The following is a 115,343-nucleotide window of genomic DNA, read 5'->3' as shown; positions in this document are numbered from 1 at the left end:
GAGGTCCTGCTCCTTCCATTGCGCCGCAATGCGGATGCGCGCTTCGCGCAGGAACGCGGGCGGGAAGGTGAACGACACGGGCTCGCTGTAGAAGCCGCCGAGGACGATCTCGCCCCCGGGCATGAGCTTGTTGACCAGCGTGTCCATGATGCCGTCGGCGCCACTCACATCGCAAATGACCTTGTAGCCGCGCGTGGTGTCGTCGTCGGGGTGGATGACGGAGTAGCCGCGCGCACCGTCCATGCGAATGGGATTGGTCTCCCATACGGTGGGAGCCGGGGCACCGTAGAGGACACAGAGGCGGGCAATGAGACGGCCCAGGGCACCGTGCCCCACGATGAGCCCCGGCAGCTTGTCGAGGTGATTGGCCGGATCGGGCTCGAGGCAGTGATGCGCCGTGGCCGCGAGCGCGAAGAGCGCCCCCTTCTCCCCCACGTGATCGGCGAGGGGGATGGTTTTGCCGCCGGGCACCACGACGCGCGACGCCTGTCCACCGAACAGGCCACGGGCTTCGTTGAAGCCCTTGGACCCGGGCACGTACACCAGCTGCCCCGGCTCACGCCCCGACTCGGCTCCCGCCTCGAGAATGAGGCCCACCCCTTCGTAGCCGGGCACCAGGGGATAGGCGAGACCAGGGAAGGGGGGCATGCGCCCGGTGAAGAGCAGCTTCTCGGTCCCGGTGCTGATGCCGGAGTACTGCATAGCCACCACGACGTCGGCGGCGGTGGGTTCGACGAGTGTCAGTTCGCGGACGGAAAGCTTCGTCGGTTCTTCGAAGACTACGGCGAGGGTGTTCACGAGTGTACAGTGAAGTTGACAGTGATTGCTGTCAATATCCTGAGCGAGTTGCTCGGGTATGCAGTCCGAGACTGATAGGACGGTTCGGACCGAGCTTCCTAAAGAGGAGCAGGGGGCAGACGGTCAGGCGGAAGGAGAAAGGCGGGGTCCTACGGCCTTCCCCCTGATCCCTTCGCCCTGCGCCCTGGTTCGGCCATCGCGCCCTAGACTTCCGCCACGATGAGCCCCGTCTGGATCGGGAAGCGGGTGGGGAGTTCGCGGCTCCTCCGGAACCCGGCCGTCTGCAGCATCTGGTGCAGCTCGGAGGCCCGGCGCGCGCGCCCCTTGCCCATGGCCATGAGGTAGAACGAGAAGTAGGCGTCGCCCACCGTCTCGGCGCCCTTGGCGCCCGCCAGCGCTTCGGCGATGAGCAGCACCCCGCCCTTGGGCAGCGCGGCCCGTACCCGCTGCAGCAGACGCAGCACCGACAGATCGTCGTGATCGAGCAGCACGCGTACCAGCGAGCAGACATCGGCGCCGGTGGAGAGGGAGTCTGCGTGAAAGTTGCCCCCGAAGCACTGTACCCGGTCGCCGAGGCCGATCTGTTCGAGTCGGGTCCGGGCGCGCGACGCTACTGCCGGCAGGTCGAACAGCTGCAGCTGCAGCCGCAAGTGGCGCGCGCCCACGAGCGACAGGAAGGCGCCCTCCCCGCCGCCGACGTCGAGCAGGCAGTCGTGCTTCGACAGGTCGTAGGCGTCGAGGACATCGTGCGCCACCGGCGGCAGCGTGGCCGCCATGATTTCCGAGTAGGCGGCCACCCGGGAATCGTCGATCGCCTGTGGCCGCGGGGCGTCGGCGTACGACCAGTAGCGCGACAGCTCCGTGCGGAAGTCGGAGCCTTGGCGCAGCAGCGAGACGGGGTCGGCGAGGTCGTGATACGCCATCTTGTGGTGACGGATGAGCGCCGTGACCCCGACATTGCCCACCAGCGGCGCCCCCAACGGCCCCAATCCATAGCGGCCGTGCCGGCGCTTGATCAGCAGGCGCAACGACGTGGCCGCATTGAGCAGGCGCTCGGCACTCGCGATGGGCATCTCGCCGTGGTGGGCGATCTCCTCGATGGTGCGGGCACCATCGGACAGGTAATCGAACAGGTCGATCTCCACGCAGGCATAGAGCGTCTGCGTGTAGACGAACCCCGACACCAGGTCGAACACCTTCCGCGACCGGTAGCGCGTGATGGGGGCCGTGAGCGGAAAGCGCGCGCTCCAGCGCTGGAACTCGTCGGTCGCAACGAGTTTGTACCAGCGATCGCGCACGCGCTCGAACCACGAGGGCGCCAGCGCACGGTCGGTTGCCGGAGCAACCGGGACGAGATCGGCCGTCGCGCGCGGGCGATCGGCGGCCGGAACGGTGGGCGCGGACAGCGCCTGCTCGGGGGGATTCACAGCAGCTAAGCTCGCGCGAGGAAACCGCGGTGTCAAGAAAAGTGTACACCTGCAAGCGCCGGGACTGTCAGGATATTGCGACATAGAATGTCCGGTCCTAACGTCATAGAAACATGGATTTCTCCGGCTGCCCTGCGCCACCCCTGGCCGCCGGTCGATTCTTTCAGGATTCTGATGCGACCTGTGTATCCGTTCAGCGCCATCGTGGGACAGGACGAGATGAAGCTCGCCCTGCTGCTGGTGGCGATCGACCCCTCCATTGGCGGGGTCATGGTGTTTGGCGACCGAGGCACGGGCAAGAGTACCGCGGTCCGTGCGCTGGCTGGGCTGCTGCCGCAGATGAGAGTCGTGCAGGGGTGCAAGTACGGCTGCGATCCGCACTCCACCACCCAGCGCTGCGATGACTGCCTCAAGCGGCTGGCCGACGGGCAGCATCCGCGGGCGCTGCTCGCGCCGGTGCCGGTCGTCGACCTGCCGCTCGGCGCCACCGAAGACCGCGTCGTGGGCGCCCTCGATCTGGAGCGGGCGCTCACGACGGGGGAGAAGGCGTTCGAGCCCGGACTCCTCGCGCGCGCGCACCGTGGCTTCCTGTACGTGGACGAGGTCAACCTCCTCGAAGATCACCTCGTGGACCTGCTGCTCGATGCGGCCGCCACCGGTGAGAACGTGGTGGAACGTGAAGGGGTCAGCGTCCGGCATCCGGCGCGCTTCGTCCTCGTGGGAAGCGGCAACCCGGAAGAGGGGGAGTTGCGGCCGCAGCTGCTCGACCGCTTCGGACTGGCCGTGGATGTGCGCACGCCCACGGTCATCGCGCTGCGCATTGACGTGATCAAGCGGCGCGATGCCTTCGATCGCGATCCCATGGCCTTCCTCGCGCAGTGGCAGAAGGCCGATGCCAAGGTGCGCCGCTCCATCGAGAAGGGGCGGGCTCGCCTCGACGAGTTGTCCGTGCCCGATGCCATCCTCGAGCGCGCCGCGGCGCTCTGCTCGGCATTGGGGACCGACGGACTGCGTGGCGAACTCACGCTGCTCCGCACGACGCGCGCGCTGGCCGCGTTCGAGGGGGCCGACGTGGTCACGCTCGACCATCTGCGGCGCATCGCGCCGATGGCGTTGCGCCATCGCCTGCGCCGCAACGTGCTCGATGACGCCGGCTCCACCACCCGCGTCGAGCGCGCCGTGGCCGAACTCTGGGACACGCCGGCCGGCGATGTCGTCGCCGCAGGCTGACCTGCCCGGCAGCTTCGGCGCCCTCACGGCGCTGTTGCTGGCCGTGGATCCGCACGGGCTGGGAGGCGCCGTGCTCGACCACCCGCTGCACGAGCAGGCGCGCCAGTTCGGGGCCCTCGTGCGGGCGTGGCTGCCCGCGGGCGCCCCACTGCGGCGCGTGCCCGCAGGCGTAACGGCCGACCGCCTGTACGGCGGCGTCGATCTCGCTTCCACCCTCTCGGCCGGCCGGCTCGTCGCGGAGCGCGGGGTGCTGGCGGCGGCCGATGGCGGCGTGCTGGTGCTGCCCATGGCGGAGCGGCTGGCCGTGGCCGCGCGTACGGCACTGTGCGAAGTGCTCGACCACGGGGAAATCACCGTGCAGCGCGACGGGATCGCCGATCGGCATGCCTCGCGTGTCTGCGCGCTGCTGCTCGACGAGTCGGTGGATGAGGAACTCGTGCATCCGGCCCTCGGCGACCGGGTGGCCTTCCGCGTGCGCTTCGATGGCCGCACCAGTGAGGAGCTGGAGTGGATGGCCGACGAATCGGCGGCGCATCATTTCGAGCGGCTCGTGCGTGAGGCACGGGCACGGCTGCCGCAGGTGACCGTGGACGACGCCTGGGCGGCGGCGCTCTGCCAAACGGCTGATGCCTTCGGGGTGGACAGTGTGCGCGCGACGCTCTTTGCGCTGCGCTGCGCTCGCGCCCACGCGGCACTCGACGGCCGTCTGGCGGTCACGGAGGCCGACGCGGAGAAGGCCGCGGCGCTCGTGCTGGCGCCGCGGGCCACGCGGCTGCCGCCACCCCCGCCGCCGCCCGGGGAGGACGAGGCGCAGGGTGACGACTCCGTGCCGCCGGAGCAGGAGGAGACTCCGGAGCAACCGCCCGAGCCCCCGCCGCCGCAGCTGGAGCAGCCGCCTGAGCCCCCCGAGTCGGAGCAGAAGGACAACGACGACGACAGCACACAGCCCACACCCGACAGCGGCGAGTTGCTGCGTGATGCGGTGCAGGCGGCGTTGCCGCCCAACCTGTTGGCGCAACTCGTGCAAAACAGCACGGCGGGATCCATGCAGGGTCGCGTGGGCGAGGAAACGCCCAACCTGCTGCGCGGTCGTCCACGCGGTGCCCGCAGTGGGCTGCCGCGCGGTGGCGCGCGGCTGCATCTGCTGGAGACCCTGCGGGCGGCCGCGCCGTGGCAGCGGGTGCGGGAGCGTAGTGCGGGACCGGCCAGCGCCACGGCGGCACCACGGCCGCGTGTGGCCGTGCGCCGTGAAGACTTCCGCATTCGACGCTTCGTGGAGCGCACCGGCACCACGGTCATCTTCGTGGTGGATGCGTCGGGGTCGTCGGCGCTCTATCGCCTGGCCGAGGCCAAGGGCGCGGTGGAGCTGCTGCTGGCGGAGAGTTACGCCCGACGTGACCGTGTGAGCCTCGTGGCGTTCCGGGGGCAGGGCACCGAGGTCCTGTTGCCCCCCACCCGGGCGCTCGCGCGGGCCAAGAAGGTGCTCGCGGCGCTTCCCGGTGGCGGCGGCACCCCCATGGCACATGCCATCGATGCCGCCCTGGAGCAGGCGATTGCCACGCGGCGCGGCGGCAGCGCGCCACTCGTAGTGATGATGACCGATGGGCGCGCCAACATCGCGCGCGACGGGACGCCGGGGCGCAAGCAGGCCGAAGTGGATGCCCTGGCCGCTGCGGCGCGCTTCGCGTCGCAGCACCTTCCGGCCATGTTCGTGGATACCTCGCCGCGGGGAGAGCTCGTGGCGCGCAAGCTGGCGGAGGCCATGAAGGCGCGCTACATCCTGCTGCCGTCGGCGGATGCGAAGGCGTTGGGAGGACTCGTGAGAACGGCAATGCAGATGGCCGAGGGAGGCGCATGAGCGTGCGGGTGGAGACGGTACGGATACCGATGGTGCCGACGCGTCCAACGGGGTGGCGGGCGTGGCTGCCGTCACTGTTGCGCGCGCGTCACCCGGACATGGTGCACGCCACCGACATTGCCACACGCGAAACCACGATGCGGGTGGCCCTGCGCTCCTTCGGCGTGGTGGTGGCCTTCTGGTGGAGCACCACGGGCGTGGTCTTCGCGCTCGAGCGCACGCCCGGCACCCGGCTGCTGGGGCTCGTGGTGGCCAGCGCGCTGGCGCTCTGGGGCGCCTCGCTCGTGTATCTCGAGCGTGATCGCGACACGCCCTCGGCGGCCCGTCGCAGCTTTCTGGGCGGCGCGTTTCTCTGGACGTGGGCGCAGGTCACGTTCTACGGCGGATGGATCATCGGCCCTGAGGAGTTGCGGCTCTCCATTCCCGCCGAGCCGCCGTCGTGGAGCTTCGCCGTGCGGGCCGTGCTCTCGATGTTCTGGTATCAGCTCGTCATGCTGGGAGTGCTGGCCACCACCGCGTTCTTCACGCACCAGCGCGTGAATCGGGTGGGATGGTACACGGCGGCACTCTTCTGGGTCGTGCACCAGGTGGCCAGCATCAACATCTTCCTTGGCGTGGAGAACCCGGGTCGCGGATTCTTCCCCGACCAGCTCGTGTTCCTCGAGTCGTATTTCGGCCCGGTGCAGAACAGCTGGTTCCTGCCGTTCACGCTCGGGTGCGTCATTACTTACACCGTGGTCACGGCGGTGCTGGCCATTCGCGGGCGTACCCCGGCCTATCGTCAGGGCAAGATGCTGCTCACGGTGATCGGCGCCCTGTCGGTCCTCGAGCTCGCCGTGCTGGGGGCTCCCATCCAGCTCCCGCTCTGGGAGGCGTTCCTGGCGGTGCGCGGGTACTGAGAGAGTTCCGTGAGTCTGCTGGGGAAGAGGAACTGACGGCAGGTCTCCCCTTCGCGGACGCGCCATTCGTCCGTTCCGGCTCGACTACTCGTAGCGCAGCGCTTCGATGGGATCGAGTCTGGCCGCACGACGCGCGGGAATCATGCCGAACACGATGCCGATGCCCACGGAGACCACCACCGCAATGACGGTCAGGGTCACCGGCACGGGCGCATCGATGTCGAGCGCAACGGCGGCCACGCGCCCGAATACGAGACCCACCAGAATGCCAATGACGCCACCAATGCCGGTGAGGGTACTCGCCTCGACGAGAAACTGGATGAGGATGTCGCGGCGCGTGGCACCAAGCGCCTTGCGGACGCCGATTTCGCGGGTGCGACTGGTGACCGAAACGGTCATGATGGCCATTACGCCGATCCCGCCCACGAGCAGTGCTACGCCGCTCAGCACGATCATCACCAGGAAGAAGACGCTCGTGAGGCTGTTGAAGGTGTCCAGGATCTGGTCCTGCGTCACGAGGTCGAAGGTGTTGCCGTCGCCAGGGCGCAGTCGCCGGCTTTCCCGCAGCGCCATCTCGACGGCGCCCTGGGCGTCGGCCACGCGCACGCCTGCCCGTGGCTTGACCGGGATGAACAGCGCATTGGTGCGATCGATGGTGTACGAGCGATCCATGAAGCGAAACGGCACCACGGCGCCCACCGATTGCCCCGGGGGCGCAAAGATGTTCCCCGGCTCTGCCCACAGGCCGATCACCTCGAGCACGCGCCCACCGATCTGCACGCGCTGCCCCAGCAGGCGCTCCTGGCCGAACATCGAGCGCGCCGTGTTCTCCTGCAGCACCACCACCGGGGCCCCGGCGGTGATTTCGCCGCGCGTGAACCAGCGCCCCGCCACCAGTTCGCCACCCTGAATGAGGGTGAAACCGTCGTCGGCCCCCATGATGGCCATCCCCTGCGTGCGCACGCCGTCGGCCTCGATGCGCGCCAGCGTTTGCGCCCACAGCGAGGCGTAGCCGATCTCGGGGAGCAGGCGAATGCGCGCCACTTCCGCCTCCGTGAGATCGGGACGGATGCGCACATCCTTGGGCAGGTTGTCCGGATTGAGCGGGGTCTGCGAGAACTTCTTCAGCACGTAGAAGGTCGTGGGGCCGGCCACCTCGATCGTGGTCACGATCTGGTCGCGAATGCCCTGGACCATGGCGGCCATCGTCATCACGGTGGCCACGCCAATCACCACGCCAAGAATGGTCAGCGACGAGCGCAGCTTGCTCACACGCAGCGCTTCGAGCGCCAGCTTCACGTTCTCGGCGAGCCCACTGCCCGAGAGCGGCATGTCAGGTTTCCGCGCGCATGGCCGTGATGGGATCGAGCCTCGCGGCGCGCGATGCGGGGTAGACGCCGAAGAGCACGCCGATCCCCGCCCCCAGCACCAGCGACAGCGCCACGCTCCACGGCGTCACGCGGGCGGGCAGGGGGCTCACGCTGCTTACCACGAACGCCAACGCCCATCCTGCGGCCACGCCCAGCACGCCGCCGGCGAGCGCCAGCGCCACCGCTTCCGCGAGGAACTGCCGCCGCACATCCGCCGCCGTGGCGCCTACCGCCTTGCGCAGCCCGATCTCGTGGGTGCGCTCGGTGACCGCCATGAGCATGATGTTCATGATCACGATGCCGCCCACGAGAATGCCAATGGCCACCACCGCCGGTACCACGGCGAAGAGCACCCTCGTGAGTTGCTTCCAGAAGGCGATGAATGCTTCCCCGGTGCCGATGTCGAAGTCGTCCCGGTCGGCGGGGCGCAGGTGACGCGCCACGCGCATCGCCTCCTGGGCGCGCGCCATGGCCGGCGCCACTTCCTCGGCCGTCCGCATTTTCACCGAAACGACCGTCTGCTGGCGTCGCCCCCAGATGGACTCGAAGGCGGGAATGGGAATCATCACGAAGGCATCGAACGACTGCCCCAGGACGCGTCCCTTGGGTGCGACCACGCCCACCACGGTGAAGCGGCGGCCGGCAATGCGCACCTCCTGGTCGATGGCATTCCCCTCGTCGAAGAGATCCTTCGCCACATCGGCGCCGATGGCCACCACGGGGCGGCGCTCGCGCACGTCGAGTTCACTGAGCGGCCGGCCCGCCACGAAGCGGTAATCCTGCACCGCCTGGTATCCCTCGCTCACGCCGAACACCAGTACACTGCCGAGGGTGCGATTGCGCCACACCACGTCGGCGCGCGGCGTAGGCCACCCGGTCGAGAAGCCGATGGCCTGGGCGTCGGGGAGCGCCGCCGCCACGGCGGCCGCGTCGCGCTCGTCCACGCGCGGGCGCTTCTGCAGCAGGCGGAACTCGTCGTCGGTGAAAAGCCCCAGGCTGAGCGGCAGGCGACGCACCTGGAAGGTATTCATGCCGATCATCGCTTCCGCGATGTTCTCCTTCACGTAGGCATTCATCCCCTGGATGATGGCCACCACCGCCACGAGAAACCCCACCGACACCACGATTCCCAGCAGCGTGAATGCGGTGCGCAGGAGGTTCACACGCAACTGGCCGAACGCCAGGCGGAAGATGTCGACGGGAAGCATGGCCTACTCGTATCGCAGCGCCTCGACCGGATCGAGGTTGGACGCTTTCACGGCCGGCAACATGCCGAACGCCACGCCGGTCACGGCGCTGGCGACGAGCGCGGTCACCACGATGCTCGTGGGCAGCTCGGCTGGAATGCTGGTATTGGAGCGGATGACCCACGCCAGCAGCGCGCCCACCGCAAGGCCCACGATGGCCCCAATACTGGTGAGCGTGGCCGCTTCGACGAGAAATTGCCACCGGATGGTGCCGGCGGTGGCACCCAACGCCTTGCGCACCCCGATCTCCCGGGTGCGCTCCGTCACCGAAATCATCATGATGGCCACCACGCCCACGCCCCCCACGAGGAGCGCCACCGCCGACAGGGCGAGCCCCACGGCGAAGATGGCACCAAAGAGCTGATTGAAGGTGTCGAGCAGACGATCCTGCTCCACCAGGTAGAACGTTTGTCGCTCCCCCGGCTTGAGGCCGCGGCTGGCACGGAGCGCGGCAGTGACCTCGTCCATCACTTCGTCCTGCCGCGCACTCGGCAGCGGGCGCACCGTGAGCACGAGCCCACTGCGGAACGCCTCCAGTTGTCGTACCGCCGCCTGCAGCGGAATGATGGCGCGCGGCGTGTCGGGGCCCTTGCCCTGCAGCGACAGCAGGAAACCGGCGCGCGGCGAGTACACGCCGATCACGGTGAATTGCTGACCGTTGAGCGTGATCTGCTTGCCGATGGCCTCGGACTGGCCGAACAGCTGCGCCTTGAGGGTGTCGTTGATCAGCGCCACCGGCGTGCCGGCGGCGTCTTCGGTGCGCGTGAAGTTGCGCCCCGGCGCGATGTCCGACGCATTCACCTTGGGCCAGTCCACGCTGTAGGCGTCGTAGCCCACATTGTCCACGCGACTGTTGCGGTAGGCGAAGTTGGCCGATCCGCCCAGCGTGGCAATGACCGTTTCCACCCCGGGCAGGCGCCTGACGATGTTCCACTCCTCGAAGCTGATGGGCGGATTGCTGCGGTCGGGACACTTCTCGTCGGTGCCGTCGCAGCCGCTCAGCCCGGTGCTGCGGCGCTGCACGAAGAAGCTGGTGGCACCGATCTGGTCGAGGTCCTGCTGGAACGACGTGCGGATGCCGTTCACCACCGCGCCCATGGCCACCACCACGAACACGCCGATGGCGACACCGGCAATGGTGAGACCGGCGCGCACCTTGTTGCCGCGAATGGCTTCGAGCGCCATGCCCACGCCTTCCAGCACCAGCAGCAGACTGTTCATGATGGCTCCTCAGTCGGCGCGTAGCGCGGCAATGGGGTCCAGCTGCGAGGCGCGACTGGCCGGATACAGCCCGGCACCAATGCCCACGCCGGCGCCCGTCACCAGCGCCGCAACGATGGACCAGGGCGCCACCGCCGCCGGCAGCGGGGTGAGCGCTGCCACCAGTTCGGCAAGGCCGATGCCCAACCCGATGCCGATGGCGGCACCAATGGTGCTGAGCGTCGCGGCCTCCACGAGGAACTGCGAGAGAATGTCCTTGCGCTTGGCCCCCAGCGCCTTGCGCACCCCGATTTCGCGCGTGCGTTCGGAGACCGCCACGAGCATGATGTTCATGATCACCATGGCCCCCACGACGAGGCTGATGGCCGGCAGGGCCGTGCCGAAGAGCACGAGGCGCCCCTTGAGCTGCTTGATGAAGCCGAAGGCGGCATCCTGCGTGACGATGCCGAAGTTGTCAGGCTCCGCGGCGCGCAGGCCGCGGAAGGCGCGCAGCGCACCGCGCGCGAGTTCAATGCCTTCCGCCAACTCCGCCTGCGTGGGCGCCTGCACGATGAGCGTGCTGAAGTCGCGCAGCGGGCGAATGATGCGCTGCATGGGCGACGTGTACGGGGCAATGGCCAGGCGGTCGAGGGAGAAGCCGAACACCGAACCCTGCTTCTCCACCACCCCGATCACGGTGAAGGGCACCCCGGACACGCGCAGCACGCGATTGATGGGGTTGAGCCCCGGGAAGAAGTGCTCGGCCACTTCCACGCCGATCACCAGCACCGGCGCGCCGGCACGCACTTCCTGGTCGGTGAAGGCGCGCCCCTGGTCCACCGCGAACTTCTTGATGGCGAAGTAGTTCGCGTCGGTGGCCACCGCCTGCACCTGCCGCGGCCGGGCCCCCGGGGCGCTGGCGTACTTGAATGTTTCGCTGGAGATGGTCGACGTCATGGACGCCGGCAGCGCCCCACGCACGGCGTCGATGTCGGTCATGCGCAACAGCGGACGCCGCTGCGCTTCACGCGAATCGAAACCCCGGTTGCCACCGGGTCCGCCGGCCACGTTGTCGAAGCGCCGCACCGTGAACGTGTTGGTGCCGATCAGGCGCGACGCGAAGTCTTCTTCGACGTACTTGCCCATGCCCTCCACGATCGACACCACCGCGATGAGGAACATCACGCCGATGGTGACGCCGAGGAGCGTAAAGGCACTCTTGAGCTTCTGGACCCGCAACTGGGCGAGGGCCAGCCGAATGGCATCGAGGGTTCTCACCCCCGAACGATAACACCCTCGGGGTCGGCGGGTCGTCCCCCGACGCGGCTATTCGTACCGCAGCGCCTCTACCGGGTCGAGGCGGGCCGCCCGACTGGCCGGGAGCAGCCCGAACAGGATTCCGGTAATGCAGCTGGCGCCCAGCGCCGCCACCACGGCCAGCGGCGGGATGCTGGCCTCGACGGGCGTGAAATTGCGGATGAGCAGGGTGCCGAGCCATCCCACGAACAGCCCGATGGCGCCGCCGATACCGGTGAGCGTGGCCGCTTCCACCAGGAATTGCCACAGAATGGTGGCCTTCGTGGCACCCAGCGCCTTGCGCACGCCGATCTCCCGGGTGCGTTCGGTCACCGAGATCATCATGATGGCCACCACGCCCACCCCACCCACGATGAGCCCCACCCCCGACAGCACCAGCATGACCAGGAAGAACATCCCGACGATCTTGTCGTAGGTCTCGAACAGACGGTCCTGGGTGATGATCGCAAAACTCGACTCTTCGGAGGGCCGGGCGCCGCGCAATCCGCGCAGCATGGCCGTGACGTCGTCGATCGCCAGGTCCCGGGCGAGGGCCGGTGCCAGCTCCTCCCGCGGCTTCACCGCCAACGCCACGCCGCTTGCCCGGGCCCCGATCGAGCGGATGAGGGTGGTGATGGGCACCACCGCCTTGGGGCGGTCACCGCCGTTCAGGAAGCTGACGTTGTCCTTGAACACGCCGATCACCTCGAAGGGCACATCGTTCATGGCAATGGTCTTGCCAAGGGGGTCACTGTCGCCGAAGAGCCGCTCTGCCATGAGCGTACTGATGACCGCGACGCGCGCCCCGGTGCGGACCTCCGACGGGGTGAAGGCCCGCCCGGGATACACCTCCGGGGCGTTGATCAGCGTCCATTCCGCCGAGTATCCCTCCACGCTGGTCGACGACAGCTCGGTGCTGCGGTAGGCCACCTTGGCGCCCCATTCGAGCCGCTCGCCCACCGCGTCCACCGAGGGGAGCTGCCGCAGGGCATCCACTTCGTTGGGGCGCAGCGGCGGGTTGCGCAACCACTGGCAACTGGTCTCACTGCCGTCGCAGCTTTCGAAACTGATGGGGTAGCGCGTGACGAAGAACGTGGTGGGCCCCATGCTGGCAAAGTCTCTTGCCACCGCCTGGTTGATGCCGTGAACCGCCGCCGCGATGGCCACCACCACGAACACCCCCACGGCAATGCCGAGAATGGTGAGCCCGGCCCGCACCTTGTTGGCGCGCACCGCGTCGATGGCAATGCGGACCCCCTCGCTCATGGCCGACAACACCGCGGGGAATGCACTCATGGCTTACTCCTGCCGCAGGGCAGCGATGGGATCGAGCCGCGAGGCGCGGCTGGCGGGATACACACCGGAGACGATGCCCACGCCGGCGCCGAGCGCGATGCCCACGACGATGGACCACGGGGCCACGCTGGCGGGCAACGGCGAGACCGCCGCAATGAGCTGCGCGAGCCCGATGCCCAGCCCCACGCCGATCGCCGAGCCGATCGTGCCCAGCGTGGACGCCTCGATGAGAAACTGCAGCAGGATGTCCCGGCGCGTGGCGCCGAGCGCTTTCCGAATGCCGATCTCCCGGGTGCGTTCGGCCACGGCCACCAGCATGATGTTCATGATCACGATGGCGCCCACCACGAGGCCGATGGCCGGCAGCGCCACCCCGCCGAGCACGAGGTACCCCTTGATCTTGTTCCAGAACTCCAGGGCGGAGTCGGCGGTTTGCAGCGAGAAGTTGTCCTTCTGCGCCGGCCGCAGCTGGCGCTGCGCGCGCATGGCGGCGCGCACCAGCTCCATGTTCTCCGTCATGGCCGGTACCGTGGGCGACTGAATCACGACCGCATCCACGATGTTGGGGCGCGAGTTGAGCAGTCGCCGCGCCGGCGAGCGGAAGGAGGCCACGACGAAGTTGTCGAAGGACATGCCCATGGCCTTGCCCTGGGTCTCCGCCAGCCCCACGACGCGGTACGGCACGCCGCCCATCTTGAGCTCGCGGCCAATGGGATCGAGCCCGGGGAAGAGTCGGTCGGCCGCATCGGGGCCAATCACGACCGACTTCTCGCCGCGGTCGAGCTCCTGCGCCGAGAGCAGGCGTCCGCGCGTGACTCCCATCTTCTTGATGTCGAAGAAGTCCCCCTGCACGGCGATGCCGCGCACCTGACGCGGCCTGCCGCTCGTGCTGCTGGTCGCCATCACCATGTCTTCGCTGTACAGGTACCAGCGCGTGTCGGCAGGCAGCGTGGAGGTCGCTGGCGCCACGTCGGTGATGTCGAGGCGCGGGCGCTTGCGGTACTCCTCCCAGGTGGACTCGTCCACATCGCCGATGGTGATGTTCGGGCGGTGGCGCAGCTCGAACGTGTTCACGGCAATCAGCTTGCCGATCAGGTCCTCCTCCATGTAGCGCCCCATGCCTTCCACGATGGAGACCACGGAGATGAGGAACATTACCCCGATGCAGACGCCGAGCAGCGTGAACGCGCTCTTCAGCTTCTGGGCGCGGATGGTACGGAGCGCCAATCCAATGGCATCGAAAAACGGCACGGGGCCTCGCGGTAAGCGGTGACCCCGTGCCGTACGTGCCGTTGCGGCGCCGGTTTCAGTGCGCCGCGTGTGTCAGGCCGACGCGTTCGATGAACTGCTCGCGTGTCTCGTCGCTGGCGATGACGCCGTCACGCAGCACTACCACGCGGCGGGCATGCGCGGCAATGTCCGGCTCGTGGGTGACCATCACCACCGTCTGCCCCTGCTGCGCGAGCTCCTCGAAGACCTTCATGATCTCCTCGGACGTGGTGGAGTCGAGGTTGCCGGTGGGTTCGTCGGCCAGCAGGATGGACGGCCGGTTCACCAGCGCGCGCGCGATGGCCACGCGCTGGCGCTGGCCGCCGGAGAGCTCGTTGGGGCGGTGATGCATGCGTTCGCCGAGCTGCACCCGCTGGAGCGCCTCACTGGCCCGCTTCTTCCGCTCGTCGGCGGAGACGCCGGCGTACACGAGCGGCAGCTCCACGTTCTGCAGCGCCGACGCGCGCGGCAGCAGGTTGAAGGTCTGGAAGACGAAGCCGATTTCCCTGTTGCGCACCCGCGCCAGCTGGTCGTCACTCATCTCGCTCACCAGCTGGCCGCTCAGCCAGTACTCGCCCTCATTGGGCGTGTCGAGGCAGCCGATGAGGTTCATGAGCGTGGACTTGCCCGAGCCCGATGGCCCCATGATGGCCACGTACTCGTTGCGCCGGATGGCCAGATCGACCCCGCGCAGGGCGCGCACGATTTCCCCGCCCATGTCGTACTCGCGCTTGAGCTGGCGCGTGACGATGACCCAGTCCTTCGTGGGCGTGGCGCCGTTGGTGGCGGTGACGGCGAGCCGTTCCCCGGTGGTGCTGAGGCCGATATCGCCCAGCGCGCTCACGACTTCTTCTCCGCCGCCACCTTCTTCTCGGTCACCGCCTCCTTCACCAGCGCGCCATCCTTGAGCTCGCGAATGGCCTGGTAGGTCCCGGCCACGATGCGCTCACCCGGCTTGAGGCCGGCGAGCACCTCGAAGTGGCGCTCCCCCGCAATGCCCACCTTCACCGGGCGGAAGGTGACCGTGTTGTCGGTGCCCACGATGAACACGCCCTCCACGTCGCGCTTGCCCACTTCCTTGGTGGGCTGACGCCCCACGGTCACGGCGGAGTCGCCGTTGGGCAGGTCCTCGTTCTCCCGCACCGTGAGCGCGATGATGGGAATGCTCAGCGCCTTGGTGCGCTTGGCGGTGACGATCTTGGCGGTGGCCGAGAAGTCGGGGCGCGTGTCGGTGGGGGGATTCACCAGCTGCACGCGCACTTCGTAATCGATGGCCTGGTCGCCGCTGGCACCCGCGGTGGCCGACTTGGTCACGGAGCTGTTGGAGATTTCCACCACCTTGCCCACGAACGCCGTGTCGGGGAAGGCATCGATCTGGATGAGTGCCGAGTCGCCCACGCTGATGCGCGCCACGTCGGTCTCGTCCACCTTCACCTTGGTCTCCAGCACGCTCATGTCGCTGATGGTGAGCAGCGTGGCCGCGTCCTTGTTGAGCGTCCCCATGATGGCCGTTTCGCCCTCTTCCACGTTGAGCCGCGTGATCTTGCCGCTCATGGGGGCCGTGATGGTGGTGCGGCTCAGCGCCTGCCGGGCATCACGCACCGAGGCCACCGCCTGCTCGACGGAATAGTTGGCCGCCTCGGCCAGCGCCTTGTTCACGTCCATCTGCGTGCGCAGCTGCTCGAGCTGCTCTTCGCTGATGAGGTTGGGGGTCTGCTTCTGGATGGCGGCCGAGCGCTCGTAGTTGCGCTGCGCCTGAATGAGGTTGGCTCTGGCCTGCGCCGCCTGCGCGCGGGCGGAGGCCAACGTGGCCTCGGCGCGCTGCATGGCGGCGGTGGCCTGCTCGGGGTCGATCTGCAGCAGCAGCTGCCCCTTGGTGACCATCTGGCCTTCCTGCACCACGAGTCGCACGATCTTGCCGGTCACGTCGGCGGACACGTCCACCTTGGTGCGCGGCTGAATCTGGCCGCTGGCCGTGACCGACGCCACGAGGTCGCGTGCTTCCACGGCTTCCACGCGCACTTCGGTGGCCTTGGTCTTGTTCTTGTTGGCGGCCACGACCGCGAGCCCGACCACACTCGCGAGGACCACACCACCGATGGCGTATTTGGCTGTCTTGTTCATGATTGGACTCAGTTAGCGAAGCGGGCGACCGACGGCATTCTCGAGCGCGGCAAACGCCCGTTGCACGTCGTATACGGCGGTGATGCGGTCCGTCTCTGCACGCTCGAAGTCGCCGCGCGCCTGCACCAGTTCGACGAGGTTGATGGCGCCCACCCGGTAGCGCTCCTGCGCCAGTGAGAGGGCGGTGCGCGCCGTGCGCACGTTCTGTTCCTGCAGGGCGACGGTCTGCTGGGCCGTGTTGAGCTGCAGATACGCCGCCGTCACGTCGGCGGTGACCCGCAGCTCCTGGCCGCGGGTGTTGTTTTCGGCATTGCGACGCTGCACCTGCGCCTGTTCGATCTGCTGCTCGCGCCGGAACCCGTTGAACAGGGGAAGCGAGAGGCTCGCCGACACGCTGTACGGGTTGCGGGTGAAGTCGAACGGATACTGCCCCTGCGCGTCGCGAATGGACTGCTCCTGGGCCGGGGTGAAGGCAATGTTTTCACACGCGGCGAGGTTGTTGGCCAACTGCAGGCGCGCGCGGACCTCCTCCGAGCGGATGCATCCGGCACGCTGCGATGCCGCGCTGTTCCGCGCGGTGGTGATCAGCGTGTTGGTGTTCAGAAAGCGGTTGGTGAATGCCGAGACGCCGGCCTGGAGCCCGAGCGACGGATAGTAGCCGCTCTTGGCCGACGTCAGCTGCCGCCGAGCCGACTCCTCACGCATCTTGAGGGCGCCGAGCGTCGGATTGGCGCGCTTGGCCATGTCGAGGACCGAGGGCAGTTCGAGCGACGGGGTGGCCGGCAGGTTGGGGTCGAGGGTGGTGCCCGGCACGGGATCGATGCCGATCTGCTGGAAGAGCCGTACCACTTCGACCTGGGCCGTGTTGCGCGCCCGGAGCTGCGCCACGCGCTGCTGGCCATCGGCCACCTCCGCCCGCTGCACGTCGAGCTGCGTTCCCGAGCCCACCTGCAGCCGCGCGCGCGCCAGCTGCAGCTGCGCGGTGGTCGTGACCAGCAACGTGTCCTGCAGGACGGCGTTCGCCTGTGCCTGCAGGGCCGTGAGGTACTGATTGATGACGTTGTTGCGCACCGCCACTTCGGCCGCCGCAATGTCCGATTCGGTTGCTTCCTGCTCCGCCTTGACGGCGCGGCGATCGTTGAGCGCGCCCAGGGACAGGTTCAGGTTGGCCGACGCGCTGGCGTCGGTGGAGAGCTGGTCGTTGGTGGAGCCGAATCCCTGGCCCTGGAAGAACGTCTGGCGTCCTTCGCGATAGCCGCCACCGAAGCTGGTATTCACGCTGGGGAGGAACGCGCCGTTGGCCGCCCGCACGTTCGCGGCGGCATTGCGCCGCGCGTTCACCGAGTTGGCCAACGTCGGGTTGCTGCGACGCGCCAGCGTGAGCGCATCGGCAAGCGTCAGGACGTTCCCCTGAGCGGTGGCCGGGGCCTGGGCGTGGGCCACCGCCGGAGTCATGACCCCGGCCAAGCAACCGATCGCCAGCGCGAGCACGTGAAATCTCACGGGAAGTCTCATGATGTTGGTGCAAGATGAAGAAAGGAGGACAGGGGGGCGTACGGCGGTCCCCAACCGATGGTTTCAGCCTCTGCCAATGCGAACGCACAGAGGGGCACTGAACGTTGCCGCGGCATTATCGCGGCACGTCGTCGCGCAGTGCATCCACTCCGCGTGCCGGGATGCTCACGCGCAGCAGGGCGCCATCGGCCTCGGCCCACAGCAGCCGCACTTCCCCGGCGGCGGTCACGATCCGGTAGCGGCGGGCATCGCGTCGCGCACCGGCAATGATGACCACATCGTGCGCCGCCTCCAGCACGATTCGCACCGCACCCTGGCTGTTGGCAACCGGGGTGAGGGAGGGGAGGGTGAGGCCTTCACCCTCGGCCAGCATGCGCCCCCGCACGAGCAGGGCATACTGCACGATGCCGTCCTCCTCCACGACCACGGCGCCGGGGCGCAGCAGATACTCACGCGCCGCCTCCCCGGTCACGCTGCGCGCCAGCGTGGCAAACCGGCCTCGGACGCGCTGGCCACCCAGGCGCAGGATCTGCTCGGTCCCACGTCGCGCCTCGATGGAATAGCGCACGGGGGTTCCGGCGGAGTCCGCTTCGAGGCGCACCGCGGTCCGCGTGTCCCCCACCGCCGATTCCGAGCGCAGTTCAATGGTGCCGCCGTCGTTGGTCACCACCCGCTGCACGGAGAACTGTTCGCGACCCGTGCGCTGTCCGCCCACGCTGATGGTGAAGCTGCCCACGTCCAGCCGGGTCGATTGCGGTTGTCCGGCGTGGCCCGCCCCCGCCGGAGCGGCGGGGATGGCGCACAGCAGCCCCAGCAAGGCTGGGACGAGACGCAGGGCGGGGAGGGGCATGCGTGAAGTATAACCGAACCCGGTCCCCCCTTCGCCTCGGGGAACCCGTTGGGGTATTGTGGGCCATGGCCGACTCCGCTCCTGCCGAACACCAACTCGTCCCCACCGGTCGCTGGCCGGCGGGATGGGTAGCGAGCTGTGCCGTGGCATTCGTCGCGCTGGCCTATTGGCAGCAGGCGCCGGCATGGGGGTCGCTGCTGACGGCCGTGGGCGGCACCGTGGCCGCTGCCTGGTTCCTGCCGCAGGTCACGCGCCCCCGCGCGGCGGCGGGGCTGGCGGTGGCTGTGCTGGCCGTCGGCTGTCTGCTGGGCGCGTCGGACACGGCGACCTTCGTGTCCATGCGCAACGACTGGCCGGCGTGGTCGGCGGCCGAACGGGAGTCGCGGGCGCGGCGTGTTGCCGAAAGCGTGACGGAGGTGGCGGCGGTGCTGCGTGAGGCGGCGGAGCGGGCCACGGCCGACAGTGGGCTGGTGGCGCGCGCGCTGGCGGGGCAGACGGTGGACATCGAGGCGCCGCTGCCCCGGAACGTGGAGTCGGCGCTGCTGGTGTACCGGCGCGGCATGCTCGTGGCGAGCGCCGGCCAGATGCACACGCCCGTGAATCCCGGAGCGCCGGCGGGGGTGATGATTGTGCCCGGGGCCTTCCACACCTCGCTGGTCGCGCGGTCGCGCACCACCGACGACGCCATCGAGGTGGTGGCGACGGCGCTCGTCACATCGGCGCCGCCCGCCGATCGTTTCACGCGGACGCTGCTGCAGACGTTGCCGGGCAACGTCGACGTCGCCCACACGTATATCGAATCGCCGGACAGCCGCGGCATAGTGGCGGGGGAAACCGCAGTCGCCGCACGTGATGGCGAACGCGAGGTGGCGCGGGTGCGCGCCACCACGTACACCGAAGGCGAGACACGACTCGCGCTCGAACAGCGCGCCCGCTTCCGCAGCAGCGTGGCGCTGGCCCTGGCCCTGGTGGCCTTCCTGGTGGTGGCGTGGTACCGGCCGGCGCGCACGGCGGAGCGATTCGGGGCCACTGCCGCCGTGCTGCTCACGGTGGCCGTCGCGCCGCTGTCGGGGCTGTCGAATCTTTCCAGCCTCTTCGATCCGCGCAGCTACTTCGCGCCCATGGGGGGACCATTCACCTCCACCGTGGTGGCGTTGCTCATCACGGCAGCGCTCACACTCGCCATGTTGCTGTTCGTGTTGCGCGGCACGTTGCAGCGTCTGTCGCGCAGCGTCGCCGTGGCGCTCGTGCTGGCGACGGCCGTGGCGGGCCCGTTCCTGCTGCGCGATCTGGCACGCGGGATCACGCTCCCCCCCTCGGGCGCGGGCTACACGCTCTGGTTGGCGTGGCAGTCGTCGCTGGCCCTGGTGGGGGTCTCGGTGCTGCTCATCGCCGCCGCCGGGGGCCAGGCGGCGTGGGGGCGGCGGCGTGCCCTCTCACCGGCGGTCGCCGTATCGGTGGCACTGGCCGGGGGCGTACTGGCACCGCTGCTCTGGCGCGGGCAAGGGGCGTGGCCCGCGTGGTTCCCCGTGTTCTGGGTCGTGGCGATCGCCTGTCTCGCCCTGACCCGGCGCGGTCTCGCGCAGATTGCCGCAGCGGCCGTGGTCGCCGGCACCGGCGCCGCCACGCTGACCTGGGGCGCCACGATCAAGGCGCGCACCGCCCTCGCCCAGCACGACCTGCAGCTGATCGGCGAAAGCGACCTCGATGGGCAGCGACTGCTCGAGCGCTTCGCGATTGGCCTGCGCGACGACGGGCGCCCGGTCGTGAGCAGCGAGGAACTGCTGCGCCGCTATGCGGCCAGCGAACTGGCGCGCGCCGGCTACTCGGCGCGATTGGCGCGGTGGAGCCCCGCATCCATCGATGAGCCCGAGTCGGTGCTCGAACTCACGCCGGTGCTCGATACCATCGATGCCCAGTCGTATGTGGCCATGATTGCGCGCGAGAGCGGCACCGTGGAGTTCCGCGAGGCACGCGACGGATTGCGCCGCCTCCTGCTGGCGGCCGTGCCCGCGAGCGATGGCACCGTCACGACCATCGTGCTGCCACCGCGCACCAGCCTGCTCCCCTCCGACCCGTTCTCGTCGTTCATCGGCATCACCGGTGAACGGTGGCGCGAGGCGCCCTACCGCCTCACCCTGAGTGCGTCCGCCGAAGGCGACACCCCATCGCCCGCGCTCACCTGGCATCGGCGGGGCAATGCACTGCACGGCGATGGCGTGGCGGGCGAAGGGCGCGACGTGAATCGCGTGCACGCGGAAGTCGACCTGGGTGGGCTCGATGTGCTCCTGCCGCGCGGCGCGCTGCTGGTGATCTTCGACGTGTTCGTCGTGCTGCTCATCTGGGCCATGACGGTGCTGGCCGATGGCGCGCTGGGGCGCATGGTGGCCGTGCGCCGGGCGCGCTGGTCGCGCTCCTATCGCGTGCAGCTGTCGGTGGCCATGCTGGCCTTCTTCATCGCGCCGGCCGCCATCTTCGCCCTCTGGGCCTGGTACCGGCTGCAAGGCGACGACCGGGCGACGCGCGACCTGCTGGTGCGGGAAACCCTCCGTGTGGCGGCCGCCGAACAGGAGCAGCGCGCGCTCGGCTCCGCGCCATCGAGTACCGGGGCCCCGCTCTTCCTGTACCGCGACGGCGTGCTGCGACAGGCCAGCAACCCGCTGCTCGATGCGCTGGCCCCGCTGGGGCGCCTGCTCCCCGTCTCACTGAGCGACGAGGAGATCGGCAATGACGACACCTTCCTGTCTCGACGTCTGGCGACGGGCATGACCCGCCCGCTGGTGGGCTTTCGTCTGTTGTCACGACCGGGCGCCGTCAACCTGCCGGGGGCTGCGGTGAGCGTGCTGGCCACACCGGCGCGCGGCAACGAATTCGCGCTCGACGACCGCCGGGAGGACCTCGGCATTCTCGTGCTCTTCGCCACCGTGCTGGGGGCTCTCGCGGCGGTCTGGTCGAGCGGTATCGCCGCCCGCACGCTGGCGCGTCCGGTGGGGGCGCTGCGGGAGGCGGCTCTCGGTCTGGCGGCGGGACGCGCGGCGCCCGCGCTGGGCACCGCGCCGGCGACCGAGTTCGCCCCGGTGTACCGGGCGTTTTCCCGCATGGCCGAGGATCTGCACACGAGTCGCTCCGCGCTCGAGGCGGCGCAACGCCGTACCGACGCCGTGCTGCAGAACGTGGCCAGCGGCGTGATCGCCATGCTGCGCAGCGGTGACATCATTCTCGCCAATCCGCGTGCCGGCGCGCTGCTGGGGGAAGGGGTCCGGCGCGCGGGCGGCACCCTGGCGGCCTTGCCGCCGGAACTTGCCCCGCTGGCCGAACAGTGCCGCCGCTTCCTGCAGGCCGAGGTCGATGAAGAAGCCTTCGAACTCATCGTGAATGCCCGGCAGCTGCAGGCGCGTCTCACGCGGCTGCCCACGGGCGCGGTGCTCACGCTGGACGACATTACCGACCTGGCGTCGGCGCAGCGGGTGCTGGCGTGGGGCGAGATGGCGCGGCAGGTGGCCCACGAGATCAAGAATCCCCTCACGCCCATTCGCCTCGGGGTGCAGCACCTGCGCCGCGCCTATCGGGATGGGCGCAGCGACTTCGGCGACATTCTCGATCGCAATGTGGGGCGCGTCCTGGAGGAAATTGATCATCTCGACGAGATCGCGCGTGCCTTCAGCCGCTACGGGACTGCGCCGTCGGAGCGCGCGCCCGGTGTGCCGGTAGACGTGGGGGCCGTGGTGCTCGATGTGGTGGCGCTCGAAAAGCTCGGCGACCATGCCGAGCCGGGGCAACGCGTGGAATGGCGTGTGGTCATGCCGGAGCCGGAGGGTACGCTCGTGGCGCTGGCGCAGCGCGACGAGTTGCGTGAGGTGCTCATCAACGTGCTGGAGAACGCGCGCCTGGCGGGAGCCCGCTGCGTCACCGTGCACGCCCGGCTGACGGAAGCCCAGCTGCATCTCGACGTGGTCGATGACGGGTCCGGCATCGCGCCCGCGGTGCTGCCGCATGTCTTCGAACCGCACTTTTCGACCCGTACCAGCGGCAGTGGTCTCGGTCTCGCCATCAGCCGCCGGCTCATCGAGGGGTGGGGCGGTACGATCAGCGTGACCAGCAGCGCCGGACAGGGGACCACGGTCCATATCAGTTTGCTGCGTACCGTCGGTGCACCGCGGGAAGCATCGGCAGCGGCGGCACGTTAAACTTCGGCATGGATGCGTCCCCACTTCCCTCCGACCAGACCCTGACGGCGTCGCCGCCGGCGCATCTGGAGGAGTGGCAGTTGCCGCCCGGTTGGTCGTGGGGCGACGAAGCCATCCAGCGGGAGCACCGCCATTATCAGGAAGTGGTCGACGCGCTCGGTCGCTCCCTCTCCCTCGTCAGCATCCCCGATCCGGCGCATGCCGACTGGCTGCGTCATGAGGCGCGGGCCCTCGCGCATCGCAATCACCCGTCGATCCCCACGACGTACCACTACTGGGCGTCGTATCAGGAAAGCCGACGTGGCCCGGGCTATCTGCGTCGCTGGATCAGCGGCGAAACCGTGTACTCGCGCGTCTCGCGACTGGGTCCCGAGTCCATTCAGGTCGGCTTTCAGGTGCTCCGCGAAGCGGGGAGCACGCTGGCGTATCTGCACGACACCAGTGCCGCGCATGGCGCCGTGTCGGCCAGCACGGTGTGGCTGACGCCGGGTGGCCGACTCTGGTTGCTGGGATGGGAGTGGGTGCTGCCGCGCGAGCAGCGTCCGGCCGGTCTCATGCCCGACCCGGCGTTCACGCCGTGGGCGCCCGAATGGGGCGCCGGCCGCTGGAAGCCCACGGCCGCCTCCGACCAGTGGCAGTTGGCGGCCATGCTGTTCGTCATGCTCACCGGCGAGACGCCCCCCGAACATGACGTGCCGCCGCTGGCCCTGTTGCGCAGCGACTGTCCCGGGGCCCTGGCCTCGGTGCTGGAGCGCGCGCTGTCGGCAAATCCGGCCGATCGCTATCCCAGCATCGCCACCATGCTGCGCGAGCTCGATCGGAACGTATCCGTGCGCCCGGTGCTCATTGCCCCGGAAGGCGACGAGCTGCCCAAGGCGCTCGACACCGCCGAGGGACGACTGCGCTGGGCCACGGCCGACGACTACGAGATTCTTGCGCCCCTGGGTACCGGCCAGTTCGGCAGCGTATGGCGGGCGCGCGATCTGTCACTGTCTCGCGAAGTGGCCATCAAGGTGTTGCATCCGCACATCGCCCGCGACGACGTGGCCGTGGCGCGCTTCCGCCGCGAAGCGCGGTTGGCGGCCCAGCTCGCGCATGCGGCCATCGTGCCCATCTACGACACCGACGGGCGCGGCGGCGTGGTGTGGTACACCATGGAACTCGCCGAAGGCGGCTCCGTAGCCAACCTCGTGGCACGCAGCGGGGCGCGACCTTTCGAGGAAATTGCGCCGCAGGTGGACGAGGTGCTGGAGGCCATGGATGCGGCCCACTCGAGCGGCATCATCCATCGCGACCTCAAGCCCGAGAACATTCTCATCGACCGGTATCGCCGCTGGCGTATTGGCGACTTCGGTATTGCGTACGCGCTGGGCGACGAAAAGGCGGGCACGTCGGGTACCCCGTCGTTCGCCGCACCCGAGCAGCTGCTGGGTGAGTCGCAGGGGCCGGCCACCGATCTCTACGCGCTGGCGAGCATCGTGTACTACGTGCTCACGGGGCGTCCGCCCTTCGGCGACGGATCGGCCGAATTCATTCTCGCGCAGCAGCTGTCCGACACGCTGCCGGAACGGCTGCAGCAGGACGAATTCCCCGAAGCACTCGCGTCGTGGATTGCGCGCGGGCTCGCGCAACGCGTGGAAGACCGCTTTGCCGACGCGCAGGAGATGCGCGCGGCGTGGCGTCAGGTGGTGCGCACCATACGCCGGGCAGAAGATCAGCGGCCGTGGTGGCGCCGGCTCATCGAGGGGCTGCAGGAAGACGAGCCGGCCACTCCCGCTACGCCGGACTGGTAACGCCGCGCTCCATCGGCATGGCCGGTGGGAGCGCGCCCACCGCGAGCGTTGCCGAGGTGGGGGCACTGGCGGCCACGGCCACCGGCGACGGCAGGCTGCGCGCCGCGGCCATGGCCACGGCGGCGACCTCGGCCGGAATGGGGACCGTGGGGATGGTGCGCGGCGTGCGACGCGGCGCCCGCGCGGGCTTGGTCGTGCCAGCCACCGCGGCGTGCGCCCGGCGACGTTTGCGGGCGTACAGCAGTTGGTCGGCGCGCGCCAGCAGCTCGCCGATGTTCGCCGGGTCGGTCGAGCGCACGCGCGTGTAGCCGATGGTCAGTCCGATGCTGGCGGGAAGCAGGCGGCGCGCGTTGAGCGAGGCCAGCTGGTCCTCGATGCGCTGCTGCATGGCACGCGCCCCATGCCCGTCGGCATCGAGCGCGAGCACGGTGAATTCATCGCCACCCAGGCGCGCCACCACATCGCAGTCACGCACGGTTCGGCGCAGCAGGCGCGCCACTTCCACCAGGGCGCGGTCGCCCACCGCGTGACCGCACGTGTCGTTGAGCTCCTTGAATGCGTTCATGTCCACGTACAACACCACCGCGTCCTTGGCATGACGGCGCGCCAGCCGCAGCTGCTGCTCCGCCAGCGCCATGAAACCGCGGCGATTGAGCAGACCGGTGAGGTCGTCGGTGAGCGACGCCTTGCGCAGCCGCAGCTCCTCCCGCTTCTGCCGCGAAATATCCTGCAGGGTGACGGCGAGGCCATCAGTGGTGGGGGTGGCCTGATGCCGCACCCAGCTCGCGTTCACGTGGCGCTTGTGCGCCCGCGACTCTTCGGTCACCGCCGTCCGGTAGGTCACGGCGTCGAGATACTGCGGGAACAGGGCGCGTCCCAGATCCTCCAGGTCCCGGCGCAACCGCAAGCCCGCGACCTGCGTGGGGTGCCGATAGAGCATCGCCGCGCCGCGTGTGTTGGCTTCGGTGATCTCGAAGTCGCGAATCTCCCCGCCGCTGTCGCGCACCGTGCGCAGCAGGAACATGCCATCCATGCTGGCCTGCATGGCGTCGTGCAGCCGGCGCATGCGCGGCTCGAGCGCCGTCTCGTGCTGCATGCGCCGCAGCAACTCGCGATGCAGCAGGCGCCACCCCGTCACGGCGACGAGCAGCGACAGCGCCGACAGGTACGGCGCGGCGGCGACGAACGTGGGCAGGGGGAACACCCCGGCCGACACCAGGAAGGGGAGCGCTGACAGCAGGACGAGCGTACCCCAGAAGGCGGTGTGCAGAGCGATGCGGTCAATCATGGAAGAGTCCACAGGGGCCGGCAGGGGGCGCCGCCATCGTTGGCCTATCCCCCGCACCTCACCAGCCTCAGCTGGAGCGGCACCCCCGTCGCTTGCATGGTTCGTGCCAAAGCCTGAAGGGCGCGGATCCGCAGCGATTTCGCACCCGGTGGGTGCCGTGGAAACTGCTGTTTGATAATGACTTGCGGAAATTCCCGACGACTGGCGCGGGCGCGAAATCGCGGGCAAGCACGGTGATGCGGGCGTTTCGGCTGGGGGGAGTGCGGGTGAGTTCTGCCGAGTGATCCCCCGGTCATGCTCGGACAAGTCTTCCGCTTCCGCTCGTCGCCGGGGGGCGGTGGTCAGTCTTCACCCAGCAGGAGCCGCTGTTCGAGGGCGGTATAGCGGGCATCACCGTTGGCATCGGGAGCCAGCAGCGACACGAGAATGCCCGTGAGGAAGGACAGCGGAATGGTGACCAGCGCCGGGTTCTTGAGCGGGAAGATGGCGCTGCTCTTGTGAAGCAGGTCCACCTGGACGGCGGGCGACAGCGCAATGAGCGCCAGAGTGGCGGTGGTGCCCACCACCATGCTGGCGGCGGCGCCGGCCGTGCTCGTGCGACGCCAGAACACACTCAGCACGAGCGCCGGGAAGTTGGCGCTGGCGGCAATCGCGAAGGCCAGCCCCACCATGAAGGCCACGTTCTGCCCCTTGAAGGCCACGCCAAGGGCAATGGCCACGAGGGCCAACCCGATCGTGGCCAGGCGCGCCACCTTGAGCTCCTCGCCCGGCTTGGGGTGTCCCTTGCGCACCACGCTCGACCAGAGGTCATGGGAGATGGCGGCGGCACCGGAGAGCGCGAGTCCGGCCACCACGGCCAGGATGGTTGCAAAGGCCACCGCGGCGATGAACCCCAGGAAGGGGCGCCCGCCGAGCAGTTCGGCGAGCATGGGAGCCGCCATGTTGCCGCCGGCGTCGATGCTCTTGATTGCGGTGGGCCCCACCAGCACCATGGCGCCGAACCCCAGGATGAACGTCATGAGGTAGAAGAGCCCGATGAGCCCCGTGGCGATGAACACCGACTTGCGAGCCGCCACGGCGTCGGGCACGGTGTAGAAGCGCATGAGAATGTGTGGCAGCCCGGCGGTGCCGAACATGAGGGCCAGCCCCAGCGAAATGGCGTCGAGCGGGTTGGAGACCAGCTTGCCGGGGGCCAGCACGCCGGCGCCTTGCTGCGCCGCGGCCGCCGCGAAGAGCGCCCGCGGGTCGAAGCCGAATCGCGACAGCACCAGCAGGGCGAGCAGCGCGGCGCCGCCCAGCAGCAGCACGGCCTTCACGATCTGCACCCACGTGGTGGCGAGCATGCCGCCAAAGAGCACGTACGCCATCATGGCTGCGCCCACGATCATGACCGCCGACTCGTACGGGATGCCGAAGAGCAGGCGAATGAGGCTGCCCGCCCCCACCATCTGCGCAATGAGATAGAACGCGATGGTGGCCAGCGTGCCGTAGGCGGCGCTGATGCGCACCGGCACCGGATCGAGCCGTGCGGCCACCACGTCGGCGAAGGTGTAGCGTCCCAGGTTGCGCAGCGGTTCAGCGATGAGGAACAGCACCACCGGCCACCCCACGAGCCAGCCCGTGGAATAGATGAGGCCATCGAAGCCGCTGGTGGACACGAGTCCGGCGATCCCCAGGAACGAGGCGGCGCTCATGTAATCGCCGGCCAGGGCGAAGCCGTTCTGCCCCGCCGTGACGGCGCGGCCGGCGGCATAGAAGTGCTCGGCCGTTTGCGTGCGGCGTGCCGCCCACCAGGTGATGGCCAGGGTGACGCAGATGAAGACGGCGAAGAAGCCGATCGCCACCGGGTCGGGGGTGCCGAACGTGGTGGTGGGGGCGGCAGCGGCGGGCGCGGCGGCTTGCATCACGATGTGGGCTCCGTGGCCGCCGACCCGGCGCTGCCGTGGTTGCTCTTGAGCGCTGCCAGCGCCGGATCATAGACGCGATTGGCCCATGATACATAGGTCCAGGTGAGCACCCACGCCGACACGATGACACAGGCGCCGAGCACGATGCCCACCGACAACCCGTCGCTTACGAGTGCCCCGAGCCGGGCGGGCTGGAAGGCCACGAGGGCAATGAACCCGAAATACACGAGGACCATGCCCAGCGTCAGGAGCGCCGCAATACGCCAGCGCTGGGCCGCCACGGCCCGGGTGGCCAACAGCGCCGCCTGGCGCGGTGACGACGAAGCAACGGGCGGAGGAGCGGGGGCGGGTGTCATGGCGCGCGAAGCTACCGCGCGGTGCGCTTATCCGAAAGCGGACGGGTATCTAGGATTCATGGGAGCCGGCGCGTATCCGGCCGCCATTTCCTCCGCACCGAGTCCCTCGTGAGCCTTCGCAAGTTCATCGCCATCGTGGCGCTGATCAACGCCCTTGTGGCCACCTATCTGCATCTCTGGAAGATCGGGCTTGCCGGGTCGCTGGCCTGCGGGGGTACCGGCGGCTGCGAGTACATCCAGGGGAGTCGCTACGGCTGGTTCCTGGGCGTTGACGTCGCGCTCATTGGCGCCGTGGGGTACACGCTCATCTTCCTGGTGGCCACCGTGGGCTCGCTCACCCAGTTCGAAGACGCGGTGTGGCCGGCACGCGCACTGCAGCTGCTGGTGTTTCCCGCGTTCCTGTTCACCGTGCGGCTCAAGTACGCCGAATTCATCATTCTCAAGGGCTTCTGCCCGTGGTGCGCCGTCTCCGCCGTGTCCATCACCCTGCTCACGGGCCTCATGTTCGTGGAGTGGAGGCGCGTTACGGCTCGTCGGTCTCCCGCACCATGACGGCAAACAGGCGGGCCAGCTCCGGGCGAATGGGATAGCCGGGAATCGTGTGCACCACGCGGCCGTGGCGGTCGAACGCGATGAAGGTGGGGGTGCCGGGATAGCGGAACAGCTGCTCCGCCTCCTCTCGCGAGGCGGCCGGGCCCACGAGCCGCGCCCCGCGCAGCCCTTCCTTCTCCAGCATCGGGGCCCCGTCCGCCGCGCCTTCCAGCGTGAACAGCGTCAGCCCCGGCACGGGCTGTCCCTCGGCCATCTGACCGAAGTCGGCCAGCGCTTTCTTGCACCAGGGGCAGGTGCGTGAACTCACCATGACCACGGTGGGTTGCCCCTTGGGCACCAGCGCCACGCGCTGGCCGCTGATGTCGCGCACGATGGCCGTGGCGAGCTTGTCCTGCGCCGTGCGGGCGTGGAGCCGCTTGCCCACGAGCGCGGCACAGGCGCAGGCCACGACGAGCAGCACGACGGTGCTGAGACTGACGGTTCCGGAGCGGTGACGCATCGCGGGCGGGTGATCCGGGTGTACACTTCCTGACGATGACGGAATATACCCAGCGCCCGGAGGCCGTGCTCCGGTCACTCGACGTCGAGACCCACTTGCGCGACCCGGCGCTCAAGCAGGCGTTCGTGACGCCCATGTTCGACATCATCGCACCGCGCTACGACCAGTTCACGCGCTGGTTCTCGTTCGGCATGGATGGCGGGTGGAAGCGGGAAGCACTGGACGCGGCGCGCGAGTCGGCCCGCCGCCTGCGGCCGGTGCGGGAGGCGCTCGACCTGGCCACCGGCACGGGCGATCTCGCCGTGGCGCTCGCGCGGCTCTGGCCCGGCGTGCACGTGGATGCGCTCGATGCGTCTCCCCGCATGATCGACGAGGCGCAACGACGCCTCGCGCAGCGCGACCCCGATGTGCTGGCGGTCGTGACCCCCATGGTGGGGGACATGATGGCGCTGCCGCAGGCCGATGCCTCCGTGGACGTGGTCACCGCGAGCTACGCCGTGCGCAATGTGCCCGATGCCCGCGGGGCGGTGCGCGAAATGGCCCGCGTGCTGCGCCCCGGTGGCGTGCTCGTGACGCTCGATTTCTACCGCCCCGACTTCGCGCCGTGGCGCGCGCTCTTTCTGGGGTACCTGCAGGTGGCGGGGGACATGGTGGGCTACCTCTGGCACCGTGACCCGGTGGTGTACGGCTACATCGCGCGCAGCATTGCGCATTTCATGAGCGACCGCGCGTTCTGTGCGCTGCTGCAGGACGAGGGCTTCGACGTGGTGAGCGTGCGGCGGTACCTGTTTGGGGGGGTGGCGCGGCACGTCGCGCGGCGGAGGTAGGCAGGGACGGGGGGAAGGGAGCGACGGTGGTGGAGACTGCGCGTGAACTGCAGGGGGCAGACGGCAGGAACTACAGACGGCAGTCTGGGAGGAAAATGGAAAGCGGCGGTCGGCGCGAAGCGCCGCCGCCGATTTCCTACCGCAAAGGAAATCGGGCGCGACCGCGTCGCGGCGCGCCCGTTCTTCCACATTCCTGCGCACTGCGCACTGTAGTTCCTGCCGTCTGCCCTCTGCAGTTCACGCGCAGCACCCCCCGCCGTCCCTCCGCCGTTACCGATGACTCTCCGCCCACGCCACGATCCACTCGCCCTCCATCCGCCAGCCCGCCTCGACCCGCACGTCGGCCACCGAGGCCTCCGGTAGCAGCAGCGTGACCTGCGGCAACCCATCGCCGGCCAGCGCGAGTTCGACTTCGGTGAAGCGCACGTAGCGCTCGACAAAGGGGTCAATGGCCTTGTACACGGCTTCCTTGAGCGCGAAGTGCACCAGCACGTGCTCGCGTCCCGCCAAGGTGTCGTCGCCCCACTGCTGTACGTATTCGTATTCGCGCCCGGTGAGGATCTTGCGCGCGATGGACGGACGCCGCAGGTCATCGGCCTGCGGGCGCCGCTCGAGGTCGAGCCCGATGTGCTGCAGGGTGCCAACGCGCGGGGCCACCGCCGCCATGGCGAGTGTGCGCTTGTGCGAGACCGATCCCGTGACCACTGGCGGCAGGGCGGGGGCCCCGCGATGCGTGCGCAGAATGGGCGCCTCGAGCGACGCGCCGGCCGCGGGCGCCACGGTGCCCAGCGCATCGCGCAGCGCCTGCCGACCGGCCACGAAGGTGGCGCGCCGCGGGGCGGGAAGGCCGCGCGCGAACGACGCTTCCAGCGGATGCAGCGAGCCCGAGCCCACGGCGCGGTCCAGCAGGTCGTCCCACTCCTCATCCGGCACGTCGGGCACGACGGCGCGGGTCACTACGGTGTTCTCACGGAGCATAAGGAAAGTTACGATCCCCGGGTGCAATTGTGTGAGTCGCCCGTCAGCTTTGACGGGTGACCGCGCCTCCGCCTCCCTCAGCGCCGCCTGCATCACCGGCCACCGCACCAGCCGCGGCGCCGCGCCTCACGCGCGCCTGGTACGCGGTGGCCGTGCTCACGCTGGCCAATGTGTCGGGGTTCGTGGACCGGCAGATTCTCTCGCTGCTGGTGGAGCCGATCAAGCGCGACCTGCACGTCACCGACACGCAGGTGAGCCTGCTCGCCGGCCTCGGGTTCGTGCTCTTCTACTCGGTGCTGGGGCTCCCCATTGGCCGGTGGGTCGATCGTGGCATGCGGCCGCGCATCGTGGCGCTGGGCGTGGCCGTGTGGAGTCTCATGACGGCCGCCACCGGCTTGGCGCGCACCTTCGGCCAGCTGTTCGTGGCGCGCGTGGGGGTGGGCGTGGGCGAAGCCACCCTCGGGCCCGCGGCGGTGTCCATCATTGCCGACCAGTTTCCCCGACGCCAGCTGGGCACCGCCATGAGCACGTACATGGTGGGCACGTTCGCCGGATCGGGCGTGGCGTACGCGTTGGGCGCGTACGTGGTGGGGCGCGTGGACGCACCCGGGCTCATCACGCTCCCGCTCGTGGGGGCCATGCATCCGTGGCAGACGGTCTTCTTCTGGGTGGGGCTGCCGGGGCTGCTCATTGCGTTGCTGGCGCTCACCATTCGCGAACCGCGCGCGGAAGCGGCCGCCCAGGTAGCCGCCCACGCCGCCGCCGGCCGCCCCGCCTCGTCCGCGGAGACGCGCGCGACGGCGGAGCCGGTGGCCACCTTCGGGGAGGTCATGCGTTACGTGCGCGCCAATGTCCGCACGGTGGGCGCCATCTCGTTCGGCTTTGCGGCGTCGGCAAGCGTGAACTACGCCATCGGGTTCTGGCTGGCCACGTTCCTCATCCGCACGCACGGCTGGACGGTGCAGCAGGCGGGCACGTTGCAGGGCGTGCTCACCTTCACGATCGGCCCCATCGGCGTCATGCTGGGGGGGCGACTCAACGACGCGTGGGCACGGCAGGGGCACATCGATGCGCCATTGCGCGTGGGGCTCCTGGGGGCGTTGGCCATGCTGCTCTTTGCCGGGCTCTACCCCGTGGTGCCCAGCGCCACACTCGTGGCCGTGCTCCTGGTGCCGGTCAACGTGTTTGCCGCCATGCCCTGGGGCGCGGCCAACGCCGCCATCGCCGAAGCCATGCCGCCGCACATGCGCGGGCAGGGGAGCGCGATCTATCAGCTGGTGGTGAATCTCGTGAGTGGCGCGCTCGGCCCCACTGCCGTGGCGCTGCTCACCGATCGGGTCTTCGGTGACCCGCAGGCGCTGCGATGGAGCCTCGCCATGGCCACGATCGCGGGCATGAGCATGGCCGCCGTGTTGCTGGCGTGGGGGCGGCCGGCGTTCGTGAAGACGGTGAACCAACTCCGCTCCGCTGAGTAAACGAGCGATCGGTTACCCGCCACCCGCAACCCGACACTCCCCGGCCTCCGCGCGATCCCAGCCTCCCGCAGTCGACGGGGAGTTCCGGGTTACGTGTTTCGAGTTCCCGGTCCGCTTCGCCTACGGCCGAATCCGATTCGCGGCGCGCGTGACCACGTTGCCGGCAAGAATGCCGGCTGCCAGCGAAGTGCCCACGATGGCCACTCGGAACGCGGTCTGAATGCCCGTCTCCACCTCCTGCCCCAGCAGCGAGGTCATGCTGCGGAAGCCGATGCTTCCCGGCACGAGGATGAGCAGCCCCGGCACCTGCGTGACCATGGCCACGCGCCGACGCACGCGCGCCAGAATGTTGCTGCCGGCACTCACCACGAAGGCGCCCAGAAACGCCCCCAGCTCTTCTCCCACCGCCGCGCCGGCCAGCTTGCTCGTGACGTAGGCGGCGGTGCAGGCCACGACAATGAGCGGCGCATCCTGCCGTCGCGCGCTCAGAAGCACGGTAAACGCGAGCGGGGCCACCAGCAGCCCTGTCCACTCCGTCCACCAGGGAAGTGGCGTACGCGGTAAGGCGCCCTGCATGGCCGGGAGCAGGTCGCGCAGCAGCGCACCGGCCGCCCCTCCCGCCTTGGCTCCAAGCGCGAGGCCAAAGCCCAGCCCCAGGAACGTGACGATGGCACCGCTCAGGCGCGCCGTGCCCGACGCCAGATGCCGCGTGGACAACTCGGTCAGGGCCACCGTGAAGGTGAGTCCCGGCAGCAGGATGGCGAGACCGGCAAGGCTCGTGGCATACCCCGTGCGCGTGCCCAGCAGACCATCCATGGTGAAGGCCAGCGTGGTCACGATGAACGCCGTGAGCGGTTCGCTCACGTGTCGGGTGCTCTCCCACCGACTGGCCGTGAGGACCGTGACCGCCGTAACGAGCCCCAGCGCCGCCGCCAGCGCCACGTCCCCCACCCGCAGCTTGAGGAAGCAGGCAATGGCCGTGGAGGCCAGCACGAAGGCCACCATCACCAGCCACGTGGGGTACGCCGGCGGCTCGGCATCCATGACCTCGATGCGCCGAAGCCCCTCGGCGGGGGTGATGTCGCCGTCCATGACCTGACGCACGATCTCGCCCAGCCGCGACAGATGCCCCAGGTTGGGCTCCCCCGGGTTCACGCGCAGCAGGTGCACCCGCTGCTGTTCGAGGGTGCCGATGCCCACCATGATGCTGGTGGGGGTGGAGAAGAACTCCGCCTGCACCCCCAGCCGGCGCGCCAGCACCGACAGCGTCACCTCGAGCCGATGCGCGGGGGTACCGTGCTGGTGCAGCTGCCGGGCGAGCTGCAGGATGAAGCGCCGGGCCGCGGCAAACTCCGGGGCGTCGGCCGAGGCGCCGGCCGGTGCGGGCGCGTCGAGGGCACCTCCCGGAGCGGGAGGCGTATCGAGGGAGACGAGGTCGTCACCTCCCGCCGCGGGCGTCCGGCGCAGCGCACACATCGTGGTGTGAGCGTAAGGGGGCCCGGATGTCCCGCGCAACCGCGTGTCTCCATATCTTTTCGGGGTTCGTGGCGCGCGCCGCGCCCGCCCGCTTCTTCAGCCGCAGGATGCATTCGCTCATGTCGCTTTCCTCGTCGCTCCGTTCGTTTGCCCGACTCACGCTGGCTGCCGGCGCCGCCGGCCTTTTCGCCGCGTGCGGCGGAACGGAGAGCACCTCGCCCGACATCCCGTCCAATCCGGCCGTCGAGACGTACGCCACCTCCACCGGCGTCGTCATTGCCCAGATGACCCGACTCAACGACAACCTGTTCGTTCGCGACAACCCGGTCGGCACGGGAGCCACGGCGGTCACCGGCGACTCCATCTTCGTGACCTACCGCGGCATGCTCACCAACGGGCAGGTGTTCGATCAGGGGGCCTTCTCCTACCGTTTGGGGCGCAACGGCGTGATCCCGGGGTGGGAGCAGGGGCTCCCCGGCATGCGGGTGGGCGGCCAGCGCAAGCTCGTCATCGGGTCGCTGCTCGCCTACCGCAACGAGCGGGCCGGATCGATTCCGCCCAACTCCACCCTCGTCTTCGATGTGACCCTCGACCGCATCGTCGGCAAATGAGCCCCCGGTGGCGTGCCCTGATTCCCGTCGGCCTTCTGGCCGGCGGGTTTTTCTTTGCCCGGCAGAGCGCGGCCGCCCGCCCGCAGGGGGTGGATCTGCTCATCGTGAACGGTCTGGTGGTGGACGGCACCAACAGCGCGCCACGGCGGGCCGATGTGGCCATTCGCGGGGATCGCATCGTGGCCGTGGGCACCGCCATCTCGCGCGCCGGCGCCGCGCGCGTCATTGACGCGGCCGGACGCATGGTGTCGCCCGGATTCATCGACCTGCACGCGCATCTCGAACCGCTGCTCGAGCTGCCGCTCATGGAGAGCGCACTGCGGCAGGGGGTGACCTTCGCGCTGGGTGGGCCCGATGGCGGCTCCCCGCTGCCGCTGGGCCCCTATCTCGACAGCGTGCGTACCACGAAGCCCGGCATCAACGTGGGCTACCTCGTGGGGCACAACGATGTGCGTCGGGCCGTCCTCGGCATGGCGGCGCGTGCCCCGAACGCGGCCGAGCTGGCGCGCATGCAGCAGCTGGTGGCCGTGGCCATGGGACAGGGGGCGTTCGGGCTCAGCACCGGGCTGCTGTACCTGCCGGGCACCTACAGCACCGTGGAGGAGGTCATCGCGCTGTCGCAGACGGCGGCCGACAGCGGCGGCATCTACACCAGCCACCTGCGCAAGGAGGGCATTGGCCTCCTGGAAGGCGTGGCGGAAGCGCTGGAGATTGGCCGTCGCGCGAAGATCCCCGTGGTGCTCACGCACCACAAGGCCGTGGGGCAGCAGATGTGGGGCAAGAGCGCGCTCACCCTGGCCATGGTGGACAGCGCGCGCCAGGCGGGCACCGATGTGATGGTGGATCAGTACCCCTACACCGCCACGCACACGGGGATTGGCGTGCTGGTACCCAGCTGGGCCATGGCCGGCGGTGACGCGGAGTTTCGGCGGCGCCTCGCGAACGCCGCCCTCAAGGACAGCATCGTGCGCGGCATCGTCTTCAACATCCTCAACGATCGCGGCGGCGGTGACCTCGCGCGCGTGCAGTTCTCACGCGTGTCGTGGGACAAGAGCCTCGAGGGGAAGACGCTCAAGGATTGGGCGGCGCGCCGCAACCTGGCGCCCACACCGGAGAACGGTGCGGCGCTGGTGCTCGAGGCCATGCTGAACGGGGGCGCCAACGCCATCTACCACGTGCTCGACGAAGGCGATGTGCGCCGCATCATGACGGCCCCCTTCACCATGATTGCCAGCGACGGGCGACTGTCGCGTCCGGGCGATGGGCATCCGCACCCCCGCGCGTACGGCACCTTTCCGCGGGTGCTGGGCGAGTACGTGCGCCAGCAGCAGCTGCTGCCGCTCGAAACGGCCATTCACAAGATGACGCAGATGCCCGCCCGCCGGCTGGGGCTGACCGACCGCGGCGTGCTGCGCGAGGGGGCCGTGGCCGATGTGGTGATCTTCGACGCCACGACGGTGAAGGACCAGGCCACCTTCACCGAGCCCCATCAGTACCCGCTGGGCATTGAAACCGTGGTGGTGAACGGCACCGTGGCGGTAGACGGCGGCAAGGCCACCGGCGTACGTGCTGGACGTGTGATCACGCGCCGGTAACTTCGATCTGAACCCCAACCCTCCCCCTCATGCGAACCCGGTTCCTGCTCGGCGTGCTGCTGCTGCCGTTCACGCTGTCGGCCCAACCCCGCGGACTCGACGAGTCCGACGTGATGCGACTCAAGGCCGTGGGGGGCGTAGCCATGTCCCCCGACGGCAACCGCGTGCTCTACACCGTGACGGCGTGGGAGCACCCCAACGCCAAGGGCGACACCGCGCTGGGTGACACGCACGAGCGGCGCTCGCACGTGTTCATCGTCCCTGCCGCCGGCGGTGCCGCGCGGCAGCTCACCTTTGGCGAGCGCGGGGAAAGCCAGCCTACCTGGAGCCCCGACGGCAAGACCATTGCCTTCGTGGCCGCGCGCGGCACGGGCACCGGCGAGAACGCCCCGCGCCCGCAGATCTGGCTGCTGCCGGCCGACGGCGGCGAGGCGCGTCAGCTCACCACGATCAAGGACGGGGTGAGCGGCTACGTGTGGAGCCCCGATGGCAGCCGCATTGCGCTGCTCACCACCGACACGCTCACGCGCGAGCAGGAGGCTCGGCTGCGTCGTCGTGACGACCCCACGGTGTACGAGGGCGATTTCCGGTTCGTGCACATCTGGGTGGTGGACGCCACGAGTGGGGCCGCCACGAAGGTGACGAGCGGCAACTACACGGTGAGCGCGCTCCCCAGCTGGTCGCCCGATGGCCGCACCCTGGCGTTCTACGCGAGTCCCACCACCATGATCCGCGACGAGCGGCACGATGCGTACCTGGTGGACATCGCCAGCAAGCAGCTCACACCACTCACCACCGATCATCAGGTGGAGAGCGCGCCGGCCTTCTCGCCCGATGGCAAGACGCTGGCGTGGACGAGCGTGCCGCACGAGTTCGCGCCGCACAAGGACGGCATCATGCCGCGCACGCTGCGCAACGCGCGCCTCATGACCATGGACGTGGCCACGCGCACGCTCACCAACCACGCGCAGTCGTCGTTCGACGTGAGCCCCGGCGCGGTGCGCTGGTCGCCTAACGGCAAGGAGCTGTGGTTCACCGCCAGCGACCGCGTCTACCAGTCGCTGTATGCGTACGATCTGGCCACGAAGACGTACAGCCAGCGCACGCAGAAGCTGCTGGTGGGGGGCGTGTCGCCCAGTGCCAACGGCTCGGTGCTGGCGCTGGCGCTCAACAGCGCCGAGTGGCCCACGGAGGTGTACGTGACCGATGCGTCGCTGGCGTCACCGCGTCGCCTCACCACAACCAACCCGTGGCTGGCCGAGCGGGCCGTTGGCGCGTCGCAGGTCATCACGTGGAAGAGCTTCGACGGCAAGACCGCCGAAGGGGTGCTGCTGCTGCCGGTGGGATATCGCGAGGGCACGAAGGTGCCGCTGGTGGTGTCGGCGCACGGCGGGCCCACGGGGGCGCACACGGCGGGCTTCAAGCTGGGCACCGACCCCGGGCAGACCTGGGCGGCGCGCGGGTGGGCGGTGTTCTACCCCAATCCACGCGGCTCCACCGGGTACGGCGAGTGGTGGATGCACGCCAATACCGGCGACTGGGGCGGTGGCGACTACAAGGACATCATGACCGGCGTGGACGCGCTCATCAAGCGCGGCATCGCCGATTCGTCGAAGATGGCGTTCGAGGGGTGGAGCTACGGCGGCTACATGACGAGCTGGGTGGTGAGCCAGACGGGGCGCTTCAAGGCGGCCATGATGGGCGCCGGGCTTCCGTCGCTGTTGAGCATGGCCGGCACCACGGACATTCCGGGGTACATCAACACCTTCTTCGGACAGCCGCAGTACGACGGTTCCATCGTGAATGCGAACGTGCGCAAGTATCTCGAGCGCTCGGGCATTTCGTACAGCGACAAGGTCACCACGCCGTTGCTCATTCTGCATGGCAGCAACGACGAGCGGGTGCCCATTGGACAGCCCATGGAGTTCTACCGGGCGCTCAAGGACAGGGGCAAGACGGTGGAGCTGGTGTTCTATCCGCGAGAAGGGCACGGGCTGGGCGAGTACTACCACCAGCTCGACCGCATGAAGCGCGAGTACGAGTGGATGGCCAAGCACACGCTGGGGGCGGCGGCGCGCACGGCGATGTAACCGGCCACCGCGGTCACGGCGGAAACCGCTCAGTTCCGGGTTTCGGGTTTCGGGTCATGGGTTGCGGGTCGGTACTTGAACCCCGCAACCCGAAACCCGAAACCCGAAACCCGGAACCGTTTTCTGTGCGTTCGAATGAGCCAAGGCCACGTTTTCGGATGACACACGATCGGCATGGCGCGCCTACTGTTGCCCCATGCTTGCCGCCGCGCCTTCCGCCGCCGTACTGGGAATCGACGCCCTCGATGTGCTCGTCGAGGTGCATGTAGCCAACGGGCTGCCGCAGTGGACGCTCGTCGGATTGGCGGCGACGGCAGTGAAGGAGAGCCGCGACCGCGTGCATGCGGCGCTGGCCAACAGCGGGTTCACCGTGCCGCCGCGGCGGGTCACGGTGAATCTGCAGCCTGGTGACCTGCCCAAAACGGGCACCGCGTTCGACCTGCCCATTGCGCTGGCGCTGCTGGCGGCGAGTGGCCAGCTCCCTGCCGAGTGTTTGCTCCAGACATGCGCCGTGGGGGAGTTGGGGCTCGATGGGCAATTGCGGGCGGTGCGTGGGGTGTTGGCCGTGGCGCGGCATGTGGCGGCGACCGGCAACGCCCTGCTCATCGTGCCGCCGGACAACCTGGCCGAAGCGCTGCGCGTGCCCAACGCGCGCGCCATGGCGCCGCGCACGTTGGCGGAGCTGGTGGCGGCGTTGCGGAGCGGCTCGGCGGCGCCCAGTCGGCCTCAGGCGCCTCGTGGTGGCAGTACGGACGACGTGCCCGATCTGGCCGATGTGGTGGGGCAGGAGTTTGCCGTGCGGGCGCTGGAGATTGCGGCGGCGGGCGCGCACAATCTGTTGCTCGTTGGTCCGCCGGGCGCCGGCAAGACCATGTTGGCGCGGCGTTTGCCGGGCATTCTGCCGCCGCTCGACGAGCAGGAAGCGCTGGAGGTGCTGGCCATTCACTCGGTGGCCGGGCTGCTGGGGCCGGCCGACCAGCAGCTGCTGAGTCGCGCGCGCCCTTTTCGCGCGCCGCATCACTCCATTTCCACGGCGGGGCTCATTGGTGGCGGCGGATGGCCGCGCCCCGGTGAAGTGAGCCTGTCGCATCACGGTGTGCTCTTTCTCGACGAGCTGTCGCTCTTCCCGCGTCACACGCTCGAGGCGCTGCGGCAGCCGTTGGAGGATGGCAGTGTGATGGTCTCGCGCGCCGCGCGGTCGCTGCGTTTTCCCTCGCGGTTCACCTTCGTGGCGGCGAGCAATCCGTGCCCCTGCGGCTACGCCGGCTGCGACGACCGCCCCTGCCGCTGTTCGGTGGCCGATCTCGAGCGGCACCGGCAACGGCTCTCGGGCCCGCTCGCCGACCGCATTGACCTGCACGTGCACGTGCAGCGCGTACCGCCGCGCGCGCTCGCGCAGCACGGCAGTTCGGCGCCCACCGAGCGCAGTGCCGCCGTGCGCGACCGCGTGCTGCGCGCGCGGGCGCGTCAGCGCGAGCGCTACGCCCATACGGCGCACGGCGCGCCATCGGCGGTGCCCGCATCAGCGTCCGTGGCCGGCGCCCCGGTGCTCACCAACGCCGCCGTGCCGGTGCGCCTCGTGGGGCCGGCGGCGCGGCTCGATCCGGCCGCTCGCGCCCTCCTCGTGCGCGCGGCCGACAAGCTGCAGCTCTCCGCGCGCTCGTATCACCGCGTGCTGCGTGTAGCCCGCACCATTGCCGACCTCGACGACATGGAGGCCGTCATGTCGGCCCATATCGGGGAGGCGCTGCGCTTTCGCCCGGTGGATGATGCGGGCGGGGAGGGTGGGGCGGTGCTCGCGACGCCTGGCGATCCGTGAGGAAACCGCACGGGCGCGCGGCGCCCGCCAGACTGCCGTTGCGGAGCTGGCAGACGTAGCTTCTGCGCACGCTGCCCGTTGCTTCCTTCCCTCCTGCACAACGCCTGTGGGCTGTCTCACACGAATCGGATGTGCCGTGGTGCTCGTGGTTGGCGGCGCCGTGGGCTACTGGCTCTACGGCGACCGGCTGCCGTCGGTCCTCTCCCGCGCGGCCTCCGGTGCCGCCGACAAGGTCACCGATGCCGCCGTGCGCACCAGCGAACGCCTCGACAGCGAGGAAGGCGCCCGTATTGCTGCCGAACAGGAGGCGCGGCGCCGCGCGGCACGCGAACGCCGCGACCGCGAGCTGGGGTGGGTGACCGTGAACGCCGACGCCCCCGTGGCGCCCACGACCAACCCGCTGGCGCCGCTCCGCCGCCGCAACGGCCCGGCGTACGTGTCGCTGGCTGCCGACCAGGTGGCCGGGCTGCTCGCGCCGCTCTTGGCGCAGCTCCCGCCATCGGCCATCACCGCCCAGGTGGCGCTCGACGGCGACTTGCTGCTGCTGCGCACCGCCGTGTCGCTGAGCGACTTCACCGGGCAGTCGGCCATTGGGGCCGTGCTGGGCAAGGCGCTCGTGGGTGAGGACACGCTGTTTCTGGCCGGGCCGCTCGAACCGGTGCGGCCGGGGCTGGCGCAGTTCCGCGTGCAGGAGCTGCGGCTCAAGGGCATCGATGTGCCCACCCGCCTCATCCCCGGGCTGGTGGGGAGCCTGCGCGGGGCGGCGCAACGCCCCGGTGCGGAACGCCCGGACGCCGGGGCGGTAGATAGCGGATCGGGCGCCGGTGCTCTGGCCGCCGATGCGCTGCCGGTGCCGCTGCCCACGTCGGTCAGCGATGTCCGCGTGGTCAACGGCACGCTCACGCTGTACCGCGCCTCCACCTCCACTGCCCGCACCCCGTGATCCACTCATGAGCCGTCGCGTCCTCGTCATCGACGACGAACCCGGCATTCGCCAGGCCCTGGGCCAGCTGCTGGAATACGAAGGGTTCGAGGTGAAAACGGCGAGTGGCGGCGCCGAGGGGATCACGCTGTACGATGCCTTCCGTCCGCAGCTCGTCTTTCTCGATGTCAAGATGGCGGGGCTGGACGGCCTCGAGGTGCTCAAGCGACTGCGGCAGGCCGACCCCACCGCCACGGTGGTGATGATCAGTGGGCACGCCACCATCCAGACGGCGGTGGAAGCCACGCAGCTGGGCGCGTACGACATTCTCGAGAAGCCGCTCGACACCGATCGCGTGCTGGTGCTGCTGCGCAACGCCTTCGAGAACCGGCAGCTCAGCGAGGAGAATGCGCGGCTGCGCGAAACGATCGAAAGCCGCTACGAAATCGTGGGGCGGTCGTTCGGCATTCGCGCCCTGCTCGATCGCATCGAGAAGGTGGCGGCCACGCCGGCGCGCGTGCTCATCACGGGGGAGAACGGCACCGGCAAGGAGCTGGTGGCGCGCGCCATCCACCGGGGGTCGCCGCGCGCCAAGAAGCCGTTCGTGGAGGTGAACTGCGCGGCGATTCCCAGTGAGCTCATCGAAAGCGAGCTGTTCGGGCACATGAAGGGCTCCTTCACCGGTGCGGTCAGCGATCGGGCGGGGAAGTTCGAGCAGGCCGACGGCGGCACGCTGTTCCTCGACGAAATCGGCGACATGAGTGCCACCGCGCAGGCCAAGGTGTTGCGCGTGCTGCAGGACGGCGTGGTCACGCGCCTTGGCGGCAACAGGGCGGTGCAGGTGGACGTGCGGGTGCTGGCGGCCACCAACAAGCAGCTCGAGGAGGAGATCGCCGCGGGGCGCTTCCGCGAGGATCTCTTCTATCGGCTCAACGTGGTGCCCATCACGGTGCCGGCGCTCCGTGAGCGGCGGGAGGACATCCCGCTGCTGGTCGTGCACTTTCTGCAGCAGTTGGCGGCCCGCGACGGCCTGCCGGCGCGGGGGATCACCGACGAAGCCCTGCGCCGCCTGCAGGAGCTCGAGTGGCAGGGCAACGTGCGCGAGCTGCGCAATACGGTGGAGCGGCTGGTCATTCTGGCCAGTCACGCCACCATCGGCGCCCCCGATGTGGAGCGCCTGGTGGGGCGCCGGGCCACCGAATCGCCGGGGCTGGGGGGGCTGCTCGACATTGCCACCTTCGAGGAGTTCAAGCAGGCGGCCGAGCGGGCGTATCTGCTGGCCAAGCTGCGCCAGTTCGACTGGAACGTCTCGGAAACGGCGCGCGCGCTGGACATGCCGCGCTCCAACCTGTACAAGAAGATCGAGCGCTACGCCCTGCAGCGCGAAACCGCCGAGTAGGGCGCCCACGTACGCCTCGTCATGACCGACTGGGACAAGGAACTCGCCAAGATCGACAAGCAACTCGCGTCCATCTCCGACGACGAGTTGCTCAAGAGCGCCCAGCCGGTGGCGCCGGCCAAGGGCGCTCCCGCGCGGGCGCTGCCGGCGGGGGCGCCCAAGGCGCCCGCCCTCCCCGCGGCCACGGTGCCCGGGGCGGGGAAGCCGTGGCTGTCGTGGGCCAAGGTGCTGGTGGCGGTCGGCGCGGCGGCCGGTCTCATGTTCTGGCCGTGGCCGGCGCGCTGCGGGGCGCCGCTCATTGGCTTCACCGCGGCCACCGGCGGCGTGGCGCTGCTGGGGCTCTGGAGTGCGCTGGGTACGTGGCGGCATCGGCTGGGGCTGGCGCATGTGGCGTCGCTGCTGGTGACCGCGTGGGGGCTGGCGCTGGGCGCGCGCGAGGTGCTGCCGCGCGTGGGCTACGCCGTGCCCACGGCCGAACGCCCGGGGCAGTGGAGCTGCGATGGCCTGCCGGCGATGCCGGGCAACCCCGGTGTGACCCCGGGCGCCGACGGTTCGACATCGCCGGGACCGGCGTCACCGGCCCCGGCCGGATTGCTCCCGCCGGGGCGGGGTGGCACCACGCTCTAGTCCGGTGGGTCGGCTACATTTGCAGGCATGACCATCACCTACCGGAATTTCATTGGCGGCCAGTGGGTTGCCCCCTCCACCGGCGCGTACTTCGAGAATCGCAATCCTGCCGATCAGCAGGATCTGATCGGGCACTTCCCCGCCTCCGGCGCCTCGGACATCGATGCGGCGGTGGCCAGTGCGCGCCGCGGCTTCGAGCAGTGGAAGCGCACGCCGGCGCCGGCGCGTGGCGACGTGTTGCGGCGCGTGGGCGACCTGCTGGCGGCGCGCAAGGAAGAACTGGCCGATCTCATGACGCGCGAGATGGGCAAACCGCTCGCGGAAACGCGCGGTGATGTGCAGGAAGGCATCGACACCGCCTACTACGCCGCCACCGAAGGGCGTCGCCTGTTCGGACATACGGTGCCCAGCGAGCTCGCCAACAAGTGGGCCATGAGCATGCGCCGCCCCATTGGCGTGTGCGGGCTCATCACCCCGTTCAACTTCCCGCTGGCCATTCCCACCTGGAAGGCCTTCCCGGCGCTGCTGTGCGGCAACGCGGTCATCCTCAAGCCCGCCGAAGACGTGCCGCACACGAGCACGGTGCTGGTGGAAGTGCTGCTCGAGGCCGGCCTGCCCCCCGAGGTCATCCAGCTGGTGCACGGGATGGGGGAGGTGGTGGGCAAGGCGCTGGTGGAGCACCCGCAGGTGCCGGTCATCTCGTTCACCGGCAGCACCGAGACGGGGCGGTTCGTGGGGGAAACCTGCGGCCGCATGCACAAGCGGCTGAGCCTCGAAATGGGTGGCAAGAACGCGCAGATCGTGCTCGACGACGCCGATCTCGATCTGGCGCTCGACGGCGTGCTCTGGGGCGCCTTCGGCACCACCGGACAGCGGTGCACCGCGACCAGCCGTCTGGTGTTGCAGGAGGGCATTCACGATGCCTTCGTGACGCGCCTCGCCGAGCGGGCGCAGGCGCTGCGTCTGGGTGACGGGCGCCGTGCGGGAACCGACGTGGGGCCGCTGGTGAATGACGCGGCGCGCGAGAAGGTGGAGCGCTACATCGAGATCGGCCGCCAGCAGGGTGCCACGCTGGTGTGCGGCGGGGCCCGCGCCACCGGAGGCGATCTCGACCGCGGGTTCTTCTTCCAGCCCACCATCTTCACGGGGGTCACCGCGGGGTCGCGCCTCGACCAGGAGGAGATCTTCGGCCCGGTGTTGAGCGTGATCAAGGTGAAGGACGCCGCCGAGGCGTTCGACGTGAACAACGGGGTGCGGTACGGGCTGTCCAGCTCGGTGTATACGCGCAACGTGAACGTGGCCTTCCGGGCGCTGCAGGAGCTCGACAACGGCATCACGTACGTGAACGCCCCCACCATTGGCGCCGAGGCGCACCTCCCCTTTGGCGGCGTGAAGGAAACGGGCAACGGGCACCGCGAAGGGGGCTGGGAAGTGTACGAGTTCTACTCGGAAACCAAGGTGGGCTACGTGGATTACTCGGGCGCATTGCAGCGTGCGCAGATCGACAATTACTGAGGCCCGCGCATGACGCGCCGGACCGGGTGGTGACCGCGGGGCGGGGCTACCGTGCCCGTGGTGCATGCGCCCGGTGAATCGGGACCGGCGCGACGAGGCGCTGCGCGCGGCCAACCGGCCGCGCCGCGGCGTGCGGCTCCTGTCGTGGGGCTCACGCGCCACGAGCAGTCGGGCGGGCGGCGGGCGCAGCGGGGCGGGGCGCGCCGCCGGCTGGCTCGGAATCCTGCCGTTGGCGCTGCTGCTCTACCTGTTCCTGCGCACCTTCGTGGTGGCGGCCTTCCGCATCCCGTCGTCGAGCATGGAGCGCACGCTCCAGGTGGGCGACTTCCTGCTCGTGAACAAGTGGGTGTACGGCGCGGAAATTCCGCTGCTGCGCCGCCGCCTGCCGGCGCTCCGTGCGCCGCGGCATGCCGATGTGATCGTGTTCGACTGGCCCGTCGATCATGACAAGGCGTTTGTGAAGCGTCTGGTGGGGCTGCCCGGTGACACGCTGCAGATGGCGCGGGGCGTGCTGCAGCGCAACGGCGTGACGGTGGCCGAGCCCTATCTCACGCGCGCCTCCGTGGCGCGCGAGCCCGTGGCGGGCGGAGCGAACAGCGCCAACGTGGTGGAGCCCGACGTGCAGGTAGGGGCACCGCGCGACAGCTGGGGGCCGCTGGTGGTGCCGCCGCGCCACTTCTTCGTGCTCGGTGACAATCGCGCCAATTCGCTCGACAGCCGCTACTGGGGGTTCGTGCCCGATTCGCTGCTGCGTGGCGCGCCGTGGTTCGTGTACTTCAGCTTCACCCCCGACCCCGCGCAGGTGGCTCCGTGGCTCACGCGCATTCGCTGGGCGCGACTCGGAACGACGGTCCGATGATTGCCGGCCCGTTCCGGTTCCCGATTTCACGCGCGGAGTCGTTGACGAACGCCGTCGGCCCGGTCAGCCTTATATCAGCACGCCGGCGGTACGCCGCTGGCCGCCGCACCACGACGGACACCGCGTTTCCCTCCTGCGCGGTGAATACCATGAGCCACTCAGCACCCGAGCCGGTCGAACATGGCGGTTACTCCCCCGAAAAAGAAGGCGTCGTACGAGGAAGGCTCCCTCGATCAGTACCTGCGTGACATCAGCGCATACCCGCTCATTTCCCGAGAGGAAGAAGCCGAGCTGGCACGACGCATTCGCGCCGGGGATCAGGACGCACTCGACAAGCTGGTCCGCTCCAACCTGCGCTTCGTCGTCAGCGTCTCCAAGAAGTACCAGAATCAGGGCGTGTCGCTCTCCGACCTGATCAACGAAGGCAACCTCGGCCTCATTCGGGCGGCCCACAAGTTCGACGAGACCAAGGGGATCAAGTTCATCTCCTACGCGGTGTGGTGGATTCGGCAGGCCATCCTGCAGGCGCTCGCCGAGCAGTCGCGCATCGTGCGGGTCCCGCTCAACCGCGCCGGCACGTTGCACCGCATCGGCAAGCGCGCCAACGCGCTGCTGCAGGAGTTGGGGCGTGAGGCCACACACGCGGAGATCGCCGACGGGATGGACATCACCGAGGAGGAAGTGGCCAAGACCATGTCCATCTCGCAGGTGCACCTGTCGCTCGATGCGCCGCTCACGCCGGGGGAGGACAACCGGCTGCTGGATTACCTCCCCGATACCCAGAACGCCAACCCCGAAGACCAGACCTTCGAGAAGGCGCTCGTGGAAGCCATCGAGGAGTCGCTGGGCAGCCTCAAGGAGCGCGAGGCGAAGATTCTGCGCCTGTACTTCGGCATTGACGAGACCGAACCCATGACGCTCGAGGAGATCGGCTCGCAGCTGGGGATCACGCGCGAGCGGGTGCGGCAGATCAAGGAGAAGGCGCTGTCCCGTCTGCGCCACGTGAGTCGCGCCAAATCGCTCGAAAGCTTCCTCGGCTGACCCCACCATGGCTTCCACATACTCGTTCGATGTCACCACCGGCTGCGACCTGCAGGAGGTGGACAATGCGGTCAATCAGGCGCTGAAGGAGGTCACGCAGCGCTTCGACTTCAAGGGCTCGCAGGTCCTCATCGAATTCAAGCGCGCCGACAACCTCATCAAGCTCGAAGCCGAAGGCGAAATGCGGCACACGGCCCTCGTGGACGTGCTGCGCGGCAAGCTGGTGAAGCGCGGGGTGAGCGTGAAGAACCTGGAGTTTACCGATCCCAAGCCGGGAAGCCACGAGATCCTCCGCAGTGAGGTCAAGCTCAAGATGGCGCTCGATGCGGAGACGGCGAAGAAGGTCACGGCGGCCATCAAGGACGCGAAGCTCAAGAAGATCACGGCGAGCATCCAGGGTGAGCAGGTGCGCGTGTCGAGTCCCGACAAGGACATGCTGCAGGAGTGCATCGCGCTGCTGCGGCAGGGCGAATTCGGCGTGGAGCTGCAGTACGGCAACTTTCGCTGAGCGACGCGCCCCGACGACTTCCGCGTCGACACGACCCGGCCGCTCCGCTCACCCCGTTCGCTGCTCTCTTCGGGGGTGGCCGTGCGCTCCGCTTCGTCGCTCCGCTCCTTCGCTTCGCGCCGGCGTCACCCCCTCAGGGATCCGCTCACGGGGCGGCGGAGCCGCCGGGGCTGCATCACTCTTGTGGCGGCATCACGCGAGGACCGCACGCGCACGGCTCGCGACGCACCTCTCCGCGCCCCGCACTGCAGGCGGTGAAGGGGGCGGGCACCGCATTGCTCGCGCGCCCGTGGCACGCCACGATGCAGCCACGGGAGCCCGCCGCCCTGCGAGCGGCTCTCTGAGGGGGTGACGCCGGCGCGCGAGGAGCGCAGCGACGACGACGCGCACGGCCACCCCCGAAGCAAGCCGCGAGTGGGGTGAGTGGGACTCCTGTGGCGTCTCGCGCGCGAAACAACCGGAGCCACCCTGGGCGTGTCGCCACGAGCCCGCTCCCACCTCCGACCTACCCCCGAACCCGCTATCATTCCCGGATGCTCAAGTTCGGCCTGGTCACCCTCGGGTGCGACAAGAATACGGTAGACTCCGAGCGGTACCTCGCCGACCTCGTGGCGCATGGCGCCGAGCCGGTGCAGAACCTTGGCGACGCCGAGGTGATCGTGGTGAACACCTGCGGCTTCATCGATGCGGCCAAGGCCGAAAGCATCGAGGCCATCGTGGACGCCGCGCGCCTGAAGGAAGACGGACAGGTGAAGGCGGTGTTCGCCATTGGCTGCATGGTGGAGCGCCACAAGAGCGAGCTGCTCGACGCGCTCCCCGAGGTCGACGTGTTCCTCGGCAACTCCGAAACCGATCGCCTGGTGCCGGAGCTGGTGGAGCGCGGGCTGCTGGGTGGTTCGCTGGTGGAGCACCCCGGCGTGCGCCTCTTTGGCGGCGACCTGCCCCACGTGCGCTACCTCAAGATTTCGGAAGGGTGCGACCACGGCTGCGCCTTCTGTGCCATTCCCCTCATGCGCGGCAAGCACCGCAGCTTCGCCTTGCCCGACCTCGTGCGCGAGGCGCAGCTGCTGGAGGCGCAGGGGGCGCGGGAAATCAACCTCGTGGCGCAGGATCTCGCCCACTACGGGCGCGACCGCCGCGACGGCACGGCGCTTCCCGAGCTGCTCGAAGCGCTCGTGCGGGAGACCAGCATTCCGTGGCTGCGCAACATGTATCTCTACAGCACCGGCATCACGCCGCGGCTGCTCGAGGTCATTGCGGCCAACGACCGCATCGTGCGCTGGCTCGATACCCCCATGCAGCACGGCAGCGACGCGGTGCTGGCGCGCATGCGGCGCCCCGAGCGGCAGAAGACCATTCGTGAGCGCCTGGCGAGCTATCGGGCCATCGTGCCCGATCTGGCGGTGCGTACCAGCGTCATCGTGGGATTCCCGGGGGAAACGGAGAGCGACTTTCTCACGCTCTGCGACTTCCTCGAGGAAATGCAGTTCGACCGGGTGGGGGTGTTCACCTACTCCCCGCAGGAGGGCACGCGCGCGTTCGGCATGGACGACGACGTGGCCGAGAGCATCAAGCAGGAGCGCAAGGAACGCATCGAGGAGTTGCAGCGCGGCATCACCGCGTCGCGCTACGAGCGGTTCCTCGGGCGCGAGGCCCGCGTGCTGGTGGAACGCGCCGGTGACGCACCCGATCTGTGGGTGTGCCGGGCGCCGTGGCAGGCCGACGACATTGACGGCCTCATGCACGTGACCGTACCGTCCACCCTGCTGGCGAATGGCGTACGCCCGGTCCCCGGCGCTTTCGTGGACGTGCAGGTCGAGCAGGTTGTTGACGATTACGATTTCACCGCCTCGCTGCGGCGCGTTGCCGATGCGCCGGCGGTGGCCCCTCAGGTCCGCTCCACCCGCGCCTTGCCGCTGGTGGGCATCGACCCCTCTTCCGCCGGGAGTTTTGGCCGATGACGATCCCCTCGCCGCTGCTCACCACCAACGCGCGCTCCGCCGACATCATGGCGCGGGCGCGCGGTCGTTTTCCCGGCGGGGTCAACTCGCCCGTGCGCGCCTTCCGCGGTGTGGGAGGCGAGCCATTCGTGGCCGCACGCGGCAAGGGCGCGCGCGTGTGGGACGCCGACGGCAACGAGTACATCGACTACGTGCTCAGCTGGGGGCCGCTGGTCCTCGGCCATGCCCCCGATGTCGTCCTCGACGAAGTGGCGCGCGTGATGCAGCTGGGCACGAGCTTCGGCATGCCCACCGAGCGCGAGGTGGAGCTGGCCGACATGATCGCCGCGCGCATGCCACACATGGAAATGGTGCGCTTCACCAGCAGCGGGACCGAAGCGGCCATGAGCATTGCGCGGCTGGCCCGCGCCGTCACGAAGCGGGAGTACATCCTCAAGTTCGAAGGGTGCTACCATGGCCACGCCGACGCCTTCCTGGTGAAGGCGGGGAGCGGGGTGGCCACGCTGGGGCTCCCCGACAGCCCGGGGGTGCCCGAGGCGCTGGCCAAGCTCACCCTCACCTGTGCGTACAACGACCTCGAGGCGGTGGAGCGCATTGCGCGTGAGGTGCCGTTGGCGGCGATCATGCTGGAGCCCGTGGTGGGCAATGGGGGCTACATCGAGCCCACGGCACCGTTCATTCCCGGGCTGCGACGGATTGCTGACGAAACGGGGGCCCTGCTCGTCTTCGATGAGGTTATGACCGGCTTCCGCATTGCCTACGGTGGCGCCGCTGAGCGCTTCGGCGTGACCCCCGACCTCACCGCCCTGGGCAAGGTGATCGGGGGCGGATTGCCGGTGGCCGCCTACGGCGGCTCGCGCGCCTTCATGGAGCACATCGCCCCCACGGGTCCCGTGTACCAGGCCGGTACCCTCTCAGGCAATCCGCTGGCCATGGCCGGTGGCCTGGCCACGCTGCGCGCGCTCACGCGCGAGGTGCACGACGGCATCACCGCCCAGACGGCGGCGCTGGTGCAGGGGATGCGCGACCTGGCGGCGCGTCACGGCGTGCCCTTCACCGCGAGCCACAGCGGCTCCATGTGGGGCTTCTTCTTCCATGCGGGGCCGGTGCGCACCTTCGAGGAGGCCAAGCAGTGCGATGTGGCCCTCTTCCGCCGCTTCTTCCATGCGGCACGCCGTCGCGGCGTGAGCCTCGCCCCCAGCGCCTTCGAAGCGGCCTTCATGTCGGCGGCGCACGGCCCGGCGGAAATCGCCGAAACGCTCACGCGGCTCGACGACGCCCTCGGCGCCGCGCTGGCCGAGCGGGACTGACGCCATGCCGCCGGTGTCATGACCATGGACATGCGCAGCGGGCTGCGCCTGCTCGTCCCCGTACTCTTTGGCGGGGTGGTCATGACCTCGGCGGCCATGGTGGCGTGCGCGCCCACCGGGACGGCACCGGGGGCGCCCACGCCCGCCGCCGGGCCCCCGGTCGCGCGGGCCGAAGCGCCCGGGCGGTTGGCAAACGACCGCGTGGCGCTCATCGCGCTCAGCGCGCGGTCGCGGGAGGCGCCGGTGAGTGCCACCGGGCGCTGGCGCATCGACGAGCAGGGCGGGCGTGTGCAGCTGGTGCGCGGACGCGGTGAGGAACCGTGGCGCATTGAACAGAAGAATGGCCTGCTGCGTGTCGCCGGTGATGGCGGTGATGCCACCCCCTGGCGGGAAGGCCCGTTCGTGGCGCGTCCGCTCGACAATGCGCTGCTGCGCTACGGGACGCGCCGCTATCGCGGCGAACTCGTGTTCACGGCCACCGACAGCGGGGTGATGGTGGTGAACCGCCTGCCGGTGGAGGACTACCTGCGCGGGGTGGTGCCACTCGAACTACCGGTACGCAATCCGGCCGAGCGGGCGGCGCTGGAGGCGCAGGCCATCGCGGCGCGCAGCTACACGTACATGCGGGTGCCGGGGGGCATGGTGGAGGCGCCGGTCACCGGCTTCAATCTCGTCTCCACGGTGCAGAACCAGGTGTACGGCGGCGCGGACGCGGAGCATCCGGTGGTGAACGAGGCCATCGACCGCACGGCCGGGCTGGTGCTCCGCTACAACGGCCTCATTGTCGATGCGCCCTATTCGTCGAGCTGCGGGGGGCGGAGTGCCACCCCCAGCGAGGCGTGGAAGGGGGCGCGCGATGAGCCCTATCTGCAGAACGTCGACGATATCGACCCGCGCACCGGCACGCCGTACTGCGACATTTCGCCGCGCCACCACTGGCACGCCGAGTTCGACGAGGGGCAGCTGCAGGAGATCGTGCGCCGGGCCCTGCAGGCGGGCGGAGCGGCCGCGCCCCGGCCGGCGGCGGTGCGCTCCTTCACGGTGCCGGGCCGCAGCCGCTCCGGACGGGCGGCGAGCGTGGTGCTGCGTACCGAACGGGGCGACGTCACCATCGAGGCGCGCGACATCCGGGCCGTGATGCGCGACGCGCGTGGCGCGATCCTGTCCAGCACGTATTTTTCGGTCGAGCGCGAGTCGCGCGGCGGGGGGCGCCTGCGGGGGCTGTCGCTGCGTGGCACCGGCCACGGCCACGGAGTCGGGATGTGTCAGTGGGGGGCAATCGGCCGGGCACGGGCCGGGGCCGATGCCCGCGAGATCCTGCGTCATTACTATCCGGGGACCGTCGTCGGCTTCGCCGACTGATCTGTTTCTCCCCGGAGGCGTGAATGAAGGACGGCGTACGCATCGCCGTCGTCGGCACGGGTGCCATTGCCCAGCTGACGCACATCCCTGTTCTCTCCAAGCTGCGCGGTGCCCAGCTCGTTGCCCTGTGCGACAACGATGCCGCCAAGGCGCGCGCGCTGGCCGACCGGTTCGGGGTACCCGACGTCTTCACCGACTTCGAGGAGCTGCTCGACAGCGATGAGCTCGACGCGGTCGTCATTGCCACCCCCAATCACCTGCACGAGCCGCACGTGCTGAGTGCGCTGCGCAAGAAGCTGCACGTACTCTGTGAGCGGCCGCTGGCGCTGTCGTCGCGTGGCATCGAGCGGTGCCTCGCGGCCGCGCAGAAGGCCGACGTGCGGCTGGTGGTGGGGCACAATCACCGCTTCCGCAGCGACACGCAGGCGCTCGACCAGTTCATCCGCAACGGTGAGCTGGGGCAGGTCACCAGCATTCGCTGCGGGTCACTGCAGGTGAAGAAGAACGCCGACGGCTGGCGCAACCGGCGAGCCGAGTCGGGGGGCGGCGTATTCCTGGAGCACGGCTTCCCGCTGCTCGACCTCGCCCTCTGGCTGGCCGACGGCCCGGCCCCCGTGCGCGTGTCGTCGAGCATGCGGCGTGGCCGCGGCGCCGGGGCCGTGGAAGACGCCATGCAGCTCTTCCTCGAGTGCGCCAATGGCCTCGTGGTCAATATCGACGTGTCGTGGTCGTACGTGGGTGACGAAGACCGCTGGTGGTTCGAAGTGCACGCCACCCGCGGCTCCGCGCGGCTCGCGCCGCTGCGGGTGACCAAGGAGCTCAACGGCCGCGCGGTCGACGTGTCGCCCAGCGGGGCCGGGGTGCGCGAGAGCCCGTTCCTGCAGAGCTATCGCGCCGAAATCGCGCACTTCCTGGCGGTCATTCGCGGCGAAACGCCGTACGAGCCGCCCACCGATCAGGTGGCGGTACAGAAGATCGTCGAAGCCATCTACAAGGCCGCCGACGACGGCAAGGAAGTCCGGTTCTGACCCCCGGGCGCATGCTGCGGCAGGCGTGGACGCGCCGTGTTGTCATCGCCCTCGGCGTGACAGCCGGCGCGCTCTCCGTTGCGATGGGCGCGCCCTCGCCACTGCTGGCACAGGTGGCCGGGGCACCGCTCCCCGACAACGTACCGCAAACGCCACCACCACCGGCCCCCGGAACCGATGCCGCACTCGACAGCGCACGGGCGCTGCGTGGCGCGGCGTTGCAGTTCACCCTCTACACCTACGGTCCCGGCGACGAGGTGTTCGAACGCTTCGGGCACATTGCGCTGGCGGTCTCCGACGCGAATACCGGCGAAGACACCGCCTTCAACTGGGGTATGTTCGACTTCGACCAGCCGAACTTCCTGGGGCGCTTCCTCACCGGCGATACGCGCTATTGGATGGCCGGCTACCGCACCGTGGAATTCAATGCGCTGTACCAGTCGCAGAACCGCACCATTCGCCGGCAGCAGTTGAACCTCACCGCCACGCAGCGCGGCGCGCTCTACGATTTTCTGGCGTGGAAGGCGCAGGAAGCCAATCGCTACTACCGCTACGACTACTACAACGACAACTGCAGTACCCGCGTGCGCGATGCGCTCGACTGGGTGCTGAACGGGGCGCTGCGCCCCGCGCTCGATACGGTGGTGGGGTATCACACCTGGCGCGGCGAAACGGCGCGCATCACGGCCGACAATCTGCCGGTGTACACCGGCATTCAGATCGCGCTGGGGCGCAACGCCGACCGACCCCTCACCCGGTGGCAGCAGGCGTTCCTCCCCGACTACTTCGCGCAGCACCTCGCCGCCGTTCCGGTGGCCGGCGTGCGCCTGGTGGCGCACGACACCGTGCTGTTCACGGCACAACGCGAGTCCATGGCCGCCGCGGCGCCGCAGCGCATCATGCCGGCGCTGGCGGCGGGGCTGGGGCTGGGGGTGCTGGTCTTTGCCCTTGCACGGCTGCTCCCGGTGGGCCTGAGCCTCTTCGGCGTCCTCTGGTACGGGGTGAGCGGCGTCCTGGGCACGGCGCTGCTGCTCGCCGGGACCGTCACCAAGCATGTGCCGTACATGGGGAGCAATCTCAACCTCACCATCCTGTCGCCGCTGCTGCTGCTGGCGGCCGCGCTCTGGTGGTGGCGGGCGCGCCCCAGCAGAACCGGACGCGGGGCGCGGGCGCTTGCGGCACTCGTGGCCGGCATGGCCCTCGTGGGGCTCGTGCTCATGCACCTCCCGGGCTTCACGCAGGGGAGCATGCTGCTGTTCATGACCATGGTGCCGGTGCACGTGGCCCTCGCGATCGTGGCCAACGGCCGTCGCTCGCCGGGGCAGCCAACGGCATGACGGCGTCCTCGGGGGTGGCGGCAGGACAGCGCGTCGCGGTGGGGATCGATGTGGGCGGTACCTTCACCGATCTCGCGGCACTGCATGCCGACGGCACGGTGCACACCACCAAGGTGCTCAGCGTGCCTGTTGACCGCGCGCAGGGCGTGCTCGATGCCCTCGCCGCCGCCGAGCTGCCCCCCGACCGGCTGGTCTACATCGCCCACGGGACCACCGTGGTCACCAATCTGCTGCTCGAACGGCGTGGCTCCCCGGTGGTGGCCTGTGCGACGCGCGGCTTCACCGATCTGCTCGAACTGCGCCGGCAAGAACGGGCGGCGCTCTACGACCTGTCGCGCCAGCATGTGGCACCGCTGGTGTCGCGTGAACACATCGTGGCCGTGCCGGAACGGGTGGCGCCCGGCGAGGTCGTGGAGCCGCTCACGGAGGCCGGTGCCGCGCAGGTGGTGGACGAGGCGCTCGCCATGGCCGCGGCGTCCGGCGCGCACACCATTGCCGTGACCTTGCTGCATGCCTACGGCGATGCCACGCATGAGCAGCGCCTGGGCGCCGCCCTGCGCGAGGCCATTGCCGCGCGCGCCCTGTCGATCGACGTGGTGACCAGTCACGAGGTGCTCCCGGAGATCCGCGAGTACGAGCGCATGGCCACCACGGTGGCCGAGGCGTACGCGCGGCCGTCGGTGCGTCGCTATCTCGCGGGGCTCTCCTCACGCCTGGGCGAGCGCGGCTACCCCGCGCCGCGGGTCATGACCTCCGCCGGTGGCACGCTCGAGGCGCATGACGCCGTGCAGCACGCGGCCGCGCTGGCGCTCAGCGGTCCGGCCGGCGGCGTCACGGGAGCCGCGGCCATTACTCGCGCGTTGGGCATGGCCCGCGCCCTCACCATCGACATTGGCGGGACCAGCGCCGACGTGGGGCTCGTGGACGACGGCGAGCCGCTGGTGGAGCGCGGCGGCGGCGTGGCCGGCATTCCCATTGCGCTGCCACGCGTGCTGGTGGAAGCGGTGGCCGCCGGTGGTGGCAGCATCGCGTGGCTCGACGATGGCGGCGCCCTGCGCGCCGGCCCGGAGAGCGCCGGCGCGGCGCCAGGGCCGGCGGCCTACGACCGCGGTGGCGAGCGCCCCACCGTGACCGACGCGCACGTGGTGCTGGGCACCATCGCCGCGGGTGAATGGAGCGGCGGCGTGCACATCAGCCGTGATCGCGCGGTGGCGGCCGTGGCACGCATCGCCGAGCCGCTCAACGTGTCGGTGGAGCGCGCCGCCGAGGCCATCATTGCCACCGCCGACGCGACCATGGCGCGGGCGCTGCGCCGGGTGTCGGTGGAGCGCGGTATCGACCCGCGCGGCATCCCGCTCATCGCCTTCGGCGGTGGCGGGCCCCTGCACGCGTGCGGCCTCGCCGAACGCCTCGGCATGCGGCAGGTCATCGTACCACCGCACGCCGGCGTCCTCAGCGCCGTGGGACTCGCGCTCGCCCCCGAACGTCGCGAGCAGCTCACCGGCTGCGTCGTGCACGCCGATGCGCTGGGCGACGACGCATTGGCCGCCCTGCTCACCGACAGTGCCACGCGTCTCGGTGGCGACTCGGCCCAGCTGGCCACGCGCTGGTGGCTGCGCAGTCGCTTCGTGGGCCAGGGCTATGAACTGGATATCCCGGTCCAGCCGGGCGACCGCGTGACGGAGGTGACCGCGCGCTTCGCGGCGCGACATGACGCGCGCGTGGGGTTCACCCTCGACCGACCGGTGGAGTTCATCAGCGTGCGGACCACCCGCAGCAGTGCTCCCTGGCCGGTGCAGTTTGCGCGCCAGCCCGGCCACGGCGCCCTGCCGCACGACAGGGATGACGGACGCGCCATGGAGCGGACGTTGCGCGGGGCCGCCGTGGTGCGACTCCCCGATGCCACCATGCGCGTGGCGCCGGGTTGGACGGCGCGCGCACTCGACGTGGGTGGATGGCTGCTGGAGCTCACATGATCGGGACATACGCCACACACGAGGGGCGAGCATGAGCGCGCAGCGGGTCAACACCGGCCGCATACTGGGGACTCCCGTGCCCATGCTGCTTCCGCCGGAGGGCGCCGTGCATGTGCTCATCGTGGGGGAAGCGCCGGGGCCGCGCGGCGCCGACAAGAGCGGTGTGCCCTTCTTCGGTGACGCCGCCGGCAAGCATCTCTACGGCGCGCTGCAGCGACTGGGGGCGGTGGTCCTGCCCCCTGAGGTCGACACGCTGCCGTGGGACGGCGCCGCATTCACCGCGGCCGGCCTCGCGCCCATCGCGCACGGCGTGGCGCTCGGCAACGCCTACGACCGCTGCCCCACCAATGATGGCGCGTCGTTCCGGGCACCGCTTCGCGCCGAACTGGAGAGCCCGCGCAACCTGGCGCGGCTCAACCGCGACCTCGATCAGCTGGTGACGCACGGGCTCAAGGGCATCGTCACGCTGGGGCGCGTGGCCACGCGCACGGTGGACGTGCTGCTCGCGCAGAAGCCGCGCCCCACGCTGGCGCGACAGGCGTTGCCGCACCCCTCGGCGCAGGGGCTGCTCTCCATGGCGCCCGACCGCGGCAAGGGTGCGAAGATGGCGGCGTTGCAGGAGGTGTGGATGGTAGGCTGCCAGCGTGCCATCATGCGGGCCGGCTATCCCGCTCCCCCGGAGGCATTGTCGTGAACACCTCCACCACGGCAGCGGGCCCCTTCGATGCGCTCGAGCTTACGGTCTTCTCGCAGGGCGTGGCCATGCTGGCCGAGGAGATGGGCGGGCTGCTCGAGCGCAGCAGCATTTCGCCCAACATCCGCGAACGGCGCGATGCCTCCTGCGCGCTCTTCGACGACGCGGGGCGCATGGTGGCGCAGGCGGCGCACATTCCCGTGCACCTGGGCGCCATGCCCGAGTCGGTGGCGGCGGTGCGCGCCGCCGGGGCGCGCGCCGGCGACCTGTTCCTGCTCAATGACCCGTCGCACGGTGGGTCGCATCTCCCCGATCTCACCATGGTCGAGGCCATCGCGCATCCGCACGATGCCGAGCGCATCATCGGCTACGCGGCCGTGCGGGCGCACCATGCCGACGTGGGAGGCATGAGTCCCGGCAGCATGCCGTTCGGTGCCACCGAGCTCTATCAGGAAGGCCTCATCGTGCCGCCGGTGCGACTCGAGACGGGGGGCGTGGTGCAGCGTGATCTGCTGGCGCTGCTGCTGGCCAATGTGCGTACCCCGGCCGAGCGTGAGGGCGACCTGCGTGCGCAGCGGGCGGCGTGTGCCGCCGGACGTGCCGGGTGGCAGGCGCTGTTCCTGCGGCTTGGCGAGCAGACACTCACGGCCGCCGTGGACGCGCTGCTCGATTACACCGAGCGACGCGTGCGCGCACGGCTCGCACTTCTCGACGGTGCGGAGGGGCATGCCGCTGACGCGCTCGAAGGCGATGGCGTGAGCGACGAGGCGATTCCCGTGGTGGTGCACGCGCGCGTGGAGCATGGCACGCTGCACCTCGACCTCACGGGCACGTCGCCTGCCGTGCGCGGCAACGTGAACGCGCCGCCCGCCGTGGCGCGGGCGGCGGCGGTGTTCGTGCTGCGGGTGCTTTGCGACGACGACGTGCCGGTGAACGACGGCGTGGCGCGCGCACTCGCGCTCACGATTCCCGATGACTGCGTGGCGAACGCGAAGCGGCCGAGTGCCGTGGCGGCGGGCAACGTGGAGCTGTCGCAGCGCCTCACGGATGTGTGCTTCGCGGCCCTCGCGCAGGCGGCGGCGCGCATTGGCGTGCACGATCTCGTGATCCCCGCCTGCGGTCAGGGGACGATGAACAACGTCACGCTGGGCGCGCCTGGCTGGAGTTTCTACGAAACGCTGGGGGGCGGGCAGGGGGCCACCTGGCGCGGCCCCGGCCCCGACGCCGTGCACGTGGGGATGAGCAATACGCGCAACACGCCGGTGGAGAGCCTCGAGCGCGCCTATCCCCTGCGTGTGGTGGAGTATGCGGTGCGCCGCGGCAGTGGTGGAGCCGGCACGCACCGCGGTGGTGATGGCGTGGTGCGCCGGTACCAGGCGCTGGTGCCGTGCACCGCCACGCTGCTCACCGAGCGCCGGCGCGTGGCCCCGCCGGGGGCGAACGGTGGCGCGGCCGGTGCCACGGGGCGCAACCTGCTCAACGACCAGTTGCTTCCCGCCAAGACGCGGGTGGCCATGCACGCCCGCGATGTGCTCACCATCGAAACCCCGGGTGGCGGCGGCTGGGGCCCAGCCCTACACCGCTAGCGCCAACCCTTCCCACGCCGCCAGGACGCGCAGCGGCGCGCCTTCTTGGCTCACCACCGTGCGGCACTCGTCGAGCATGCGTTCCACGCTGTCGTCGTCGCGGTCGGGATGATGATGGAACAGCACCAGCGTACGGGCGCCGCATTCGAGGGCCAGCCGGGCCGCCTCGAGATGCGACGAGTGCCCCCAGCCGATGTGGCGCGGCAGTTCCTCGTCGCGATAGGTCGCGTCGTGCACCAGCACGGGCACGTCGGCCAGAAAGTCGCCCAGCGCCCGTCGCCATGCGCGCACGGCGTCGGTCCCGTCGTGATACGACAGCTCATTGTCGGGGGCGTAGGCCACGAGCGGGCCGGTGTCATCATCGAGACGGAAGATGGCCGCCTCCCCCGGATGCCGCGCCGTAAAGCGACGGATGGCCAGTGAGCCCACGAGCGGATCGCGGCAGACGTCCCATTCCATGAGGTCCAGCCGCGTGCTCATGCCGTCGACATATGGAAACAGCGGGGGCGTGAGCATGCTCCGGGTGAACGCGGCCAGCGATTCCGCTTCGCCGTCGCCGCAGCAGACGCGAATGCGCTGCGTGCGATCGAAGAGCGGGGCGAAGTGGGCCAGTCCCAGCACGTGATCGCTGTGGCGATGCGTGAGGAAGAGGTGAATGGGCGCCGTATGCCCGCTCTCCACGAGATGCACCCCCAGGGCGCGAATCCCCGTCCCCGCATCGAGGATGATGAGGGCCTCGTCGGCGCCCCGCACTTCGATGCACGGCGTGTTGCCCCCATACCGGACGGTACGGGGGCCAGGGGAGGGGCAGGTGCCACGCGTGCCCCAGAATCGGATGCGGGCGCGTGGAGGGACGCTGGCCGCCATGGTGGAACGACGCGCTCGCGCTCAGAGGCGCGGGCGCGCCCTGGCTTCCAGCGCCGTCCGGTCGGTGATCGTCACGATGCGGCGCTGCACCGAAATGATCCCCTTCTCCTGGAACTCCGCCATGGCCCGCGATACCGTCTCCCGGCTCGCGCCGATCATCTGCGCGATGACCTGATGGGTGAGCTGCTTGACCAGCGTGGCCGGCTCGCCCGGCGTGGCGTGTTCGAGCAGCACCTTGGCCACGCGGCCGGGCACGTCGAGCAGCACGAGGCTGCCAATGGTACCATCCGCCTGCCGCAGTCGCCGGGAGAGTTCCACCATGAGCCCCCACGCCACCTGCGGACTCTGCTCCACCTGCCGGCGGAAATCGGCCCGGCTCAACGTGAGCAGGCTGCTCGCCTGCGTGGCGATCACGTGCGCGGAACGTGGCCGCCCGTCAATGAGCGCCAGTTCGCCGAAGTGATCTCCCACATTCAGCACGTTCAGGATGACGTCGCGTCCGTCTTCCCCGGCCAGAACGACCTTCACCTCGCCCGAGCGCACCACGAACAGGGCATCGCCCGGGTCACCTTCGGCCACGATCATGGCCCCCTTGCTGAACTTGCGTTCCCGGGTGTACTCGGCGAATCCGCGCACGGCGGCGCGGTCGAGCTCCCGGAACAGGGGCACGGTGCTCAGGAAGTCGGTGATCCGGTCGAGCGAAACGCTCATGGTGGACGGCGCGTAGCGCATCGGCGGCATTCTGAAAGTGACCATGATTCCTCCACCTCGCCTGATGTATCTTTGGGGCTTCCGTACGGTAGCGTAACCACGCACGGCAACCAGCCGCTGTGACTGATATCACGCAACTCGTCCCATCGCAATTCGTATGCTGAATCACCTCCGCGACCGTATGGCCGATGCGCTTCGTCGCGCCACCGAAGTGGAGCAGCTGCTCGCCGATCCCGAAACCACCAGGGACGCGCCGCGGCTGGCCGAGCTGGGGCGCGAGCACCATCGTCTCGCCGAGGTGGTGGTGAAGGCCACCCGCCTGACCAAAGCCGAGCAGGAGCTGGCCGAGGCGCGCGAGCTGGCCGATGGCGACGACCCCGAGTTCGCGGCCGAGGCCCGCGCGGAGGTGGCGCGACTCGATGCCGAGGTGGACGCGCTGCAGAAGGCGCTGCTGCCGCTGCTCATTCCCCGCGACCCGCTCGACGATCGCCCCGCCATCGTGGAAATCCGCGCCGGGACCGGCGGTGACGAAGCGGCCCTGTTTGCCGGCGATCTGTTGCGCCTGTACACCCGCTTCATCGAGCGGCGGGGCTGGCGCATCGAGCACATCTCGTACTCCGACGGCGCCATGGGCGGCGTGAAGGAGGCGGTGTTCAAGGTCATCGGGGACGGCGCCTTCGGCGTGCTGCGCTGGGAAAGCGGCGTGCACCGGGTGCAGCGGGTTCCGGCCACCGAATCGCAGGGGCGCATTCACACGTCGGCGGCCACGGTGGCGGTGCTCCCCGAGGCGGAAGAGGTCGACGTGCGCATCGAGGACAAGGATCTGCGCATCGATGTCTTCCGCTCCTCGGGGCCCGGTGGACAGAGCGTGAATACCACCGATTCGGCGGTGCGCATCACGCACATTCCCACGGGCATCGTGGTGTCGCAGCAGGATCAGAAGTCGCAGCTGCAGAACAAGGCCAAGGGCATGGAAGTGCTGCGCGCGCGCCTGCTCGACCTGCGGTTGTCCGAGCAGGAGGCCGAACGGTCACGCCTGCGGAAGTCACAGGTGAGCACCGGTGACCGGTCGGCCAAGATTCGCACCTACAACTTTCCGCAGGGGCGCGTGACCGATCACCGGGTGGGGGTCACACTGTACGATATCGACGGGGTGATGAACGGCGACATTGGCGGGTTCATCGACGCCATCCAGTTGGCGAACGCCGAGGAGAGCCTCGCCGGGTGACGCTGCGTGAAGTGGTCCAGCGCGTGGTCACCCTCGTTGGCGAATGCCTGGCGCTCGAGCCGGAGGTGCGGGCCGACGCGGCGCGCGAAGGGCGGGTGCTCGTAGCCGGTGTGTTGCACCTCTCCACCGGCGGCCTCGCCCAGCGGATGCTCGTGGAGCCCGGCCTGCGTCCGGGAGAGGCCGACGCCATCGAGCAGGCGCTGCACCGGCGACTGCGCGGCGAACCGCTTGCGTATGCGGTGGGGCACGCCGCCTTCCGCGAACTCGTGCTGCAGGTCGATCAGCGCGTGCTCATTCCCCGCCCGGAGACAGAGCTGGTGGTGGAGGCGGCGCTGCGCGTCACGGCCGGCCGGCCGGGTGGGGTGGCGGTGGATATCGGCACCGGCTCCGGCGCCATCGCCCTGGCCCTGGCCACCGAGGGGCGTTTCGACCAGGTCCTGGCAACCGACGTGTCGGCCGACGCGCTGGCCGTGGCCCGGGCCAATGCCGAACGGCTGTTGCGGTCGTCTCACCCGCCGGTCGAGCTCCGTCATGGGGCGGATCTGGCGCCCCTCGGCACCGTCAAGGCCCGTGTGATTGTCTCGAATCCCCCGTACATTGCGTACGACGAAGCGGCAGCCCTGCCGGCTTCCGTGCGCGACTGGGAGCCCCCCGTGGCCCTCTTTGCGGCGCAGGGCGGGTTGGCGCGGTACGAGGTGCTCGTGCACGGGGCACGGAGGCATCTCGAAGGTGGTGGGTGGCTGGTGCTCGAACTCGACGCCAACCGCGCCGCCCCGGTGGTGGCCATGGCTGCTGCCGCGGGGTACGAGCAGGTGCAGGTGGCACAGGATCTCGCAGGACGTGACCGGGTGCTGCTGGCACAATCGCCGGTAGCGTAGTGGCCGCAGTGCGGGGCCGGGCGCGCATTCACGCAGCTCTACACGGCCGGGAGGCCGGCACCATGCTTGAAGACAAGGCGAAGGACCTTGGCCGATCGATTGGCCAGAGCAACGAATACAAGGCCGTCAAGCGCTCGAGCGAAGCGCTCAACAACGACCGCGAGGCCACGACGATCCTGCGGCAGATGGAGAAGATCCGCACCGACGCGCAGGCCATGATCGACCGTGGCGAGGAGCCCACCGGCGAGATGGAGCAGCAGCTCGACGCGCTCCTGCAGCAGGTGCAGGGCAACCCGGCGTATCAGGCGGCCATCTCGGCGCAGGACAACTTCGACAAGCTCATGCTGCGTGTGAACCAATGGATCGCCGACGGCATTCGCACCGGCGCCACCAGCCAGATCATCCTTGGCTGAGCCGGTGAACGTGCCGGGCGATGGGGCTGGCGAGCACTCGCGCGGTCTCTTTCTGGTGCTCGAGGGGGGCGAAGGGGTGGGCAAGACCACGCAGTGGACGCGTCTTGCCGACACGCTGCGCGCCGTGGGCCACGATGTGGTGGCGGTGCGGGAGCCCGGCGGCACGGCGGCCGGCGACGCCATACGCGCCATGCTGCTCGACCCTGCCAGTGAACTGGCCCCCGAAAGCGAGGCGCTGCTTTTCGCCGCGTCGCGCGCGCAGCTGGTACGCGACGTGGTGATTCCGGCCCTCTCCCGCGGGGCCGTGGTGCTGGTCGATCGCTTCCTGCTCAGCACCTACGCGTATCAGGGGGCGGGGCGGGGCATCGCCGAATCGTTGCTGCGCGCGGTGAACGCGGTCGCCACGCAGGGGGTGGCGCCTGATCTCACGCTGCTGCTGTCGGTGCCCGCCGAGGTGGCGCAGGCGCGCCTCGAGGTGCGCGGGCCGGCCGATCGCATGGAGCAGGAGGACGCCCCCTTCCACCAGCGGGTGCGGGACGCCTTCGACGCCGCGCTTGCCGCCGACTGGCAGGCAGCCCATCCGGAAATCGGACCGGTCATCGCCATCGACGCCAACCGGCCGGTGGATGTGGTCACGGTACGGTGCCTCGAGGCGCTGGTGGCCCAGTGGCCGGTCCGTTTTGCTTCGGCCGCCACGGCGGCACTTGCCGCCCTCTGAGTCCGTAGAGAGATCATGCCTGACATGCTTCCCGACGCACCTCCCGCCCCGCGCCGTCCCGTGCGCGCGCTCGTCGCCGCCGTGGGCTTTGGCGGTGTGCTGGCGGTAGGCGGCTGGTGGGCCGGCCGTGACCTCACCTCGGCTACGCAACCGGTGCGCGCGCCCCTGGGCGGGGCCCGGCTGTTCGATCAGGTCGCCGCCGCCGTGGCGCAGAAGTACGTCGACTCCCTTCCCGCCGACACGATCTTCGCGAAGTCGGTGGCGGGAATGCTGAACGAGCTCGATGACCCGTTCACTTCCTTCCTCCCCGAGGAGCGCCTGCGCCGGCTCAACGAGCAGATGAACGGGACCTTCTCGGGCGTCGGCATGCAGGTGGACATCCGCGACGGCTGGCCGGTGGTCATCGAGCCGCTGGTGGGCGGCCCGTCGGAGCGGGCGGGCGTCCTGGCCGGCGATCGCATCGTGCTGATTGGCAAGGAAAGCACCAGGGACCTCGATCGCGACGAAGTGTTCAAGCGACTGCGCGGGCCCTCCGGCACGCCGGTCACCTTCACCGTGGAGCGTGAGAGCCAGCGGCAGACGTTCACCCTCGTGCGCGACAAGGTGCACCTGCGCGCGGTGCAGCGCGTGGCGCTGCTGCCGAACGGCGTGGGGTACGTGGACGTGAACGTCTTCAATGCCTTCACGGCCACCGAGCTGTCGGCCGCGGTGGATTCGCTGGTGAAGATGGGCGCGCGGTCGATGGTACTCGACCTGCGCGGCAATCCGGGCGGCCTGCTGGAGCAGGGCGTGGCCGTGGCGGAGCTGTTCCTCGACCGTGGACAGAGCATCGTGCAACTGCGCGGCCGAGCCGGATCACCGCCGCAAACGTTCACTGATTCGCAGCCGCAGCGGTGGCCCACGCTGCCGCTGGCCGTGCTGCTCGATCGCGCGAGCGCGAGTGCCTCGGAAATCGTGGCGGGGGCGCTGCAGGATCACGATCGCGCCGTGGTGCTGGGCGTGACCAGTTTTGGCAAGGGGAGCGCACAGAACGTGTATCCCCTCTCCAACGGCGGGGCGCTGCGCCTCACGATTGCCCGCTGGTACACGCCGGTGGGCCGCAGCATCAATCGTCCGCCCGAACGCCGGGCCGACGACCTCGATGCCAGTGACACCGGCGATGTCACCCTCCCCGATACCATCAAACCGCGCTTCCGCACCGATGCGGGGCGTACCGTATTCGGCGGGGGGGGCATCACGCCGGATGTGGTCGTGGGCGACACGCTCACGCCGCCGCCGGTGCAGGCGCTGGCGCGCGCGATGGGGAAGAACCTCGGTGCCTATCGCGATGCCCTCAGCAAGCTGGCCCAGCAGCGCAAGCGCACGATGCAGTCGGCCGGGGACATCGTCACACGCGCGGAGCTCGACGCGCTCTACGACGATCTCGTGCGCCGCAACGTGGCGCCGCCGCGTGCCATCTTCGACGCGGCAGGCCCGTGGATTGCCCGCTCGCTGGGCTACGAAATGGCGCGCGTGGCCTTTGGCAGTGACGCGGAGTTTCTGCGTCGCACCCAGGACGATGCCACGCTGCAACGGGCGGCCCAGCTGCTCCAGAGTGCGCGTTCGCCGCGGGACGTGTTCGGCAACCTCGAGCGTCCGCGCACGGCCACCGTGCCCTGAGCGCGCGGCTACATGGGCAGCTTCGTGGCCACCTTCACCCCTTTCGGCACGCTGAACCGGAACGCATCGCGCGGCAGCGTGGCGCCCGGGGTCCACGACGTGAGCGTGATCAGGCGATCGACCCCCTGACCGTCGATCACCTGCACACGCACCGGACGCGGGGACTGTTCGTCGAGCCACAGCGTGGCCTTCTGAAATGGCACGGCGTCGGGGTTACGCGGCAGCAGTTGCACCCGGCGCGTGGCACGGCCGTCAATCGTGACCGCGTCGCCCCCCGAAATGATGAAGGCGCGTTTCGGTGTCTCGAGGAGCTGGCCCAGCAGGTCGGCCACGACCGCGCCGTCGGCGTCGCCCGGCAGCTTGAGCACCTGTCCGGGCGCACTGCTGGGCAGATACACCCACAGGGTCTTGCCGTCACCCACGATGCGGTCGCCTGCCGGCTGCGTGAAGGTGATGGACACCTTCCCGGGTCGCTCCTGCAGGAACACGCCCTTCGAGGTCACCGAACGGCCGAGCAGCGGGTTGGTGATCTTCTGGTCGAAGTTCGCCTCGAGCGTGCGCGTGTCCTTCCAGGCCTTGGCGATGCGGTCATAGGCCGTCTCGGCGCCGTTCTGGGCCGTGAGCGGCGCCGAGACAACGAACGTGAGCGCCATCACCGCGGCGGCGTGCGTGAGTTTCGTCATGTGCTCGTATACCCGGTGCGCCAACGCGAGTGCCCTTGGGGAAACTGCTCGTCGGAGCCACGGAGGCACGGAGTCACGGAGCACCACCACGCAAAGGCGCTGTGCTCCGCATCTCCCCGGCTCCGAGCCTCCGACGGGCTGTTTCCCATCCCTTATGCCATCTCAGTTACGGAGCGCCCAATCGCCGCCGCGATGGTGCGCAGCTGCTTCACCAGCTCGCCGAACTGGTCAGGATAGAGTGACTGGGCCCCATCGCTCAGCGCCCTGTCGGGGGTGGGGTGCATCTCCACGAGAATGCCGTCGGCGCCCGCCGCCACGGCGGCACGCGCCATGGGGGTGACCTTGTCGCGCAGGCCGGTGCCATGGCTGGGATCGGCCACGATGGGCAGGTGCGACAGCTTCTGCACCACCGGCACTGCCGTGAGATCGAACAGGTTGCGCGTCGCGCTGTCGAAGGTGCGCACGCCGCGCTCGCAGAGAATCACGTTCGGATTCCCCTCGGCCAGGATGTACTCGGCACTGAGCAGCAGATCGTTGATGGTGGCCGCCATGCCGCGCTTGAGCAGCACCGGCTTCCTGAGTGTGCCCACATGTCGCAGCAGCGAGTAGTTCTGCATGTTGCGGGCGCCGATCTGGATGCAGTCGGCGTACTCGGCGACCATGTCGGCGCCACGTTCGTCCATGGCCTCCGTCACGATGGCCAACCCCGTTTCGGCGCGCGCGAGCGCGAGCAGTTCCAACCCCTGCTTGCCGAGCCCCTGGAAGGCGTATGGCGACGAGCGCGGCTTGAAGGCGCCACCGCGCAGCGCCGACCCGCCGGCCGCCTTCACCTGACGCGCCGCCGCGAGAATCTGCTGCTCGCTTTCCACCGAGCACGGGCCGGCCACCACCGGCACGTCCGTGCCGCCGAAACGCACGCCCGGCGCGATCTCCACGATGGTGGTTTCCGGCTTCCATTCGCGCGACGCCTGACGGAACGGCTTCTGCACGATGAGCACGCTCGACACACCCGGCAGCCCCTCGATGTACGACCAATCCACCTTGGCGTCGTCGCCAAGAAGACCGATCGCCGTGCGCACTTCGCCCGGCAAGGGAAGGGGCTTGAAGCCCTGACGCGTGATCTCTTCGCAGACCCGATCGATATCGGCGGAAGAAGCGTTGGGCTGCATCACGACCAGCATGTCACATCCTCGGGAAAGACTCTAGAAGTCGACGGACCACCCGTCGGTGGCACACACCACCGGGCCCGCGTACTGCTCCGCGACCTCGGCCAGAATGTCGACGGCTTCGACCGGCGGATAGAAATGCGTGAGCACCAGTTGGCGTGCTCTGGCCTGAGCGGCCAACGCACCGGCCTGCCGCGGCGTGAGATGTTCGCGGATGGCCATGGTGTCGGGCAGGGAACACTCGGCCAGCAGCAGGTCGCAGTCCTGCGCCCACCGCCCCAGCGCCTCGCTCACCCCGGTGTCCCCGGTGTAGACGAGTCGCCGTGCTCCATCACTCACGGAATATGCCATGCTCTCTGCGGTGTGTGGTACCGCACAGGGCTGCAGTGTCACGTCACCGGGGAGCCGCACCCTGTCGTCCGGACCGATGTCTCGGACCGTGAGCGGAAAGCCGGGAGCCAGCAGCCAGTCGCCGTACACGGCCGCCATGCGCTCCAGCAGCGCGCCCGTGCCCACCGGGCCATAGATCGTTACCGGGGCCGTGCGCGCGGGCAGCTGGCCCCAGCGCCACCCCATGACGAGCAGTGGCAGATCGGCGATGTGGTCGGCGTGGAAATGCGTGAGCGCCACGTGCGTAATGTCGCCCCACTCGATACCCAGATTGGCCATGCGATGCACGGCGCCGCTGCCGCAGTCGAGCAGCAGCCGCACGTCGCCGGCCTCCACGAGATGCGCCGAAGCGACACGCGACGCATGCGGTGCCGCTGTCCCGGTGCCAATGGTGGTGAGCTTCATGTGCTCTTGACTCAGCGCCCGCGGAACACGATGCGCCGGAAGGTGGGCGCCCCTCCGTCCGCGCGAAAACGCGCGAGGTACACCCCGGGCGCCACGGTGCGGCCGTCGGTCCCCGTCCCGTCCCAGACGAATCGGTTGTCGCAGTTGCTGGCCGAGCCGGCGGCGCCGCGCCCGTAGCGCCCGGCGTCGAACCGGCTCACGCCATCAGAGCCGGGCACGATGTTCTTCACCAGGTTGCCGCGCAGGTCGAGCACATCGAGCGCCACGCGCGCACCCGGTGCTCCCACGTCGAACCAGAAGCAGGTGACGAACGAGGCCGCACTGGGAAACGGATTGGGAAAGTTCTGGTACAGCAGCGTCGTGGTGGGGAGCGGCGGGTCGGTGATCACGAACGAGCCCACGCTCGCCACGCGAACGCTCTCGCCGTTGCCCAGGGAGGCCCGCACGTTCCAGCGATACGAGGTGTTGGCCTGCAGGTCGGTGGCCGGACGATAGGTGGTATCGCGCAGGCTGGTGACGCCGAGTTCCGGTCGTCCGGCCCCCAGGACCTCGAGATCGTAGCGCCATGATCCCGCGGCGGGGGTGACGCGGGCACTGCGCCACACGAACAGCGGCCGCCGAATGTCGAAGGCGTTGCCGGCGGGCGAATTGGGGGAGACGAGCGTGAGCCACGGTGGCACCACACGTGCCCCGGAGTTCACCGAGGTTGCCTGGGCCCCCAGTGCCCCCCGGGCCAGCACCCGCCAGTACACGGTAGCCTCGCTGGGCAGCGGCCGCGTCACCTGGACGGTGAGCGCGGTGTCGGTGGCGGTGAAAGTGCTGTCGAGCACCAGCGCCGAATAGTCGGCCACCGTGGCAATCTGCACCGTGTACTGAATGGGGCCCGGCCCCAGGCCCACGGCACGCACCTGCAGCGCCGGCGTGATGGAAGGCAGCGGCTGCGTGGTGGGGCCATCCACGAACACCGCCTGCGCCTCCAACGCGGAGGGGGCGAGCCCCGCCAGCAGCCATCGCCGCAGGATCGCCCCCCGTCCTTTCCCCCGCGGCAGTCCGGTCACGCCGGCGAGGGTTCCGCTTCCGGGGCCACGTCGGCCTCACCGTCCCCGTCGGTGGCCGTTTCGGGCGTGTCGGCGCCGTCCTCGTCGATGGACGGCCCGTTGCGCAGCCGCACGCTCACGATGCTCGACACGCCGGGCTCCTGCATCGTCACGCCGTACACGGCATCGGCCGCTTCCGACGTGGTGCGCGGATTGTGCGTGATGACGATGAACTGTGTCCGCGTCTTGAAGTCGTTGAGCATCTTCACGAAGCGCCCGATGTTCTGGTCATCGAGCGGCGCGTCCACTTCGTCCATGAGGCAGAAGGGGCTGGGCTTGGTGAGGAAGATGCCGAAGAGCAGCGACAGCGCCACGAGGGCACGTTCCCCACTGGAGAGCAGGTGAATGCGCTGCGTCTTCTTGCCGCGCGGCGACGCATGCACCTCGATGTCGCAGTCGAGCGGCGCGTCGGGGTTCTCGAGCCGCAGGTCGCACTCGCCACCGCCGAACATGCGCAGGAAGATCTGCCGGAAATTCTCGCGCACCTGCGAGAAGGTGGCCAGGAAGAGTTCGCGCGCCGTGCTGTCGATTTCGCGAATGGCCTGGTGCAGCGACTGCTTGGCCGCGACCAGGTCGTTGCGCTGGCTCGTGAGGAACTCGAGGCGCCGCTGCTCCTCCTCGTGCTCCTCGATGGCCAGTGGATTCACGGGACCCAACTCGTCGAGCGCGCTGCGCAACGTGGCCGCCTCGGTGCGCAATTCGTCGGTCGTGAGCTCCAGCTCCGCGAAGCCGGCAAGCAGGTCGTCGAGCGAGCGGCGCCACTCGGTTTCGAGGCGCGACGTGATGTTCTCCCGGCGACCAGCCAGCTCCGTATGGCGCAACTGCGCGCCATGCAGCTGCTCGCCAAGGGCGGTGGCCCGACGCCGCGCCTCATCCAGCAGGCTCTCGCAGCGGTCGCTGGCGTGCGTAGCCGCGGCCACCGCGCGCTCCGCCTCCGCCAGGCGCCCGTCGGCGTCGGCCAGGTTCTTCTGCTCCGTCTCGAGCTCCGTGCGCCAGCCGTCGAGCTGCTGCGCCAGGTGCTGATCGGCCTCGCTCAACGTGGACAGCTCAGTGGCCAGCGCGGCCATGCGCGCCGCCGCCGTGCTGTCTTCTTCCAGCAATCGCTTCTCGCGATCGACCGCCACGCTGAGCCGCGCCTGGGCCTGTGCCTGCGCCACCTGCCAGGTGGCCCGCCCTTCACGCGCCTGCTCCTGTTCGCGTTCGGCCACGCTCAACGCTTCGCGGGCGGTCGTGATGTCGGTGTCGGCTTCGCCGGCGCGGGCGTGCAGCGCCTCGGCCTGCTGCGCCAGCTGCCGCGTGCGCAACTCGAGCTCTTCCAGGCGCGCCACCAGCCGCTCGGCCAGCGCGCTGGACTGCGCGAGTTCCCGCTCGGCACGCTCGCGCCGCCGCTCCACTTCGTTCTGCACTTCCACCGCGCGCCGCGCCTCCTGCTGCGCCCGGTTGTTGTTCTCCATGGCCAGCTGCTGCGTGCGCTCGGCCTCGGTGAGGGCGAGGCGCGCCGCGTCGGCCGCGAGCGCCGCTTCATCGCGCTGCGCATCGGCGGCGGCGAGGTCGCTTTCCAGGCGCGTGAGCTCGGCGCGACGCTGCAGCGGTCCCGGACCGCCCGCATTGCCCGGCAGGTACACGGCGCCGCGCTCGTCCACGAAGGCATCGCCACCGTCGAGGGCGCGCACCTTGCCCAGCAGCGCCTGCACCCAGCGCGCGGCCGGCCCCTGCGACTGCACGCTCCCCGCCAGCGCTCCCTCGAGCGCCCCCATCTCCGCCACCACATCGAGCGGCAGCAGCAGAATGGGGCCGGGCTGCGCCTGCGCATGCCACTGGCGCACGGCGGCGGCCGCACGGGCATCACGCACGACGATGGCGTGCATCGTGGCCCCGAGATACCGCTCCACCAGCCTCGCCGTGTCGCCGTCGGCGGTGAGGAAGTCGGTGAGCGGCCCCAGCACGGCCCCGTCGCCGAAGCGCTCGCGCTCCTTGAGCAGCTTCGCGGCCGACGGCGCCAGCCCCACGCGCTCCCGCTCGAGGGCGGCCAGCGCATTCCGCTTGCCTTCGAGGTTGGTGCGCAGCGCCACGGCGTTGGCCAGCATGGCGCGCGACTCCGCGTCGGCGGTGCGCGCGGTGGCGGCGGCGAGACGCGCGCCTTCCAGCTCGTGCATGGCGTCCTGCGCCGCCTCGTGCGTCAGCTGCACCTGCTCGCGTGCGCTGATCAGCTCCCGTTCAATGGCATCGAGCGCGTCGGCCAGGTTCTGCCGTTCCACGTCGAGCGCTTCGCGGCGCTGCTGCGTGTCGCCCTGTTCACGCGCCGCGCCGTCACGATCGAGTTCGATGCGCCGGGCCTGATCACGGTGCTCGCGCACCTGACGTTCGAGCTGGTCGAGGGCCGCGCGGGCGCGCTGCACCGACTCACGCGCCAGCTGCTCGGCCGCGAGGCGCTGCTGCAGGGCCTCCCCGGCATCGCGCAGCTCCTGCTCCAAGGTGGTGCGGTCCGTCGCCGCCTTCTCACGATCCTCGCGCAGCCGGCGTCCGAACGCCTCGTTCTCCTCGCGTTCCTGCTCCGCCCGCTGCTTGCGCATGGTCGTGCTGCGCTGGCGCTCTTCCGCCACGGCCAGATCCCGCTCGAGGCGCTGCGTCGTGTCCCGCTGCTCCGCAGCCAGCCGCGCCAGCTCCACGCGGCGCGCTTCGGCGGCCCCGCGCGCGGCGTGGGCGTCCTCGCGCTGCAGCTCGGCGGCGGCAATGGCCTCGTCCGCTCCCGGCAGTTCGCCGCGCAGCACCTCGAGGCGCCCGTCGAGCGCTTCCAGTTCGTCCTTCCACGCGGCCATCTCCCGCACGGCCAGCGAGATCTCCACGGCGAAGCGGCGCGACGTGAGTTCGGCGTGACGTTCGGCGCGGCGGCGCTGCCGCGCGAGCGAACGCACCTGGCTCTGCACTTCGTTGATCAGGTCGTCGAGGCGCGCGAGGTCGGTGGTGGTTTCCTCGAGACGCCGCTCGGCGCTGCGGCGGCGGTCGCGATAGAGCCCCACCCCCGCCGCTTCCTCGAACAGCTCACGCCGTTCGTCGGGGCGGTCGGAGAGCAGCGCGTCGATCATCTTGCTCTCGATCACCACCCCGGAATCGGCACCCAGACCGGTTCCGCGCACGAGATCCTGAATGTCGCGCAGCCGGCACGGGGCACGGTTGAGCAGATACTCGCTTTCGCCGCTGCGCAGCAGGCGCCGGGTGATCACGACTTCCTTGAACGGAATGGGCAGCTCGCCTTCGGTGTTGTCGAAGTGGAGCGACACTTCCGCCATGTTCACCGGCTTGCGCGCCGAGGAGCCGTGGAAGATGACGTCTTCCATCTTGGCGCCACGCATCGCGCGCGCCCGTTGCTCGCCCAGCACCCAGCGCACCGCGTCCGAGACGTTCGACTTGCCGGAGCCGTTGGGGCCGACGATCGCCGTCACCCCTTTCTCGAACACGAACTCCAGGTGATCGGCAAAGGCCTTGAAGCCATGGACCTCGAGCTTCGTCAGACGCACTAGAACCCTCTCCCCGTTCGATAGACCAGCACCGGCGCGACACCGGCGACGCGCAGGGAATCCGCCAGCGCGGTCGCCTGCGTGGGCGACTCGAACGCGCCGGTGTAGATGGTGGCACTCCCGTCGGCTTGACGGAGCGCGTAGGCCATGATGCCACGGGTGGCCAGCACGGCGAGGCGTGTGGGCACCAGCGATTCGGTGACCTTCGATTCAATACGGAAGGCAAAGGGGACCGAGACGATGCTCCCCGAGCCAATCACCTTGTCGGCGCGCAGCCGCGCCAGCAGCTGTTCCGCGTCGGTGCGCGCCGAGGCGGCGCCTACCGTGACGCGATACCACTGCTCGTTGCCCTCCATGACGGGCGACAACGCCACGGCCTCGAGGGCCCGCACCTTGGGGTCGGGCATGGCGCCGGCCCGCGTGTTCGCGGTGGCAAAGTACACCGCAAAGCGCGACGCGTTGGCCGAGTCCGCGGGATTGCCCACACTCAGCGTCGTGGCGGCGGACCCCTCTGTGGCCGCGCTGTCGCTGCGGGCGGAATCGCTCTCGACGGCCGCGGAGTCGCTGGCGCTGCGGTCGGCCTGCGGCACCGTGTCCATGGGCGTGGGCGGCACCACGACCGCCGTGCTGTCGACCGGGGGCACCGCGGTGGCGAAGAACGCCGTCAAAGAGGCCGGCAGCCGCTCGACGATCTGCGGCCACAGGGCACCCACCGCCACGGCCACGGCCGCCACGACGATGAGCAGCACCCAGCGCAGCCGCGACCGGCTTTCCACCGGCTGCTGCGCCACTTCACGGGCGCGCGCCTTGCTTTCGCGCTTGGGGGGAGTGGCCTCGCCTTCCACTGGCGGCGGTGGCGGCGGTGGCGGCGCCGGCGGGGCAATGAGCGGAATGCCGGCGGGGGTGGGAAAGACCGTGTCACCCACTGGCATGAGGGCCCCGATGTGTCCGCACAACTCGGCGAATCCGTCAACCTGCGGACGGGCCACCACCACCAGCAGCGCGCCCACCTGATGGAAGCCCGCGGCGAGGCGACGCCACCGCTCGTGCGCGTACATCTCGCGGTGATCCACCGCTTCGGTGCCGCTGGGCATGAGGAACACGTGGTCGGTGCCCTGCATGGGGCGCGCGATCCTGTTGAGCGATACCCCGTACAGGAAGCTGTCCGCAATACCGTGCGGGTCGTCGCCGATGAGTTGCGATTCAATGGCCGGTGCCTCGCCGATGAGATCGGCGATGGCGACTCGGCGGCGCTGCCCCTGCGCGCGGGCGATCCCCACGGCCATGCTCACGGCAATGGACGGGTCAGTGGCCGCGATGACCACCGCGCACACCCCGTCGAGCAGCGGCGCCTGACGACGCCCCTCTACTTCCCAGGGGGCAAGCAACGAACCGGGGGCGGTCATGGCACCCCCCCGAAGACCCAATAACTCTGTCCTGATGCCTTGCCCACGCGGTCGGCATCGGCGCGCGTGGGGAACGGACCGAGCACGACGCGATACAGGGTCTTGCCCTCACGTTCAGACGTCGTGATGCGCGGGGTCTGCCCGTCCACGCGAATGCGCGCGGCCAGCGCCCGGGCCTGTGCCTCGTCGAGACTGGCCGCAAACGATACCGTGTACTGCGCGGCGACCGTGACCGGCGACGTGCTGTCGGTGGGCATGGCCGCGCTGTCGGCGGGCGCGCGCAGGCTGTCGGGGAGCAGATCGGCCGAATCGCGGGGCGCACTCGTACGGAACTGCACCGGCTGGTCGAGCCCGGCGGCCCGCGGACGGAAGCCGTTCCACCGCAACGTGTGCCAGAAGCTCCGTGCACCATCGGCCACCACCTGCATGTCCTTGAGCGTGCGCGGATGGGCAAACACCACATCCGCCCCGCGCGTGATGGCGATGGCCGCGTCGGGGAGCACCAGCGGCAGGTCGCCGCGCCACTCGGAACGCACCACGCCGATCACGTCGTCGCTGGCCAGGCTCACCACGAACACCGAGTCGCCGTTCCCGCGGGCCAGCAGCACCCGCCCCAGGGGATCCATGCGCAATGCCCGCACGGCGCCGGGGAGATCGATGGTGCCGGTCACGCCCTCCTGGAAACGGTCGACCACGCGCAGCTCCGCCTCGCCGGCCACCGCGACGAAGAGGCGGTCACCGCTGGGGGTGGCCGCAATGGCCTGCACCGGATCGCCGATGTCCACATCGAGCGCCTGCCCCAGATCGCGCACCCGCACGGCCAGCACCCGATCGCCGGCGCCGGCAAAGACCCGGTCGCCCACGCTCCCGGCGGTGCGTTGCAGCGCCTGCGCAATGGCAGCCTCGGTACTCCCCACGGCAAAGGAGAGGCTGTCGGAAACGGTGCGCTGCGGCGGGCGAACGCGCCACACCACCACCCAGTCGTTGCGTGCGCCGGCAACAATGAGGGACCCGTCGGCCTGGGCGTAGAGGGCCTGCGCCGGGAGCGGCGGGGTCATGCGCCAGTCGCTCCCGCTGGGCGTGAAGCGGGCGATCTCGCCGTTCGCCATGAGTCCGAAAATGGAACCGCCGTCGGCCGACGAGACGGTGCGTACGGTGTCGCCGCGCACGGGGCTCACTGTGCCGAGCCGCAGGTCCACCCGGACCGGGGCCCCGCTGGTGTCGACGGCCGCCAGATAGCCGTCGTCCGCCCCGAACCCGACGATGTGCCCGAGCGCCGGCAGGCGGGCGGCAGAGCGCCAGAGGGTACTGTCGAGGGCCGGATAGCGCGCAGCCGTGAGCACGCCCCCAGTGCGCGCGACGCGCAGCACAATGGGATCGGGACCACCGGGGATGCTGGGAGGGGCGTCGGCTCCAGAGGGGCGGGACGAGCCGTCACCGCAGCCGCACGCGAGGAGCACGAGCGCCGACGCGATGAGCGTGCGCACAGTCGAAAAATACCCGCCTCGGGGGAGGGAAGGGAGGGGTTGCGCCCGGCGCCCCGGGCGGTGCGAAATCAGTACGAGGCGCCGAAAAACCAGGTCCCGAAGCCGCGCGCCCCCGGTCGGCTGACCGGAACCGCCCAATCCCAGCGGATGATGGCAATCCCGAACAGGTTCATGCGCAGGCCGAAGCCATAGCTCTGGAGCAGGGCACGCTGGGTGTCCACGTTGTAGCGGTCCCCGCGCGTGAACGTCACGCTCTGCCCCTGCGACCACGCCACACCGGCGTCGTAGAAGAACAGGCCATCCACCGGCGGGAGGCCGCCCAGCAGGTTGGTGCGGTTGCCGTAGCGGCGCAGGATGGGGAAGCGCAGCTCCGCGTTGCCGAAGGCCACGCGGCTGCCGATCAGCTCCGCACTGCTGCAGCTGCTGCCGTTGTCGCTGGGGAGCCCGGTGCACCCCACCGTGCCGATATCCTCGCGGTTGTAGCCGCGCACGAAATCGGGGCGCCCAATCCACTTGGGGAAACGCGCCTCGTCACGGCCCACCGACATGCTGGTGGTGAAGCGCGTGGCGAAGGTCACGTAGTTGAAGAGGATGGGCACGTACGAGCGGGCGTCCGCCATGTACTCCGTCCATCGCCACGTGCCCACGCTCGGTTCCACCTCGATGCGCGCCCGTCGTCCCGAAATGGGCCCCGTGAAGCCGAACATGGTGTTGTCGGTAACCCACGCCAGGTACGGGGACACGGTGTTGGCCGAGGCCACGTTGCGCGTGGGCCCGCGTTCGAACCCGGTCGCGAACCCGAGGTTGTAGTCCACCAGACGGTTGAACGAGAACACCTGCTGGTCCACGTTCTGGAAGCGCGCGCCCAGTTCGAAGCGGGTGAACCGGTTGAGCGGATACAGCCCCGCCGCGAACATCTGCCGGACCACGAGGCGCGTAATCTCCTGCGTCTGCACGAACTGCGTCTGGCTGCCCTGCTGCGGCGTTTCGAAGAACCCCGACACGAGATAGAGCGGTTGCTGAATGACGCCGGTGGTGTACTGCAGCCGGCGCCCCAGGCTCGTGTACCCCACGAACACCTGCGCATCACTCAGCTGTCCGTTGATGGACCCCGACAGCGCCAGCCGCCGGTTCCCCAGCAGGTCGCTCAGCACGATGGTGGTGCCGCCGAAGGTCCCCTGGCCGAATCCGCCCTGCTGAAAGCCGATGCTGGGCTGCGCCACGTACTCGGGGGTGAGCTTCCCCTTGTAGCGCGAGTCCGACAGGCGCGTGGTATCGGGCAGGTTGAAGTCGAAGCTGTCGAGCATCGCCTTCACGCTGATCGTCTCGGCCTGCCGGGCCAGCAGCGTGGCCGGGAGCTCCGACGACTGACGCGCCGTGGCGCCCGTGACGGGGCGATAGAACGACTGGCGCGCGGCCGCCGTGTCCTGCACGGTGGCGCGACGCAGGTGCGCCGTGGGATCCAGCGGCACGGTGGGCCGCGCGCCCAGCTGCGCCGCCCGCTGCGCCTGCGCCACCACCACCGGGTCGCGATAGGGCTGCTTCCTGAGCTTGCGCGGGTTCTCGATCTTCCAGATCGAGTGGTCGGTCTTTTCGTAATACACGAACGCCATGAGATCGGCGCCGCGCGCCCAGGTGAGCGCCGGTGACTGCTCGGCCGTGGCGGTCACGGCCCCCAGCACGTTCGTCAGCTGGTAATGCTCGCCATCGGCGAAGTCGTACAGGAAGATGTTGGCGATCCCCGTCCGATCGGAGATGAACGCCAGCGACTTGCCGTCGGGCGCCCACTGCGGATTGATGTTGCGCCCGCCCTGGTTGGGAAGCAGCGTGGTCTTCTGCGTGTCGAAATCGTAGATCGCCACCCGCCACGGTCCGACCTTGAGAATCTCCATGTCCGTGTCGGGGCCGCGCTCGGTCACGAACGCGATTTGCCGGCCGTCGGGCGACCACGACGGCGACAGGTCCCCGTAGGTGTCCTTCATGAGCTGCACGAAGCCCGGGGTATCCATGGAGGCGACGTACAGATCGCTGGTGCCCCGCCGCATGCCGCTGAACACGATGCGACGCCCGTCGGGTGAAAAGCTGGGGCTCAGCACCTGGTCCATTTCGAAGTCGAAGTCCTTCACCACCTTGCGACGCGCGACATCGAGCACGTACAGGACATCGCGTCCCCCGCGCTGCCCGGTGAAGGCCAGCAGCTTGCCATCGGGGCTGAACGAGGGCTGCGAGTAAATGAAACGCAGCTGCTCGTAGTCGGGGTTGGTGGTGGTCTTGACCAGCCGCTTGAGGCGCTTGCCGGTGGCCACGTCGGCCAGATACAGCTCGGGGAACACCTCGCCGCGCAGGAGGCTGCCGTAGCCCACGTACGTGATGTACTTGCCGTCGGGGGAGAGCGCCGGCGCCACGTACGTGTTGGCAAAGCCGCCCGTGCGCGGCTGCGTGAGCAGCGGTTCGGCGAAGCTGCGCGGACGGTCGAGGTTGGCGACCGCCGTGAGGTACTTGGCCTGCATGGCCGCCTTCCAGTCGGCGCTCAGTTCATCCAGCGACAGGCCGATCTCCCGACGGAACGCCCGGTCGATGCCGAGGCTGGGCGTGGCGTTCATGATCTCGCCAATGACCTCGTCGCCCCAGCGCGCGCCCACGTACTGCCAGAGCGCGAGGCCGTAGCGGTAGGGGAAGTACTTGTCGGGGCGCTCCGTCATCTGTGCGATGGTGGGGAGCGTGTTGTTCACGATCGCGTCGCGCACCCAGGCGTCGGTCCATGGATGAACGGGCCCGATCGAGAGATACTCGGCGAGCCCTTCCATGTACCAAAGCGGCGGGTTCACCATGGCGAGGTTCTGCAGCCCCGCCCCCGCGCGCCCGCGCGAGAAAATATCGAAGGTGAACACGTGCACCATTTCGTGAATGAGCACGTGTTCGAAGCTGGCCCAGTCGCCGCTGAAGAACTGCGCCATGCGCTGGCGCAGCGGGTCGGTCACACCGCCGGTGCCTTCACCCAGGTCGCCAAAGACGTTGCTCTGGGCGAAGTCACCCGACGAGCCGAAGATGAGGATGGGCTTCTTTTCGCGGAACTGGTGTGCCGTGAGCCGCGACAGCCGGGCGTAGGCCCGCTCCGACATGCGCGCGGCGTCGGGGGCGACGTCGGCGATCTGCGGGTAGTAGTGCACCAGAAAGTGCTCGGTCTCGATGACCCGCCAATCCATGCGGTCATACTGGACCTGGTTCTGCCCGAAGAACTGGGCCTGCGCCGGCGTGAGCGACGCCGAGGCACCGAGCGCGGCGGCCGCGACCAAGAGTACCCTGCCGAATCGAGACCACCGCGTCGCCTGCGCCATGCGTTTATGCTCCCTGCGTGATTTCGGCGTCCAGCTGCACCGGTGTGGCATCGCCCCACAACCGTTCGAGCTGGTAGAACTGCCGCAAGGTGGGATGGAAAACGTGAATCACGCAGTCGGCATAGTCGAGCAGCGCCCACCGCCCCTGCGTGAGTCCTTCGGTCATGGTGGTAGACACGCCACCCTGCTTCAACCCTGCCTGGATGTGCTCGGCGACCGCCCGGACGTGGGTGTCGGAGGTCCCGGACGCAATAACAAAAAAGTCGGTCATGTCCGTCACCCCGCGGAGATCGAGGACCACGATATCGGTGGCCTTGAGGTCGCTGGCCAGCGCAGCAGCGCGGCGGGCGATGGGTTCTCCGGGGCTCGGGCGTCGTTCAGCCATGGGAATTGCGGGTAAGGGCATCGTGGCGGGCCGCGAGTTCCAAGCGCAACTCCGGTACCCCGCCGTCATGATGAAGGTTGCTGCGAAAAGCACGACACGGACAGGGGGCACTATGCCCAGTCTGCCGATCGGGGAAAGAATCGAGGGGGCGCCCGGCGTGCGGACCCCCCCTCGGCGCATCCACGGCCGATCCCGCGTTCGCAGGGCCGGCAGCGAAACGGCCAGTTACTGCTTGATGACCCACACCTTGATTTCGGGGTGCACGTCGGCGTGCAGCTTGATGGGCACCTTGTACATGCCGAGCGCCTTGATGGGCTCGTTGAGCTCGATCTGGCGCTTCTCGATCTTGAAGCCCTGCGCTTCCAGCTGGTGCGCGATGTCCGACGTGGTCACCGAACCGAAGAGCTTGCCTTCTTCACCCACGCGGGCGGCGAAGGTGACCGACACTTCGGCCAGCTTGTCGGCCACGGCCTGTGCCGCCGCCTTGCGCTCGTTCTCGAGCGCCTCGAGGCGGCTCTTTTCGGCCGCGATGCGCTTGCGGTTGCCCGCCGTGGCCTCGTAGGCCAGGCCGCGCGGCAGGAGGAAGTTGCGGGCGTATCCCGGCGACACGGAGACGATGTCACCAGGATGTCCGAGCTTGTCGACGGCGTTGCGGAGAATGACTTCCATGGGAACTCCGGGTCGAACCGGTAAAGGAAAACAGAAAGAAGGAAGGGCGGGGATGCCCCTAGGATGACCAGGGCCGGCGTGCTTCCGCACCGGCCCGAAAATCACGCCAGGTGTCGCCCAGACCGAGCGCGAAGGTGACCGTCAGCAGCGCAACGAGCACCCACACCGGTCCGAGGACCGGCACCAGCACCAGCAGCCCGAGCGGCGCCCACACCGCAGCCCGATCGGGGATGTACCACGTGAGGACCCCGGCGCCCCGCAGGGCGTACAGCGTCCCGAAAAACGCCACGAGATTGATGCCCGCCGTGCGCCACTCCGCCATGGTGGGCAGCAGCAACGCGGTGAAGCCGACGATCAACCCCCACACCCACTGGTCGTTGAAGCGCAGGTGGCGCAAGGCCGCCAGTGGCGGGCCAATGCGCGCCCGGGCCAGCCGGTGGTATGCCGCCCACCCCAACGCCAACGCCAACAGGGTTTCCAGTCCCAGCAGCGCCGGGGCCAGACGCACCAGCGGGGCCAGCTTCACCCCGCCCACCGCTGCCGACGCCGGCTGCGGGTCCGCCAGCCGGTGCAGCAGCGACTCCATGCGATCGGCCCGCGCGGCCGCTTCCGGCAACCGGGCCGCAAAGGCCTGCCACGAGGGCGAACTGGTGCGCGACCGCCAGAGATCGAGCGACGCCGTGAGGCGCTGCTGGTACTCCTGCGACAACATGATGGCCGCCCCGTCGAAGGCGCCGCGACCAGCCGCCCGGGTGGAGAGCCCACCAATGGTCACCACTCCCGCCAGCGCCGTGGCCGCGAGGGCCCGCGACAGGAACGGCTTGGCGGCAGTGACCAGACAAACGAGTCCGAACGCGGCGCCGGCCGTGACGGCCCAGCCGCGCAGGAACGCCCCGTACCCCGACAGCGGTAACGGTACGCGCCACACCACCCACGTGGCCGCCGCCGCCCACACCAACCCCAGCGTGAGACGACCACCGGCCCACCAGCCCACCACCGCACACGCGGCAATGGCCACCAGCACCAGCAGGGCGAACTGCTCCACGGGCAACAGCAAGCGCACGGCGCCCGCCAGCAGCGCGAGGGCCGGCGGCCAGGCGGGGGCCGCCGTCACGGCAACCATGAGCACCATGCCCAACACGAACCAACGCCACCCGCGCTCCTGCGGAGCCGCTCCTGCAGGAGCAGTCGCGGCGGGTCCCGGCGCGACCGCTCCGTTCATGCTCAGGCCGTCTGGCCCTTCACGTACGGCAGCAGCGCAAGGAACCGCGCCTTCTTCACGGCCTTGGACAGCTGGCGCTGGTGACGCGCGTCCACCCCGCTCAGACGGCTCGGCAGGATCTTGCCGTAGTCGGTGATGAATCGGGCAAGGAGACGGTCGTCCTTGTAGTCCACGTAGCGGATGCCCGCTTCAGTGATCGGGCAGGGCTTCTTCTGGCGGCGCATGGGTTAATCCTCGTCGTCGTCGTCGTCATCACCCGCGCGACGGCGCGAGGCGAGCTCTTCGTCGGAGAGCTTGGGCGCGCCAAGCTCGTGCTCATACAGCGTCACCAGGTAGCGCACCACGCTCTCGTCGAGCTTGAGCGCACGCTCGAACTCGGGCAGCACGGCCGGCACGGCGGTGAAGTTGCTGATCACGTAGTAGCCGTTCTCGTGACGGCCGATCTTGTACGCGAGCTGACGGCGGCCCCAATGCTCGATCGTCGCCGGCTCGGCGAGATGGAGCAGCCCCTGCAGCTTCTCGAGCTTCTCGGCGATGGCCGTGTCTTCGAGCGCACTGTCGAAGATGTACACGGCTTCGTACCGCCGCGTGGGGTTGCGGCGGATCTTGAGTTTTGCCACTCGGCAATCCTCCCTGTGGTCTGGACCTGGCGGTCGATAAGCCACCCGCAGTGCCGAGCCGCGGGCGGAGGGTATGGCGGGACCCGCCGCCCAAAGGCGACCGGTTCCGGATGAGCCTTGAAGCCTAGTCAGGACAGGGGGGCAGAGCAAGCGGGACCCTCGTTCCGGGGGGCATTGACATAGGTGCTCACCGGGTAGGCCCGCATGGGCCCGCCATAGGGGCGGATCAGTGCCTGCGCCGCCGCCGCGGGCGTGCCCGGATCGAGCCACAGGTCGTAGGCGGTCGGCGGCACGATCGCGGGCATCCGGTCGTGAATGGGCGCCATGACCGCGTTGGGCTCGGTGGTGACCAGGCAGCAGCTCAGCAGCGGCTCGGCATCGGGCTGTCCCTTGGGCACCCACCGCTCCCAAAGACCGGCAAAGCAGAAGGGGGCCGCATCCTCGAGCTGAATGCACCAGGGCTGCTTGACCTTCTGGCCGGGGAGCGGCTGCCATTCGTAGAAGCGGTCGGCCGGGAGGAGCGCCCGCCGGGCCTTGAAGGCGCCCCGGAAGCTGGGTTTGCTCGCCACCGTCTCGCCGCGGGCATTGGCCAGCCGGTTGCCAATGGCCGGGTCATCGGCCCAGAACGGGACCAGCCCCCAGCGCGCCAGGATCGCGTGGCGCCCCGCCGCATCGTGGAACACGATAGGCACCGCCTGCGACGGCGCAACATTGAAGCGCGCTGCGAGGGCCGGGAGGTCGACACCAAGGGGCAGGGTGGAAAGGCGAGCGGGATTCCCGAAACCATAGCGCCCGCACACCGCCTATTTCGTCCCCTTCGCCCGCTGCAGGTACAGGTTGAGACTGCCGAAGCTGAGCTTCGACTTCATCTGCACCATCATGCGCCGGTCGTCGTCGGTGATCCACACTTCGGCCCGGCCATTCTGGCTGAAGATGCCCTTGGTCTGGAAGGTGGGCTGCAGTACCACCGTCTGGAACGTGCCGGCGGGTACGGTGACCGTCTCCGCGCGCAGCACGCGAATGCGCACCGGGTTGCCCTGCGCCTTGAAGTAGCGCTGGAACTCGTAGGTCTTGCCCACCTCGAGCGGGAGGGTGCGCACGAAGTACAGGAACGACCCCTCGTCGAGCGGATTGGGCACGGTCGGCTCCTCCTCACGCTCGCCTTCGCGCATCATGCCGCGCTCGGGGTAGATCTCGTAGCGTCGCCTGCGCTCGTAGCTCCCCTCGTCGACATCCTGATGATAGCGGAGCGTGTTGAGCGTGCTCGTGTCGAACCACGACTCGTACACGTCGTTCACGCGGTAGAGCGGGATGCCGCCCTTGATGGTGAACACGGTGTGCCACGCCGGCCGCCCGCGCACCTCGGTGATCTCCTTCACCTCCATCGTGCCGTTCCCCACCTTCAGCGAACCGAACTTCACCTCGTACTCGAGGCGCTCGCCGACGGCGAAGGGGACCGGCACTGGGGTCGACGATTCGGCAAGCGACCGTGACGCCGAGGGGAAGGGGGCGACCGCACTCTGGCCATTCGCCGACATGGTCGCCGCGCCAACGGCGAGCACCATGCCAGCCACAACCAGATTTCGGAAGAGGGGTGGACGGAAGATCATATCCCGATAAATACCCGCTTCCCTCGAAAATGGTCAGCCGCCGCGCGCGGTCTGCCACCCCGCGAGGGCTCGCGCATAATCCCGGGCCCGGCGTTCGGCAAAGCCGTCGACCAGCAACCCCACCCCCGAGAAGAACACCAGCGCCACGCCGACGCCGCGCGCGCCCGGATGCTGCCATCCGAAGCGCAGCGCCAACCCGATGGCGCCGAACGCGGCCCAGACGACGAGGTAGGCGTTCCAGCGTGCATTCACCCCGGCCATTCGGGTGGATTCCCGGGCCTGCACGTCGGCTGGGTTCGCGCGCACCTCGGCCGCCAGTCGCTGCACCTGTGATGGCGTGCGAAAACCCACCGTGGCACCGATCGCACTCATGGCGAGTCCCATTACGAGAAACGGGATGGCGACACCGCGCGTGAACGAGGAGGGCGTATCGAGCCACAGCCACAGCCCGAACACGAGGCTCAGCAGGCCTCCCGGCAAGATGAAGATCAAGGATTCGCGCAGCTCGCCGCCGAAGTAGCTGGTGACGAACGAAGGCAATGGAGACATGGACGCTCCTGGCGTGGTGAGGACGGTCAGGGTCACCGCCGGTCGTGCGCACGGTGGCTTGCCGCGCGGATGGCGGCTGGGGTGAATCCCGTCCAGTCGCGGAACGCGCGAAAGAACGAGGTCGGCTGCGCGAATCCGAGCAGGAAGGCAATCTCCTGCATGGAGAGCGACGTGCGCTCGAGATAGTGGCGCGCCAGTGAGGCGCGCACGTCACGGAGCACGACCGCGAACGAGGTCCCTTCCTGTTCGAGCAGGCGCTGCATGGTCCGACGACTCATCGCAAGAGCCCGCGCCACGTGCGCCGCATCGGCGGTACCACCCGGCAGGGCTTCCATCAGGACCGACCGCACGCGCTCGGCGACCAGTGGTGACTCGCCAAGCCGTGAGAGACGACGGCGTAGATCCGGTTCGAACGCGGCCCACAGGGCGTCATCGTTCGTGAGAAACGGGCGCGAGGCCTCCTCGGCCGGCAGCGTGAGGGAGAAGTCGGGGCCATGCTCGATGGGCACGCCGAGGTACTCGGCGTACGCGTCGTGATGTTCCAGCGACGCGGGCGCGGTCAGGCGCAACACCGGAATCCGCCTGCGCGTCGCCAGCCGGGCCAGCGCCACCAGAAACATCAGCTCGGCAACGCCGAAGGACGTCGGAAGTGGTGGAATACCGGCGCCGGCATGCAGCGTGACGACGAATCGTGTGGCCGTGCTCTTCGTGGCGATGCGCAGGGGCGCCGTGAGCGACTTGTACTGTGCGACGCGTGAGACCGCCTGCGCGAGATCCCGGCTGCACAGGGCGGCGAAGAGCAGCGGGGAGAATGCATCACCACGAAGCGCGCAGGCGGCGCGCACGGGGAGGGGGACCGGCCCCGCAAGCTGCTCGAGGGCGGCCCATAGGCGATAGAAGGCGTCCGCATCGATCCGCGCCGGTGTGGCGTGCCAGAGCGCTTCCGGGAGCTGTGCCAGCCTGAACGCATCCTCTGCCCGGATGTCCAAATCGACAAGCAGCACCCGCCACGCGGCATCGATCGCGAAGCGCCCGTCGTGTCTGGTGTGCATGAGCGGTGACGGATCCGGGGAAAGGCGGCGAGCGCTCAGGCCGGTACGATTCCGAACTGCCCGCCGATCATGGCGTGAAACGACGCATCGTCGAGCTGTCGTCGCGCATCCAGAATCGCCGTGGCATCAGCGCCCACCGCATAGCGGAACTGCGGGCTCCCGTCCGTGGCAGCCTCGAAAACGGCCGATGCGACCACGTCCGGCGAGACGGCGTTGGTCATCAGCGGCGCCAGTACGTCCATGAACGTTGCGACCAGCGGCTGGTACTCCGTCAGCGCGTCATCGTTCATGAAGTCGAACGAACGACCAGCGAAGTCCGTGCGGGTCGCGCCGGGTTCGATGATCTTGACCCGCGCGCCGAGCGGCGCCAGCTCATACTGCAGCGCCTCGGACAGCCCCTCGACGGCGAACTTCGTACCGTGATACAGGGTGCCCAGCGGAAACGCCATGCGTCCGCCCATCGAGGACACGTTGATGACCAGCCCGTTCCGCTGGCGGCGGAAGTGAGGCAGCACCGCCCGCGTGGTGCGCATCAGGCCGAACACGTTCACATCGTACTGCCGCTCCATCGCCGCGTCACTGACGGCCTCGAGCGGTCCATAGGCACCGTAGCCGGCATTGTTGAGCAAGACGTCGATGCGGCTGAAGCGCGCCACAGCTGCATCGACAGCCGACACGATGCTGGCGTTGTCCTGCACGTCGGCGTGCGTGACGAGGACGCGCTCGAGACCGGTGAGCGACGTCTCGCGCTCCGGGGAGCGCATGGTGGCCGCCACGTTCCAGCCGGCCTGCTGGAAGTGCCGGGCGGTGGCGAGACCGATACCACTCGAGGCGCCGGTAATGAAGATCGTCGGGGACATGTTCGTGCGGGTTGAGGGAAAGACCATCTTCCGCACGATGTGGCCCGCGGGCGTCGCGGGCATTCACCGATGGCGCCATTGGTGTTGCCAATGGCGCCATTCTCAACCGGTATGCGGCGGAAGGTCAGACGTTGAAGCGGAACAGCATCACGTCGCCGTCCTGCACCACGTATTCCTTCCCTTCCGCGCGCGCGACCCCCTTTTCCTTCGCGCCCTTCCAGCCGCCGTGCGTCACGAAATCCTCGTAGGCCACGGTTTCGGCGCGGATGAACCCCTTCTCGAAGTCGGTGTGAATGACGCCGGCCGCCTTGGGGGCCGTGTCGCCCTTGTGGATGGTCCAGGCGCGCACTTCCTGCTCGCCGGCGGTGAAATACGTCTCCAGCCCCAGCAGCGAGTACCCGGCCCGGATGAGGCGGTCGAGCCCCGCGCTTTCAATGCCCAGCGACGCGAGGAACTCGGCGCGCTCCTCGGCGCCCAGTTCGGCCAGCTCGCTTTCGATCTTGGCCGAGAAGGGCACGATCTGCGCGTTCTCCCCGCCGGCGGCCACCGCCGCCCGCAGCGCCGTGAGATACGCCCCCTCGTCGCCCGACAGCTCGGCATCGGTGACATTGGCGGCATACAACACCGGCTTGGCGGTGAGCAGCTGCAACCCGGCCAGCTTCTCCAGGTCGTCGGCCGACAGCCCGGCGCGCCAGAGCGGCTTGCCCTCGGACAACGCGGCATTGGCGGCCTCGAGCGCCGGCAACTCGGCGAGCGCCTCCTTGTCGTTGGCCTTGGCCGCACGACGCGCCTTGTCGAGGCGCTTCTCCACCTGCGCCAGGTCGGATAGGGCGAGCTCGAGCTCGATGATCTCCTTGTCGCGCGCCGGGTCGGGCTGCCCCATCACGTGCGTCACGTCGTCGTCGGCAAAACAGCGGATGACATGCACGATCGCGTCGGTCTCGCGGATGTTCTGCAGGAACTTGTTCCCCAGCCCCTCCCCCTGCGACGCGCCCTTCACCAGCCCCGCGATGTCCACGAACTGCACCACCGCCGGGACCGTGCGCTTGGGCTGCACGATCTTCGCCAGCGTATCGAGCCGCGGATCGGGGACCTCCACCATGCCCACATTGGGCTCCACGGTGCAGAACGGATAATTCGCGGCTTCCGCCTTCGCCGCCGTGAGGGCATTGAAGAGCGTGGACTTGCCGACGTTGGGGAGACCGACGATACCGAGACGAAGCATGATTCGAGGCTGGAGTTTGGGGGCAGCCTTGAAAGCTAATGGGATCGGGGGCGACGTGGGTTTACTGTCGGCGGTTGGCTGATCGAATAGGGGCAGGGAGGTCCGGCGACGTACGGGGAGTTTCGGGTTCCGGGTTTCGGGTTCCGGGTTTCGGGTTTCGGGGGGGAGGCGCGGTCTGCTGCCGTCGCGACCTGTCGACTCGAGCACACGCCGACGGAGCACCACCAGCATCCGGCGAATGATCACGAGTTCAGAAAGGAGTGCGGTCGCCGTTACGCCGGAGATCGCCCGGGTTCGCAGCGCGAAATCGAGATGATTCTCGGTCTCGGAGGCAGATGCGATCGCGATCTCCAGAAAGTGCGCGAACTGTCGAGGCGTATCGCGCATGGCCCCCTCCGCGATGTTCGCCGCGATCGACGAGGAAGAGCGCCGCAACTGCCCTCGCCATGATCCGCCCGATTCCCCACCAGCGCGGGGAGGCATGGCGTTGATGCGAACGGCAAGGTCCTGCGCCTGTTGCCACACTCGGAGCTTCCGGAAGTCCTGCATGCTGCACGCTAGCCGTGGCGACCAATGGAAGGCGTACCGTTTCCGTGCGCGGCGGGTCATGGCGACGCAAGCATCCGCCACTCGAAACTCGAAACCCGAAACTCCCAGTGAATCGCCGGGAGCTTCGGGCATCGACAGCTTCTGAATCGCGCGGACCCGCTCACCCCCGCTTCAGGCGGTTACTGCTTGCAGCTCCCCCGCGGATCCATCTTCTTGCCGTCCACCGCCGGTCGATTCGCCCGATTCCCCAGCTCGGCGGCGATATCCGCCACCAGTCGCGTCACGCGCTGCATGTGCGGGTAATCGATGTACTGCGGCTCGTCGGTGAGCTGGTGGTACGCCGAATGGCCACCGGTGGTGAAGAAGGTCACCGGGATGTTCCACTTGGCGTACTCGTAGTGGTCGCTGCGGCAGTAGATGTTCATGGGATGCCCGTTGGCGTCCATGGCGTAGTCGAACGAGAAGTTGTGCTTCTTGCCCGTATTCACGCGCTCCACGAGGTCGCCCAGCTCCGTGCTCAGGCGACGCGAGCCGACCAGCTGCAGGTAATCCGGGCCGCCGCGCAGTTCCTTGCCGTCGGCGCTCATCCCCGTCTGATCGGTGGCACTGCCGCGCCCCACCATGTCCAGGTTGAGCTGCGCCACGATGCTGTCGCGCGGGACGGGGGGGTGCTCGGTGAAGTGCGCCGACCCCCACAGCCCCTTTTCCTCGCCGGCGTGCCACACGAAGAGCAGGCTGCGCTTGGGCTTCACCTTCTGCGTCGCGAAGTACTCGGCCATCTCCAGCACCGCCATCGACCCTGAGCCGTCGTCGTCGGCGCCGTTGAAGATGGAGTCACGTCGTCCCGGGCCGTTCTTGCGGCGCTCGGCCAACTCGGCGTTGATCTGCGCGAACTGTTCGGCGTTCCCCATCTTGTCGTCGTTCTCCGCACCGGCCGGGCGCACGATGCGGTTGAACACGAACACCGAGTCGTGATCGAGGCCGCGCCGCGCGGTCCCCACGTGGTCGCTGTGGGCGCCAATGGCCACATACTGCGATGCCAGCGTGGGATCGCTGCCGGGGAGCAGCGCCACCACGTTGCGTGCGGCGAACGGCGGGGACTGCATTTCCACCAGCGCCTTCACATTCACCTTGGCCCCCAGCGCGCCCGGCACGAGCAGCTGCATGCCGTTCCCGAAAATGCGCATGGTGGCCGAGTCGGTCACGAAGAGCCGCGCGTCGGCGGGTTGCGTGGGGTCGACCGGTGACAGGCCACCCTGCAGCACGTAGTTCAGCACACCGCGCGCCTGCTGCGGCATGAGAAACAGCACGCCGGCCGCGCCGGCCGGCGCCTCGATGCGCCCCACCACGGCGCGCTGCAGCGCCCCGTTGCTGGTGATGCTGTAGGCCACCACGCGCCCCTTCGCCTGCTCGGGGGTCACGGCCGGCATCCCCTCTTCGGTCAACGGGCCCGCGAAGAACACTTCGGCGTCGTCGATGCTGATGTTGGCGGGTCCGCTGAAGCCCCACGCCTGGCCGAGCGTGAGGTTGGTGCCCCCCGCCACGAAGCTGGACAGGCGGTCCACCTTGCGCGACTTGAGGGGCAGCGTCTGGAAGTAGGTGCCGCTGTCGCCGGCCGGCCGCAGCCCGAGGCGCTGCATCTCACGCGCCAGGTACTCGGTGGCCTTGAAGTGCCCCTCGGTGCCCACGTCGCGGCCGGCGAGCGAATCATCGGCGAAGATGTACAGCCGCGTCATCAGGTCCTGCGACGTAATGGCGCCCGTGGTGGGGCGCGGCGTGTGTTTGAGCGGCAGCGGCGCGCTGTTCACGCCGGCGTCCACCGGCTGCTTTCTGGGGGCGTCCTGAGCGTCGGCCGTGGCGGCGGCGACACAGAGTGGCGCCAACGCCACGATCAGGCGATGGCGCGAAGTGAGCGAGATCATCGAGTCGGTGTGTGAGAGAGCGGGAAACGGGCGACGTGCACCTGCAGCGGATTGACGCGGGTCCACGCGACCACTACGTGGGCACCCTGCCGGATGATTCGCGGGAAACCGCTCTGCCGCGCGCCGGACGTACGGGATATGACCCGAACGGGTCCAGGGGCGTTGCCATGCACCGTGCGCGCGAGCACTTCGGCCACGTCGGGGCCGCGCTGCTCGAGCCACACCACGACCGGGTTGGCGGCATCATCGAGCACCACGTCCACGCGGCCCATGGGGTCGCCGTCGTCCACGCGCACCGGGGGGGCGAAGGTGGCGCCCCCGTCCACGGAGCGGGCGATGTTCACGCGCGCCGTATCGCGCGCCGCCGTGTACCACGCGACCACCACGGTGTCTCCCGTGGCCGCGACCTGCGGGCCGTTCACCGGGCACCCCGGATAGTGCCATTCGTCGGCGTGCACCCGCATGGGCGCACTCCAGCCGGTAGGGGTCTGCCGCACGATGGCGATGTCGCGAATCTCCGCCTCACTGCGGTCGCGGTACACCAGCACGCGTCCGCCGCGCGTGGCCGCAGTGCCCGTTTGGCAGCAGTCGCAACTGCGCGCGTCGATGAGCGCCTCGCGCGTGATGGCGCCTGTGCTCGATACCAAGGCCGTGCGAATGGTCATTTCGCGCGCGCTGTCGGCCATGGCGCTCTTGCGGCCGTCGAGCCACACCAGCCCCACGTCACTCGCCCCCTCGCTCCACAGCGACACGAACCCGTGCTCGGCGGCAAGACCGTCGGTGTGCGGGGTCACGGGGGCGCTCCAGCTGCGCCCCTCGTCACTCGAGCGCACCACGCGCACACCATAGGTGTACTTGCCCCCCGCCTCGCGCTCCAGCCAGTGCGCCGCCAGGTCGCCATTGCCCAGCGCCGTGATGGCGGGGAAGTCGGCCCAGTTCACGAAGTAGTCACGGGCCTGGGAGATGGTCCGCGTACTGTCCCACGTGCTGCCGTTCCACGTGGCCATCTGCACGGCGACCGACGAATCGGGGAGCCGCTGCGTCCAGGAGAGCAGCACGCGGCCACTTGCGTCGAGCGCCAGGTGCGGGGTGCTGCTGCCCGTGGTCGCGGGCGACGGCATCGCGATCACGGTGTCGGCCACGGCCAGCGTGCCGTCGCGCGACGTGCCGGCGCGGTCGCAGCCGCCAAGCAGCGCCAGGGACAGCAAGCCCGCCACACGACGCCGGGAGGCGCCGCGACCGCGGCCAGTCAGCAGATTAGGGGGACGGCGCATGCACTAAAGTGCGGGGCCGTTCCGCCCCTTCACAACCCACGGTGATGAATTCCTCCCTCGTGACTCCTCCCGCTGCTGCCAGGCTCCGCATCGGGGCCGCCCTCCTGCTGGCCGTGGCTCCGCAACCACTCTCGGCGCAGACGCCGGCCAGCTTCCCCGCGCCGGAGCCCACGCTCGAGCGTCTCTGGCGCCTGGGGATGGACAGCTCGCAGGTGCAGCGACTGGGGCAGGTGCTGCTCGATTCTCTTGGTCCACGACTCACGGGCACGGCCCGGCAGAAGGCCGCCAACGACTGGCTCGTGTCGCTCTACCAGCAGTGGGGGGCGACGGGGCGCAACGAGCGCGTCGGCACCTGGCGCGGGTGGCGCCGCGGCCACTCGCACATCGATCTCGTGTCACCGCGGGTGCGCACACTGGAAGGCACGATGCTGGCCTGGAGCCCCGGCACGAAGTCGAAGGACGTGACCGCCACCACGGTCATCCTGCCGCGCTTTGCCGACAGCACGGAATTCGCGCGCTGGCTGCCGCAGGCCAAGGGCAAGTTCGTGCTCGTGTCCGCACCACAGCCCACCTGCCGCCCCACCGACAGCTGGGTGGCCAACGCCACCCCGGCCAGCAAGGCGCGCATGGACAGTCTGCGGGCCGATGTGCAGCGTGAATGGGGCGGCACGAATGTGCGCGGTACCGGCTACAGCAACGCCCTCGGGACCGGCAGTCTGGGCGTGCGCCTCGAGCAGGGCGGTGTGGCCGGCGTGATCACGTCGCGCCCCAAGAACGCCTGGGGGACCATCGACGTGTTCGAGACATACAACACGGTGGCGCCGGCCGTCGCGCTGTCGTGTGAAGATTACGGGCTCGTCTTCCGGCTCACCGAGAACACTCAGTCGCCGCGTCTCCGCCTCAACCTCGACGCGGAGCTGCCGGGTGAGCAGCCCATCTTCAACACCATCGGCACCATCAGGGGCACCGAGAAGCCCGAGGAGTACGTGCTGCTCTCGGCCCACTTCGACTCGTTCGATGGGGGGAGCGGGGCGACCGACAATGGCACCGGGTCACTCGCCATGCTGGAAGCGTTCCGCCTGCTGACCGTCGTGTACCCCAAGCCCAAGCGCACCATTCTTGTGGGGCATTGGACCGCCGAAGAACATGGTCTCGTGGGCTCGCGCGCCTTCACCGAGGATCACCCCGAGGTGGTGGAGGGGCTGCAGGCCCTGTTCAACCAGGATGCCGGCACGGGCCGCATTCTCAGCATCGGTGCCGGTGGGCTTCCCAATGCCGGTGTGCATCTGCAGCAGTGGATGGCGAGACTGCCGAGCGAATTCACGAGCGTGGTGACGCCGCGCATCCCGGGGTCACCGTCTGGCGGTGGCAGCGACGACGCCAGTTTTGCCTGCCACGGGGCGCCGGCCTTCGGTATGGGCGGCACCAGTTGGGAATACGGGAGCTACACCTGGCACACCAACCGCGACACGTACGACAAGGTCGTGTGGGACGATCTCAAGCACAACGCGACGCTGGTGGCCATGCTGGCCTATCTCGCCAGCGAAGATGACACGAAGATCACGCGGGAGCGCGCCACGGCCGAGCAGATTGCGCCGGGGCGGAACGGCGCCGGCGCCTTCGCGTGGCCCACCTGCCAGCAGGCGCCGCGGGTCACCAATCCGCGGCTTCGCTAGCCACCGCAGAACGGCCGTCAGCGCCCCATGGTGCTGACGGCCTTCTCCGTGCCGTCGGCAATCCAGAGTTCGACGGCGGTGCACATGCGCTCGTACTGCGCCTCCACCAGTTCACGCTCGTCGCGCGGCATGGGGTGCAGCACGAAGTCGGCGAGGTCGCCGATCTGGCGCCGTTCATCCACCGGCCTGATGCCGATGCGCAGGCGCGGGTACGTGGCGCTCTTGAGATGCGCCTCCACGCTCTTGAGCCCATTGTGCCCGCCCGGACTGCCCGCGGCGCGCAGGCGGTACTCGCCGGCCGGTACCGCCACCTCGTCGACAACGACCAGCAGGTCGTCGGCCGCGCGCCACCCCTCGCGCTTGAGATAGGGGCGCAGCACTTCACCACTGCGGTTCATGTAGGTCTGCGGCTTGACCAGCTTGACCTTCTTGCCGCCCACCACACCGGTGCTGCTCATGGCCTCGCCGTCCTTGCGGAAGGGGTCGAAGTGCCAGCGGTGTGCCAGGTGATCGACGAGCCACCACCCCACGTTGTGGCGTGTGGCTTCGTATTCGCGCCCGGGATTGCCCAGGCCCACGATGATTTTCATGCGAAGGGGAAGACGCGCGGGGCGCGGAATGCGCCAGCGTGGAGTGACCATGCCGGACGGACGCCGCGCCCCGTTCGTGACTGCCGACAAGGCTTACTTGTCGTCGGGCTTCGGCTTGCGGATGAGCTCCGGCTCGGCCGCGCCGTCGGCCGGCGCGGCGGCCGCCTGCTTCGGCTGCTGCACGATGCACACCGTGCTCGTCCCGTCGTCGACGATCTTGATGCCCGCGGGCACCGTGAGGTCGGAGACGTGCAGCGACTTGCCCACCTTGAGCGCCGAGATGTCGACGTCGATGTGGTTGGGGATGTTCGACGGATCCACCTGAATCTGCAGCTCGTGCATGATCTGGTCGAGGATTCCGCCCTCCAGGCGCACGCCTTCGGGGGTGCCGATGTACACGATCGGGCACTTCACCGTGACCGTCTCGCCCGCCACCAGCTCCTGGAAGTCGATGTGGAGGATGGTGCGCTTGAACGGGTGGCGCTGGATCTCGCGAATGAGCGTGCGGGCCGTCGTGCCGTTGATGGAGAGCTCGATCACCGTGCTGCTCACGGGGATGCTCTTCACGAGCTTCTCGGTTTCACGCGCGTTGAGCACGAGCGACTGCGGCTCACGGTTGTGACCGTAGATCACGGCGGGAATGTCGCCCGCCTGGCGAATCTTGCGCGCGGCGCCCTTGCCGGTCTCGGCGCGGACGTTCGCGGTGAGTGTAGCGTTGGTCATGCGTAGTGCCTCTGAAAAAGTGGTTCGGGAGTAACCGGAAGTGGTCGTCCCGGCCGGTCCAGCGTCCTGCGTCCTGCGTCCTGCGTCCTACTCGAAGAGCACACTCACCGACTGATCCGCATGCGTGAAGCGGATGGCCTTGGCGAGCAGATCGCCCACGGACAGCGTACGCAGCGTGTCGAAGCGGCGCTCGGGGGGAAGATTGATGGAGTCGGTCACCACGACTTCCTTGATGGGCGCATTCGACAGGCGCTCCACGGCCGGGCCGCTGAAGAGCGCGTGCGTGGCGCACACGTAGATGTCGTTGGCGCCGAGATTCTTGAGCGCCCGCGCCGCCTCGGAGACGGTCCCGGCCGTGTCGATCATGTCGTCGGGAATGAGGCAGTCGCGCCCTTCGACTTCACCAACCACGTTCATGACCTCGGCCACATTGGCCTTGGGACGGCGCTTGTCGATGATGGCGAAGGTGGCGTCGAGCCGCTTCGCGAAGCCGCGCGCCATTTTGGCTGAGCCGACGTCGGGGGCCACCACCACGAGGTCCTTGAGCTCCTTCCGGCGGAAGTAGCTGGTGAAGACCGGGGCCGCGTACAGGTGATCGACCGGCACGTCGAAGAAGCCCTGCAGCTGATGCGCGTGGAAGTCGAGCCCGAGCACGCGGTCGGCACCGGCCGTTTCGATGAGGTTGGCCATGAGCTTGGCGCCGATGGCCACGCGCGGCTGGTCCTTGCGATCCTGTCGCGCATAGCCGGTGTACGGGAGCACGCAGGTCACGCGCGCTGCCGATGCCCGCCGCGCGGCGTCGATGAGCAGCAGCAGTTCCAGCATGTTCTCGCCGGGCGGATTCGTGGGTTGCACCACGAAGACGTCGGCGCCGCGGATGTTCTCGTCGATGCGCACGAACACCTCGCCGTCGGCAAACCGCGTGCAGGTGACCTTGCACAGCTCCGCGCCCAGCGCGCGCGCCACCTCTTCCGCCAGCGGCCGGTTGGCCGTGCCGGAGAGGATCTTGAATCCGCGGGGATTGGACGTGGAGGGGACGTCCGATGCGGCGCTCATGCGATGCTCGCGCGAGTGAAGGTGGCAGAACGGAAGCGACGGGCAGAACCGGGCAGACCGCACATTCCCATCTGCTGGAACGCGTCTGGACCCGCAGCCTCGAAAGATAGGCGACTTGGGCGGAGAGTGGAACCCAAACGGTCCGGTCCGGCAGCCGTCCGGCAGCCGCGCGCGGACCACCCGGCGCCATTCCACCTCGTGACAAGCGGAGCTGTGACACTCCCGTCGCCGTTGTCGGGGAATACGGCGACCGGCTCGTGACGGAGCGCGGTGACGATAAGAGGCCGCACGGGACCCCCGGCGGCTCGTCTACCCTCCACACCTCTCAGGATGATCCCCGATCGTCTTCGCAAAGTCGCGGCAGCCCTGCTGCTCGCCTCGGCGCCCCTCCCGCTCGCCTGCTTCCCTGCGCGCCTCCCGGCCCAGGCCACCGAAGGGTTCGTGTCCGGCCAGGTGCGCACCGCCGCCGGGGCCCCCGTGGTGGGCGCGTCAGTGACCGCCCGCAATGAGGCCACCGGCACCCAGCAGACGCGTACCACGGACGCCCGCGGGCGCTATGTCTTCCCCCAGCTGCCGATCGGCGGCCCCTACACCATTTCCGTGCGCCAGCTGGGGTATCGCCCGGTCCGGCGCACGGGGCTCATGCTCAATCTCGGTGATCGCGTGCCGCTCGACATCACGCTCGATCAGGCCGCCCAGGAGCTGAGCGCCGTCGATGTGCGTGCCGACCGCGAAAACAAGCGCACCGAACGCGTGGGGGGCAGCATCGTGGTGGGTGAGAAGGAGATCAAGCAGCTTCCCATTCAGGATCGCTCCTTCGCTGATCTGGCCATCATCGCTCCCACCACCAGCCGCGCCGGTACCGGCGGCATCATCACGTCGAGTTCCTCCATTGCTGGCGGCCGCGTGACGAGCACCGACATTCGCGTGGACGGCGTGCAGGCCAAGAACACCCTCTGGGGTGCCGGCTTCGGACGGGGGCCGTACTCCATTTCCGTGGAAGCGGTGCGGGAGTTCGAAGTCGTCACCAACGTGTACGACGTGACGCAGGGCCGGCAGGGCGCGGGCGCGGTGAACGTGGCCACGCGCGCCGGCACCAACGAGACCAAGGGGTCGCTCTTCGCGTACAACCGCAATCAGGCCTTCACCACCAACACCAACTTCCTCGGCCAGCGCAACACCAACTTCGAGAACTGGCAGTTCGGCGGGGCCATGGGCGGCGCCATCAAGAAGGACAAGCTGCACTACTTCGTGGCCTACGACCGCCAGCAGGTGGCCGAGCCGTTCAGCACGCTGCAGGTGGACAACGCCGCCGACTGGGCCCGCCTCCAAGTGGCCCCCGACTCGGTGGCGCGCTTCCTCAACATCCTGTCGGCGCAGTACGGCCTCCCCACCGGACGGCAGGTGGGGCTGTTCGACCGCAGCAACACGCTCAACACCCTCTTCGGGCGTCTCGACTGGCAGCTGAGCGACGCGCACCGCGCCACGCTCCGCACGACCTACTCGAACTGGTTCTACAGCAACTCCATCCCCGACCGCGAGCTGTCGGTGCTGGAAAGCCGCGGCAACCAGAAGTCGAACGAACTGCAGGTCATGGGCAGCGTGAAGAGCAACTTCGGCACCGCGCTCACCAACGACTTCCGCCTGGCCTACACCAACCGGGTGTTGGAGAACGAAGCGAACGTGCGGCTGCCGCGCGCGTGGGTGAACGTGTCGTCGGCGCTGCCGAGCGGCGGGACGGGCACCAACCAGATCCTGCAATTCGGTGGCCAGCGCACCAGCCCGGAGCTGCAGACCGAGGAGTCGTACCAGCTCGTGAACGTGCTGCGCTGGGACGGTGAGAAGTCGGCGTTCACCGTGGGTACCGACCACTCGATCAACAACCTGTCCATGTTCGTGTCCATCGAAACGGATGGACTCTTCCAGTTCCCCAATCTCGCGGCGCTCGAGGCGCGGCGGCCGTCGAGCTTCGCGCGACTGGTGCCGTTGCAGAATCTCGAACCGCGCATGCGCCAGTGGGTATACGATGGCGGCGCCTACGTGCAGGGCGAGTACCGGATCCGCCCCAACCTGAACCTCACCGGCGGCCTGCGCGCCGACCTGTCGGCGTTCCTCACCGGCGCCAACCCCAACCCGGCCGTCGAGCAGGCGTTCGGCCGCCGCACCGATGTCACGCCGGCCGACTTCGCGCTGCAGCCGCGTGCGCAGCTCACCTGGCAGCCTGGCGAGGCGGGGCGCAACCTGTTCCGCGTGGGGAGCGGCTTCTTCACCGCGCAGCCGCACTACATGGTGCAGATCAATCACATGCTGAACGACGGCACGCAGCTCGCCGACGTGCTGCTCACGGGGGCCGCCGTGCCCACCCCCGACTTCCTGTCGTACCGCCAGTCGTTCGCCAACGTGCCGGGCATCCCGCAGGGGAGCGCGCAGCGCCCGGCGTACATCAACATGTTCGACGAAAGCTTCAAGGTGCCGCGCACCTGGAAGAGTGACGTGGCGTACCAGCGTCGCCTCTTCAACGGCAACCTCACCCTCGGCGCGTCGGCCCAGTACTCGCACACGAGTGAGCTGTACCGCTACTACGACCTCAACCTGCGCGCCAATCCGGAGTTCACGCTCGCCAACGAGGCCGGGCGCAGCGTGTTCGTGCCGGCGAGCAGCATCACCGCCACCGGCGGCCGCAATCCGGTGCTGGCTCGTCCCTTCTCGCAGTTCCAGCGTGTGCTCGAGCTGCGCAGCGACGCGGCCCAGCACCAGAAGGCCTTCGTGATCGACGGTGCCCTGCGCCTGCCGCGCAACGGCTCGCTCAGCGGCTCCTTCACCTGGAACGAGACGCGCGACAACAGCTCGTTCAACTGCTGCATTGCCATCACGTCGGTGTTCACGCCGGTGCCGAGCGACCCGCGCGTCGCCACCTGGGGCGCCAGCAACACCGACTTCCGTCACAAGCTCGTGCTGTACGGGGCCACGCCGGAGATTGCCGGCTTCCAGTTCAGCGCGCGCATCATTGGACAGTCGGGCACGCCGTGGAGCGCCACGGTGGCGCAGGACATCAACGGGGACGACGTGGGCGCCGGCAGCGCGTTCGGCAACCAGAACGACCTGGCGTTCATCTTCAACCCCGCCACGCCGGGGCTGCGTCAGGGCTTCGCCGACTCGCTGCGCCTGGTGTACAACAACCCAGCCAACCTCGGCGGGGCGTACCTGCGCGACAACATCGGGCGCATTGCCGACCGCAACACCATCCGTAACCCGTTCGTGACGCAGGTGGACGTGCGCCTCACGCAGAAGCTGCCCAGCATTCGCGGGCAGAACGCGCTGCTCACCCTCGACGTGTTCAACGCCGCCGCGCTCATCAATCACAACTGGGGCGCGGTGCGGGTGGTGCCGGGCGCCAACCAGACGCTGCTCAACGTGATCGGCTTCGACCAGGCGTCGCGCGAGTACCGGTACCGGGTGAACCCGAACTTCGGGCGCGCCGTGCGCGCGGGGAACCGCTACCAGATGCAGCTGGGCATGCGCTACGAGTTCTGAGGCCCGCGAGGCGGCGCCAGGAGCGAAGGCGTCACCACGACGGCGTCAGGGGCAGCACGTTGCCCCTGACGCCGTTTCGCGTGCTCCCTTCCCCGGTTTCGCCATGTCGCATTACTTTCCGGCGTTGTCCGGTGGCCCATCGTATAACGGCTATTACCTCGGCCTTTGGAGCCGAAGATCTTGGTTCGATTCCAAGTGGGCCTATCCGCTTGACCATCGCCGGAGATGGCGGAGTAGAACCGGGGAACGGCTTACCTGCCATTAGTTGCTAGTGATTAGTGACTGGTAACTCATGACTAGTGACTAATGACTAACGACTAACGACTAATGACTAGTTACTAGTCACCGCGCTCCGCCGACCGGCTCTGCACACGACCGACTCCCCGCCAGGCGCGAGATCTCGTGACCGGCGGGGGGGTGTCGTCGGTTGTTGAAGCGGCTGGTCGCGACTTGGACGGCGGGGCGCTTGCAGTCGCGCGTGATGGTTGCCGGAGGTCAGTACCGTGCACGCCTCGGTCTGCTGAACCCGGTCTCACCCCCACAACCACGCCGCGCCGCGCACGCCGCTGGAATCGCCGTGCTGGTTCACGACCACGCGCGTGGTCACACGGTCGGAGAAGACCCACGGTGCCACCTCGCGCTCGAGATCGGCGGCCAACCCGTCGGTGTTCGAGAGGCCACCTCCCAGCACGATGACATCGGGGTCGAGCACGTTGATGATGGTGGCCAGGCTGCGCGCCGCCCGGTGCACGAGGCGCGCGCGTGTGGCCACGGCGCCCGGCTCCCCGCGCGATGCGGCCGCCATGATCTCTGGTGCCGTGAGCGCCTGGCCGGTCACACGCGTGTGGTCGGCCGCGACCGCCGGGCCGGAGATCCACGTCTCGATGCACCCCTGCTTGCCGCAGTAGCAGGGGGGGCCGGGGATCTCGTCCTGCTGCGGCCACGGCAGCGGGTTGTGCCCCCATTCGCCGGCAATGAGGTTGCGACCGGTCAGCAGCTGGCCGTTGACCACGATGCCGCCGCCGCAGCCGGTGCCCATGATCACGCCGAACACCACGCGGGCCCCGGCCGCCGCGCCGTCGCTGGCTTCCGAGAGCGCGAAGCAGTTGGCGTCGTTCTCGATGCGTACCTCGCGGGCGAGGGCCGCTTCGAGGTCGCGCTTGAGCGGCTGCCCAATGAGCCAGGTGGAGTTGGCGTTCTTCACGAGCCCCGTCTCGGGGACCACGACCCCGGGAATACCCATGCCCACCGTGGCCTGCACACCAAGGGGGCGCTCGAGCGCCGCGACCAGGTCGGTCAACGCCCGGACCGTACCCAGGTAGTCACGTGGCGTGGGGACGCGCTGCCGAGCCACGACGCTGCCCCCAGGGTCGAGGGCCACGGCCTCGATCTTGGTACCCCCCAAATCGATGCCGAGGCGAAGACGGGGCGCTGGCGGAACGGGGGGGGCCGGAACCGGCGGAGGCGGGGAGACGGACATGGGGGGCGACGATGGGGGGCGCGGGCGCCACGGGCAAGGGGGGCGCCCACCGCAGGGACTGGCACGACGGCGTGCTGCTTGGCATCCTCCGGGACTTCCCACTCCCCCACCGACCTTTCCCACCCATGCAGAACGTCCCCATTACCGTGGCCTACGGCGACGGCATCGGCCCCGAGATCATGCGTGCCACCCTCCGTGTGCTGGAGGCGGCCGGGGCGCGCATTGCCCCCGAAACCATCGAAATCGGCGAGGCCGTCTACAAGCGTGGGCAGTCCAGCGGCATCGATGCGGCCAGCTGGGACAGCCTCCGGCGCACCAAGGTGTTTCTCAAGTCGCCCATCACCACCCCGCAGGGCGGCGGCTTCAAGAGCCTCAATGTGACGGTGCGCAAGACGCTTGGCCTCTACGCCAACGTACGCCCCAGCGTGAGCTACGACCCCTACGTGGCCACGAAGCACCCCGGGGTGGACGTGGTGATCGTGCGCGAGAATGAGGAAGACCTCTACGCCGGCATCGAGCACCGGCAGAGCGACGAGGTGTACCAGTGCCTCAAGCTCGTGTCGCGCCCCGGCTGCGAGAAGATCGTGCGCTACGCCTTCGAGTACGCGCGCGTGAACGGCCGCAAGCGCGTCACATGCATGACGAAGGACAACATCATGAAGCTCACCGACGGCCTCTTTCACCAGGTCTTCAACGAGATCGCGAAGGAGTACCCGGACATTGCCAGCGATCACATGATCATTGACATCGGGGCGGCGCGGCTGGCCACGCGCCCCGAGACGTTCGATGTCATCGTCACGCTCAATCTCTACGGGGACATCATCTCCGACATCGTGGCCGAGGTGACCGGTTCGGTGGGGCTGGGCGGGTCGGCCAACATCGGCGACCATTGCGCCATGTTCGAAGCGGTCCACGGCAGCGCCCCCGACATCTCGGGGCAGGGCATCGCCAATCCCAGCGGGCTGCTGCTGGCCGCGGTGATGATGCTGGTGCACATCGGCCAGGGCGAGGTGGCCGAGAAGATCCACAACGCGTGGCTGGCCACGCTGGAAGATGGCGTGCACACCGGCGACATCTACCACGAGAAGGTGTCGGAGCTCAAGGTGGGCACCGACGCGTTTGCGCAGGCGGTGATCGATCGGCTGGGCCGGGTGCCGCAGCGCTTTGCGCCGGTGGCGTACGCCGGCGGCTCGCCCATTGCCGTGGCGGGGCGGGTGTCCACGCTGCATCCGTCGCGCAAGGAGCTCACCGGAGTGGATGTGTTTCTCCACTGGCGTGGGCGCCCCGACGTGCTGGGGCCGCAGCTCGCGGCGCTCGATGGTGACGGACTCACGCTCTCCATGGTCACCAATCGCGGTGTCAAGGTGTATCCGGACGGCTTGCCGGAAACGTTCTGCACCGATCACTGGCGGTGCCGCTTCCAGGCGCCCCCCGGCAAGACGGTCACCCGCGCGCAGGTGCTGTCGCTGCTCATGCGGGTGGGGAACGCCGACCTCGACTTCGTGAAGACCGAGCACCTCTACACCTTCGACGGGCAGACCGGCTTCTCACTGGGGCAGGGGCAGTGAAGTGGCGCGCGTGCCGCGCCGGCGTGGCGCTGGCCATGCTCGGTGCGGCCGCGTGCGGTGGGACCACCACCGACCCTGCCGGGGGGAGCACGCCGCCGCCCCCACCCCCGCCCCCGCCGCCGCCCGTGGCGTTCACGGTACCGCCCATCGCGCGGGAATTCCGCGGCATGTGGATCGCCACGGTGGCCAATATCGACTGGCCATCGCGCAGCGGGCTCACCGCCGCCCAGCAGCAGGCGGAACTGGGGCTGCTGCTCGATGTGGCGCAGCAGACGGGGCTCAACGCGGTCATTCTGCAGGTACGCGCCGCGGGCGACGCGCTGTACCCCTCCACGCTCGAGCCCTGGGCACGGGTACTCACGGGCACGCAGGGGGGCGACCCGGGCTATGACCCGCTCGCCTTTGCGGTGCAGCAGGCGCGGCTGCGCGGGCTCGAACTGCACGCGTGGTTCAACCCGTTCCGCGCGGGCAATCTGAGTGACACGGCGCGGCTGGCGCCGTCGCACTTCGCGGTGCGACGCCCCGACCTGGTGCGCCGGTGCGGCCAGCTCTGGTTCGATCCGGGGGAGCCGGCCGTGCACGATCAGGCCATTGCGGTGGTGCGCGAGGTGGTGCGCCGTTACGACGTGGACGCGGTGCACATCGACGACTTCTTCTATCCGTACCCCGACGTCTGCACGAGCTTTCCCGACAGCGCCACCTACCGGCGCTACACGCAGGGCGGGGGCACGCTGTCGTTGGGTGACTGGCGCCGTGACAACGTGAACCGCTTTGTCGAGCGGCTCTACCGCGAGACGCACGCCGTCTCGCCACTGGCGCGTGTGGGGGTGAGTCCGTTCGGCATCTGGCGCCCCGGCAATCCCGCCGGCATCGTGGGGCTCGATGCCTTCACGACCATCTTTGCCGACTCGCGCCGGTGGCTGCAAAGCGGGTGGGTGGATTACTTCGCGCCGCAGCTGTACTGGAGCATCGCCAGCAGCGGCCAGAGTTTCCCGGCGCTGTTGGACTGGTGGGCGCAGCAGAACAGCATGCGCCGTCATCTCTGGCCGGGGCTCGCGTCGTATCGCATCGGCACCGGGGTGTCGCCGTTCAACGCGGCGGAAATCCCCTCGCAGGTGGCGCTCACGCGAGCCGCTACCCCCGCCAGCGGTGGGGCAAGCGGCAGCATTCTGTACAACGCCAGCAGCGTCCGCAACAATCTGGGCGGCTTTGCCACCACGCTGGCGGGTGGGCTGTACGCCAGCGGTGCCATTCCGCCTGCCAGCCCCTGGCTCGATGCCGCGCCTCCCGCAACGCCTGTGATTCGCGTGGCGGTCGGGACCACCGGCCACACCGTCTCCCTCTCGCCGGGGAGCGCCGACAGCTGGTGGTACCTGGTGCGCTGGCGCGCCAACAGCGTGTGGCGTCAGCGGCTCGTGTCCATTGCCCAGACTACCGTCGAGGTGCCCGCCGCCGGTGTGGACGGCATCGTCGTGAACGCGGTGGACCGGGCCGGGAACGCGTCAGGGGACGCCGTCTGGAGGCCGTGACGGGGGCGGGGGACGGCGGGAGAAAGCGTCATGGGAAACGGCGTCATGGGTCATGGGAGACGGCCGGACCGGTAACTGCGGCAGCGGGGGGGACGGCGGGAGAAAGCGTCATGGGAAACGGCGTCATGGGTCATGGAAGACGGCCGGACCGGTCACTGCGGTAGCGGAGACTGCGACCGGGGGTTCCCGCTGTTACCGGTTCGGTCGTCATCATGACGCCGTCAGACGTGACGCTTTCAGACATGACGCTGTTGTTCCCCGCGCCCGCGCGACGCTCGGAGATTCACTCGCTCATGTGCCCCAGCTTCGACGATTCGCGCATGGTCGCGTAGACGAGCAGTGAGCACACGATGCAGCCGGTCACGTAGTAGTAGAACCAGCTCTCGCGCCCGATGTTCTTGAAGTAGAGCGCGATGTACTCGGCGGTGCCGCCGAACAGCGCCACGGTCACGGCGTACGGAAAGCCCACGCCGAGGGCGCGGATGCTGGTGGGGAACAGCTCGGCCTTCACCACGGCATTGATGGCCGTGTACCCGCTCACGGCGGTCAGCGCGGCCAGCAGCAGCCAGATGGCGCCGCTCACGCTCTGCGTGCTCTCGAGGGCGCGGAACAGCGGAATGGTGCCCAGCGAGCCCGCGATGCCGAAGGCGGTGAGCACGGGCCGGCGGCCCACCACATCGGAAACGGCCCCCACGATGGGCTGGAGGCAGAGGTACACCAGCAGCGTCACCGCGTTGATGAAGGTGGCCTGCTGCGCGGTAAAGCCCACGGTGTTCACCAGGAACTTCTGCGCGTACGTGGTGAAGGTGTAGAAGGCCACCGTGCCACCGGCCGTGAGCCCCACCACCGTGAGCACGGCGCGGGGGTGCTCCATGAGCCCGCGAATCGTGGCGGCGGCGCTGGCCTGCGGGCGCGATGCGCGGTCCTTTTCGAAGTCGGAGGTTTCCTCCATGCTGCGGCGCAGCCAGATGGCCACCACCGCGCACAACGCGCCAATCACGAAGGGAATGCGCCAGCCCCAGGCTTCAATGGCCGGTTTGTCGAGGTAGCGCTGGATGACCAGCAGTACCGCCAGCGCAATGAGCTGGCCGCCAATGAGCGTGACGTACTGGAAGCTCGACCAGAAACCGCGGTGCCGCTGGCCGGCCATTTCGCTCAGGTAGGTGGCGCTGGCGCCGTACTCGCCGCCCACGCTCAGTCCCTGCAGCAGCCGCGCGAAGAGCAGTAGCGCCGGGGCTGCCAGACCAATGGTGGCATAGCTGGGCGTGACGGCAATGAGCAGCGACCCCGCGCACATGAGGATGACGCTGAACGTCAGCGCCGCGCGCCGGCCATGCCGGTCGGCGTAGCGCCCCATGAGCCATCCGCCAATGGGACGCATGAAGAAGCCCACGGCAAACACCGCCGCCGTGTTGAGCAGCTGCGCCGTCTGGCTGGCCGGTGGGAAGAAGCTCTTGGCGAAGTAGAGGGAGAACGCCGAATAGGCGTACCAGTCGTACCACTCCACCAGGTTGCCGATGCTGCCGCCGATGATCGATCGCAGCCGCGACGGACTGCTCGTGACGCCGCCGCTCATGCGCGCTCCTCGCGACGGCGGTCCGTACCACCCACGCTGGTGTCGATGGTGCGCGCCAGCAGCGCCAGCAGGTCGTCTTCGGTCTTCACGTCCGGCACCGCCTCCATGTCGATCACGTACCCATACCGTTCGGCGATGGCTTCATAGAGCGGAATGCGGTGGGCGAGCAGCTGCTCGAATCCCCACACGGCAAAGTCGTCGGGATCCACCTGGTCGTCGGCGTCAATGCCGCGCGCCGCCTTGTACTCCGCCCATTTGGCGTCGAGGAACGCCGGGTTGTAGTACATGGGCTTGGGGTGCTTCCGGAACCGCTCCACCAGCATGCGCGTGTGGCTGGCCGTGCCGCGAATGTAGACCAGCATGGTGTGCGCGCTCAGGCACTGCAGCACGGCATCCTGTTCATCGAAGGGATCCACCACCTCGCAGAGACTCCCACCGGAATCACACACGAAGTGCGCGTAGCCGTAGATGTCGGTGGCGCGCTCGATGAACTCCGGCACGTCGAGCAGCGCGCGGATCTCCGCCTGCCGGTGCTGCGCCTGACGGCGCTTGTATTCGGCAAAGGGAATTCCCCCCTGCGCTTCGTTGCCGGGCTTCCCCAGGTATGTGGACAGCGGGCTCAGATTCTCGAACGAGATGTTCGAGCGGATGTAGATGGAGTCGGAGCGCAGCAGCTGGCGCAGGAAGGGGACCTTCATGGCCTCGCGCTTGAAGTTGTCCACGATGTGCTCGCCCATGTACCGCGTGCCAATGCGGTAGTCGACCGAGTACTGGAACCAGTCGTGCTTCTGCAGCAGCCCGGCCAGCGTGGTTTTGCCGACGCCCGACATGCCGAAGAAGGTCACGGCGTGGGCCGGCTGATCGCGCAGGGCGCGTCCCGAGGAGAATCGCATGCGCTAAATTCCGTCATGGACACGGGTTGCTCAAGGCCCGCGTCGCGTCTCCTTCCGCTTTTCTTCATGTCATTCGCCAAGCATGGCCTGCAGGTCTTCGAGATCCCCATTGAAGTCCGGCCGCAGGATATCGACGACAACGACCACGTGAACAATGTGGTCTACCTGCAGTGGATCTTCGATGTGGCGCTCGAACACTGGAACGTGAGCGCCCCTCAGGGAATGAAGGACGCCTACGGGTGGGTGGCCACACGCCACGAGATCGACTACCGCCGGGAGGCGCTGCTCGGCGACCCCATCGTGGCGCGCACCTGGATTGGGACCGTCGATTCCCGCCGCTTCGAGCGCCTCACCGAAATCGTGCGCACCTCCGACGATCATGTGCTCTGCCGCGGGCGCTCCATCTGGACGCTGCTCTCGCGCGAAACCGGGCGCATTATCCGTATTCCCCCCGACATGGTCCAGCTGTTCGCGGCGTACATGCATCCGGGGTGAAGCCGAGAGGCACCGAGAACGGCTCGTCGGAGGCACGGAGCCACGGAGAGCAGCCCGTCGGGGTACGGCGGGGGAGCGGGAGGCACGAAGAACCATCAAGGCTTTTCTCCGCGCCTCAGCGGCTCCGTGACCTCCGATGGGCTTTCACCGTCTGTCAGCCCGTTCGAGACGTTCGCCGCGCGAGCAACGCGTCGATCGCGTCGTAGCCAGTTGGAAGCGCAATACCCTCGGCACTTGCCCCCGCCTCCAGCAGCGCCCGCACCGACTCGGGCTGTCGGCGGTCCGTCCAGTATGAGTCCACGCAGGCGGCGACGGCCCGCTGCAAGGGGGTGCGCCCCCGGCCGTCCCGCGTATGCACGTCGGCCCCCGCCTCGATGAGCAGCCGCACCACGGCGTGCTGCGCGCGCCAGGCCGCCACATGCAGCGGCGTACTGTGGGGGGCGATGTCCCAGTAGCCGTCGCCCTCCGCCCACCGTGCATCCACGGTGGGGAGCCACTGCAGCAGCACACCCAATGGCGCCAGCATGCCGTTGCCGGCGGCGCGACAGGCAAAGGCCGCGGCGCGGGCCAGGAAGGCCTCGCGCACCATGGTGTCGCGGGACAATCGCGCCCGCGCCGCATGGGCATCGCCCAGGGTGACATCCACCGCCACCGCCGCGAGCCCCTCGTCGGGCAGTGGCACGCCGCGCTCGGCGAACCGCTGCAGCAGGTCGGTGCGCCCGTGCCATGCCGCCAGCTCCAGCGCCGTTACCTCCCCGAACCGCCGCTGCGGGTCGGCGCCCGCTTCCAGCATCCGCTCCACGATGCGCGCCTCGTTGTCGCGCCGCACGGCCTGCACGAACGGCGAGTGTGGCCAGCGGCCCGGATGATCGGGGAGCACCCCATGCTGCAGCAGCAGTGCCACGCCGGTGTCATCATGCCAGTCCGCAGCGCGCAGCAGCATGGTGGCCAGGCTGTCGCGCGTGAGCGGTACCGGTGCTGCCAGCAGCGCAGCCACGACGTCATGCGCATACTGCTCGGCGGCATGATACGGTACCTCCTCGTCGTTCGGGTCGGCGCCGTGCGCCAGCAGCAGCGCCGTGAGCGGGGCGCAGAAGGCCACCCCGGCGGCGCCATACAGCGCACTCTCCCGCTGTGGCGTTTCGCCGTGCGTGTGATCCATGAATCCGGTGTTCGCCGGCGCCCCGGCCTCGAGCAGCACCCGGGCGACCTCCACGAACTCGGCATGCCGCGACGGCTCGTCACGCAGCCAGCGGGAAAAGCAGCACCACGTGAGGGGATCCCAGTGGTGGGGACCGCCGTGGGTTGTGGCGAGTGTGGGATCGTGTTGCAGCCACTGCCGTACGAGGGGAGCGTTGCCCGTCACGGCAGCGGCGTACACACTGTGTTCCGTGAGCGCCGGCTGCGACGCCAGCAGGGCCCGTGCGGCCTCGAGCGTGCCCGAACGATGCGGGGCGTCGACGGGAACGGCCGACGCCACGAGGAACGGCGTGGTGAGCGACGGGTCGATCATGCGTTGGCCACCGCGCGGCCGCCCCGGCTCACGGTTGCCGTGCCAGCGCTCGCGAACCGCTGTACAGGTAGGCCACCTTCCCGTTCTCCACGCGGGTGTGCATGCGCACCGTTGCCGGCGCGCGTCCTACGATTTCGTTGTCACCACCGCGCAACAGGGGCACGGACATCCCGTCCTGTACGAGAACCAGCCCACCCTCGGCCTCCCTGACCTCCACCACCCTGCGTCCCATGGCGTAGCGCCCCACAAGCTGGGCGCGTTCGGCGGCGGTGAGTTCACGGGTGGCGGTGGCCGGACGTCCCTGCGGTGTGGTGGCCAGCGCCAATTCCAGCGCCTTGAGGCGAATGCCGGCAATGCCACTGCCCGGCCCGTTCACCAGCGTCACGACGGCGGTCTGGCGCTCGGGGAGCATGTACACGTCGGCATTGTAGCCGTTGATCGATCCGCCGTGCGTCCACACTCGCTCCGAGCGGCCAAAGAGCGCCGTGCGTCCAACGACCAGACCATAGGCGTACATGGCCGAATCGAGCCCGCTGCCTCCGGGATGTGGCACGTAGCCCGTGGTCAGGCGCCGGATCACTCCTTGGGGGAACACCCGTGCCCCGTCCAGTTCACCGTCGTTCATGAGCGCCATGGTGAAGCGCGCCAGCTCGGGTGCACTCGAGAAGAGAAAGCCGGCGGCCCACTGCGCCGTATTCTCGGTGAACGGCCGCACGATGGTGGGCGGGGTGTTGGCCCCGGCCAGGTGCCCCATGGCGGTGGGCCACGTGAGCGCCTCGAGCGGCTTGAAGGTGCTGAGGGGCATACCGACAGGGCGCAGCACCCGCTCCGCGACCAGCGTGGCGAACCGCTTGTCGCCCGCCAATTCTCCCACATACCCCGCCATGCTGATGCTGGGGTTGGAGTAGCTGAAGGTGCGCCCCGCGTCGGTGAAGAAGAGCGTGTCGCCGACCTCCCGCATCACCTCCCCCAGGGCGCCCTCGCCCATGCGCCCGTACGCCACCGCGTTGTCGATCCACCCGGCGCTGTGCGTCATGAGCTGATGCGTACTCACCGTCCCCACGCGCTTGCCGGCCAGCGACGTGACGTAGCGACTGATGGGGGCGCCCATGTCGATCTGCCCCTGCTCCGCCAGCGACGCGAGCATGGCGCCGGTGAACATCTTGGTCACCGACCCCACGCGCAGCAGCATGTCGGCGGTCATGGGCTGCCGCGTTTCCACGTTGGCCAGGCCGTAGCCCCTGGCGTACACGAGCCGCCCGTTGTGCACCACGGCCACGGTGGCGCCGGGAGCCCGTGAGGTGGCCAGGGCGGCGTTCACCACGGAGTCGAGCACGGGGGCCCAGGCGGGGGCGGACTGGGCCTGACCCGGTGCCGGCAGAAGCAGGAGGGCCGCGGTCAGGCCACGCGCGACGCCACGGAGAATGGAAGTGTGCATGCTGCATTCTACGTGCGCGCCAGCCGGATGGTGTGGGGCGGGCCCGCCCTACAGGTCGGTGGTCACCCGCAGCACGAGGGCGCGCCCGGCGGCATTGGCAAACTCCTTGTAGCGCGACATGAAGTCGCGGTAGCGCGCGTTGGTGGCGTTGCGCACCGAGAGGTCCACGTGCACGAGGCCGCGGCTGGTGAGGCGGCTGAAGCCGGTGCTCAGGTGCAGCGCTCCCCACGCCGATGGCGCGAAATCGTCGCGGAACACGCGCGTCTGACGCGCATTCCATTCACCGGTCACCGCGAACGACCGTCCGTGACCCCCAGCTTCGTCCCACCGCAGCGTACCAGTGGTGCGCAGGGGCGGCACGAAGGGCAGGGCGGTGCGATCGGTGGTATTGGTGGCGTGCACCATATCGCCGGTCACGTTGGCGCTGAACCCGCCGGCCAGCAGCGCGGTCAGCGCGGCTTCCGCCCCCACGAGCCGCGCGTTGCCCTGACGCACCTCGAGCGAGTCGAGGGCGCGACCGGGGAGCCCCACCGGCGCCAGGTAGATGTAATCGCGAATGCGGTTCACATAGCCTGTCACTTCACCGAATACCCGCGAGGTGCGCAGCCGCACCCCCAGATCGGTGTTGAGGCTCGTTTCCACGCGCAGGTCGGCGCGGCCGATCTCGAAGGCGCGCGTGCCTTCGTGAAAGCCGTTGGCAAACAGGTCGCTGGCGCTGGGTGCCCGAAAGCCGCGCGCCACGTTCAACGCCACTGACACCGGCGCGGTGGCCTTGTACACCACGCCGGCCGTGCCGGTGAGTGCGTCGAATCGGCGTGAGGTGGCCGCCAGCTGCAGCACGTCATTGCCCGGAGTGTCCAGGGTGCGCCAGTCGTAGCGGGCACCGCCGGAGAGCGACCAGTCGCCCACCGTCTTCTGCTGCAACGCGTACACGCCAACGGCCTGTGCGGTGTTGTCGGGGATGAGCGTTTCCTCGCCGAAGGTGCGGAAATCGGTGTGCTGCAGCTGCGTGCCCACCACCCCCGTGACGCCGCGCCACGGGGCGTGATGCCAGTTCGCAAACGCGATCGCCGTGCGGGAGTGCAGCCCCAGCGTCACGTCACGGGTGGTGGCATCCTCGAACTCGCTGCGGCGGTTGCTTTCGTAGCCGGCCTGCATGTGCAGGCGGTGCGCCCCGCGACGCGCGTTGCTTTCGACGGTGAACCGCTCCGTGCGGATGCGCTGGCGTCCGGTGTAGTCGGGCGAACTCACCGGGTCGTCGGCAATGCGAATGGTTTCGTCGCGACTGGAGACGGTGAGCTCCACATCGCGCGACTTGCCATGGTAGCCGCCGGCCGCCTCGAGGTAGCCGGTGCGATTGCCGCTGTTGAAGAGCGGGCCGGTGGGGGTACGCAGATCCTCCGCGCGTCGGCCCGTGCCGGACACCCGCCAGCCAAACGCCCCACGGGCGCCTTCTCCGGTGAGTGTGGCGGTGGGCGCCAGGTTGGCGGAGTTGTAGGCCAGCGCCATCCGCCCCCGTGTCACGTTCTGCGCCCCCTCAGCGCTGGGCAGCTTGCGCCGCACCACGTTCACCACACCCCCCAGCGCGTCGCTGCCATACAGCACGCTGGCCGGGCCCTTCACCACTTCCAGCCGCTCGGCGTCGGCACTCTCCACGTTGGGAGAATGGTCGTGCCCCCACTGTTGGGTCTCGGTACGCTGGCCATTGGCCAGGGTCACGACCCGGTTGTTGGTGAGCCCGCGAATGACCGGCTTGCCGATTCCGGTGGTCATGGAGAGCGATCGCACGCCGGGGATGAGCTCCATGGTTTCGCCGAGCGAGGCGCCCTGGGTGCGACGCAGGGCCGTGCCGTCGAGAATGGCGGTGGGCTGGGCCACGCGGCGGGCGTCGGTGGCCACGGCCGACGCGGTGACCTGCATGGTGGGCAGGGCGCGCGCGCTGTCAGCCCGGGCGCTGTCGGCGCGTGTGCGGGTGGCCGAGTCGGGGCGGGCCTGGGCGGCCGCCGAGGCAGGTAAGAGGAGGCAAAGAATGGTAATGTGTCGGGTCATAACAAGAAATTAGGCTACACTAAATAGGAATCAAGTCTACCCTGCCACTTGTCCGTTCTCCTTTTCTCCGATTCTCCCCCGATCAGTTCACCCTATGCCAGCCCGGCCGTTCAGCCCGGCCTCACGCCAGCCACGCCGAGCGACGCTAGCGGCCGTCGCGCACGATCCGCTGCAGCCGCGTTACCGCTTCGCCCACGGCAATCTCGTCGGGACCGAAGCTGAAGCGCATGTATTGGGTGAAGCGCGAGGTATGATTCGCGCGCCGCTTGCCGGGGTTGATGTCGAAAAAGAGCCCGGGCACGGTGATGACGCGCTCCCGCAGCGCCGCTTCGAAGAACGCTTCGCCGTCGTTGAGCGGTGCCGGCAGTGAGGCCACACTGGCCCAGACGTAAAACCCTCCGTCGGGTTCGTGCTCCACGGTGAGCCCGGCGGCGCGCAGGCCATCAATGAGCAGGCGCCGCTTGCGGGCGAAGGCCTGATGGATGGCCACCACCTCCTGCCGTGCGCGTGCGGGTTCCAGCAGGTCGCACGCCGCTTCCTGCAGCGGGCGATTGCCGCCGCCGTCGAGAAAGCTGCCGGCGCTGGTGACCGCTTCGATCACACTGGCCGGCCCCACGATCCAGCTGAGTCGCCAGCCGGGGCAGCGCCACCCCTTGGTGAGCCCATCGAGAATGACCACCGGGTCGCTGTTCACGTCGTCCACGAACTCGGCGGCACTCACCGTCGCGCCTTCCACGAGCCCCTCATCCCACAGGTAGTGGGAGTAGAACTCGTCGAGCACCAGCGTGCACTTGAGTTCGCGCGCTTCGTGTACCCACGCGTTGAGCGCGCTGCCGCGCAGCACACGCCCCGTGGGATTGGCGGGGTTGGAGAGCAGCAGCGCCCCCAGTCCGCGCCCCAGAATTTCGCGCCGCAGGTTCTTGGTGCTCAGCGCGTACCCGGCCTCCGGCTCGAGCAGCAGCGGGATGGCGCTGAACGTCCCGAAGATTTCCAGCAGCTCCTCGTACGCCGTGTAGTCGGGGAGCACGTGCCCCAGGTTCACGTTGCCGAGTGAGGCCACGACGCGCGTGAGCGACGAACGCCCACCGCCGCAGATGCACACGTTCTCGGGCCCGTACTGGCTGGCCTTGCCCTGGCGATAGCGCTGGTTGTACAGGTTGGCCACGGCGCGCCGCAGCGCATCGATACCCCCCACCGGCGCATACTCGTAGTCGTCGGCGCTGATTGTCACATCGCTGGGGCGGGCCGGCGCGCCGGGGAGCGCGCCCGTTTCCGGCTGCCCTTGCCCCAGGTTGCACCACCCCTCGGCGCCGGCGCGAAAGCCCAGTTCACGCGCGCGGTCCATGACATAAATGACCCCGGTGCGCGGAACGGGCCGGAAGCCGGGGATGGGAGCCGTGAGAGGTTCGGTCATTGGTGCAATATAGGACCGAGTCGAAAAGGGGTAGGACTGACAACTGAAGACTACAACTATGCACTACGAACTCCGCGAGGCCGGCGAGGCCTCTCTTCGGAGGGAGATCTCGAGGGGGCGGGGCGTTCGAAGTACGTAGCGAAACTCTTCAGTCTTCAGTATCGACGGCCCACAGCCTACCGCTGACTCGGCGTCAAGTGCGGCAGCCGCACCCTCTCCGCCGAGCACTGCATGAGCTGCTGCAACCGCCGCTCCCGCGTCTCCTCGCGCTTCGCGCTCACCACCCACCAGATCGCGGCCTTGCGGTAGCTGGGCGCGCTCGCCGAAAACCACGCCCACGCCTGCTTCCGCTTGCTGAACGCGGCGATGAACGGCGCCGGCAGCTCGGCCGTGTCCCGCTCGAACGAGTACACCCCCGACTTCGCATTCGTCCGTGCCTCGAACGCCCGGAGCCCCGCCGGCTGCATGCGCCCGGCGGCGATCAGCACTTGTACATGCTGCACATTCACCGCGCTCCAGATGCTGCCCTTCTTGCGCGGGGTGAAGCGAATGGTGTAGCGCGAGTCATCCACACGTCGGCGGATACCGTCAATCCACCCGAAGCAGAGCGCCTCGCGCACGCTTTCGGTCCACGTCATGCTGGGCACACCCGTGCTGACCTTGTGGTAGCCGACGAGCAGTTCGGTGGCCGTGCCATGGTGCTTGGCCAGCCACGCGCGGAAGGCAGCGGGGGTGGGGAAGTAGGTGGGGGGTATCGCCATGCTGGAGCAATGCACGAGGTGAAGCCACCCGCCACCCGCCACTCGAAACCCGAAACTCGAAACCCGAAACTCCCGTTGATTCACAAGAGATTGCGTGGGGCACGATCCGTGTGAACCGCCGGGAGTATCGGATTGCGGGTTGCGGGTTGCCGGTTCCGGGTGTCGAGTGGCCGGTGGTTACGGCTGCACCGCCCTCACCGCCTCCACCTTGCCGCCGTTCTTCACGTGCACATCCATCCACGCCACCCACCGCGCCCACAGATCGAGGTCGCTGGCGTAGGTGGCCACGCTGTGATCCTCGTACGGATACATGTACAGCGCGGCCGGCTTGCCCAGCCCCTGCAGCGCGGCAAAGAGCCGCGTGGAGCTCATGGGCGCGGTGCCCTGATTCTGGTCCTCCCAGGCGTGGTAGAGCAGCAGCGCCCCCGCCAGTTTGTCGGCGCGCAGGAACGGCGACATGTCCATGTACGTCTCCTTCGCCTGGAAGAAGTTGCGGCGCTCGCTCTGGAAGCCGAAGGGCGTGAGCGTGCGGTTGTACATGCCGTCGCCCGCAATGCCCGCCTTGAAGTTGGGCATGAGCGTCATGGCGTTCACGGTGCTGAAGGCGCCGTAGCTGTGCCCGCCGATGCCCATCTTGTCGCGGTCCACGAAGCCGCTGTCCACGGCGGCGTCGAGCACGGCGTCGAGATTCTCCTCGAGGTCGCGCGTGTAGTTGTCATTCATGCGCCCGGCTTCGCCGTAAATGGGGATATCGGGCTGGATGAACGCGTAGCCCTGGCTCACCCACAGCTGCATGCTGGACGCTGGGCGGGCCGACGGCACGGCGGGAAACGCATTGATGTTTGCGCTCTGCCGTGACTGCTCGTACGCCGTGAGCGTGCTGTACTCGCGCGGATAGAACCAGATGATGCCGGGGAGTCGGTTGCCTGGCTTCCAGTCACGGGGCAGCGTGACCTCCACCCAGTACTTCGTGCCGTCGCGCGGACGCGTGACCTGGAAGCGCCGGAACTGCGCGCCACTCACTTCGGGCCCCACGTCCACGTTCTTCGTGAGCTGCTTCGCCTCGGTGCTGCTGGCGGTGCGCAGCCACGCATCGGTGATCGTCGTACGATTCTCCCGCGTGACGATGAACTGCTGCAGGTCACGGTCGAGCGGCGCCATGAACTCCTCGTACACATCGGCCGGCGAGTCCATGAGCCGCGTGCGGACCTTCGTGGTGATGTCCATGCGGTCGAGCCACGGACGCGGCGCCTGCTTGTACCAGTTGGCGCCGGGCGCGCGCGTGCCGGTGAGCGCCACCTGCTTGCCGTCGGTACCCAGCACCACGTACGTGGCGTTGCCCACCTTGCGGCTCACCAGGGTGCCGGCGGTGCTGTCGCTGCTGCTGCGGCCGCCACCAAAGCCGGCGCCACCAAACGCCGTGATGGTGACCGGCAAGGACACGTTGCGGCCGAGGTTCCAGCGTTCGGTCGGGTTGTTCACACGCACGGCAATCACGGCGCCGCTGTCGCTCACGAACATGGTGCTGCTGTCGAGGCTGAAGAGCACGGTGCCCAGCTGCGGGCCGCCGCGGTACAGCACCGTGGTGTCGTTGGGGCCGTACGGCGCCTTCCACACCACCACCTGCCCGCGCGGGGCCCGCACCTGCACGGGCGCGGCACCGGCGCGCGCACTCGGGCCACCCTCCGCGCCGCTGCGACCGTTCGCGGGCGGCGTGGCGGGCGCTGCGGGGGCGGGCACGTTCTGCACGTAGAGCAATCCGGGGCCAATGGGGTTCCACTGCATGTTGCGCTTGCCCGTATCGCTCGCCGCCGCTACGGCGGGCGCCGCGTCGCCACCGTCACGCCCACTCTCGCGCAGGGGCGTGCGTGCCAGGGTGGCCACCACCTTGCCTGAGGCATCCCACAGCTCCTGCACGCCCCCGAAGCTGCTCACCGGCACGAGGTACGAGAACGGCTCCGTCATGCGCGTCACGCGCAGGAACTGACCGTCGTGCGAGGCGTCCACGTTGCGCACCATCGCCGGCGCCCCCACGGTCTTGAGCGCCCGGGTGCGCACGTCGATGAGCACCACCTGCCCGGTGGTGTGGTACTGCAGCAACCGCTTCTCGTGCGGGTTGGCCAGCAGGGAGAAGTGCACCGGCTGCGGCACGGCACGCGACTCGGTAAGCCGCACATCGGGACCGTCGGCGACGCCGTCGCCCCCCAGCACGGGAGCCGCGCTGCGATTGGCGGGCACCAATACGGCTACCACGTGGCGGCCGTCGGCGGTGAAGTCCACGTCGGTCACCAGCGTGGCCAGCAGCGGACGCTCGCTGAGCCGGGTGCTGCGGCCGTTCGCCACGTCGAGCACATGCACGTAGCTGGCCGTGGGAAAGTTCACCAGGTACGCCACATGCGTCCCGCGCGGCGACCACACGGGCGACGAAATCGTGGTACCCGCGGGCGCGGCGATCTTGCGCTCGGCGCCGGTGCGTGGGTCCACGAGCACGATGCCCGTGCGCGTGCTGGTGGTCACACTGCGCGCACGATTGGCGCGCGTGTCGATCTGCAGCCCGCCCAGCCAGATGTGCGGGGCGCCGTACGCCTTGATGTCCCCGCGGTCGGCGCCACTCGTGCGCAGGAACCAGCGCGCGTCCGGGCTCGGGTTCGTGAACGAGATGTCCACGCGCGGCGCCATGATCATGCGCTCGATGTTGGCCGGCGGCTTGACGAAGGTTTCCGTGCGCAGGACCTGTTGCGGGTCCCAGCCGTTGGCGGCGGGCGCCTGTTGCGCGGAAAGTGGCGCTGCGGCCAGCAGCAGCGCGGCGAAGGGCAGGGGGATACGACGGGACATGCGGGCTCCGGGGGCACGGAAAGGAGGGGTTCCGGAGAAATACGCGCTGGCGAGCGGAGGCGTTATGACGGGCTCGTGCGATATGGCTCGTCGTATGAAGCGGTCCGCCTACGGTGCCCGCGCCTTCGTGCGGAGCTTGCGGTTCCGCTGATGTCCGTATAGTGTACGGACATACTCGCTAGCCAGATCAAACAGGAGGTATCCATGACATCGCCAGCCATTCGCGCCTATCTCGACAGCCCGCAGGACGAGCGGTTCGAGACGCGCATGCCTGCGCTGCTCAAGCGTCACGCGGAGCGCGTGGCCAAGGCCAAGGGCTCCACGCTGTCGCAGTACATCCTTGCTGCGGTCGCCG

The 115,343-nt window shown here is 69.1% G+C and carries 90 protein-coding genes and 1 tRNA gene (1 of these 91 running past the window's edge); 38 read left to right on the top strand and 53 right to left on the bottom strand.

The window, feature by feature from the left end; all coding sequences use genetic code 11:
* Window positions 1-798, bottom strand: the 5' portion of a protein-coding gene (gene bchC, locus LW840_RS01205; RefSeq protein ID WP_291266788.1) for a chlorophyll synthesis pathway protein BchC. Its footprint begins 156 nt before the window's first position; the window shows 798 of its 954 coding nt (coding positions 1-798); the start codon lies at window positions 796-798; its stop codon lies beyond the left edge, outside the window.
* A gap of 203 nt (window positions 799-1,001) precedes the next feature.
* Window positions 1,002-2,225 (bottom strand): methyltransferase, encoded by a 1,224-nt coding sequence (locus tag LW840_RS01200; RefSeq protein ID WP_291276281.1) that lies wholly within the window; start codon window positions 2,223-2,225, stop codon window positions 1,002-1,004.
* 174 nt (window positions 2,226-2,399) lie between these two features.
* Between LW840_RS01200 and bchI the strand changes: the two genes are divergently transcribed.
* Genes bchI through LW840_RS01185 form a run of 3 tightly spaced genes read left to right on the top strand, consistent with a single transcriptional unit; the run spans window position 2,400 to window position 6,212 of the window.
* The gene (gene bchI, locus LW840_RS01195) at window positions 2,400-3,455 is read left to right on the top strand and encodes a magnesium chelatase ATPase subunit I (protein WP_291276280.1); all 1,056 of its coding nucleotides are present in this window, start codon (window positions 2,400-2,402) and stop codon (window positions 3,453-3,455) included.
* Window positions 3,436-5,313: a magnesium chelatase subunit D gene (locus LW840_RS01190; RefSeq protein WP_291276279.1), complete on the top strand. Its 1,878-nt coding sequence runs from the start codon at window positions 3,436-3,438 to the stop codon at window positions 5,311-5,313. Before bchI ends, LW840_RS01190 begins: the two co-directional genes overlap by 20 nt.
* 29 nt (window positions 5,314-5,342) lie before the next feature.
* Entirely contained in the window at window positions 5,343-6,212 is an 870-nt protein-coding gene (locus LW840_RS01185; RefSeq protein ID WP_291276278.1) for a DUF3623 family protein, read from the top strand.
* Window positions 6,213-6,296: 84 nt separating this feature from the next.
* Here the strand turns inward: LW840_RS01185 and LW840_RS01180 are convergent, their stop codons facing one another.
* The 10 genes from LW840_RS01180 to LW840_RS01135 form a co-directional block, all read right to left on the bottom strand.
* Complete coding sequence (locus tag LW840_RS01180) at window positions 6,297-7,544, bottom strand: ABC transporter permease (RefSeq protein ID WP_291266784.1); 1,248 nt, start codon at window positions 7,542-7,544, stop codon at window positions 6,297-6,299.
* A 1-nt stretch (window position 7,545) separates the two neighbouring features.
* Window positions 7,546-8,790: an ABC transporter permease gene (locus LW840_RS01175; RefSeq protein ID WP_291262586.1), complete on the bottom strand. Its 1,245-nt coding sequence runs from the start codon at window positions 8,788-8,790 to the stop codon at window positions 7,546-7,548.
* 3 nt (window positions 8,791-8,793) lie between these two features.
* Window positions 8,794-10,050: an ABC transporter permease gene (locus LW840_RS01170; RefSeq protein WP_291262587.1), complete on the bottom strand. Its 1,257-nt coding sequence runs from the start codon at window positions 10,048-10,050 to the stop codon at window positions 8,794-8,796.
* Between the two features lie 9 nt (window positions 10,051-10,059).
* On the bottom strand, window positions 10,060-11,307 hold the full coding sequence (locus LW840_RS01165) for an ABC transporter permease (RefSeq protein ID WP_291262588.1): 1,248 nt from the start codon (window positions 11,305-11,307) through the stop codon (window positions 10,060-10,062).
* Window positions 11,308-11,355: 48 nt separating this feature from the next.
* A complete protein-coding gene (locus LW840_RS01160; protein ID WP_291266782.1) occupies window positions 11,356-12,621 on the bottom strand; it encodes an ABC transporter permease in 1,266 nt (421 codons plus the stop codon).
* Between the two features lie 3 nt (window positions 12,622-12,624).
* On the bottom strand, window positions 12,625-13,872 hold the full coding sequence (locus LW840_RS01155; protein WP_291276277.1) for an ABC transporter permease: 1,248 nt from the start codon (window positions 13,870-13,872) through the stop codon (window positions 12,625-12,627).
* 55 nt (window positions 13,873-13,927) lie between these two features.
* Window positions 13,928-14,608 carry an ABC transporter ATP-binding protein gene (locus LW840_RS01150; protein WP_343213637.1) on the bottom strand — a complete coding sequence of 227 codons (681 nt, stop codon included), beginning with the start codon at window positions 14,606-14,608 and terminating at the stop codon, window positions 13,928-13,930.
* A gap of 122 nt (window positions 14,609-14,730) precedes the next feature.
* Window positions 14,731-16,014: an efflux RND transporter periplasmic adaptor subunit gene (locus LW840_RS01145; protein WP_291266779.1), complete on the bottom strand. Its 1,284-nt coding sequence runs from the start codon at window positions 16,012-16,014 to the stop codon at window positions 14,731-14,733.
* A gap of 12 nt (window positions 16,015-16,026) precedes the next feature.
* Window positions 16,027-17,529 (bottom strand): TolC family protein, encoded by a 1,503-nt coding sequence (locus tag LW840_RS01140; protein ID WP_291276276.1) that lies wholly within the window; start codon window positions 17,527-17,529, stop codon window positions 16,027-16,029.
* Between the two features lie 115 nt (window positions 17,530-17,644).
* Complete coding sequence (locus LW840_RS01135) at window positions 17,645-18,379, bottom strand: hypothetical protein (RefSeq protein ID WP_291266778.1); 735 nt, start codon at window positions 18,377-18,379, stop codon at window positions 17,645-17,647.
* Between the two features lie 65 nt (window positions 18,380-18,444).
* On the opposite strand from LW840_RS01135, the gene LW840_RS01130 reads away from it, so the two are divergent.
* Together LW840_RS01130 and LW840_RS01125 are read left to right on the top strand one after the other, a co-directional pair.
* Complete coding sequence (locus LW840_RS01130; protein WP_291262595.1) at window positions 18,445-22,566, top strand: ATP-binding protein; 4,122 nt, start codon at window positions 18,445-18,447, stop codon at window positions 22,564-22,566.
* A gap of 8 nt (window positions 22,567-22,574) precedes the next feature.
* The gene (locus tag LW840_RS01125) at window positions 22,575-24,359 is read left to right on the top strand and encodes a serine/threonine-protein kinase (RefSeq protein ID WP_291266776.1); all 1,785 of its coding nucleotides are present in this window, start codon (window positions 22,575-22,577) and stop codon (window positions 24,357-24,359) included.
* Here the strand turns inward: LW840_RS01125 and LW840_RS01120 are convergent.
* From LW840_RS01120 to LW840_RS01110, 3 genes are all read right to left on the bottom strand, one after another.
* Window positions 24,343-25,647, bottom strand: a complete 1,305-nt coding sequence (locus tag LW840_RS01120) for a GGDEF domain-containing protein (RefSeq protein ID WP_291276275.1) — start codon at window positions 25,645-25,647, stop codon at window positions 24,343-24,345. The two genes, LW840_RS01125 and LW840_RS01120, sit on opposite strands and share 17 nt — an antisense overlap.
* Window positions 25,648-25,988: 341 nt before the next feature.
* Window positions 25,989-27,551 carry a sodium/solute symporter gene (locus LW840_RS01115; RefSeq protein WP_291262652.1) on the bottom strand — a complete coding sequence of 521 codons (1,563 nt, stop codon included), beginning with the start codon at window positions 27,549-27,551 and terminating at the stop codon, window positions 25,989-25,991.
* A complete protein-coding gene (locus tag LW840_RS01110) occupies window positions 27,551-27,910 on the bottom strand; it encodes a DUF485 domain-containing protein (protein ID WP_291262598.1) in 360 nt (119 codons plus the stop codon). Before LW840_RS01110 ends, LW840_RS01115 begins: the two co-directional genes overlap by 1 nt.
* 108 nt (window positions 27,911-28,018) lie before the next feature.
* Here LW840_RS01110 and LW840_RS01105 point away from each other — a divergent pair, with 108 nt between their 5' ends.
* The gene (locus tag LW840_RS01105) at window positions 28,019-28,462 is read left to right on the top strand and encodes a vitamin K epoxide reductase family protein (protein WP_291262599.1); all 444 of its coding nucleotides are present in this window, start codon (window positions 28,019-28,021) and stop codon (window positions 28,460-28,462) included.
* On the opposite strand, the gene LW840_RS01100 is transcribed toward LW840_RS01105, so the two are convergent.
* On the bottom strand, window positions 28,434-28,961 hold the full coding sequence (locus LW840_RS01100) for a hypothetical protein (protein ID WP_291262600.1): 528 nt from the start codon (window positions 28,959-28,961) through the stop codon (window positions 28,434-28,436). The two genes, LW840_RS01105 and LW840_RS01100, sit on opposite strands and share 29 nt — an antisense overlap.
* Window positions 28,962-28,996: 35 nt before the next feature.
* Between LW840_RS01100 and LW840_RS01095 the strand changes: the two genes are divergently transcribed.
* Window positions 28,997-29,788, top strand: coding sequence for a ubiquinone/menaquinone biosynthesis methyltransferase (locus LW840_RS01095; RefSeq protein WP_291266774.1), 792 nt, complete (start codon window positions 28,997-28,999; stop codon window positions 29,786-29,788).
* Window positions 29,789-30,058: 270 nt separating this feature from the next.
* Here LW840_RS01095 and LW840_RS01090 read toward each other — a convergent pair whose 3' ends face one another.
* Window positions 30,059-30,766, bottom strand: a complete 708-nt coding sequence (locus tag LW840_RS01090; RefSeq protein WP_291268995.1) for a 4'-phosphopantetheinyl transferase superfamily protein — start codon at window positions 30,764-30,766, stop codon at window positions 30,059-30,061.
* A gap of 56 nt (window positions 30,767-30,822) precedes the next feature.
* Between LW840_RS01090 and LW840_RS01085 the strand changes: the two genes are divergently transcribed.
* Complete coding sequence (locus LW840_RS01085) at window positions 30,823-32,241, top strand: MFS transporter (protein ID WP_291276274.1); 1,419 nt, start codon at window positions 30,823-30,825, stop codon at window positions 32,239-32,241.
* Between the two features lie 120 nt (window positions 32,242-32,361).
* Here LW840_RS01085 and LW840_RS01080 read toward each other — a convergent pair whose 3' ends face one another.
* On the bottom strand, window positions 32,362-33,717 hold the full coding sequence (locus LW840_RS01080; protein WP_291266771.1) for a threonine/serine exporter family protein: 1,356 nt from the start codon (window positions 33,715-33,717) through the stop codon (window positions 32,362-32,364).
* 119 nt (window positions 33,718-33,836) lie between these two features.
* On the opposite strand from LW840_RS01080, the gene LW840_RS01075 reads away from it, so the two are divergent.
* From LW840_RS01075 to LW840_RS00985, 19 genes are all read left to right on the top strand, one after another.
* The gene (locus LW840_RS01075) at window positions 33,837-34,328 is read left to right on the top strand and encodes an FKBP-type peptidyl-prolyl cis-trans isomerase (RefSeq protein ID WP_291262605.1); all 492 of its coding nucleotides are present in this window, start codon (window positions 33,837-33,839) and stop codon (window positions 34,326-34,328) included.
* On the top strand, window positions 34,325-35,923 hold the full coding sequence (locus LW840_RS01070) for a D-aminoacylase (protein ID WP_291266769.1): 1,599 nt from the start codon (window positions 34,325-34,327) through the stop codon (window positions 35,921-35,923). The genes LW840_RS01075 and LW840_RS01070 overlap by 4 nt, the downstream gene beginning before the upstream one ends.
* Before the next feature lie 29 nt (window positions 35,924-35,952).
* On the top strand, window positions 35,953-38,013 hold the full coding sequence (locus LW840_RS01065; RefSeq protein ID WP_291276273.1) for a S9 family peptidase: 2,061 nt from the start codon (window positions 35,953-35,955) through the stop codon (window positions 38,011-38,013).
* A 196-nt stretch (window positions 38,014-38,209) separates the two neighbouring features.
* Window positions 38,210-39,832 (top strand): YifB family Mg chelatase-like AAA ATPase, encoded by a 1,623-nt coding sequence (locus LW840_RS01060; protein ID WP_291268993.1) that lies wholly within the window; start codon window positions 38,210-38,212, stop codon window positions 39,830-39,832.
* Window positions 39,833-39,968: 136 nt separating this feature from the next.
* Complete coding sequence (locus LW840_RS01055; protein WP_291261643.1) at window positions 39,969-40,775, top strand: hypothetical protein; 807 nt, start codon at window positions 39,969-39,971, stop codon at window positions 40,773-40,775.
* 7 nt (window positions 40,776-40,782) lie between these two features.
* Window positions 40,783-42,153: a sigma-54 dependent transcriptional regulator gene (locus LW840_RS01050; RefSeq protein WP_291266767.1), complete on the top strand. Its 1,371-nt coding sequence runs from the start codon at window positions 40,783-40,785 to the stop codon at window positions 42,151-42,153.
* A 21-nt stretch (window positions 42,154-42,174) separates the two neighbouring features.
* Window positions 42,175-42,780 carry a hypothetical protein gene (locus LW840_RS01045; RefSeq protein WP_291266766.1) on the top strand — a complete coding sequence of 202 codons (606 nt, stop codon included), beginning with the start codon at window positions 42,175-42,177 and terminating at the stop codon, window positions 42,778-42,780.
* Between the two features lie 27 nt (window positions 42,781-42,807).
* Window positions 42,808-44,295, top strand: coding sequence for an aldehyde dehydrogenase family protein (locus LW840_RS01040; RefSeq protein ID WP_291261646.1), 1,488 nt, complete (start codon window positions 42,808-42,810; stop codon window positions 44,293-44,295).
* A 64-nt stretch (window positions 44,296-44,359) separates the two neighbouring features.
* Window positions 44,360-45,154 (top strand): signal peptidase I, encoded by a 795-nt coding sequence (gene lepB / locus LW840_RS01035; RefSeq protein ID WP_291276272.1) that lies wholly within the window; start codon window positions 44,360-44,362, stop codon window positions 45,152-45,154.
* A 180-nt stretch (window positions 45,155-45,334) separates the two neighbouring features.
* Entirely contained in the window at window positions 45,335-46,195 is an 861-nt protein-coding gene (locus LW840_RS01030) for an RNA polymerase sigma factor RpoD/SigA (RefSeq protein ID WP_291261648.1), read from the top strand.
* Between the two features lie 7 nt (window positions 46,196-46,202).
* Window positions 46,203-46,703, top strand: a complete 501-nt coding sequence (locus LW840_RS01025) for a YajQ family cyclic di-GMP-binding protein (RefSeq protein ID WP_291261649.1) — start codon at window positions 46,203-46,205, stop codon at window positions 46,701-46,703.
* 533 nt (window positions 46,704-47,236) lie between these two features.
* On the top strand, window positions 47,237-48,664 hold the full coding sequence (gene rimO / locus LW840_RS01020) for a 30S ribosomal protein S12 methylthiotransferase RimO (RefSeq protein ID WP_291261650.1): 1,428 nt from the start codon (window positions 47,237-47,239) through the stop codon (window positions 48,662-48,664).
* Window positions 48,661-49,974, top strand: coding sequence for a glutamate-1-semialdehyde 2,1-aminomutase (gene hemL, locus LW840_RS01015; protein ID WP_291261651.1), 1,314 nt, complete (start codon window positions 48,661-48,663; stop codon window positions 49,972-49,974). The genes rimO and hemL overlap by 4 nt, the downstream gene beginning before the upstream one ends.
* An 18-nt stretch (window positions 49,975-49,992) precedes the next feature.
* Window positions 49,993-51,336 (top strand): SpoIID/LytB domain-containing protein, encoded by a 1,344-nt coding sequence (locus LW840_RS01010; protein ID WP_291261652.1) that lies wholly within the window; start codon window positions 49,993-49,995, stop codon window positions 51,334-51,336.
* A 23-nt stretch (window positions 51,337-51,359) separates the two neighbouring features.
* Window positions 51,360-52,364: a Gfo/Idh/MocA family oxidoreductase gene (locus LW840_RS01005; protein ID WP_291261653.1), complete on the top strand. Its 1,005-nt coding sequence runs from the start codon at window positions 51,360-51,362 to the stop codon at window positions 52,362-52,364.
* Window positions 52,365-52,375: 11 nt separating this feature from the next.
* Window positions 52,376-53,701, top strand: coding sequence for a DUF4105 domain-containing protein (locus tag LW840_RS01000; RefSeq protein ID WP_291276271.1), 1,326 nt, complete (start codon window positions 52,376-52,378; stop codon window positions 53,699-53,701).
* Entirely contained in the window at window positions 53,698-55,677 is a 1,980-nt protein-coding gene (locus LW840_RS00995) for a hydantoinase/oxoprolinase family protein (protein ID WP_291276270.1), read from the top strand. Before LW840_RS01000 ends, LW840_RS00995 begins: the two co-directional genes overlap by 4 nt.
* A gap of 31 nt (window positions 55,678-55,708) precedes the next feature.
* Window positions 55,709-56,371, top strand: a complete 663-nt coding sequence (locus LW840_RS00990; protein WP_291276269.1) for a uracil-DNA glycosylase family protein — start codon at window positions 55,709-55,711, stop codon at window positions 56,369-56,371.
* Window positions 56,368-57,957: a hydantoinase B/oxoprolinase family protein gene (locus tag LW840_RS00985; protein WP_291266762.1), complete on the top strand. Its 1,590-nt coding sequence runs from the start codon at window positions 56,368-56,370 to the stop codon at window positions 57,955-57,957. The genes LW840_RS00990 and LW840_RS00985 overlap by 4 nt, the downstream gene beginning before the upstream one ends.
* On the opposite strand, the gene LW840_RS00980 is transcribed toward LW840_RS00985, so the two are convergent.
* Window positions 57,946-58,824 (bottom strand): MBL fold metallo-hydrolase, encoded by an 879-nt coding sequence (locus LW840_RS00980; protein WP_291276268.1) that lies wholly within the window; start codon window positions 58,822-58,824, stop codon window positions 57,946-57,948. The genes LW840_RS00985 and LW840_RS00980 overlap by 12 nt on opposite strands.
* Before the next feature lie 21 nt (window positions 58,825-58,845).
* Window positions 58,846-59,556 carry a Crp/Fnr family transcriptional regulator gene (locus tag LW840_RS00975; protein WP_291276267.1) on the bottom strand — a complete coding sequence of 237 codons (711 nt, stop codon included), beginning with the start codon at window positions 59,554-59,556 and terminating at the stop codon, window positions 58,846-58,848.
* A 136-nt stretch (window positions 59,557-59,692) separates the two neighbouring features.
* Here LW840_RS00975 and prfA point away from each other — a divergent pair, with 136 nt between their 5' ends.
* From prfA to LW840_RS00950, 5 genes are all read left to right on the top strand, one after another.
* Entirely contained in the window at window positions 59,693-60,763 is a 1,071-nt protein-coding gene (prfA, locus tag LW840_RS00970; RefSeq protein WP_291276266.1) for a peptide chain release factor 1, read from the top strand.
* Window positions 60,760-61,641, top strand: a complete 882-nt coding sequence (gene prmC, locus LW840_RS00965; RefSeq protein WP_291266759.1) for a peptide chain release factor N(5)-glutamine methyltransferase — start codon at window positions 60,760-60,762, stop codon at window positions 61,639-61,641. The genes prfA and prmC overlap by 4 nt, the downstream gene beginning before the upstream one ends.
* A 62-nt stretch (window positions 61,642-61,703) precedes the next feature.
* The gene (locus LW840_RS00960; RefSeq protein WP_291261662.1) at window positions 61,704-62,054 is read left to right on the top strand and encodes a YlbF family regulator; all 351 of its coding nucleotides are present in this window, start codon (window positions 61,704-61,706) and stop codon (window positions 62,052-62,054) included.
* On the top strand, window positions 62,047-62,772 hold the full coding sequence (tmk, locus tag LW840_RS00955; RefSeq protein ID WP_291261663.1) for a dTMP kinase: 726 nt from the start codon (window positions 62,047-62,049) through the stop codon (window positions 62,770-62,772). Before LW840_RS00960 ends, tmk begins: the two co-directional genes overlap by 8 nt.
* Window positions 62,773-62,796: 24 nt before the next feature.
* Window positions 62,797-64,431 carry a S41 family peptidase gene (locus tag LW840_RS00950; RefSeq protein ID WP_291276265.1) on the top strand — a complete coding sequence of 545 codons (1,635 nt, stop codon included), beginning with the start codon at window positions 62,797-62,799 and terminating at the stop codon, window positions 64,429-64,431.
* Window positions 64,432-64,439: 8 nt separating this feature from the next.
* On the opposite strand, the gene LW840_RS00945 is transcribed toward LW840_RS00950, so the two are convergent.
* The 21 genes from LW840_RS00945 to LW840_RS00845 all read right to left on the bottom strand — a co-directional run bounded on the left by LW840_RS00945 (window position 64,440) and on the right by LW840_RS00845 (window position 89,858).
* Window positions 64,440-65,114, bottom strand: coding sequence for an outer membrane lipoprotein carrier protein LolA (locus LW840_RS00945; protein ID WP_291261665.1), 675 nt, complete (start codon window positions 65,112-65,114; stop codon window positions 64,440-64,442).
* A 152-nt stretch (window positions 65,115-65,266) separates the two neighbouring features.
* Window positions 65,267-66,295 (bottom strand): 3-deoxy-7-phosphoheptulonate synthase, encoded by a 1,029-nt coding sequence (aroF, locus tag LW840_RS00940; RefSeq protein WP_291276264.1) that lies wholly within the window; start codon window positions 66,293-66,295, stop codon window positions 65,267-65,269.
* A gap of 21 nt (window positions 66,296-66,316) precedes the next feature.
* A complete protein-coding gene (locus LW840_RS00935; protein WP_291266756.1) occupies window positions 66,317-67,075 on the bottom strand; it encodes a ribonuclease Z in 759 nt (252 codons plus the stop codon).
* Between the two features lie 11 nt (window positions 67,076-67,086).
* Entirely contained in the window at window positions 67,087-68,133 is a 1,047-nt protein-coding gene (locus LW840_RS00930; RefSeq protein ID WP_291266755.1) for a hypothetical protein, read from the bottom strand.
* On the bottom strand, window positions 68,130-71,690 hold the full coding sequence (gene smc, locus LW840_RS00925; RefSeq protein ID WP_291276263.1) for a chromosome segregation protein SMC: 3,561 nt from the start codon (window positions 71,688-71,690) through the stop codon (window positions 68,130-68,132). The genes LW840_RS00930 and smc overlap by 4 nt, the downstream gene beginning before the upstream one ends.
* Entirely contained in the window at window positions 71,690-73,096 is a 1,407-nt protein-coding gene (locus LW840_RS00920) for an SPOR domain-containing protein (protein ID WP_291266753.1), read from the bottom strand. Before LW840_RS00920 ends, smc begins: the two co-directional genes overlap by 1 nt.
* The gene (locus tag LW840_RS00915) at window positions 73,093-74,583 is read right to left on the bottom strand and encodes an SPOR domain-containing protein (RefSeq protein ID WP_291276262.1); all 1,491 of its coding nucleotides are present in this window, start codon (window positions 74,581-74,583) and stop codon (window positions 73,093-73,095) included. Before LW840_RS00915 ends, LW840_RS00920 begins: the two co-directional genes overlap by 4 nt.
* Before the next feature lie 68 nt (window positions 74,584-74,651).
* Window positions 74,652-77,921: a hypothetical protein gene (locus LW840_RS00910; RefSeq protein ID WP_291276261.1), complete on the bottom strand. Its 3,270-nt coding sequence runs from the start codon at window positions 77,919-77,921 to the stop codon at window positions 74,652-74,654.
* A 4-nt stretch (window positions 77,922-77,925) separates the two neighbouring features.
* Window positions 77,926-78,306, bottom strand: a complete 381-nt coding sequence (gene rsfS / locus LW840_RS00905; RefSeq protein ID WP_291261890.1) for a ribosome silencing factor — start codon at window positions 78,304-78,306, stop codon at window positions 77,926-77,928.
* A 225-nt stretch (window positions 78,307-78,531) separates the two neighbouring features.
* The gene (rplI, locus tag LW840_RS00900) at window positions 78,532-78,975 is read right to left on the bottom strand and encodes a 50S ribosomal protein L9 (RefSeq protein ID WP_291261889.1); all 444 of its coding nucleotides are present in this window, start codon (window positions 78,973-78,975) and stop codon (window positions 78,532-78,534) included.
* 58 nt (window positions 78,976-79,033) lie between these two features.
* Window positions 79,034-80,107 carry a DUF2232 domain-containing protein gene (locus tag LW840_RS00895; protein WP_291266750.1) on the bottom strand — a complete coding sequence of 358 codons (1,074 nt, stop codon included), beginning with the start codon at window positions 80,105-80,107 and terminating at the stop codon, window positions 79,034-79,036.
* 92 nt (window positions 80,108-80,199) lie between these two features.
* Window positions 80,200-80,421, bottom strand: coding sequence for a 30S ribosomal protein S18 (gene rpsR, locus LW840_RS00890; protein WP_026850389.1), 222 nt, complete (start codon window positions 80,419-80,421; stop codon window positions 80,200-80,202).
* A gap of 3 nt (window positions 80,422-80,424) precedes the next feature.
* Entirely contained in the window at window positions 80,425-80,817 is a 393-nt protein-coding gene (gene rpsF, locus LW840_RS00885) for a 30S ribosomal protein S6 (RefSeq protein WP_291261887.1), read from the bottom strand.
* 128 nt (window positions 80,818-80,945) lie between these two features.
* The gene (locus LW840_RS00880; RefSeq protein ID WP_291276260.1) at window positions 80,946-81,617 is read right to left on the bottom strand and encodes an SOS response-associated peptidase; all 672 of its coding nucleotides are present in this window, start codon (window positions 81,615-81,617) and stop codon (window positions 80,946-80,948) included.
* A 3-nt stretch (window positions 81,618-81,620) separates the two neighbouring features.
* Complete coding sequence (locus tag LW840_RS00875; RefSeq protein WP_291276259.1) at window positions 81,621-82,427, bottom strand: DUF3108 domain-containing protein; 807 nt, start codon at window positions 82,425-82,427, stop codon at window positions 81,621-81,623.
* 33 nt (window positions 82,428-82,460) lie between these two features.
* The gene (locus tag LW840_RS00870; protein ID WP_291276258.1) at window positions 82,461-82,976 is read right to left on the bottom strand and encodes a hypothetical protein; all 516 of its coding nucleotides are present in this window, start codon (window positions 82,974-82,976) and stop codon (window positions 82,461-82,463) included.
* A gap of 32 nt (window positions 82,977-83,008) precedes the next feature.
* Complete coding sequence (locus LW840_RS00865) at window positions 83,009-84,028, bottom strand: AraC family transcriptional regulator (protein ID WP_291276257.1); 1,020 nt, start codon at window positions 84,026-84,028, stop codon at window positions 83,009-83,011.
* Between the two features lie 35 nt (window positions 84,029-84,063).
* Window positions 84,064-84,915, bottom strand: coding sequence for an SDR family oxidoreductase (locus LW840_RS00860; RefSeq protein WP_291276256.1), 852 nt, complete (start codon window positions 84,913-84,915; stop codon window positions 84,064-84,066).
* A gap of 97 nt (window positions 84,916-85,012) precedes the next feature.
* Complete coding sequence (gene ychF / locus LW840_RS00855; protein ID WP_291276289.1) at window positions 85,013-86,116, bottom strand: redox-regulated ATPase YchF; 1,104 nt, start codon at window positions 86,114-86,116, stop codon at window positions 85,013-85,015.
* 725 nt (window positions 86,117-86,841) lie between these two features.
* Window positions 86,842-88,584, bottom strand: a complete 1,743-nt coding sequence (locus LW840_RS00850; protein WP_291266747.1) for a M28 family peptidase — start codon at window positions 88,582-88,584, stop codon at window positions 86,842-86,844.
* Entirely contained in the window at window positions 88,581-89,858 is a 1,278-nt protein-coding gene (locus tag LW840_RS00845) for a sialidase family protein (RefSeq protein WP_291276255.1), read from the bottom strand. The genes LW840_RS00850 and LW840_RS00845 overlap by 4 nt, the downstream gene beginning before the upstream one ends.
* 44 nt (window positions 89,859-89,902) lie before the next feature.
* On the opposite strand from LW840_RS00845, the gene LW840_RS00840 reads away from it, so the two are divergent.
* A complete protein-coding gene (locus LW840_RS00840; RefSeq protein ID WP_291266745.1) occupies window positions 89,903-91,534 on the top strand; it encodes a M20/M25/M40 family metallo-hydrolase in 1,632 nt (543 codons plus the stop codon).
* A 17-nt stretch (window positions 91,535-91,551) separates the two neighbouring features.
* Here LW840_RS00840 and pth read toward each other — a convergent pair whose 3' ends face one another.
* From pth to LW840_RS00825, 3 genes are all read right to left on the bottom strand, one after another.
* On the bottom strand, window positions 91,552-92,124 hold the full coding sequence (gene pth, locus LW840_RS00835) for an aminoacyl-tRNA hydrolase (RefSeq protein WP_291266744.1): 573 nt from the start codon (window positions 92,122-92,124) through the stop codon (window positions 91,552-91,554).
* 93 nt (window positions 92,125-92,217) lie between these two features.
* Complete coding sequence (locus tag LW840_RS00830; protein WP_291266743.1) at window positions 92,218-92,847, bottom strand: 50S ribosomal protein L25/general stress protein Ctc; 630 nt, start codon at window positions 92,845-92,847, stop codon at window positions 92,218-92,220.
* Between the two features lie 87 nt (window positions 92,848-92,934).
* A complete protein-coding gene (locus LW840_RS00825; RefSeq protein ID WP_291263372.1) occupies window positions 92,935-93,903 on the bottom strand; it encodes a ribose-phosphate pyrophosphokinase in 969 nt (322 codons plus the stop codon).
* 330 nt (window positions 93,904-94,233) lie between these two features.
* Here LW840_RS00825 and LW840_RS00820 point away from each other — a divergent pair, with 330 nt between their 5' ends.
* Window positions 94,234-97,437 (top strand): carboxypeptidase regulatory-like domain-containing protein, encoded by a 3,204-nt coding sequence (locus tag LW840_RS00820; protein ID WP_291266742.1) that lies wholly within the window; start codon window positions 94,234-94,236, stop codon window positions 97,435-97,437.
* Window positions 97,438-97,570: 133 nt separating this feature from the next.
* Window positions 97,571-97,641: transfer RNA gene (locus LW840_RS00815), tRNA-Gln, on the top strand.
* Between the two features lie 328 nt (window positions 97,642-97,969).
* Here LW840_RS00815 and LW840_RS00810 read toward each other — a convergent pair.
* Window positions 97,970-98,917, bottom strand: a complete 948-nt coding sequence (locus LW840_RS00810) for an ROK family protein (protein ID WP_291276254.1) — start codon at window positions 98,915-98,917, stop codon at window positions 97,970-97,972.
* Window positions 98,918-99,042: 125 nt separating this feature from the next.
* On the opposite strand from LW840_RS00810, the gene LW840_RS00805 reads away from it, so the two are divergent.
* Both LW840_RS00805 and LW840_RS00800 read left to right on the top strand, forming a co-directional pair.
* A complete protein-coding gene (locus LW840_RS00805; protein ID WP_291263369.1) occupies window positions 99,043-100,485 on the top strand; it encodes an NADP-dependent isocitrate dehydrogenase in 1,443 nt (480 codons plus the stop codon).
* Window positions 100,486-100,610: 125 nt separating this feature from the next.
* Window positions 100,611-102,014, top strand: a complete 1,404-nt coding sequence (locus LW840_RS00800; protein ID WP_291276253.1) for a family 10 glycosylhydrolase — start codon at window positions 100,611-100,613, stop codon at window positions 102,012-102,014.
* Window positions 102,015-102,297: 283 nt separating this feature from the next.
* Here the strand turns inward: LW840_RS00800 and LW840_RS00795 are convergent, their stop codons facing one another.
* Both LW840_RS00795 and LW840_RS00790 read right to left on the bottom strand, forming a co-directional pair.
* Window positions 102,298-103,590: an MFS transporter gene (locus tag LW840_RS00795; protein ID WP_291273394.1), complete on the bottom strand. Its 1,293-nt coding sequence runs from the start codon at window positions 103,588-103,590 to the stop codon at window positions 102,298-102,300.
* Window positions 103,587-104,483 (bottom strand): ATPase, encoded by an 897-nt coding sequence (locus LW840_RS00790; RefSeq protein ID WP_291263200.1) that lies wholly within the window; start codon window positions 104,481-104,483, stop codon window positions 103,587-103,589. Before LW840_RS00790 ends, LW840_RS00795 begins: the two co-directional genes overlap by 4 nt.
* A 66-nt stretch (window positions 104,484-104,549) precedes the next feature.
* Between LW840_RS00790 and LW840_RS00785 the strand changes: the two genes are divergently transcribed.
* Entirely contained in the window at window positions 104,550-104,978 is a 429-nt protein-coding gene (locus LW840_RS00785) for a thioesterase family protein (protein WP_291263199.1), read from the top strand.
* 154 nt (window positions 104,979-105,132) lie between these two features.
* On the opposite strand, the gene LW840_RS00780 is transcribed toward LW840_RS00785, so the two are convergent.
* From LW840_RS00780 to LW840_RS00755, 6 genes are all read right to left on the bottom strand, one after another.
* Window positions 105,133-106,491, bottom strand: coding sequence for an ankyrin repeat domain-containing protein (locus LW840_RS00780; RefSeq protein WP_291268543.1), 1,359 nt, complete (start codon window positions 106,489-106,491; stop codon window positions 105,133-105,135).
* Between the two features lie 28 nt (window positions 106,492-106,519).
* Window positions 106,520-107,929 carry a serine hydrolase domain-containing protein gene (locus LW840_RS00775; RefSeq protein WP_291276252.1) on the bottom strand — a complete coding sequence of 470 codons (1,410 nt, stop codon included), beginning with the start codon at window positions 107,927-107,929 and terminating at the stop codon, window positions 106,520-106,522.
* 48 nt (window positions 107,930-107,977) lie between these two features.
* On the bottom strand, window positions 107,978-109,978 hold the full coding sequence (locus LW840_RS00770) for a TonB-dependent receptor (protein WP_291276251.1): 2,001 nt from the start codon (window positions 109,976-109,978) through the stop codon (window positions 107,978-107,980).
* A 145-nt stretch (window positions 109,979-110,123) separates the two neighbouring features.
* The gene (locus LW840_RS00765; protein ID WP_291276250.1) at window positions 110,124-111,392 is read right to left on the bottom strand and encodes a pyridoxal phosphate-dependent aminotransferase; all 1,269 of its coding nucleotides are present in this window, start codon (window positions 111,390-111,392) and stop codon (window positions 110,124-110,126) included.
* A gap of 176 nt (window positions 111,393-111,568) precedes the next feature.
* The gene (locus tag LW840_RS00760; protein WP_343213686.1) at window positions 111,569-112,147 is read right to left on the bottom strand and encodes a YdeI/OmpD-associated family protein; all 579 of its coding nucleotides are present in this window, start codon (window positions 112,145-112,147) and stop codon (window positions 111,569-111,571) included.
* A gap of 183 nt (window positions 112,148-112,330) precedes the next feature.
* A complete protein-coding gene (locus LW840_RS00755; protein ID WP_291276249.1) occupies window positions 112,331-114,988 on the bottom strand; it encodes a prolyl oligopeptidase family serine peptidase in 2,658 nt (885 codons plus the stop codon).
* Between the last annotated feature and the right edge of the window lie 355 nt (window positions 114,989-115,343).

Source organism: Gemmatimonas sp. (assembly GCF_021298855.1).
In the GTDB taxonomy this organism is placed as follows: Bacteria; Gemmatimonadota; Gemmatimonadetes; order Gemmatimonadales; family Gemmatimonadaceae; genus Gemmatimonas.
Note: the sequence above shows the minus strand (reverse complement) of the source record. Positions and strands in the feature narration are given on the sequence as shown.

What these genes read in the sequence shown, in the direction of transcription:
- LW840_RS00865 (WP_291276257.1), bottom strand. Translation starts at nt 84,028, where the DNA reads ATGCACACCAGACACGACGGGCGCTTCGCGATCGATGCCGCGTGGCGG.
- LW840_RS01070 (WP_291266769.1), top strand. Translation starts at nt 34,325, where the DNA reads ATGAGCCCCCGGTGGCGTGCCCTGATTCCCGTCGGCCTTCTGGCCGGC.
- LW840_RS00845 (WP_291276255.1), bottom strand. Translation starts at nt 89,858, where the DNA reads ATGCGCCGTCCCCCTAATCTGCTGACTGGCCGCGGTCGCGGCGCCTCC.
- aroF (WP_291276264.1), bottom strand. Translation starts at nt 66,295, where the DNA reads ATGCTGGTCGTGATGCAGCCCAACGCTTCTTCCGCCGATATCGATCGG.
- LW840_RS01135 (WP_291266778.1), bottom strand. Translation starts at nt 18,379, where the DNA reads ATGCCCCTCCCCGCCCTGCGTCTCGTCCCAGCCTTGCTGGGGCTGCTG.
- LW840_RS01175 (WP_291262586.1), bottom strand. Translation starts at nt 8,790, where the DNA reads ATGCTTCCCGTCGACATCTTCCGCCTGGCGTTCGGCCAGTTGCGTGTG.
- lepB (WP_291276272.1), top strand. Translation starts at nt 44,360, where the DNA reads ATGCGCCCGGTGAATCGGGACCGGCGCGACGAGGCGCTGCGCGCGGCC.
- LW840_RS00830 (WP_291266743.1), bottom strand. Translation starts at nt 92,847, where the DNA reads ATGACCAACGCTACACTCACCGCGAACGTCCGCGCCGAGACCGGCAAG.
- LW840_RS00975 (WP_291276267.1), bottom strand. Translation starts at nt 59,556, where the DNA reads ATGCGCTACGCGCCGTCCACCATGAGCGTTTCGCTCGACCGGATCACC.
- LW840_RS00860 (WP_291276256.1), bottom strand. Translation starts at nt 84,915, where the DNA reads ATGGTCTTTCCCTCAACCCGCACGAACATGTCCCCGACGATCTTCATT.
- LW840_RS00995 (WP_291276270.1), top strand. Translation starts at nt 53,698, where the DNA reads ATGACGGCGTCCTCGGGGGTGGCGGCAGGACAGCGCGTCGCGGTGGGG.
- hemL (WP_291261651.1), top strand. Translation starts at nt 48,661, where the DNA reads ATGACGATCCCCTCGCCGCTGCTCACCACCAACGCGCGCTCCGCCGAC.
- LW840_RS01130 (WP_291262595.1), top strand. Translation starts at nt 18,445, where the DNA reads ATGGCCGACTCCGCTCCTGCCGAACACCAACTCGTCCCCACCGGTCGC.
- LW840_RS01075 (WP_291262605.1), top strand. Translation starts at nt 33,837, where the DNA reads ATGTCGCTTTCCTCGTCGCTCCGTTCGTTTGCCCGACTCACGCTGGCT.
- rplI (WP_291261889.1), bottom strand. Translation starts at nt 78,975, where the DNA reads ATGGAAGTCATTCTCCGCAACGCCGTCGACAAGCTCGGACATCCTGGT.
- LW840_RS00825 (WP_291263372.1), bottom strand. Translation starts at nt 93,903, where the DNA reads ATGAGCGCCGCATCGGACGTCCCCTCCACGTCCAATCCCCGCGGATTC.
- rsfS (WP_291261890.1), bottom strand. Translation starts at nt 78,306, where the DNA reads ATGGCTGAACGACGCCCGAGCCCCGGAGAACCCATCGCCCGCCGCGCT.
- LW840_RS01080 (WP_291266771.1), bottom strand. Translation starts at nt 33,717, where the DNA reads ATGTGTGCGCTGCGCCGGACGCCCGCGGCGGGAGGTGACGACCTCGTC.
- LW840_RS01115 (WP_291262652.1), bottom strand. Translation starts at nt 27,551, where the DNA reads ATGCAAGCCGCCGCGCCCGCCGCTGCCGCCCCCACCACCACGTTCGGC.
- LW840_RS01120 (WP_291276275.1), bottom strand. Translation starts at nt 25,647, where the DNA reads ATGATTGACCGCATCGCTCTGCACACCGCCTTCTGGGGTACGCTCGTC.
- LW840_RS00920 (WP_291266753.1), bottom strand. Translation starts at nt 73,096, where the DNA reads ATGACCGCCCCCGGTTCGTTGCTTGCCCCCTGGGAAGTAGAGGGGCGT.
- pth (WP_291266744.1), bottom strand. Translation starts at nt 92,124, where the DNA reads ATGAAAATCATCGTGGGCCTGGGCAATCCCGGGCGCGAATACGAAGCC.
- LW840_RS00990 (WP_291276269.1), top strand. Translation starts at nt 55,709, where the DNA reads ATGAGCGCGCAGCGGGTCAACACCGGCCGCATACTGGGGACTCCCGTG.
- LW840_RS01060 (WP_291268993.1), top strand. Translation starts at nt 38,210, where the DNA reads ATGCTTGCCGCCGCGCCTTCCGCCGCCGTACTGGGAATCGACGCCCTC.
- LW840_RS00980 (WP_291276268.1), bottom strand. Translation starts at nt 58,824, where the DNA reads ATGGCGGCCAGCGTCCCTCCACGCGCCCGCATCCGATTCTGGGGCACG.
- LW840_RS00935 (WP_291266756.1), bottom strand. Translation starts at nt 67,075, where the DNA reads ATGAAGCTCACCACCATTGGCACCGGGACAGCGGCACCGCATGCGTCG.
- LW840_RS00960 (WP_291261662.1), top strand. Translation starts at nt 61,704, where the DNA reads ATGCTTGAAGACAAGGCGAAGGACCTTGGCCGATCGATTGGCCAGAGC.
- LW840_RS01125 (WP_291266776.1), top strand. Translation starts at nt 22,575, where the DNA reads ATGGATGCGTCCCCACTTCCCTCCGACCAGACCCTGACGGCGTCGCCG.
- LW840_RS00945 (WP_291261665.1), bottom strand. Translation starts at nt 65,114, where the DNA reads ATGACGAAACTCACGCACGCCGCCGCGGTGATGGCGCTCACGTTCGTT.
- LW840_RS01145 (WP_291266779.1), bottom strand. Translation starts at nt 16,014, where the DNA reads ATGAACAAGACAGCCAAATACGCCATCGGTGGTGTGGTCCTCGCGAGT.
- LW840_RS01180 (WP_291266784.1), bottom strand. Translation starts at nt 7,544, where the DNA reads ATGCCGCTCTCGGGCAGTGGGCTCGCCGAGAACGTGAAGCTGGCGCTC.
- bchI (WP_291276280.1), top strand. Translation starts at nt 2,400, where the DNA reads ATGCGACCTGTGTATCCGTTCAGCGCCATCGTGGGACAGGACGAGATG.
- LW840_RS01065 (WP_291276273.1), top strand. Translation starts at nt 35,953, where the DNA reads ATGCGAACCCGGTTCCTGCTCGGCGTGCTGCTGCTGCCGTTCACGCTG.
- LW840_RS00785 (WP_291263199.1), top strand. Translation starts at nt 104,550, where the DNA reads ATGTCATTCGCCAAGCATGGCCTGCAGGTCTTCGAGATCCCCATTGAA.
- prfA (WP_291276266.1), top strand. Translation starts at nt 59,693, where the DNA reads ATGCTGAATCACCTCCGCGACCGTATGGCCGATGCGCTTCGTCGCGCC.
- LW840_RS00755 (WP_291276249.1), bottom strand. Translation starts at nt 114,988, where the DNA reads ATGTCCCGTCGTATCCCCCTGCCCTTCGCCGCGCTGCTGCTGGCCGCA.
- LW840_RS00780 (WP_291268543.1), bottom strand. Translation starts at nt 106,491, where the DNA reads ATGATCGACCCGTCGCTCACCACGCCGTTCCTCGTGGCGTCGGCCGTT.
- LW840_RS00950 (WP_291276265.1), top strand. Translation starts at nt 62,797, where the DNA reads ATGCTTCCCGACGCACCTCCCGCCCCGCGCCGTCCCGTGCGCGCGCTC.
- LW840_RS00850 (WP_291266747.1), bottom strand. Translation starts at nt 88,584, where the DNA reads ATGATCTCGCTCACTTCGCGCCATCGCCTGATCGTGGCGTTGGCGCCA.
- LW840_RS00790 (WP_291263200.1), bottom strand. Translation starts at nt 104,483, where the DNA reads ATGCGATTCTCCTCGGGACGCGCCCTGCGCGATCAGCCGGCCCACGCC.
- LW840_RS00870 (WP_291276258.1), bottom strand. Translation starts at nt 82,976, where the DNA reads ATGTCTCCATTGCCTTCGTTCGTCACCAGCTACTTCGGCGGCGAGCTG.
- LW840_RS00795 (WP_291273394.1), bottom strand. Translation starts at nt 103,590, where the DNA reads ATGAGCGGCGGCGTCACGAGCAGTCCGTCGCGGCTGCGATCGATCATC.
- rimO (WP_291261650.1), top strand. Translation starts at nt 47,237, where the DNA reads ATGCTCAAGTTCGGCCTGGTCACCCTCGGGTGCGACAAGAATACGGTA.
- LW840_RS00875 (WP_291276259.1), bottom strand. Translation starts at nt 82,427, where the DNA reads ATGATCTTCCGTCCACCCCTCTTCCGAAATCTGGTTGTGGCTGGCATG.
- LW840_RS01140 (WP_291276276.1), bottom strand. Translation starts at nt 17,529, where the DNA reads ATGAGACTTCCCGTGAGATTTCACGTGCTCGCGCTGGCGATCGGTTGC.
- LW840_RS01110 (WP_291262598.1), bottom strand. Translation starts at nt 27,910, where the DNA reads ATGACACCCGCCCCCGCTCCTCCGCCCGTTGCTTCGTCGTCACCGCGC.
- LW840_RS01170 (WP_291262587.1), bottom strand. Translation starts at nt 10,050, where the DNA reads ATGAACAGTCTGCTGCTGGTGCTGGAAGGCGTGGGCATGGCGCTCGAA.
- LW840_RS01050 (WP_291266767.1), top strand. Translation starts at nt 40,783, where the DNA reads ATGAGCCGTCGCGTCCTCGTCATCGACGACGAACCCGGCATTCGCCAG.
- LW840_RS01190 (WP_291276279.1), top strand. Translation starts at nt 3,436, where the DNA reads ATGTCGTCGCCGCAGGCTGACCTGCCCGGCAGCTTCGGCGCCCTCACG.
- LW840_RS00770 (WP_291276251.1), bottom strand. Translation starts at nt 109,978, where the DNA reads ATGACCCGACACATTACCATTCTTTGCCTCCTCTTACCTGCCTCGGCG.
- LW840_RS01040 (WP_291261646.1), top strand. Translation starts at nt 42,808, where the DNA reads ATGACCATCACCTACCGGAATTTCATTGGCGGCCAGTGGGTTGCCCCC.
- LW840_RS01160 (WP_291266782.1), bottom strand. Translation starts at nt 12,621, where the DNA reads ATGAGTGCATTCCCCGCGGTGTTGTCGGCCATGAGCGAGGGGGTCCGC.
- LW840_RS01000 (WP_291276271.1), top strand. Translation starts at nt 52,376, where the DNA reads ATGCTGCGGCAGGCGTGGACGCGCCGTGTTGTCATCGCCCTCGGCGTG.
- LW840_RS01045 (WP_291266766.1), top strand. Translation starts at nt 42,175, where the DNA reads ATGACCGACTGGGACAAGGAACTCGCCAAGATCGACAAGCAACTCGCG.
- LW840_RS01095 (WP_291266774.1), top strand. Translation starts at nt 28,997, where the DNA reads ATGACGGAATATACCCAGCGCCCGGAGGCCGTGCTCCGGTCACTCGAC.
- LW840_RS01010 (WP_291261652.1), top strand. Translation starts at nt 49,993, where the DNA reads ATGACCATGGACATGCGCAGCGGGCTGCGCCTGCTCGTCCCCGTACTC.
- LW840_RS00765 (WP_291276250.1), bottom strand. Translation starts at nt 111,392, where the DNA reads ATGACCGAACCTCTCACGGCTCCCATCCCCGGCTTCCGGCCCGTTCCG.
- LW840_RS00840 (WP_291266745.1), top strand. Translation starts at nt 89,903, where the DNA reads ATGAATTCCTCCCTCGTGACTCCTCCCGCTGCTGCCAGGCTCCGCATC.
- LW840_RS00775 (WP_291276252.1), bottom strand. Translation starts at nt 107,929, where the DNA reads ATGCACACTTCCATTCTCCGTGGCGTCGCGCGTGGCCTGACCGCGGCC.
- LW840_RS00820 (WP_291266742.1), top strand. Translation starts at nt 94,234, where the DNA reads ATGATCCCCGATCGTCTTCGCAAAGTCGCGGCAGCCCTGCTGCTCGCC.
- LW840_RS01005 (WP_291261653.1), top strand. Translation starts at nt 51,360, where the DNA reads ATGAAGGACGGCGTACGCATCGCCGTCGTCGGCACGGGTGCCATTGCC.
- LW840_RS01090 (WP_291268995.1), bottom strand. Translation starts at nt 30,766, where the DNA reads ATGCTCCGTGAGAACACCGTAGTGACCCGCGCCGTCGTGCCCGACGTG.
- LW840_RS01185 (WP_291276278.1), top strand. Translation starts at nt 5,343, where the DNA reads ATGGTGCCGACGCGTCCAACGGGGTGGCGGGCGTGGCTGCCGTCACTG.
- LW840_RS01150 (WP_343213637.1), bottom strand. Translation starts at nt 14,608, where the DNA reads ATGGGCGGGGAAATCGTGCGCGCCCTGCGCGGGGTCGATCTGGCCATC.
- LW840_RS01100 (WP_291262600.1), bottom strand. Translation starts at nt 28,961, where the DNA reads ATGCGTCACCGCTCCGGAACCGTCAGTCTCAGCACCGTCGTGCTGCTC.
- LW840_RS00910 (WP_291276261.1), bottom strand. Translation starts at nt 77,921, where the DNA reads ATGGCGCAGGCGACGCGGTGGTCTCGATTCGGCAGGGTACTCTTGGTC.
- LW840_RS01025 (WP_291261649.1), top strand. Translation starts at nt 46,203, where the DNA reads ATGGCTTCCACATACTCGTTCGATGTCACCACCGGCTGCGACCTGCAG.
- LW840_RS00895 (WP_291266750.1), bottom strand. Translation starts at nt 80,107, where the DNA reads ATGGTGCTCATGGTTGCCGTGACGGCGGCCCCCGCCTGGCCGCCGGCC.
- LW840_RS00810 (WP_291276254.1), bottom strand. Translation starts at nt 98,917, where the DNA reads ATGTCCGTCTCCCCGCCTCCGCCGGTTCCGGCCCCCCCCGTTCCGCCA.
- rpsR (WP_026850389.1), bottom strand. Translation starts at nt 80,421, where the DNA reads ATGCGCCGCCAGAAGAAGCCCTGCCCGATCACTGAAGCGGGCATCCGC.
- LW840_RS01030 (WP_291261648.1), top strand. Translation starts at nt 45,335, where the DNA reads ATGGCGGTTACTCCCCCGAAAAAGAAGGCGTCGTACGAGGAAGGCTCC.
- LW840_RS00805 (WP_291263369.1), top strand. Translation starts at nt 99,043, where the DNA reads ATGCAGAACGTCCCCATTACCGTGGCCTACGGCGACGGCATCGGCCCC.